General features: G+C 63.1%; 87 protein-coding genes and 5 pseudogenes. 45 read left to right on the forward strand and 47 right to left on the reverse strand.

Annotation, left to right across the window (positions count from 1 at the left end; all coding sequences use genetic code 11):
- From J7E80_RS15865 to J7E80_RS15880, 4 genes are all read left to right on the forward strand, one after another.
- Positions 1 to 2306: phytase (locus J7E80_RS15865; protein WP_215053208.1), on the forward strand; the 2306-nt coding region annotated here is incomplete at its 5' end.
- A 586-nt stretch (positions 2307 to 2892) separates the two neighbouring features.
- Entirely contained in the window at positions 2893 to 3561 is a 669-nt protein-coding gene (locus J7E80_RS15870) for an alpha/beta fold hydrolase (RefSeq protein ID WP_215053209.1), read from the forward strand.
- A gap of 177 nt (positions 3562 to 3738) precedes the next feature.
- The gene (locus J7E80_RS15875; RefSeq protein ID WP_215053210.1) at positions 3739 to 3972 is read left to right on the forward strand and encodes a hypothetical protein; all 234 of its coding nucleotides are present in this window, start codon (positions 3739 to 3741) and stop codon (positions 3970 to 3972) included.
- A gap of 136 nt (positions 3973 to 4108) precedes the next feature.
- On the forward strand, positions 4109 to 4549 hold the full coding sequence (locus J7E80_RS15880) for a hypothetical protein (protein WP_215053211.1): 441 nt from the start codon (positions 4109 to 4111) through the stop codon (positions 4547 to 4549).
- Between the two features lie 30 nt (positions 4550 to 4579).
- Here the strand turns inward: J7E80_RS15880 and J7E80_RS15885 are convergent, their stop codons facing one another.
- Positions 4580 to 4921 (reverse strand): hypothetical protein, encoded by a 342-nt coding sequence (locus tag J7E80_RS15885; protein ID WP_215053212.1) that lies wholly within the window; start codon positions 4919 to 4921, stop codon positions 4580 to 4582.
- A gap of 627 nt (positions 4922 to 5548) precedes the next feature.
- Here J7E80_RS15885 and J7E80_RS15890 point away from each other — a divergent pair.
- Both J7E80_RS15890 and J7E80_RS15895 read left to right on the forward strand, forming a co-directional pair.
- The gene (locus J7E80_RS15890) at positions 5549 to 5914 is read left to right on the forward strand and encodes a VCBS repeat-containing protein (RefSeq protein WP_215053213.1); all 366 of its coding nucleotides are present in this window, start codon (positions 5549 to 5551) and stop codon (positions 5912 to 5914) included.
- Between the two features lie 407 nt (positions 5915 to 6321).
- Complete coding sequence (locus J7E80_RS15895; RefSeq protein ID WP_215053290.1) at positions 6322 to 6519, forward strand: hypothetical protein; 198 nt, start codon at positions 6322 to 6324, stop codon at positions 6517 to 6519.
- Between the two features lie 319 nt (positions 6520 to 6838).
- On the opposite strand, the gene J7E80_RS15900 is transcribed toward J7E80_RS15895, so the two are convergent.
- Together J7E80_RS15900 and J7E80_RS15905 are read right to left on the reverse strand one after the other, a co-directional pair.
- Positions 6839 to 7225, reverse strand: a complete 387-nt coding sequence (locus J7E80_RS15900; RefSeq protein WP_215053214.1) for a VOC family protein — start codon at positions 7223 to 7225, stop codon at positions 6839 to 6841.
- Positions 7226 to 7380: 155 nt separating this feature from the next.
- On the reverse strand, positions 7381 to 8193 hold the full coding sequence (locus tag J7E80_RS15905) for a hypothetical protein (protein ID WP_215053281.1): 813 nt from the start codon (positions 8191 to 8193) through the stop codon (positions 7381 to 7383).
- A gap of 1147 nt (positions 8194 to 9340) precedes the next feature.
- On the opposite strand from J7E80_RS15905, the gene J7E80_RS15910 reads away from it, so the two are divergent.
- From J7E80_RS15910 to J7E80_RS15955, 10 genes and pseudogenes are all read left to right on the forward strand, one after another.
- Complete coding sequence (locus J7E80_RS15910) at positions 9341 to 9934, forward strand: DUF1345 domain-containing protein (protein ID WP_251036982.1); 594 nt, start codon at positions 9341 to 9343, stop codon at positions 9932 to 9934.
- A 97-nt stretch (positions 9935 to 10031) separates the two neighbouring features.
- Entirely contained in the window at positions 10032 to 10898 is an 867-nt protein-coding gene (locus J7E80_RS15915) for an alpha/beta fold hydrolase (protein ID WP_251036973.1), read from the forward strand.
- A gap of 12 nt (positions 10899 to 10910) precedes the next feature.
- Positions 10911 to 11057 (forward strand): annotated as a pseudogene (locus tag J7E80_RS15920) (CoA ester lyase); the annotation flags it as partial.
- 359 nt (positions 11058 to 11416) lie between these two features.
- The gene (locus J7E80_RS15925; protein WP_215053216.1) at positions 11417 to 12772 is read left to right on the forward strand and encodes an extracellular solute-binding protein; all 1356 of its coding nucleotides are present in this window, start codon (positions 11417 to 11419) and stop codon (positions 12770 to 12772) included.
- Positions 12773 to 12775: 3 nt separating this feature from the next.
- Positions 12776 to 13657 carry a carbohydrate ABC transporter permease gene (locus J7E80_RS15930; RefSeq protein WP_215053217.1) on the forward strand — a complete coding sequence of 294 codons (882 nt, stop codon included), beginning with the start codon at positions 12776 to 12778 and terminating at the stop codon, positions 13655 to 13657.
- Positions 13654 to 14529 carry a carbohydrate ABC transporter permease gene (locus tag J7E80_RS15935; RefSeq protein WP_215053218.1) on the forward strand — a complete coding sequence of 292 codons (876 nt, stop codon included), beginning with the start codon at positions 13654 to 13656 and terminating at the stop codon, positions 14527 to 14529. Before J7E80_RS15930 ends, J7E80_RS15935 begins: the two co-directional genes overlap by 4 nt.
- A gap of 197 nt (positions 14530 to 14726) precedes the next feature.
- Positions 14727 to 15590 (forward strand): hypothetical protein, encoded by an 864-nt coding sequence (locus J7E80_RS15940; RefSeq protein WP_215053219.1) that lies wholly within the window; start codon positions 14727 to 14729, stop codon positions 15588 to 15590.
- Between the two features lie 282 nt (positions 15591 to 15872).
- Entirely contained in the window at positions 15873 to 16109 is a 237-nt protein-coding gene (locus J7E80_RS15945; protein ID WP_215053220.1) for a PT domain-containing protein, read from the forward strand.
- On the forward strand, positions 16033 to 17238 hold the full coding sequence (locus tag J7E80_RS15950; RefSeq protein ID WP_251036974.1) for a cupin domain-containing protein: 1206 nt from the start codon (positions 16033 to 16035) through the stop codon (positions 17236 to 17238). The genes J7E80_RS15945 and J7E80_RS15950 overlap by 77 nt, the downstream gene beginning before the upstream one ends.
- Before the next feature lie 82 nt (positions 17239 to 17320).
- Positions 17321 to 18160, forward strand: a complete 840-nt coding sequence (locus J7E80_RS15955) for a sucrase ferredoxin (RefSeq protein WP_311380858.1) — start codon at positions 17321 to 17323, stop codon at positions 18158 to 18160.
- Positions 18161 to 18224: 64 nt separating this feature from the next.
- Here J7E80_RS15955 and J7E80_RS15960 read toward each other — a convergent pair whose 3' ends face one another.
- Complete coding sequence (locus tag J7E80_RS15960; protein WP_215053222.1) at positions 18225 to 19028, reverse strand: gamma-glutamyl-gamma-aminobutyrate hydrolase family protein; 804 nt, start codon at positions 19026 to 19028, stop codon at positions 18225 to 18227.
- A gap of 366 nt (positions 19029 to 19394) precedes the next feature.
- Here J7E80_RS15960 and J7E80_RS15965 point away from each other — a divergent pair, with 366 nt between their 5' ends.
- Entirely contained in the window at positions 19395 to 19622 is a 228-nt protein-coding gene (locus J7E80_RS15965; RefSeq protein WP_215053223.1) for a hypothetical protein, read from the forward strand.
- A gap of 162 nt (positions 19623 to 19784) precedes the next feature.
- Here the strand turns inward: J7E80_RS15965 and J7E80_RS15970 are convergent, their stop codons facing one another.
- The 3 genes from J7E80_RS15970 to J7E80_RS15980 form a co-directional block, all read right to left on the reverse strand.
- Complete coding sequence (locus tag J7E80_RS15970; RefSeq protein WP_215053224.1) at positions 19785 to 21956, reverse strand: glycogen debranching N-terminal domain-containing protein; 2172 nt, start codon at positions 21954 to 21956, stop codon at positions 19785 to 19787.
- 213 nt (positions 21957 to 22169) lie between these two features.
- The gene (locus tag J7E80_RS15975) at positions 22170 to 23483 is read right to left on the reverse strand and encodes an aromatic acid/H+ symport family MFS transporter (protein ID WP_215053225.1); all 1314 of its coding nucleotides are present in this window, start codon (positions 23481 to 23483) and stop codon (positions 22170 to 22172) included.
- Positions 23484 to 23618: 135 nt separating this feature from the next.
- Complete coding sequence (locus tag J7E80_RS15980) at positions 23619 to 24602, reverse strand: AraC family transcriptional regulator (protein WP_215053226.1); 984 nt, start codon at positions 24600 to 24602, stop codon at positions 23619 to 23621.
- 386 nt (positions 24603 to 24988) lie between these two features.
- On the opposite strand from J7E80_RS15980, the gene J7E80_RS15985 reads away from it, so the two are divergent.
- The 6 genes from J7E80_RS15985 to J7E80_RS16010 all read left to right on the forward strand — a co-directional run bounded on the left by J7E80_RS15985 (position 24989) and on the right by J7E80_RS16010 (position 33103).
- Positions 24989 to 25783 carry an SDR family oxidoreductase gene (locus tag J7E80_RS15985; protein WP_215053227.1) on the forward strand — a complete coding sequence of 265 codons (795 nt, stop codon included), beginning with the start codon at positions 24989 to 24991 and terminating at the stop codon, positions 25781 to 25783.
- Positions 25784 to 25980: 197 nt separating this feature from the next.
- Positions 25981 to 27222, forward strand: coding sequence for a styrene monooxygenase/indole monooxygenase family protein (locus tag J7E80_RS15990; protein ID WP_215053228.1), 1242 nt, complete (start codon positions 25981 to 25983; stop codon positions 27220 to 27222).
- Between the two features lie 50 nt (positions 27223 to 27272).
- The gene (locus J7E80_RS15995) at positions 27273 to 29039 is read left to right on the forward strand and encodes a flavin reductase (protein WP_215053229.1); all 1767 of its coding nucleotides are present in this window, start codon (positions 27273 to 27275) and stop codon (positions 29037 to 29039) included.
- Between the two features lie 16 nt (positions 29040 to 29055).
- Entirely contained in the window at positions 29056 to 30645 is a 1590-nt protein-coding gene (locus tag J7E80_RS16000) for an NAD(P)/FAD-dependent oxidoreductase (protein WP_215053230.1), read from the forward strand.
- Positions 30646 to 30653: 8 nt separating this feature from the next.
- Positions 30654 to 31430 (forward strand): cyclase family protein, encoded by a 777-nt coding sequence (locus tag J7E80_RS16005; protein ID WP_215053231.1) that lies wholly within the window; start codon positions 30654 to 30656, stop codon positions 31428 to 31430.
- Positions 31427 to 33103: a thiamine pyrophosphate-binding protein gene (locus J7E80_RS16010; RefSeq protein WP_215053232.1), complete on the forward strand. Its 1677-nt coding sequence runs from the start codon at positions 31427 to 31429 to the stop codon at positions 33101 to 33103. Before J7E80_RS16005 ends, J7E80_RS16010 begins: the two co-directional genes overlap by 4 nt.
- A 106-nt stretch (positions 33104 to 33209) precedes the next feature.
- On the opposite strand, the gene J7E80_RS16015 is transcribed toward J7E80_RS16010, so the two are convergent.
- Both J7E80_RS16015 and J7E80_RS16020 read right to left on the reverse strand, forming a co-directional pair.
- Positions 33210 to 34073, reverse strand: a complete 864-nt coding sequence (locus J7E80_RS16015; protein WP_215053233.1) for a PaaX family transcriptional regulator C-terminal domain-containing protein — start codon at positions 34071 to 34073, stop codon at positions 33210 to 33212.
- 94 nt (positions 34074 to 34167) lie between these two features.
- Entirely contained in the window at positions 34168 to 34308 is a 141-nt protein-coding gene (locus tag J7E80_RS16020) for a hypothetical protein (protein WP_215053234.1), read from the reverse strand.
- A gap of 192 nt (positions 34309 to 34500) precedes the next feature.
- On the opposite strand from J7E80_RS16020, the gene J7E80_RS16025 reads away from it, so the two are divergent.
- Positions 34501 to 34926 carry a thioesterase family protein gene (locus J7E80_RS16025; RefSeq protein ID WP_215053284.1) on the forward strand — a complete coding sequence of 142 codons (426 nt, stop codon included), beginning with the start codon at positions 34501 to 34503 and terminating at the stop codon, positions 34924 to 34926.
- A gap of 150 nt (positions 34927 to 35076) precedes the next feature.
- On the opposite strand, the gene J7E80_RS16030 is transcribed toward J7E80_RS16025, so the two are convergent.
- Positions 35077 to 35475, reverse strand: a complete 399-nt coding sequence (locus J7E80_RS16030) for a RidA family protein (protein WP_215053235.1) — start codon at positions 35473 to 35475, stop codon at positions 35077 to 35079.
- Positions 35476 to 35634: 159 nt separating this feature from the next.
- Here J7E80_RS16030 and J7E80_RS16035 point away from each other — a divergent pair, with 159 nt between their 5' ends.
- The 6 genes from J7E80_RS16035 to J7E80_RS16060 all read left to right on the forward strand — a co-directional run bounded on the left by J7E80_RS16035 (position 35635) and on the right by J7E80_RS16060 (position 44930).
- Positions 35635 to 36567 carry a fumarylacetoacetate hydrolase family protein gene (locus J7E80_RS16035; RefSeq protein WP_215053236.1) on the forward strand — a complete coding sequence of 311 codons (933 nt, stop codon included), beginning with the start codon at positions 35635 to 35637 and terminating at the stop codon, positions 36565 to 36567.
- A 5-nt stretch (positions 36568 to 36572) separates the two neighbouring features.
- Positions 36573 to 37052 (forward strand): cupin domain-containing protein, encoded by a 480-nt coding sequence (locus J7E80_RS16040; protein WP_215053237.1) that lies wholly within the window; start codon positions 36573 to 36575, stop codon positions 37050 to 37052.
- Between the two features lie 4 nt (positions 37053 to 37056).
- The gene (locus tag J7E80_RS16045; RefSeq protein ID WP_215053238.1) at positions 37057 to 37974 is read left to right on the forward strand and encodes an acyl-CoA thioesterase II; all 918 of its coding nucleotides are present in this window, start codon (positions 37057 to 37059) and stop codon (positions 37972 to 37974) included.
- Positions 37975 to 38005: 31 nt separating this feature from the next.
- The gene (locus J7E80_RS16050) at positions 38006 to 39667 is read left to right on the forward strand and encodes an AMP-binding protein (RefSeq protein WP_215053239.1); all 1662 of its coding nucleotides are present in this window, start codon (positions 38006 to 38008) and stop codon (positions 39665 to 39667) included.
- Positions 39668 to 39680: 13 nt separating this feature from the next.
- Entirely contained in the window at positions 39681 to 42074 is a 2394-nt protein-coding gene (locus tag J7E80_RS16055) for a bifunctional salicylyl-CoA 5-hydroxylase/oxidoreductase (protein ID WP_215053240.1), read from the forward strand.
- 687 nt (positions 42075 to 42761) lie between these two features.
- Positions 42762 to 44930, forward strand: coding sequence for a bifunctional polysaccharide deacetylase/glycosyltransferase family 2 protein (locus J7E80_RS16060; protein ID WP_215053241.1), 2169 nt, complete (start codon positions 42762 to 42764; stop codon positions 44928 to 44930).
- Positions 44931 to 44951: 21 nt separating this feature from the next.
- Here the strand turns inward: J7E80_RS16060 and J7E80_RS24670 are convergent, their stop codons facing one another.
- Positions 44952 to 45176 (reverse strand): flavin reductase family protein, encoded by a 225-nt coding sequence (locus J7E80_RS24670; RefSeq protein ID WP_396020791.1) that lies wholly within the window; start codon positions 45174 to 45176, stop codon positions 44952 to 44954.
- Positions 45079 to 45468, reverse strand: coding sequence for a flavin reductase family protein (locus tag J7E80_RS16065; RefSeq protein WP_311380854.1), 390 nt, complete (start codon positions 45466 to 45468; stop codon positions 45079 to 45081). Before J7E80_RS16065 ends, J7E80_RS24670 begins: the two co-directional genes overlap by 98 nt.
- Positions 45469 to 46223: 755 nt before the next feature.
- Between J7E80_RS16065 and J7E80_RS16070 the strand changes: the two genes are divergently transcribed.
- The 4 genes and pseudogenes from J7E80_RS16070 (at position 46224) to J7E80_RS16085 (ending at position 50927) form a co-directional block, all read left to right on the forward strand.
- Positions 46224 to 47336 (forward strand): ABC transporter substrate-binding protein, encoded by a 1113-nt coding sequence (locus J7E80_RS16070; protein ID WP_215053285.1) that lies wholly within the window; start codon positions 46224 to 46226, stop codon positions 47334 to 47336.
- Positions 47337 to 47672: 336 nt separating this feature from the next.
- Positions 47673 to 48101, forward strand: a pseudogene (locus J7E80_RS24675) (ABC transporter permease subunit); the annotation flags it as partial.
- 66 nt (positions 48102 to 48167) lie between these two features.
- Positions 48168 to 48665: pseudogene (locus J7E80_RS24680) on the forward strand (ATP-binding cassette domain-containing protein); the annotation flags it as partial.
- Between the two features lie 759 nt (positions 48666 to 49424).
- Positions 49425 to 50927, forward strand: a complete 1503-nt coding sequence (locus J7E80_RS16085) for an amino acid permease (RefSeq protein WP_251036976.1) — start codon at positions 49425 to 49427, stop codon at positions 50925 to 50927.
- Positions 50928 to 51258: 331 nt separating this feature from the next.
- Here the strand turns inward: J7E80_RS16085 and J7E80_RS16090 are convergent, their stop codons facing one another.
- From J7E80_RS16090 to J7E80_RS16150, 13 genes and pseudogenes are all read right to left on the reverse strand, one after another.
- Positions 51259 to 52746: an NAD-dependent succinate-semialdehyde dehydrogenase gene (locus tag J7E80_RS16090; RefSeq protein ID WP_215053243.1), complete on the reverse strand. Its 1488-nt coding sequence runs from the start codon at positions 52744 to 52746 to the stop codon at positions 51259 to 51261.
- Positions 52743 to 54044 carry an aspartate aminotransferase family protein gene (locus J7E80_RS16095; protein WP_215053244.1) on the reverse strand — a complete coding sequence of 434 codons (1302 nt, stop codon included), beginning with the start codon at positions 54042 to 54044 and terminating at the stop codon, positions 52743 to 52745. Before J7E80_RS16095 ends, J7E80_RS16090 begins: the two co-directional genes overlap by 4 nt.
- A 143-nt stretch (positions 54045 to 54187) precedes the next feature.
- Positions 54188 to 55084 carry a LysR family transcriptional regulator gene (locus J7E80_RS16100; protein WP_215053245.1) on the reverse strand — a complete coding sequence of 299 codons (897 nt, stop codon included), beginning with the start codon at positions 55082 to 55084 and terminating at the stop codon, positions 54188 to 54190.
- Between the two features lie 189 nt (positions 55085 to 55273).
- Positions 55274 to 55876: a TetR/AcrR family transcriptional regulator gene (locus J7E80_RS16105; protein WP_215053246.1), complete on the reverse strand. Its 603-nt coding sequence runs from the start codon at positions 55874 to 55876 to the stop codon at positions 55274 to 55276.
- 142 nt (positions 55877 to 56018) lie between these two features.
- Positions 56019 to 56885, reverse strand: a complete 867-nt coding sequence (locus J7E80_RS16110; protein WP_215053247.1) for an alpha/beta fold hydrolase — start codon at positions 56883 to 56885, stop codon at positions 56019 to 56021.
- 47 nt (positions 56886 to 56932) lie between these two features.
- A pseudogene (locus J7E80_RS16115) lies at positions 56933 to 57930 on the reverse strand (NADP-dependent oxidoreductase).
- 302 nt (positions 57931 to 58232) lie between these two features.
- Complete coding sequence (locus J7E80_RS16120; protein WP_215053248.1) at positions 58233 to 58640, reverse strand: PaaI family thioesterase; 408 nt, start codon at positions 58638 to 58640, stop codon at positions 58233 to 58235.
- Positions 58538 to 58891 (reverse strand): DUF6510 family protein, encoded by a 354-nt coding sequence (locus tag J7E80_RS23905; protein ID WP_311380856.1) that lies wholly within the window; start codon positions 58889 to 58891, stop codon positions 58538 to 58540. The genes J7E80_RS16120 and J7E80_RS23905 overlap by 103 nt, the downstream gene beginning before the upstream one ends.
- Entirely contained in the window at positions 58888 to 59625 is a 738-nt protein-coding gene (locus tag J7E80_RS16130) for an FAD-binding oxidoreductase (protein WP_215053249.1), read from the reverse strand. The genes J7E80_RS23905 and J7E80_RS16130 overlap by 4 nt, the downstream gene beginning before the upstream one ends.
- 10 nt (positions 59626 to 59635) lie before the next feature.
- Complete coding sequence (locus J7E80_RS16135) at positions 59636 to 60229, reverse strand: sulfite oxidase-like oxidoreductase (protein ID WP_215053288.1); 594 nt, start codon at positions 60227 to 60229, stop codon at positions 59636 to 59638.
- Between the two features lie 255 nt (positions 60230 to 60484).
- Positions 60485 to 61114, reverse strand: coding sequence for a TetR/AcrR family transcriptional regulator (locus J7E80_RS16140; RefSeq protein ID WP_215053250.1), 630 nt, complete (start codon positions 61112 to 61114; stop codon positions 60485 to 60487).
- A complete protein-coding gene (locus J7E80_RS16145) occupies positions 61111 to 63603 on the reverse strand; it encodes a PEP/pyruvate-binding domain-containing protein (protein ID WP_215053251.1) in 2493 nt (830 codons plus the stop codon). Before J7E80_RS16145 ends, J7E80_RS16140 begins: the two co-directional genes overlap by 4 nt.
- On the reverse strand, positions 63596 to 65152 hold the full coding sequence (locus J7E80_RS16150; protein WP_215053252.1) for an MFS transporter: 1557 nt from the start codon (positions 65150 to 65152) through the stop codon (positions 63596 to 63598). Before J7E80_RS16150 ends, J7E80_RS16145 begins: the two co-directional genes overlap by 8 nt.
- A gap of 196 nt (positions 65153 to 65348) precedes the next feature.
- Here J7E80_RS16150 and J7E80_RS16155 point away from each other — a divergent pair, with 196 nt between their 5' ends.
- A complete protein-coding gene (locus J7E80_RS16155) occupies positions 65349 to 65963 on the forward strand; it encodes a dihydrofolate reductase family protein (protein WP_215053253.1) in 615 nt (204 codons plus the stop codon).
- 32 nt (positions 65964 to 65995) lie between these two features.
- On the opposite strand, the gene J7E80_RS16160 is transcribed toward J7E80_RS16155, so the two are convergent.
- A complete protein-coding gene (locus tag J7E80_RS16160) occupies positions 65996 to 66382 on the reverse strand; it encodes a carboxypeptidase-like regulatory domain-containing protein (protein ID WP_251036986.1) in 387 nt (128 codons plus the stop codon).
- Between the two features lie 273 nt (positions 66383 to 66655).
- Here J7E80_RS16160 and J7E80_RS16165 point away from each other — a divergent pair, with 273 nt between their 5' ends.
- The gene (locus J7E80_RS16165; RefSeq protein WP_215053255.1) at positions 66656 to 67021 is read left to right on the forward strand and encodes a dihydrofolate reductase family protein; all 366 of its coding nucleotides are present in this window, start codon (positions 66656 to 66658) and stop codon (positions 67019 to 67021) included.
- A gap of 138 nt (positions 67022 to 67159) precedes the next feature.
- Here the strand turns inward: J7E80_RS16165 and J7E80_RS16170 are convergent, their stop codons facing one another.
- Positions 67160 to 67444, reverse strand: coding sequence for a hypothetical protein (locus J7E80_RS16170; protein WP_215053256.1), 285 nt, complete (start codon positions 67442 to 67444; stop codon positions 67160 to 67162).
- Between the two features lie 305 nt (positions 67445 to 67749).
- Between J7E80_RS16170 and J7E80_RS16175 the strand changes: the two genes are divergently transcribed.
- Both J7E80_RS16175 and katG read left to right on the forward strand, forming a co-directional pair.
- Positions 67750 to 68382, forward strand: coding sequence for a dihydrofolate reductase family protein (locus J7E80_RS16175; RefSeq protein WP_215053257.1), 633 nt, complete (start codon positions 67750 to 67752; stop codon positions 68380 to 68382).
- Positions 68383 to 68533: 151 nt separating this feature from the next.
- Complete coding sequence (gene katG, locus J7E80_RS16180; RefSeq protein WP_215053258.1) at positions 68534 to 70735, forward strand: catalase/peroxidase HPI; 2202 nt, start codon at positions 68534 to 68536, stop codon at positions 70733 to 70735.
- A gap of 83 nt (positions 70736 to 70818) precedes the next feature.
- On the opposite strand, the gene J7E80_RS16185 is transcribed toward katG, so the two are convergent.
- Entirely contained in the window at positions 70819 to 73311 is a 2493-nt protein-coding gene (locus tag J7E80_RS16185) for an ATP-dependent Clp protease ATP-binding subunit (protein ID WP_215053259.1), read from the reverse strand.
- A gap of 123 nt (positions 73312 to 73434) precedes the next feature.
- The gene (locus J7E80_RS16190; protein ID WP_215053260.1) at positions 73435 to 74031 is read right to left on the reverse strand and encodes a dihydrofolate reductase family protein; all 597 of its coding nucleotides are present in this window, start codon (positions 74029 to 74031) and stop codon (positions 73435 to 73437) included.
- Positions 74032 to 74215: 184 nt separating this feature from the next.
- On the opposite strand from J7E80_RS16190, the gene J7E80_RS16195 reads away from it, so the two are divergent.
- The gene (locus J7E80_RS16195) at positions 74216 to 75724 is read left to right on the forward strand and encodes an MFS transporter (protein ID WP_251036979.1); all 1509 of its coding nucleotides are present in this window, start codon (positions 74216 to 74218) and stop codon (positions 75722 to 75724) included.
- Positions 75725 to 75809: 85 nt separating this feature from the next.
- Here J7E80_RS16195 and J7E80_RS16200 read toward each other — a convergent pair whose 3' ends face one another.
- A complete protein-coding gene (locus J7E80_RS16200) occupies positions 75810 to 76442 on the reverse strand; it encodes a dihydrofolate reductase family protein (RefSeq protein WP_215053261.1) in 633 nt (210 codons plus the stop codon).
- 102 nt (positions 76443 to 76544) lie between these two features.
- Here J7E80_RS16200 and mmuM point away from each other — a divergent pair.
- Positions 76545 to 77512, forward strand: a pseudogene (mmuM, locus tag J7E80_RS16205) (homocysteine S-methyltransferase).
- A gap of 88 nt (positions 77513 to 77600) precedes the next feature.
- On the opposite strand, the gene J7E80_RS16210 reads toward mmuM, so the two are convergent.
- Positions 77601 to 79775, reverse strand: coding sequence for a glycogen debranching N-terminal domain-containing protein (locus J7E80_RS16210; RefSeq protein WP_215053262.1), 2175 nt, complete (start codon positions 79773 to 79775; stop codon positions 77601 to 77603).
- A 261-nt stretch (positions 79776 to 80036) separates the two neighbouring features.
- Here J7E80_RS16210 and J7E80_RS16215 point away from each other — a divergent pair, with 261 nt between their 5' ends.
- Entirely contained in the window at positions 80037 to 81263 is a 1227-nt protein-coding gene (locus J7E80_RS16215; protein WP_311380857.1) for a transposase family protein, read from the forward strand.
- Positions 81264 to 81480: 217 nt separating this feature from the next.
- On the opposite strand, the gene arfB is transcribed toward J7E80_RS16215, so the two are convergent.
- Positions 81481 to 81903: an alternative ribosome rescue aminoacyl-tRNA hydrolase ArfB gene (arfB, locus tag J7E80_RS16220; RefSeq protein ID WP_215053264.1), complete on the reverse strand. Its 423-nt coding sequence runs from the start codon at positions 81901 to 81903 to the stop codon at positions 81481 to 81483.
- 1117 nt (positions 81904 to 83020) lie between these two features.
- The gene (locus J7E80_RS16225) at positions 83021 to 83395 is read right to left on the reverse strand and encodes an Lsr2 family protein (RefSeq protein WP_215053265.1); all 375 of its coding nucleotides are present in this window, start codon (positions 83393 to 83395) and stop codon (positions 83021 to 83023) included.
- A gap of 561 nt (positions 83396 to 83956) precedes the next feature.
- On the opposite strand from J7E80_RS16225, the gene J7E80_RS16230 reads away from it, so the two are divergent.
- Complete coding sequence (locus J7E80_RS16230) at positions 83957 to 84601, forward strand: VOC family protein (protein WP_215053266.1); 645 nt, start codon at positions 83957 to 83959, stop codon at positions 84599 to 84601.
- A 330-nt stretch (positions 84602 to 84931) separates the two neighbouring features.
- On the opposite strand, the gene J7E80_RS23910 is transcribed toward J7E80_RS16230, so the two are convergent.
- From J7E80_RS23910 to J7E80_RS16255, 7 genes are all read right to left on the reverse strand, one after another.
- Positions 84932 to 85285 carry an ATP-binding cassette domain-containing protein gene (locus tag J7E80_RS23910; protein ID WP_251036980.1) on the reverse strand — a complete coding sequence of 118 codons (354 nt, stop codon included), beginning with the start codon at positions 85283 to 85285 and terminating at the stop codon, positions 84932 to 84934.
- A complete protein-coding gene (locus tag J7E80_RS23915) occupies positions 85275 to 85781 on the reverse strand; it encodes an ATP-binding cassette domain-containing protein (protein ID WP_251036981.1) in 507 nt (168 codons plus the stop codon). The genes J7E80_RS23910 and J7E80_RS23915 overlap by 11 nt, the downstream gene beginning before the upstream one ends.
- Before the next feature lie 11 nt (positions 85782 to 85792).
- Entirely contained in the window at positions 85793 to 85924 is a 132-nt protein-coding gene (locus J7E80_RS24330; RefSeq protein ID WP_285291863.1) for a hypothetical protein, read from the reverse strand.
- A 376-nt stretch (positions 85925 to 86300) separates the two neighbouring features.
- The gene (locus J7E80_RS24685) at positions 86301 to 86588 is read right to left on the reverse strand and encodes a hypothetical protein (RefSeq protein ID WP_396020793.1); all 288 of its coding nucleotides are present in this window, start codon (positions 86586 to 86588) and stop codon (positions 86301 to 86303) included.
- 57 nt (positions 86589 to 86645) lie between these two features.
- Positions 86646 to 86813: a hypothetical protein gene (locus J7E80_RS16245; protein WP_215053268.1), complete on the reverse strand. Its 168-nt coding sequence runs from the start codon at positions 86811 to 86813 to the stop codon at positions 86646 to 86648.
- 357 nt (positions 86814 to 87170) lie between these two features.
- On the reverse strand, positions 87171 to 87437 hold the full coding sequence (locus J7E80_RS16250) for a helicase associated domain-containing protein (protein WP_215053269.1): 267 nt from the start codon (positions 87435 to 87437) through the stop codon (positions 87171 to 87173).
- Positions 87434 to 87622: a hypothetical protein gene (locus tag J7E80_RS16255; RefSeq protein ID WP_215053270.1), complete on the reverse strand. Its 189-nt coding sequence runs from the start codon at positions 87620 to 87622 to the stop codon at positions 87434 to 87436. The genes J7E80_RS16250 and J7E80_RS16255 overlap by 4 nt, the downstream gene beginning before the upstream one ends.
- 533 nt (positions 87623 to 88155) lie before the next feature.
- Here J7E80_RS16255 and J7E80_RS16260 point away from each other — a divergent pair.
- Positions 88156 to 89286, forward strand: coding sequence for an EAL domain-containing protein (locus J7E80_RS16260; protein ID WP_215053271.1), 1131 nt, complete (start codon positions 88156 to 88158; stop codon positions 89284 to 89286).
- Positions 89287 to 89296: 10 nt separating this feature from the next.
- Here J7E80_RS16260 and J7E80_RS16265 read toward each other — a convergent pair whose 3' ends face one another.
- The 3 genes from J7E80_RS16265 to J7E80_RS16275 all read right to left on the reverse strand — a co-directional run bounded on the left by J7E80_RS16265 (position 89297) and on the right by J7E80_RS16275 (position 91196).
- Positions 89297 to 89581: a hypothetical protein gene (locus J7E80_RS16265; protein ID WP_215053272.1), complete on the reverse strand. Its 285-nt coding sequence runs from the start codon at positions 89579 to 89581 to the stop codon at positions 89297 to 89299.
- A gap of 97 nt (positions 89582 to 89678) precedes the next feature.
- Positions 89679 to 90053, reverse strand: a complete 375-nt coding sequence (locus J7E80_RS16270) for a DoxX family protein (RefSeq protein WP_215053273.1) — start codon at positions 90051 to 90053, stop codon at positions 89679 to 89681.
- Between the two features lie 87 nt (positions 90054 to 90140).
- Positions 90141 to 91196 (reverse strand): LLM class flavin-dependent oxidoreductase, encoded by a 1056-nt coding sequence (locus tag J7E80_RS16275; protein WP_215053274.1) that lies wholly within the window; start codon positions 91194 to 91196, stop codon positions 90141 to 90143.
- Between the two features lie 87 nt (positions 91197 to 91283).
- Between J7E80_RS16275 and J7E80_RS16280 the strand changes: the two genes are divergently transcribed.
- Positions 91284 to 91781, forward strand: coding sequence for a MarR family winged helix-turn-helix transcriptional regulator (locus tag J7E80_RS16280; RefSeq protein WP_215053275.1), 498 nt, complete (start codon positions 91284 to 91286; stop codon positions 91779 to 91781).
- 15 nt (positions 91782 to 91796) lie between these two features.
- Here J7E80_RS16280 and J7E80_RS16285 read toward each other — a convergent pair whose 3' ends face one another.
- From J7E80_RS16285 to J7E80_RS16300, 4 genes are all read right to left on the reverse strand, one after another.
- The gene (locus J7E80_RS16285) at positions 91797 to 92063 is read right to left on the reverse strand and encodes a MoaD/ThiS family protein (RefSeq protein ID WP_215053276.1); all 267 of its coding nucleotides are present in this window, start codon (positions 92061 to 92063) and stop codon (positions 91797 to 91799) included.
- A 6-nt stretch (positions 92064 to 92069) separates the two neighbouring features.
- A complete protein-coding gene (moaA, locus tag J7E80_RS16290) occupies positions 92070 to 93188 on the reverse strand; it encodes a GTP 3',8-cyclase MoaA (protein WP_215053277.1) in 1119 nt (372 codons plus the stop codon).
- A 342-nt stretch (positions 93189 to 93530) separates the two neighbouring features.
- Complete coding sequence (locus J7E80_RS16295) at positions 93531 to 95414, reverse strand: BCCT family transporter (RefSeq protein WP_396020794.1); 1884 nt, start codon at positions 95412 to 95414, stop codon at positions 93531 to 93533.
- A gap of 97 nt (positions 95415 to 95511) precedes the next feature.
- Complete coding sequence (locus J7E80_RS16300; protein ID WP_215053279.1) at positions 95512 to 95862, reverse strand: bifunctional 3-phenylpropionate/cinnamic acid dioxygenase ferredoxin subunit; 351 nt, start codon at positions 95860 to 95862, stop codon at positions 95512 to 95514.
- A gap of 237 nt (positions 95863 to 96099) precedes the next feature.
- Here J7E80_RS16300 and J7E80_RS16305 point away from each other — a divergent pair, with 237 nt between their 5' ends.
- Positions 96100 to 97299 (forward strand): NAD(P)/FAD-dependent oxidoreductase, encoded by a 1200-nt coding sequence (locus tag J7E80_RS16305; RefSeq protein ID WP_215053280.1) that lies wholly within the window; start codon positions 96100 to 96102, stop codon positions 97297 to 97299.
- Positions 97300 to 97440: the final 141 nt, after the last annotated feature.

A 97440-nucleotide genomic window follows, 5' to 3' on the forward strand; every position in this document is an offset into this window, starting at 1 on the left:
CAGAGGTGGGGCGCATCAGCACCCCAGGCAGGCCTCGCGGCTTCGGAATGTATCACTCCCCGGTCTCTGGGAAGTATTACGCCTTTGTGCATGACTTCAATACGAATGTGATAACCCAGTTCGAGCTGGACGGCTCCAATGGATCGGTTCGAGGGACTGCCGTGCGTTCTTTCGACAACGGCGACAGCTCCGAAGGCATTTCGGCAGATGATGAGCTGCAACGTGTCTATGTGTCCGAGGAGGAAGTCGGCGTGTGGCGGTATGGAGCTGAGCCGGGGGACGGTTCAACCCGGACACTCGTGGATCGCACCGTGGCAACCGGTGGACGAATAGTGGAGAACGTCAAGAACTCCGCCATTTATTATGGTCGGCAGGGGACCGGTTATCTGATTGTGTCGAGCCAGGGTGGATCCAACTTCGTCATCTACAACCGCGGTGACAACGCCTTTGTCGGCTCCTTCAAGATCATCGATGGAGGCGGCGTCGACGGTGTGAATGGTCAGGACGGGATTGATGTCACCAATTTCCCACTCGGACCTTCCTACCCCGCTGGACTTTTCACCAGCCAGGACCACAACAACACCAATGCGGGCAACGGTAACAGTGGTAACCAAAATCACAAGCTTGTCTCCTGGCAGCGAATTGCCGATGCTTTCAGCCCTCGGCTGCTTGTGGACACCACCTTTGACCCGCGTCAAATAGGAGCAGAGGGCGGAGGAGGAGACCCCGGACCGGACACCACACCGCCCGATACCTCGATTACAGGTGGCCCAACAGGGACCAGTAGCAGCACTTCGGCTGAATTCACCTTCACAGCGACGGAGCCCGGGACTTTCGAGTGTGCCTTGGATGGGGGTGCCTTCCAGGGATGTACGTCGCCGAAGAAATACGCTGATCTCGCAGTTGGCTCGCACGTCTTCGCGGTGCGAGCAACCGACGCGGCCGGCAACTCCGACCCAACTCCTGCGGAGCGAACTTGGGTAATCGACACCTCGGCGCCCCAAACGGAGACCTTGACGGCCATAGCGGATGCCTATGTTTCCAGCGGGGCGACGACGACGAACTACGGGACGGCGCCGAAGCTTGTAGTGGACAACAGCCCGGTGGAGAATGCCTACCTGAAGTTTGATTTGTCGGGACTCGCAGGAAGGACGATCGTAAGCGCGAAGCTCCAACTGCGGGCGACGACCAGCGGCTCAACGGGTACGCAGAACGTCAGGTTGGTAACGGTAGACACGTGGACTGAGAGCGGCCTCACGTACAGCACAAGGCCGGCTTTGGGCAGCAGTGTGCTGGGCAGTGTCGGACCGGTCACAGTGAACACCGGTTATGAAGTGCCACTGTCTGCGTCCGCTCTGCAGGGTGAGGTTGGCGGCATCCTGTCGCTTGGCATCAACGCCACCAGCAGCGACGGGGCCGACTTCGGCTCCAGAGAGACTACGACCGCACCAAGGCTGGTGCTCCAGTTAGGATCGGGCACGGGGACGCCACCCGAGGATACCACCGCACCCACGGTGACCTCAGTGACTCCGGCAGAGAATGCACCAGACGCAGCGGTCACCGGAAATGTCACGGCTACGTTTTCGGAGGCCATGGACTCGACGACGGTCAACAGGACGACGTTCACGCTGGCCGAGGGAACTTCAACCACTCCTGTGGATGCGGTCGTCAACCTCAGCAACAACACCGCCACATTGGATCCCACCGCCAATCTCAATCCTGGTACGCAGTACACCGCGAGGGTCACCGGAGCGAAAGATTCCTCCGGCAACACAGTCATCGCTAAGACGTGGACTTTCACTACAGCCGCGGCTACGACGCCCTCGGAGACGGTGATGTTGACGCCGACAGCGGACGCCTATGTTTCCAGCGCGGCGACGACGACGAACTACGGGACGATGCCGAAGCTCGCAGTGGACAACAGCCCGGTGGAGAATGCCTACCTGAAGTTTGATCTGTCGGGACTCGCAGGAAGGACGATCGTAAGCGCGAAGCTCCAACTGCGGGCGACCACCAGCGGCTCAACGGGTACGCAGAACGTCAGGTTGGTTACGGTAGACACGTGGACTGAAAGCAGCCTCACGTACAGCACAAGGCCGGCTTTGGGCAGTAGTGTGCTGGGCAGTGTCGGACCGGTCACGGTGAACACCGGTTATGAAGTGCCACTGTCTGCGTCAGTTCTGCAGGGTGAGGTTGGCGGCATCCTGTCGCTTGGCATCAACACCACCAGCAGCGACGGGGCCGACTTCGGCTCCAGAGAGACTACGACCCCACCAAGGCTGGTGCTCCAACTGCAACAACCGTAGGTAATCGCAGCTGGACCAGCTTCAGGCCTCAGCGCGCCGAACAGTCGTCCCATCTACGGGTGCGCGGACACCGGTAAAGACGCGTAATAGGGCTAGGGGATTTCGCCTCGCGACCAGAGCACCACTTAGGAGAACAAAAGGCGGGGTCCAGTGGACCCCGCCTTTTGCTTGCTTGTCAGCGGACCCCGGTTAGGTCCTCATCCTTGGGTGCTTCGAGGTTGACCTTGGCCTGCTTCTTGATGAAGAACAGGACCAGGCCGACGGCCAGGAACTCTATTTACCGCAACGTGTGCAGCGCCTGTAGCGGCTGCCATCCTCGGTGGTTTCGATAGCCACTGGTGGCGCAGATTCGTCTTGCACAGCAGGAACTTGAGCATGATGCTTCCCCGTCCGAATGAGTTCCGGTGCAGACTGTCCAATTCCAAGGAACTGGGACGCTTCGTGAGGCAGCATCACTCAAGAGGGCAGCAAGTCCAAGCATTCGTAGGTTGTTCGGGCGCATTCCCTTCAGCGCGACGCCCCGAGCCGGGAGTGCTGTTGGCTAGGGTGGACGTGTTCGTACATGTCTTGGAACTGGGGTGGGATCTTGGCAGTTTTCGTACTGATTCATGGCGGCGGTTCCACCGCATGGGACTGGCATCTGGTCAAACCACTGCTTGAGGCATCGGGGCATGAGGTCGTCGCGGTCGACTTGCCCATCGAAGACGACAATGCCGGGCTTGAGGACTACACCCATGCGGTAACTGCAGCGGTGGGCGATGCTCAGCACACCATCGTCGTCGGCCACTCGCTAGGAGGCTTTACGGCGCCCTTGGTTTGCGAAGAGCTCCAATCGGACGGACTCGTATATCTCGCAGGAATGATCCCACTACCGGGCGAGACATTCGGCGATTGGTGGACCAACACGGGTCATAATCGCGAAGACATAGATCCGGACCCCCAGGCAGCGTTTTTCAACGAAGTCCCCGAGGATTTGGTACACCAGGCACGTGACAAAGAGCGCGACCAGCAAGGTGCATGGATGGCACGGCCCTGGCCTGGTCAGCGGCATCCGGCCGTCCCCACCAGAGCAATACTGTGCCGTGACGACCGGTTCTTTCCAGCGTCATTCATGAGACGCCAAGTACACCAGCGACTTGGAGTCGAACCTCTGGAAATTCCAGGGGGTCATTACGCCACCTTGAGCAATCCAGACGCTGTAGCTGCGGCGCTGAACGACTTCGCCCAAAAGATCGCTCAGGCGAGGTCTGATTGAGGGCGGGGTCCGGTTGATCAATGAGGTCGAGTACAAGGTATTGGTCAGCTGGGACTTTGACAGAGGTGAGCCGTAGACGACAAAAGCCTGCTCAGGCCGGGTTGACGTGCACAATGATGACTTGGACGTCCTTGGACCCGTCGTAGCGAAGGTCGTAGGTAACTTGGAGCCTCGTCGATGTGCCCCACCTGCTTCCGCCGCTCGCTAGGGCAGGCCGCCGCCGGCACCCGGACCATCCGGCTTGATAATGGCGGGGTCCCGGGATTCTGGCGAGCAGGGTGGGTCATGTTCGTCGGGCTGGTGGTCTACCCGTTCATCTTCGGAGTGCTGCTGCTCGGAGCGCTGTCGGGGTCGGGCGCCGTCGGAGACGCGAAGGACCGCCACCTGTCCATCGACGTCCGTGAAACATAAGCCATAAAGGGACGGGAGGCAGGCCACGCTAGACGCCCGGCGCAAGGCAGCCCGCGCCGCCAGGGATCCGACTAAGAAGTAGGGGCAGCCGGGCCGGGTCCGTGTGAAGCGGACCTGCCGCTAGGCTCACCTTGTGATGAGTTCACAGAACAGCAACGAACGCTACGTTGTGCGGCCGTGGTGGAGGGGGAGATCACTGCCCTGGGCGGCCCTGGTCGTTGTCTCCGTCGTACTGACGAGCATTGCCTTGGAGCGGACGGCATTTTTCGTCTATGAGCCTGTCCCGGCGTTCATCGAGCGGCTGCGCGTGGGCAGGCTGTGCATGCTTGCTGGGTCTGCCGCGTCGCTTGCAGCAGCAATATGGTCGCAGGTCCGGGGTAATCCGCTGTGGGTGACGATCTGCGTGGCTGCGCCTGCAGTGCTGGTGGGCTTGGCGATGATGATCATGGCGCCCCCGTCTTTGGCCCCGCAAATAGCCGGTCTTTTCGCCCTGCCGGCTGCCCTGGCAGGACTCGTCGGAGGGCTGCTCTCCCGAAACCAAGGATCAATCCAGCCCGGTCCCGCGATTCGTCCATAGGATTGAACGTGCTTAGGGTTTGGGCCTCGTTCAGCGACTCGCTGTGCTGGCCAAGAACCTCCCTGCACGACGAAACTCACGCGCTTCCATGGGTCCTCCGAGGCCGTAACCAAGGAGGCCTATGACCATGAGCCACCAAATGTCGCTGCTGCCTGGAACAGCCTGTGGCAGAAACACCAGAGGCAGCGTGGGCAGGAGAATGACCTGCGCAGCCAGGTTCTTCCGGTGCTGAACGGCAGCGGCCCGGGCCACGGCGACGTGTTCAGGGTTGATCGGGACCTTTCCGAGAATCTGGCGGCGGATCTGCTTTTGCTCGTCGTCAGTGAGAGTTACCAGTACGTCGATGCGGCCCAATTCGGCGGCCGGGCGCATTCTTGGCGTTGTAGATCAAACCGCCGATGATGGATCCCAGCCCCGGCCAGTCCGAATCCAATGACTAAGCTGACCAGCCAATCCTCAGTGGGACCATGGGCTCGCCGTTCAGCCTCAGCCCACCTGTCGTTGGATTCCGAGATGAGGTCGTCAAGTCCGCTCATGTGACGCCGTCCTGGTGCGGCTCGGACGCACGCTTCCTGGCCCGAACAGCATGAGCGTCACGACCGGTACTTTCTGATCCCAGAAGCGCTTCAGGTGAACCCGATCCCTTCTACTCGCCGCCGTGGCGCCGACGGTTCGAGAGAGGGATCGGGATGTCGAACGAAAGGGCCAGGACCAAAACGATAAGTGCCGCATAGCCCAAGCCCAGCCACGGCGGTCTTATGGCTGAATATCGCGGTGCCTGCCACGATGGTCATACCGCTAAGGTTGTGGACGGCGACGGCTTCTTGAATGTGAACCATCCGTATAGAAGCCCTGCACTGCTGATCACCATGACGACTATCGATCCGATCGTGAGGGCATCGGTTGTTCTCAGCAGAGCGACAGCCATCGCCGAGACAAATGCGAAGGCCCAGGAAACCATCTGCGTTTTCATGCTCACAGCGCTCCCATCTGCACAGCATGGGCCTTGGGGGCTATGGTGACGCCGCAGGCGTCATAGGTGTAGGAAGAGGCCTGTACCTCACCCTGGTCGACTTCGACCAGGACGGGGCACAGGACATCCTGGCCAAGCGCACCGACGGCAGCATGGTGCTGTACCGCTCCACGGGGGCCGGCGGCTTCGTCCCCGAATTCAGGCGCACGGTGGGCACCGGCTGGACCATCGTCAACAGCATCACCAGCGTGGCCGGATTCACGGCAGGAAGCTCCGGGCTCATGAGCCGGCTCAGCGACGGCCGGCTGGCCCACTACCCCTTCAGCAAGGGCATTTGGGGTACCCGGACCATCGTCGGCACAGGCTGGAGCCCCTACAACATCTTCCGCTAGAACCGGCCAGACGGGGACACAAACCGAACCCGGCGGCATTCGTCCAGTTCTGTTTGTGGTGGGCATTGGAGCAGTTCTAAGTTTGGTGAACGTGGACCGCCACTTCGTTGACCTCGCGGGCGCGCCCGGCAAAAATTGTCGCCGCGTGTAACCGCTGAGGCCGGGCCGGAAGCTATACAGGTATCCTGCAGTTCCGGGTTCTATCTTCAGGGGACAATCGTGCTTTCAGAGCGCGAATTGGCGTTCATAGCCATTTATGAAGCCAGCTATCCATCCGTCTACCAGTTCGTCTGCCGACGCGTGGAATCGAAGGATGTGGCGGAGGAGATCGCAGCTGACGCCTTCCGCGTGGTGTGGCAGAAATGGGCGGACGACTCACATCTGCACCTCGCGTACTTTATTGACGGTTGCGCGGAATCTGGTGGGAAACGGGTACGACCAACACCAGCTACAGCGTTCCGCTGACGGTCAGCGGCCTGACCGGTGAGCTCGGCCAACAGCTCTCCCTGGGCATGGACTCCAGCAGCAGCGACGGCCTGGACCTCAACTCCAAGGAGACCGGCAGCACGGCCGCACCCAAACTGGTGCTCACGTTGAAGAAGTAAGTACACGTTCTCGGTTGGGGGTTTCGTTAAATGGAGCCTGCAAACAACGGGGATGAAGGACAGTCCAGGAGGTCCTCGTGGCGTACCCTAACGCGTTCTTGGCTCATGCCGGGCGCCTGCGCCTTGCCCGAACACACCCTCCCTCCACGCACCTCAGGCAACACGGTGGCACGTTTGCTCGAATCGGATTTGGGCCGCCTGGGCGAGCCCCTTCGGTGTCGATCCCTTCGGCGCCGAGGCGCATATGAGTCGTAGAATCTTCGACCGCGCCTTCCGGGCCTCAACAGGGACAACACCGTCAGCGTTCGTCCCTGGGACTTCATGCAGCACCCGATCCGTACGGACGCGTGATCGCCTCGAGGAAATGCCCGTCAGGATCCGTGAAGTAGACGCCACGTCCGCCGTCGTTGTGGTTGATCTGCTGCGGGCGGGACCGTCCCGGGTCCGCCCAGTAGGGGATGCCCTGGGCCTGGATCCTTGCGAAGATTCCGTCGAAGTCCTCCTCGCTGACCAGGAAGGCGTAGTGCTGCGGGGAGATGGGCCGGTTCGTCGTGGCGAAATCGAGGGCAACTCCGTGGTCGAAGGGCACGGTCAGGAAAGACCACATGGCTTGGGGTTTCGGCAGTCCGAGCACGTTGGCCAGGAACTCCGCCGAACGGCGCTTGTCCGTGGCGTAGACGATGGTGTGGTTGAAAGTGACCGTCATGGTGACCTCCTCGGGTGTTTTCTCTGCCACCATCTACGTCCATGGCTCTTCAGATTTCAAGAGCGCCTGCTACGTCCTTGGAATCCTCTTGGGTCAGCGTCAGGGAAAAGTAGTATCAGGGGGCACAAAGTGGCGCGACTAGCGCGAAGATCCGATCAGGCCTTGGCGAGCGGCAGCACCAGCATGTAGCCGGTCGGCAGACCACTGCTCCAGCGTCGCGGCTCGCGGACGACGAACTGCGTCGCCAACTGCTCGGGGGTCAGCAGGGCGTTGGGCGCGGGGGACGGTCCCCACCGCGGGTCGCCGTACGGGTAGAGCGGATCCTGCACGCGGATGCCGGTGACCGAGAACTCTGGGGAGTGGGCGGGATCGCCGAGTGACGCGAAGCCGCTCATCACCCATACGTGGCGACCGCGCCACATGACCAGCCCGACCGGCCGGCCTGTGTCAGCGAGGGCGCGCGCCGCGGTCCGCAGCGCTTCCTCGTAGTCGGCGACGCTGACAACGGCGTACGGCCCCATCCCGACCTTGGTCAGCACCTTCGCCCAACCCAAGGGGTTGGCACCGTTGAACGAGTTGGACGACCGTGCCCGGACCGCCTCCCACAACCTGCCCTGCTGAACGCGATCGGCCCACGTGCCGGCTCCCGTGTCGACGAGATTGTGCATGATCTGGATGCTCGCCGCAACACACCACTCAAAGGTGTACTGGGGAACGAAGTCCCCCTCCTGGTAGAGGTTGAGGGCGAACGCCCGGGGCGCTGGAGCCGGCGTCGGAACCGATGTCGGGGTGGGGGACAGGGTCCGGAGAGGAGCGGGGACGTCAACTTGCGCGGCTGGCGGGGCCGAGGAGGTCTGGATCGGTCGATCGGTGGTGGCCGTATCAAGTCTGGTCGCGGGCGCGCAGGCCGAGAGGAGGGTCGCCAGGATGACGAACCAGGCCAGAAGACGGAGCAGGGCACCGATCATGACCAATCCAGTTTATCGCGAGCGGCGGGCATGCGACCTACCGATCCGTCCCTCCAGCGGGCGCTTGACCGTCGCTCCGCACCGCCGTCGGTCGTGCCAACGGCCGACCGCTGGCCATCGCCACCAAGTTTCTGCCGCGCGGGATGATTGTGCGGGGCCATGGGCCGGATGACACGACCGGCCGCGCATGTCTAGCGGCGCGTCCCACGTTCACAGTGAGCAGGAACGCGAGAAAACGTCACCCAGCATTCACACATCGGCCTCCGGTGATTCGTCTTCTGTTCGAAGCGCAGGCCGCTGACAGAGCGAAGGACATGTGGATGCCTTCACGCTTCAAACCGAGAAGGAACTTCCCGCCGGGGTTGACGAAACGTTCATTGAGCACGAACACCACCAAGCAGAAGCCTCTCTGGGAGACACGACCTCGCACTGCTGGCGCTGATGTACGACACCGGCCGCCGGATCCAATAGATCGCTGACGTCCACCTCATGGGTTACTCATGCGGATGTAGGTGAGTCATGCAACTTCATAAGCCTGGGGCGGATTACCTGCCGTTTACTTGCATGGCATATGCTCCCTTTACCGTTGCCGTAACGGCCCAATGGGGGTCTACAGGGACGGCAGGTGGTCCGCTCCGAATTAAATGGGGGACGGAGCGGCACACCGCTGGGCAGATGCGGGTTATTTGGGTAGGAAGCCAGGCAGTCGCTTGCTCGACCGGATGGGGGCGGCGTGCCGCCGGGGATGCCGGGATGGTTCAGGATCAACCGGATCCCGTCGATCGAGAGGTGGCGGGGTGGGGTGGTGGTGACATCGGACTCGCAGGGACGTGCACGATCTCGTCGGGTGTCACGCCAAGCTTGTCGAACTTGTGACACCGCGCAGGCTGTGCGCCTTGCGGAGAACCTCCAGGCCCCCTTCGAGATCGTCATCAGCGCCGAGCAGATGGGCGTCTGCAAGCCAGGGCTCCGTGCATTTGAGTGTTCTCACGACGAACCGCCATGAATACCCGCAACTTAGGCCTGTCCAGTTCAGCCGATGGCGGGAGGGCATCGGGGCGCATGCGGTGCGCTATGTCAGAATGTGTCCATGGCGGGCCCGACCTTTGACAGCCACAGACACCGGTCAGGAATCCGACTGGTGGCGATGCTGTCCGTTGGAACCCTCAGCGCCATGCTGGTCGGTTCATTATGGTCCTGGATCTATGCCCCGTCGCTGGGCTGGGCGGCCGCCTGCCTTACCTACTTGGTCTGGGTCTGGTCGGTCATTGGCTGGCTCTCCCCGGCAGACACGGCCCGCCACGCAGCATACGAGGATCCAAGCCGCGCCGCTTCGGACATTCTGCTCCTGACGTCAACGCTGGCCAGCTTCGGCGGCATTGGGTTAATTCTCCTGGATGCAGGTTCTGCCGAAGGTCCCATGAAGGCGGGGATCATCGGGATAGCCCTAGGCGGCATCAGTCTGTCCTGGTTCCTCGTCCACACGCTTTTTACCCTGAAGTACGCATCCCTTTACTATCAGGACCGCAAAGCCGTGGATTTCAATGAGGAGACGCCCCCCGATTACCGGGACTTCGCCTATCTTGCCTTCACCCTTGGTATGACGTTCCAGGTTTCGGATACAGATCTGAGGACAGCTTCGATCCGCTCCACTGCCCTGAGGCACGCGCTCCTCTCCTACCTTCTAGGGACGATAGTGCTGGCGACCACCATCAACCTGGTGGCTGGCCTCGTGCGCTAAAACCACCTTGAAGCTTCGACTCCCCGTCCCGCTGTCGGTTGCCCCCCACGGACGGGAGCAAGGACGACCCTGCCGCCGGGACAGGATCCGGACTAGGATGGCCCGAAAGGACGCGGAGGACGTGCAGATGCATCAGCCAGTGACGGCAGCCCCTGTAACCGGATACGCCCCCGTCAACGGACTGCAGATGTACTACGAGCTGCATGGTGCCGGCGGCACACCGCTGTTGCTCCTGCATGGCGGGCTGTTCGATATCGAGCAGCAATTTGGCGCATTAATCCCGAGCTTGGCGGCGGGCCGCAGGGTCATCGCCACGGAATTCCAAGGTCACGGTCGAACCAACGACATTGACCGGCCACTGAACACCCGCGACCTGGCATCCGATGTCACCGGGCTCCTTGCTCATTTGGACGTGCGCGAGGTCGATGTCTTCGGATTCAGTGTCGGCGGCGCGGTCGCTCTGCACCTGGCTGTTAAGCGGCCGGAACTTGTCCGCAAACTCATCGTCTCGTCGGTGTCGTTCCGACCCGACGGCGACCGGGGCGAAAACGCGGAAGCGGTTGCGGCAATGGCCGTCGACATGATCGCCGGTACCCCAATGGAACAGCGCTATCTGGCCGTGTCGCCGCATCCGGACCGCGAGCATCTACAGGGGCTGTTGGACAAGCTAGGACGCTACGATGCGGGCGCCAACGGGTGGAGTGATGACGAGATCAGCGGCATCGCGGCCCCGACACTGATCACCGTCGGCGATTGCGACATGGTCAAGTTGGAGCATGCGGTGCGGTTCCTCCAGCTGCGCGGGGGAGATGTGAACGGCGACTTTGAAGGGGTGCCCGCGTCACAGCTCGCTGTGTTTCCCGGCACAACACATTTCTTCGGGCTGGCGAGGACCGAACTGGTGCGGGAGGTTGTGACGACCTTTCTGGACTCGCCTGCGCCTTCCGGGTGGCGGGACCGGTGATCACCAAAACCGGAAAGATTCTACCGAATGGAAGGCAAGACGCCGGTCATCCCGCTTTGTAGAATCGGCCCGGGTATCGAGGAGGCCAACAACATCGCCAAGGTCCAAGGCGTATTCCGCCTCGCATTCGGCTCCGGCGACTTGCGCCGCGGCACGGGACGGGAATGCCGAATACCCAAAAGGCCATGACCAATCAACCCGCGTACCAAGCTCGATATCGTTGATCTCCGCGGCCGTCATCACTGTTGCTCTGGGCCATCTATGGCGGCACGGCTGCATGAGCCAGACCAGCAGCATTCCCCGATGCTGCCGATCGAGGGCACCTTCTGGCTCGCCTTTCAGGTGCACCGCCAGAGAAGCCGGCGTCCAGCTGAATTTCCGATTTGATAAATTCATCAAATTTGCTGACCGGAAAGGCTACGCTGTCAGTCAGTGGATGATATTCACCTGAAATTGCATACAGGCTGGGGCCAGCTGGAGGATATTGGGGGCTGCAGCCGCTCGAAGATTGGAGCGTCATGCACCGCCCTGCCAAATTACTTGTGGCACTGTTGTCCGCGGCAGTGCTGCTGGCAACTTCGGCCTGTTCGCCGGAACAGCCGGCCGCAGAAAACCGGACACTGAAGATCGTCTACCAAAAGACAGACTCCTTTACCGCACTCGACACCCTGTTCAAGGATGCCAAGAAGGACTTTGAAGCTGCTAATCAAGGCACCACCGTTGAGCTGCAGCCCATCGAGGCGAACGACGACGACTATGGCACCAAGCTTGCGCTGGCCCTGAGGTCAGCGGAAACCGCACCGGACGTCTTTTACGAGGACACCTTCAAAGTGCGGTCGGACGTCGACGCCGGATACCTCCTGAAGCTGGACAGTTACCTTGAGAAATGGGACGACTGGAAGATCTACAACGAAGCCGCCAAAGCTGCCGGCACCGGTGACGACGGCGGCATCTACGCTGTCCCGCTGGGCACTGACACCCGCGGCATCTGGTACAACAAGAAGGTCCTGCAAAAGGCAGGGATCGCCGTGCCGTGGCAGCCCCGGACCTGGGATGAAATTCTCGATGCCGCCCGCAAAATGAAGGCCGCGGATCCGTCCGTGATTCCCTTCAATATGTACGCCGGCAAGGCGTCCGGGGAAGGCACCGTTATGCAAAGCTTCTACGAGCTGTTGTATGGCACGGACAGTGAGCTGTATGACCAGCAGGAGAAGAAGTGGGTGGTCGGTTCGCAGGGCTTCACCGATTCACTGGCCTTCCTGAAAACCCTCTACGACGAAAAACTGGCTGTTACGCCTGCCGAGGCGCTCGACGCGAACGTCTGGAAGAAGGTCTTCGGCGAATGGTTGCCACAGGGCAAAATGGGGGCCGTCGTGGAAGGTTCCTACTCGCCGTCGTTCTGGCAGAAGGGCGGCAGTTACGAGTGGGCAGGCTACGGCGAAGACATGGGCGTGGCTAAGTTCCCCACCCAGCACGGCCAGGAGCCGGGCGGCGTCAGCATGTCGGGCGGCTGGACCCTGGCCGTCGGTGCGGACTCCAAGAATCCGGACCAGGCCTTCCAGTTCCTTGCCACGGCCCTGAACAAGAAGAACTCACTGGCGTTCACCGTTGCGAGTTCCCAAATCGCGGTCCGGTCCGACGTCGCCGCCGAACCCGACTATCTGGCGGCCAACCCGTTCGTCAAGGACGTGTCAGAACTCGTTTCCGTCACCCACTACCGGCCCGCAACAGCGGACTACCCACGGATCTCCGCGGCCGTGCAGGTTGCCACTGAAGCCGTGATCACGGGTAAGTTCTCGCCGCAGGAGGCAGCCGAGCAGTACGACAAGACAATAAGGGACCAGGTGGGTGACGCCAAGGTCCTGCAGAAATAACGCATGGGTGCACGCAAATCCGTCCGGCAGCAGCTCCGGCTGCTGCCGGTCGTGCCGTCCGTCCTGCTCCTCCTCCTTTTCCTCGCGGCGCCCGTCGTGTGGTCCTTCCACGCGTCCTTCACGAACGCGGCCCTTACCGGCCAGAACGCCAGGAATCCGGCTTGGACCGGCGTCGACAACTACGCGCGGCTGCTGACCGACTCCGCATTCCCGGCCTCTGTTGTCCTGACGGTTGTTTTCGTGGTGGCGTCTGCGATCGTGGGCCAGAATCTGCTGGGACTGCTGATTGCCGGACTGATGACGCGCGCCCGGAAGCCCGTGTCCGCCGTCGTGGGTACTGTCGTAGTGGCGGCATGGGTGCTTCCCGAGATTGTTGCCGCGTTCGCCGCTTACGCGTATTTCAGCAAGGACGGGACGCTGAACCAGCTGCTCGCCGGTGCAGGCTGGGCCGGTGCCGACTGGCTGTACGCGTTCCCCATGGTGGCCGTGGTGCTCGCCAACATCTGGCGCGGCACCGCCTTCTCTATGCTCGTGTACCGGGCGGCCCTCGCCGACGTGCCGCAGGACATCTCCGAAGCCGCACTCATGGACGGCGCATCCGGACGGCAACGGCTGGTGTTCATCACGCTGCCATTGATCCGGTCCAGCATTGCCACCAACCTGATGCTCGTGACCCTCCAGACCCTGGCCGTCTTCACCCTGATCTGGGTGATGACGGCCGGCGGACCGTCCAATACCAGCACCACTTTACCGGTCCTTGCCTATCAGGAGGCCTTCAAGTTCGGCGACATTGGCTACGGCACCGCCATCGCCTCCGTGCTCATTGTCCTGGGCCTGGTGTTCGGGATTGCCTACGTCCGGCTGCTCAAGGGGGACAACCGATGACGACGGCGGAACAGGCGGCCCCGCGGACCGCTAACGGGAGGGTAGCCTCGCCGGCGCGCCGCAAGGCCAGTGCTCCGGCAGATGCCGCGCTGCTGCTGATCGGCGCCTGCTTTCTGCTGCCGTTGCTGTGGCTGGTATTTGCTTCGCTGGATACCAACGCCGGCTACCAGACACGGCTGCCCGCCAACGCCTCGCTCACCAACTTTGCGGCGGTCCTCACGCCGGAGTTGCTGCTCAGGCCGTTATGGAACAGCGTGCTGCTCTCCGGCGGGACGGCAACGGTGACCCTGGCGGCTGCCGTGCTGGCCGCCTACCCGCTTTCCCGGTTCCAGTCCAGGTTCAACAGGCCGTTCCTGTATTCGATCCTGTGCGGGACCTGCCTGCCCATCACGGCGATCATGGTTCCGGTCTACGGCCTGTTCGTCCAGTGGCGGCTGCTGGACTCCATGCCGTCAACCGTTCTCTTTATGGCGGCAACGGCGCTGCCAATGGCCATCTGGATGACCAAGAACTTCATGGACACGGTGCCCGTCGCGCTGGAAGAAGCCGCCTGGATGGATGGTGCCTCCGGGCTGACGGCCCTGCGCTCCGTGGTGCTGCCCCTAATGCGCCAGGGGCTGGGCGTCGTGTTTATCTTCGTTTTCATCCAGACCTGGGGCAACTTCTTCGTGCCCTTCATACTCCTGCTGTCCCCGTCGAAACAGCCTGCGTCCGTTTCGATCTTCAGCTTCTTCGGCCAGCATGGAGCCATCGCCTACGGCCAGCTGGCCGCATTTTCCATCCTTTATTCGGTTCCGGTCCTGGTCCTGTACGTTCTGGTGGCGCGCGGGGCCGGCGTATCGTTCGCGTTGTCCGGGGCGGTCAGGGGCTAAGGCAGCGGTCAGTCGGAGTCTTCGACGACCGTTGCGAAACGGGATGGTGTCGCCCAGGTGTGCCTGGTGAGCGGTGGGTCCGGGGTTGTAGAGAACCCTGATGCCGTGGAGCTTGTCGGCCCGGGCTGGCGGGCACCGAGTTCACCCCGCTGGTGTCAGCTACGCTGTGCTCCCATCCGGTCGGGGCGAGGGGAACCATGATGGCACCGGGATACATACTTCGCGGCCTCTGGGTGGCGGGAGTCTCGATGAGCCTCCTGACCGCCTGCGCTCCGGCCGCACCTGGCGGGGCAACACTCGGGTCGCCCGGGCCGCCTGCCGGTGTGGAATCCGGCCGGGACGCCGCAGCCCCCGGAGGCGGGACCGGCAGTCCAACGGCGGCTCCGGCGAAAGCCGCGCGCCTCTTCTCCCAGTCCGACGTGGAGACTTTGGCCGGCGTGGTGGCGGGGCCAGGAGGAGCTACGGGCGAAGTCCTGACCGGAGAGCGGTTGTGGGACGAAAACCAGTCCCTGCATTTCGGTGCGGGTTCGGCGCAGGTGAGCCCGGCCACGTGCTCGGGAGTGCTGGCGTGGGCCATGTTGATGTCCGCGGGATTGCCGGCCGCGGGGACTTTCAGCGGAACCCGTGCCGAGCCCGTATTCATCGCCGTCACGGGTGACCGTGATGCCGTATTGGCGCTGGCGTTCCCCTCCGTTTTCCAACTGCCGGACTGTTCCCCCGCCAACCTGACAGTAGAGAATGGTTCCTTCACCGCGACGTACCAGCGGGCCTCGGCGTTCACTGACGCTGACCAAAGCTTTGCCGTGATTGCCACCCTTCTCATCGAGGGTAAGCGGCCTGCCCATTTCCTCCGCGTGGCAGCCAAGAACGGGACGCTGTTTGTCCAGGCAACGATGCCCCTGGCCGACCCCGGCGACTACCGCAACGAGGCGAACCGCCTCACCGGCTATATCAACCAGGTAGTGCGCGGTGAGCAGCAACTCCTGGACGGCGTCACCCCCAGTCCGGGACCCGGTCCAGAACCCCTTCAAGAACCGCCCTTGAGTGTCGCAAGCTCCTGACTCCCAAGGGTGGTTCGACCTTGGACTCCGCGCCGGCCGAATGGGACTGTGCCGAGTTCTGACTCCCGGTTGCAAAAAGGGCTGTTCCCACGGCTGGTCCGTGCCTATAGGGTGATCTCGGGCGGTGTCGATGAAGTATCGCCCGGTTTCGTGATCGGTGCTGATAACGGGGCTGATCCTAGCCATTTGAATCTCGGGAGGAAGTTATGACTAGTCCAGAGCAGGATCCGACTCAGCAGGAAGGCCCGGCGGACGGTGGCGCGGCAGGCGTCCCGGGTACCCATGACGGGGGAGCCGACGGAGGAGCCGACAGCGGAGCCGACGGGGGTGCCGACAGCGGAGCCGACAGTGGTGCCGACGGGGGTGCCGACAGCGGAGCCGACGGGGGTGCCGACAGCGGAGCCGACGGGGGTGCCGACAGCGGAGCCGAGGGCAGCTAGGTTTGAGCACCACCCGCACGGACTTTCAGGACCCCGGCGCAGTGCAAGGCGCCGGGGTCCTGGAGACACGTCTAATTGACATTGGCCGTGAGAGGTTCGCCGGCGACGTCTGGGGGCGCACAGCGCTGCTTACGCGTTGCGCCAGTGACTTCTCCGATCTGTTCTCTCCCGAGGCCGTCGACGAACTGATCTCGCGCCGTGGACTGCGAACACCCTTTCTCCGCGTCGCTAAGGGTGGTTCTACATTTCCCGACTCGTCATTCACCTCTCCCGCCGGCGTCGGTGCCACCATCGGTGACCAGCTCGACGACACCGCGCTTTGGCGGAAATTCGCCGACGGTGCCACACTCGTTCTGCAGGCTCTGCACCGCACGTGGGAACCAGTCTCGGACTTCACCACCATGCTGAGCAGCGAGCTCGGACATCCGGTGCAGGCCAATGCCTACATCACGCCGCCTCAGAACCGTGGGTTCGACGATCACTATGACGTCCACGACGTCTTCGTTCTGCAGATCGAGGGGACCAAGCGCTGGATCATCCACGAGCCGGTCCATCCGGACCCGTTGCGTGATCAGCCCTGGACTGATCGCCGCTCCGCCGTCGCCGAGGCCGCGAAGGGCGAGGCCTACATCGACACCGTGCTCGAGCCCGGGGATGCCCTCTACCTGCCGCGTGGCTGGTTGCATGCCGCTGAGGCGCAGGGCGAGGTCTCCATCCACCTCACGCTTGGAGTCCATAGCTGGACCCGCTATGCGTTGGCCGAACAGCTCACGCAGGCCGCGCTTGCAGTGCTAGGCGACGATCCCGAGATGCGCCGTACGTTGCCGTTGGGCGTAGACGAGCCAAACGGGGAGATCGATGTCGTCCGTGAGCGCCTCGCCGCCGCCCTCGCTGAGGCTGATTCCATTCCTCTGTTCCACGGTGCCCGGCGACGTCAGAGTCGCCCGGCACCGCTGGGACCGCTGGCACAGCTGGCGGCCGTCGACAGCCTGGGCCCTGAGTCTGTGGTCCGGCTTCGCGATGCACTGGAAGCACGGCTTGAGAGCTCGCGCCTGACCACGCGGGTGGGTTCGTTCGACTTCCCGGAGACCGATCTGCCGTCGGTGATGCGCCTGCTCGACGGGGAGGTTCACACCGCGAACGATCTCGGCGTCGAACTCGTTGAAAGACTGTTGCGCGCGGGGGTCCTCGTTCCCGTTGAACAGTGATTTAAACAGCGTGACTCCGCCACAGTGGCCCGCCACGGAACGCTTCTTCTGCTCTCAAGGCGCCCGGATGCGCGGCGACCCGGTGGCTGGCACGGCGTCGCATGGCGTCGTCTGGGTCCTCATCGAGTACCGAGGCGGGTGGCCGCTCAACGGCTTCGAGGGCCTTGATCTGGACCCTGAGACCAAAGCACTCGTGCTCTCCGCCGCGAAGGCGGCGCGAGCGCGGGTGCTGCTGGTGAGGCGGCCTGGCCCCCGCCGGCGTCAGGGTCAGAGCCGTTGGGCCGTACTGCGCCATGAGGACTCCGGCGCCTATCGTCAGCAATGGGGAATGTGGAGCCAGGATGAGGATCTGGCGGAGATCGCGACAGCCCTGGGCATCCGCGGAAAGCTCGGCTTTCCCCCCGTCATCCTGGTCTGCACGCACGGTCAACATGACCAATGCTGTGCCGTGTGGGGACGGCCTGTGGGACGTGCACTGGGCGAGCGCTGGCCGGAGCTGGTGTGGGAATGCTCACACGTAGGCGGTGACAGGTTCGCGGCCAACGTCGTTGTCGCACCCGATGGCGTCTACTATGGCGGTCTGGATGCCGACTCGTCCGTCGCCACGATCGAAGAGCACCTCGCTGGTCGTATCCATGCAGAGTATTTGCGCGGATACACGGATCTCTTCCCACCGCAGCAGGCCGCTGTCGCGGCCATGCTCAGATGTTTCGGCCCGGCCGGCCGGAATGACTACATGGTCGCTGCAACCTTCCGCCACGGCGATCACTGGCGGATCCGAATCACCGGCCGCCCCCCTCACCAGGCGCGTGTCGACGTCGAACTGCAGGCCCACCACGCCCCGCCTTGTCAGTTGACCTGCCGCGGACCGGTGAGGAGCTCGGCCGTGGTCTACGAGCTCATTTCGATACGCGCATCTTGAAGGCCGGGCTTACCGAAGGGTACCCCTCAAACGTGGGAGTAGGGTTCAGGGCGTCGGATAGGAGTTAGTTTGCAGCCATTTCGTGCGCGAAGTCCAGGGAATCCACAGCAGCCGGGCGGAGCCGCGACAGCATCTTGGCGCTGGCCGCCTCCACGAAGCCATGGAACAGCGCTTTCTCGTCCGCCAGCTGTTCCGGGTGCCACTGCACGCCCACGCAGAAGCCTGCGCCGGGGTGCTCAATTGCTTCTACTATCTGGTCTTCACTCCAAGCGGTGGCGATGAGCCCTTCGCCAAGGCGGTCCACGGCCTGGTGGTGCGAAACGGGAACGGCTTCCAGTGCGTCAGCCCCCAGGAGCCGGCCAAGGCGGGAATCGGGCCGGATGTCGACATGGATGCCATTGAATTGGTAGCCGCCCAGCTGGTAGTGGCCAGTTCCCAGGACATCGGGCAGGTGCTGATGCAGGGTGCCGCCGAGCGTGACGTTGAGCAGCTGTTCACCCCTGCAGATGCAGAGAAGAGGAACATCCTGGCGGATCGCTTCGAGGATCAGGGCGGCTTCCCATTCGTCGCGTTCGGGCCGGGGGGAGTCCGTTTCCGGATGCGGCTCTTGGCCGTATCGGGCCGGATCCACGTCCCAGCCGCCAGGTATGACCAGCCCGTCCAGCCTGCTGACCAGGTGTTCGATCATGTCTCCGGTCGTGGGCTGGGGCGGGAGGAGGATCGGAACCGCGCCGGCGTCAAGGATGGGCGTGAGGTATTTTTCAGGGAGGAATGCGGCGCGCACGTTGCCGCACCCGTCGGTGCCGGCCCGCTCAAGATATGTGGTCAGCCCAATAATTGGCTTGATTGCGGTGTCTGCGGCATTCATGCACATGTCCTTTCGGGAAAATTCCTACTGCAAGGCTACGAACGGCATGTGTACTCCGTGTTACGGGGCCGTCACTATTGGGTATCCATGTCCGGCCGACACGAGTTCATTGCCGCGGGCAGGAACTAACAGCAACCTGTTCCCGCTCAATCCGACGCTGGCTGCAGCTGCCGCCCGCAGGGGTGAAAGAGGACATTGGCGCCGATGCTGGCGGATGGGACGTCGGGTCTTCTCTAAGATCGGATAAACGATGCCAGGCCGGAATCGACAGCACTGTCTCCGTTGACCTCTCCCATATCGGGTCAATCGTCAGTCCGTTACTCGCACTGGAGAACGCCCGTCTCGTGACGAATGCCTTGGTGCCCCTTGGCATTGCAGCAGAACTACCTGCGCCTTGCCGATCGGATCCTCGACGCCGGACATCCGGTCTCCTTTGCGACCCACGACGCCGGGCTGATCAATGAACTGCTCCGGAGGCATCCCGGACTCGTCGACGTTCCGCTCGTCGAGTTTGAGATGCTTCTTGGCCTGGGCACGTCCACCCTGGACCGCCTGCGCGCCGATAATTTCACCACACGTGAATACTCCATCTAGGCTCTAAGTGCTCAACCGCCTCGCCGAAGACCCTGAACGGGTATTCGACGCCGTTATCGCAGCGGCCCGCTGACCTCCTTCGCCGTCCAGCAAGCCCCTTTTGTGCCATTTCGTGGCTGTACACTGCCCGGACTCACTGGGCATGGCCATGTCCGGGACAGGCTAGCCATCGCGTCTGGGGGCCACGTTTCGGCGCAGCATTTCCAGCTCCGCAACGTTGGTCAGTGGAGGCCGGGTTCCCCTATGGAACACCATCCCTTCCGGGAGTCCCTCCACCGCCGCCTGCATTCCGGAGATATCCACAGTTACCCGCGCCGCACCCACCGGTACGTTGGATGCATGCATGGCTCCCCACGAGTCCGGCAACACCGGGTCCATCCAAAGCCCGCCCAATGAAACATGGGCTTCGTAGCGCAGAAGGCTACGGAGCAGCATCACCGGGGCCGCAGACGCCCACGCCTGCGGAGAGCAGGCCGTCGGGTAGGGGAGCGGCTCAGGGAACTGGGCTCGGCTGAACCCGCAGAACAGTTCCGGAAGCCTGTTGTCCGTATATTCGGCGGCCTCTAGCAGTGCGGTGGAAAGGGTCTGGGCTTCCTTCACAAATCCGTAGCGCATCAGGCCGGCCACTATGAGCGCATTGTCATGTGGCCAGACCGAGCCGTTATGGTAGCTGACCGGATTGTACGCACCCATGTCCGTGGCAAGGGTGCGCACCCCCCAGCCGCTGAACATCTCCGGCGACATGAGCCGGTCGGCAACCTGCTGAGCCTTGTCGGCATCGACAATGCCGGACCACAGGCAGTGGCCCATATTGGAGGCGCAGGCATCGACCGGGCGCTTGTCCCGGTCGAGCGCGATCGCGTAGTACCCGCGCTCAGGCAGCCAGAAGACCTCGTTGAACCGCTTCCTTAACCGCGCGGCGCGGTCCTGGAGCTCAGCTGCCAAGTGCTTATCGCCGGCGTCGTGGGCCATCCAGGCACGGGCGATGTAAGCGCTGTAAACGTAACCCTGCACCTCACATAACGCGATGGGAGCCTCCGCGAGGCGGCCGTCGGCAAAATTGATTCCGTCCCACGAGTCCTTCCAGCCTTGGTTGATGAGCCCCTGGTCGTTGAGGCGTTCATATTCGACGAACCCGTCACCGTCACGGTCGCCGTAGTCCCGGATCCAGCCCAGAGCACGGTCCGCGTGGGGAAGCAGCGCCGCGATGTCCTCCGCGGAGACTCCCCAGCGGGAGACTTCGCCCAGCAGGGCCACGAACAGGGGTGTGGCATCGGCGCTGCCGTAGTAGGCGGACTTGCCGCCAAGTGCCAGACCCGTGCCGACACCAAACCGCACCTCATGCAGGATCCGCCCCGGTTGCTCTTCCGTCAGGACGTCCTCCACGGATCCCTGCCGGTCGGCCAGAGTCTGCAGCGTCCCGAGTGCCAGTGATGCATCAAGGGGCAGAATCATGGACGAGGACAGCAGCGAGTCCCGCCCGAACAGCGCCATGAACCAGGGCGCACCCGCGGCGGCGACCATGCGGTCGGGATGGTCCGGGTCGACGATTCGCAGGGCGCCCAGATCTGCATGGCTGCGAAGCATCGTTCGCTCCACAGCCGGATTGCCCAGACTGAGAACAGGAATGGTCGCAACCCAGGCCTGCTGCCGCCTGTCCTGCGGAGAGACGGTATCCGGAGCCGGCTGGAAAAACAGTCCTTCCGCGACGTCCCCCAATTCGGGAACTACCGTCGCCTGGACACTCCACTGTCCTTGAGCAGGAATAACCGCGCGGAACAGGAGACCATCGGTGCTGACATCACAGCCAGATGCTCGCACGATGACGTCCTTCCTCACCCCTTGCCAGACGGCCTCAATCCTCAGCGCCCCGTCCTCAGCCCGACGTGTCTGTTCCCACTGCCGATGGAATCGCCCGTCCTTCACTTCGAAGAGGTCAGCGAAATCCGCATCCACGGAGAGGGCAATGTCACAGGCGGCCGGCTGTTGGGAGTAATTGTGGACAGCGATGTCCTCCAGGATTCCGGCCCCCAATTCCCGACTGCGTACAACCGTTAGCGGGCTGTCCGCCCGGCCGTCGGCGCGCACGGCCCTGCCGATGTAGGTCGCTCGAAACGGTGAAGGAGTCCATGCGCCCAGCGGCTCCAGCTCCTGGCCGTTGACGGTCAGGCACCAGCGGGAGAGGACTCTCGTGTCCCGGTGGAAAACACCATGAGGGTGGTGGGCGAAGATGTCCCCGTTCTGCAAGGAAATGCAGAAGGACGATCCCTCCACCAGTGTTACCGCACCCAGTCCCGTGGAACCTGCTGCATTGTCTGCATTCCATCCGGCCATCTTGGCTCCCCTTTGAAGAACGCCACTTCGCCATCATGTTGGATTGATTGAATCTACGCCCAGCGACGAACACGCGCCAGATCCCCAGCCGCGCGGCCGGGAGTCTGCGGCGGGAACTGCATGGTCTGGCCGGGCCCACAGCTACGGGAAGTGCTTTGCACAGCGCCAGACCCGAGACGGAGCTGCGGATCTGACGCTGTTCAAAAGGCACGCTTAGGGATGAACTTTTCGCGGCACGGTGAAGACAACGACGGAGCCAACGACCGCAAAGATCGCGAACATGTAGAAGTTCATTTGCCAGCCGAAAGCCAGGCTGGCTACCGCACCGCCGATGATCGGGCCGCAGATCGCGCCGATCCTGCCGACGCCCAACGACCAGCTCAAAGCTGTTGCACTGAGTGATTGTGGGTAGTGCGTTGCGCAGTAACCGCCCACCAGGATTTGGGTTCCCACTGAACCGAGGCCGGCGAAAGCAACGATGACCAGCAGCATGGCCAGAGGCAGCTGCAGGGTCAACATCAGGATGGCCACGAATGCGAGGAGGAACGAGGCCGTGACCACCCTTTTGATCCCTATCCGGTCCGCAACCATCGAGGCGCTGATGGAGCCTACTATTGCGCCTGCATTAAGAACAAGGAGGAATGTCAGTGAATCGCCGAGATTGAATCCCGCCTGCCGCATGATCTGGGGCAGCCATGTGTTCAGTCCGTAGACCAGCAGCAAGCCGCAGAAGTTCGCCAAGGCGAAAAGGATGGTGGAAAGCAGGAATTTGCGCGTGAAGATGGTCTTAAGACTCGAATTTCCGGCGGCGGTCGCCGAGCCTGTGTCCTCAGTGGAAACGATGTCCGGATAGATCAGGCCAAAACGATCAGCGGTGGCCTCCGCTTCTGCAGTGCGTCCGGTGCGGGCGAGATACGCCACTGACTCCGGGAGCAGCTTCCATGCCACCGGCAGGAGGGTCACCATCGGCAGGGCGCCGATCGCATACAACCAGCGGAATTCGACGTGCTGGAGAAGGTTGATCGCCAGCAGGGATGCTCCCACGCCGCCAACCGAGTATCCGCTGAACATGAGGGCGTTGGCTATTTGACGCCTTTCCTTGCGGGCGTACTCGACGGTCAGGGCAATGCAGGTGGGGACCACTCCACCCAGGCCAAGTCCCGTCAGGAAGCGCAGCGCGCCGAAGATCTCGGCAGATGGTGCAAACGCGGTCAGCAGCATGCAGATGGAGAACATCATGATGCTGGCCAGCATGATCCGACGTCGGCCCAGACGGTCGGTGAGCATGCCCACCGACATTGTTCCCAGCAGCATGCCGACCAAGGCCAGGCTGCCGATCGCCCCGGCTTGGGCCGTCGTCAGCCCCCACTCCTGGTACTTCAGGATCGACGGGACGGTTGAGCCGTAAATGACGAGATCGTATCCGTCAAAGACGATGGTGATAAAGCACAGAAGAAGGACGGAGTGTCCCTTCCATGCGGGTGGGGCGGCGGCGGTACGTGTTGCCGTTGGCAATGACTGTGCCATGGATGCCTCTCGTTCTTCGCAAGGAGCGTGTGGTGCGGGTCACGCCAATAGTGTCACGCTTTATTTGCGATAGTAAAGAGAAGGCCATAGCGAGATAGTAACGATCGTCACCATGTCGTAACTTATGGAGGGTTCCTACCTCCGCAGACTCTCGGAAGGCAGTTCACCGAACGCGTCGAGGTACAACGCCGAGAAGCGTCCCTGATGCGAGAACCCGCACCGTTCAGCTATGGAGATGATTGTTTGCTCCCGAGGGTCCGCCGCCAGAAGCAATTCGCGGGCACGGTCCAGGCGAGCCCTGCGCAAGAGCTCCGAGGGTGACGCCCCGCACTCCGCTCGAAGGGCCGTCTGCAGAGTGCGGACCGAAACGCCCAGGCATTCGGCGATGTCAGGAACGGAGAGTTCCTCGGTGGCATGGCGCTCAAGGAGTTCACGGAACGCCCGGATCAACCTGCTTTCGGATTCCTGATTGCGGTCGGTGGCAGTTCCCGCGGCCTCATCCATGGCCATGAGCAGCCGCGACATCATGGTGTCTACCAGCAGCCGCTGGACGAAGGCGGGCGCGGTGACCTGGGCCGGGCGGATCATGTCATCGTGAAGTTCGACGACGGATCGCAGGAAAGCACGCCCTGGCTCAGTCGCGAGGTTCATTGAGTAGCCCAGATCCATGGCCTTGCCGGCAGCCTCGCCATACACCTGTTCGGCCACGGTGGCGAGCGCCAGGCGGCGGACATAGACGATCAAATGCGGCGTTCCGCGGTCCCAGACCATCGAAAAGGGACGATCGACCGGTGGAACCGTCGCCATCCTTGGATTGGAATCTACGGTGCTTGAGCCCACCTCCATGCGGGCATGCCCCGTCAGGGGAATCTGGATCAGATGGAAACTCTCCAGGCCTTGCGGGTCGATGCGGACCTCGGCCCCATAGTCCAGGTATTCAATTCCGACGTCTCCTCTGTGAAGAGACCGCAGCTTCATATCCACGGACGTCCCACGCGTTTGCGGGACAAGGTCGTGGCTGCAGAAAAGGCTGGCAATCTTCTCGTGCGCGTCATCGACGTCGGTTGTGGCTACCGTGGGGCGGCCCCTCAAGACGTCACGCGGAAGAATCCTGACCATTGAGCACCTGACTTCCCCGGTTTTTCGCTTTTTGGATGAGCCCTGCGCCAAGTGGATATACCGGTTTTCAGGGTGTGAATAGAGTCACTTCTAGGACAAGTATGACGCACGTCATACAAAGGCAACAACGGAATCTGAGCGAGGTGAGTGCAAATGAAGAACGTCAAGCTCGTGCACGAGCGGCGCTTGGAGTGGGAACGGACCCACCCAAAGCCCGCACCCAGCCCCGTTGCCAGGTAGTCGTTTCGCTTTTCGGATGATCGTCGCGCACACCGGATATACCGGATTTCACCCTGTGGCTAGAGTCGCTGCAAGTGAAAAAAGCGTTACGAGCTTCCCACACCACAACAAACTATCCCGTTGATTTACCTATGAAAGGTTTGGCTATGCCCGAACTCTCAGGCAGGACTGCGATCGTCACCGGAGGCGTTACAAAAATCGGCCAAGGCGTGGTTACGGCGCTGCGCGACGCTGGCGCCGCCGTCGTGGTCGCCGATATTGATGCCGAAGGAGGCGCCCGACTCGGCACCCTCGGCAGCGGCATCCACTTTGCACAGACAGACATCACCGATGACGAAGCGCTGTCCCGCCTCATGGACGAAACCCTCGTCTCGCATGGAAGCATCGACATCCTCGTGAACCTTGCCTGTACGTATACAGACGACGGTGCAGGATCCGGCCGAAGCGACTGGCTTGAGGCACTTAACGTCAACCTCGTCAGCGCGGTTATGACAGCCAAGTCGGCTCGTCCCTACCTGAAGGCCTCCCGGCACGGAGCAATCGTCAACTTCACCTCCATCTCCAGTTCCGTTGCCCAGACGGGGCGGTGGCTCTACCCGGCAAGCAAGGCTGCCCTCGTCCAGCTGACCAGGAGCATGGCAGTGGATTTCGCGGAGGACGGCATCAGGGTCAACTCGGTGAGTCCCGGGTGGGTCTGGAGCAACATCATGGACACGCTCACCAACGGAAACATCGGCAAAACGGACGCTGTCGCGGCCCCGTTCCATATCCTGAAAAGGGTGGGACGGCCCGAGGAGATCGGAGACGTCGTCGCCTTCCTCGCCGGTGATCGCGCAAGTTTCGTCACAGGCGCCGACTGGGCGGTCGACGGCGGGTATTCCGCTCTGGGCCCCGAACGCGCCGAGGAGACCATACCCCTGCTCGCAGCTGAAGAGAGGTGAGGACAAGTGCAGAACGTCAAGGTGGTTCACGAGCGGCGCCAAGGATGGGAACAAACCCCGCCAAACCGGCGCCAATGCCGGCCACCAACCCACTTCTCGCCCCCATCTGAGCCAGATTCCCGTACCGTGTTCGCCGCGGCGACCGGACCCAGGCCATCCAGGCATACCGAGACAAACTAAGGACAAAGGGCAACACTATGACGCAACGCCACATCACCATCATTGGAGCAGGGCAGTCGGGCCTGCAGCTCGGAATCGGCCTGCTGGAGGCCGGGTTCGCCGTCACCATGGTTTCCAACCGAACCCCCGAGGAAATCCGCGAGGGCAAGGTCTCCTCCAGCCAGTGCATTTTCCACGACGCACTGGAACACGAACGCAGCCTCGATCTGGATTTCTGGCCCGACGCCCCTACCGTGGACGGGATCTCCTTCACCGTTCCGCACGCTGAGATTCCGGGGGAGAAGGCCATTGGCTGGGCCTCCCGGCTGGACAACCCCGCCAAGTCCATTGACCAGCGAGTGAAGTTCCCACGGTTCATGGACGCCTTCGTCCAGCGGGGCGGCGAACTCATCTTTCAGGACGCGGGGGTCGAGGATCTCGAGAGGCATGCCCGGGGATCCGATCTAGTGATTGTTGCCGCCGGTAAGGGCGAAATTGCCCAGCTCTTCACCCGTGACGTTCAAAGAAGCACTTACGATGCGCCCCAGCGGGCCCTGGCGCTGACCTACGTGAACGGAATGACGCCCAGGTCCGAATACTCCGCCGTCTCCTTCAACCTGATACCGGGTATCGGTGAATATTTCTCCTTCCCCGCCCTGACAACCACCGGTCCCTGCGAAATCATGGTCTTCGAAGGCATTCCCGGCGGACCGATGGACTGCTGGAAAGGCCTGACACCCCAGGAGCACCTGGAAACCTCCAAAAACATCCTGAACACCTACCTCCCGTGGGAAGCCGACCGCGCCTCCGACGTCGAACTTACCGACCCGAACGGCTTCCTCCAGGGACGGTTCCCGCCGACCGTCCGCCATCCCATCGCCACGCTGCCCAGCGGCAAGCACGTACTGGGCCTGGCCGACGTCGTCGTCCTCAACGACCCGATCACCGGCCAGGGATCCAACAACGCCAGCAAATGCGCAGCCTCCTACCTGAAGAGCATCACGGAACACGGCGACGGCGCCTTCGACCCAGCCTTCATGCAGGCAACCTTCGAAACCTACTGGAACTACGCCCGGCACGTCGCCCACTGGACCAACGCCCTCCTGGCACCGCCCCCGCCACACGTCCTGCAAATTCTTACCGCAGCGAACGAGTCACAGGAAATCGCCAACCGGTTCGTGAACGGCTTCAACAATCCGCCGGACTACCAGGAATGGTTCATGGACCCGGACAAAGCCGCCACCTACCTGGCAAGCGTCGATGCCGCAAGAGTTCCCTAGCCGCTCCTTTGCCCCACTGCTCAACGACTTCGTTTGAAGAAAGCCTGACAATGCGAAAGATTGCAATTATTGGAGCCGGTGAATCCGGTGCCCAACTGGCCCTGGGCCTGCAGCGGGAAGGGTACGCGATTACACTCTTCTCCGACCGTTCGGCCGCCCAAATCCGGACAGGCAAGGTCATGTCCAGCCAGTGCATGTTTGCCACCGCCCTCGCCGCGGAAGCGCAGCTGGGCCCGGCGCTACAGAGCCTCTATGACACCGGGACCGTGCCTGAGATCAATGCCATCCGGTTTCGGGTCGAGGGCGAAGGCCCGGCGGATCCGATTGAATGGGAGGCGGCCTTGGATGCGCCGGCCCGCTCGATCGACCAGCGGATCAAGAGCGCCGCCTGGATCGAGTCGTTCGTGGCCGCAGGCGGGGACTTCCGCATCGAGAAAGTCACGCCGCGCATGCTGGAGGAACTCTCACGCGATTATGATCTGGTCATCGTCAGCACCGGAAAGGGCGAAATCGGCCAGATCTTCCCCAGGGACAAGGCCAAGTCACCTTTCGATCGGCCGCAGCGGGTCCTCGCGCTGAACTACGTTTCGCTCGGCAATCCGGGTGGGGAGCAGCCTGGGGCCGGAGAACAGACCGGGCAGGGCGGTGACGGCATTCGCATGGCCATGGTGCCCGGCGTCGGTGAATTCTTCACCTTTCCCGGACTGACGGTTTCCGGACCGTGCCAAATGATGGTCTTCGAGGGCGTCGTCGGCGGTCCCATGGACCGCTGGACCGACGTCAGCACTCCTGAGGAGCAGCTGCAGCGGTCCCTGGAAATCCTGGAGGAGCACTTTCCCCATGAAGCGAAGAACTTCGCACATGCGGTCCTGACGGACGAAGGCGCTACACTCCTGGGACGCATCACCCCCACGGTGCGTTCCGCCGTCGGGGAGTTAAGCAACGGAGGACTGGTTTTCGGCCTCGGAGACGCCGTGCTTCTCAACGACCCGCTCACGGGCCAGGGCTCGAACAATGCCACCCTGGCTTCCCGTTACTACCTCGATTCCATCATTCGCAGGGGCCAGGAGCCGTTCGACCGGCAGTGGATGGAACGGACCTTCGATGAGTTCTGGCGTGGCTGGGGCCAATGGGCAGTCGCGTGGACGAATGACATGCTCAAGCCCCGGAGGGACCACCAGAGGGTGGCAATGAGCGAGGCATCGGCACATCCTTCCCTGGCATCAAGCATCGCCGCCGGATTTGATGATCCCCGGACCTTCTATCCATGGTGGTTCGACCCTGCGGCGGCCGCAGATTTTGTGCTGGCCCAGAAGGCGGAAGACTCAGCCGCCTTTGACCTCCGGGATTTCAGGGGCGCGCTGGGACAATTCGCCACCGGCGTCACGGTGGTCACTACCATTGCGGCGGATGGTCGAAAGGTGGGCATGACCGCCAATTCGTTCACCTCCGTCTCAATGGAACCCCCTCTGGTGTTGTGGTGCCCCAGCAAGCGGGCTCCAAGCCTCACCGATTTCGAGGAATCCACCCATTTCGCGATCAACATTCTTGCGAGCGACCAGCACGTGCTGTCCCGGCAATTCGCCACCCCTTCAGCCGACAAATTCGCCGGAGCCGAAACCTCGGAAGGAATTGCCGGGGTTCCCTTGCTGGAGGGGGCGGTAGCCACGTTCCAATGCAGGACGGTATCCCGCCACGACGCCGGTGACCATGTGATCTACGTGGGCGAGGTTGAGAAATACGAAAACCCGGGCGGGGCGCCCCTGGTGTTCCAAGGCGGAAAATACCACGCGACCGCCAGCCACCCGGACTTCTGATAGGAGGTGGCGCTGCATGAATTCCGGCGAAATAGCGATCATCGGTTCAGGGATCAATTCCTTAGTGGCGGCAGCGGAGCTTGCCCTCGCCGGCAAGGACGTGTGCCTCATCGAGCGGCAGGACAGGCTGGGAGGGTTCATCCACTCCTCCCAGCGGACACTGGCCGGTTTTATCCACGACACCTTCTCCTCGTGGCACCCCTTGTTCGTCTCAGGAAACGCCTATCAGTCCCTGGGACAGGAACTGCATGCCAGAGGGCTGGAATACTGCAACACTGACGGTCCCGTAACAGCGAGCGTGGCTGCCGACCCCCGTACGGGCGGGCAGCGGGTTGTCATTGCCCATCGCGACCCGGCCGTTACTGCGGCGGCTCTGCAAACGCCGGGGGATGAAGCCGCATACCTCACGATGCTGGAAGACCTCAGCCGCAACGCGGGCACCATTTTCGGTGCTTTCGGCGCGGAGCTTAGATCCTTCAGGCAGGTCGCGAAGATCGCCCTCGGCGCGCTGAAACGAGGACGGTTCAAGGGCACGGAGGCCTTCGTGCGGGATGCCGTCATGAGCGGCCGCAACTACCTCAGGAGCCGCTTTGACGGGTGGGAGGCAGACCAGCTCTGGGCCCCCTGGCTGCTCCACGCCGGCCTTGGCCCGGACCAGGCTACCGGGGGCGTCATGCTTCCGGTCATGGCCCTGAGCATGCACGGTCATGGACTTCCCGTCGTCAAGGGCGGGGCGTCGAACTTTGTTGCTGCCTTTGAGTCACTGCTGCGAGAAAAGGGCGTGCGAATCCTGCTGGAGACAGAGGTGGACGAAGTGCTCGTGGAGGCCAACAGGGTTGTCGGCCTGAAAACCTCCCGCGGCCAGATCAGGACCAGCACAGTCCTTGCCAACGTGTCTCCGCAGGCCCTGTACTCCCGGCTGCTCAGCCAGGCACCGGACGGTCCAGCCAAGGCGGCCGCCCGGTACCAGAACGGCCGCGGTGCAATGCAGATCCACCTTGCCTTGGACAAGCCCGTGGAATGGCAGGACGCCAGGCTGAACACCGTGCCCCTGGTGCACCTGAGCAACGGTGCCGACAGTACGGGCATCGCTTGCGCCCAGGCCGAGGCAGGTTTGTTGCCAGCGGAGCCCACGGTGGTGGTAGGGCAGCAATGCGTTCTTGATCCGTCAAGGGCTCCCAGCGGCAAGGCGACTCTCTGGTTACAACTACAGGAAGTGCCCTTCGCGCCAAAGGGCGACGCCGCGGGGGTGCTCAGTGTCGACGGCGGCTGGCCAGCAGAGCTGAAGGAACAGTACATGGAACGGGTCCTGTCCAGGCTCGAACAGTTCGCACCTGGTACGCGGGACTCGGTCTTGGCATGGGACATCCTCGCACCCACTGACCTCGCCTCCGAGAACCCCAACGCCGTCAAAGGAGACCCCTATGGCGGCTCCGCGGAGCTCTTCCAGAATCTCCTGTGGCGTCCCTTTCCGCAGGCCGCAGGGCACAGGACCCCTGTCAGGGGCTTGTGGCACATAGGCGCTTCCACCCATCCTGGTCCGGGGCTGTCCGGCGGATCGGGTCACCTCGTAGCCCAAGAACTGAACTCAACATCAAAACCATAGGAGAACAAATGTCTGTCCTAAGCGGGCTGGCGGCAGCCCTGTCCGATGGCTCCATAGAAGTCATCGACCTCACGACGCCCCTCAGTGGTGATACCCCCGTACTTAGCCTGCCCCAGCCCCTCGCCAACACGGTTGGCCTCACGCTCTCACCGGTCAGCAATTTCAACGACGCCGGTCCCGCCTGGGCCTGGAACGACGTCACTGTGGGCGAGCATGCAGGAACCCATCTGGATGCACCCGTCCACTGGATTACGGGCCGCGAAGGCAAGTCAGTGGACCGGATCGAGCCCCGCCGCCTGGTGGGCCCCGCCGTCGTCATCGACAAGAGTGCCGAGGCGGCGCAGGACCCTGATTTCCTGCTCGAACCGGAGCACCTTGAGCAGTGGCAGCAAGAGCACGGGCAACTGCCCGAGAACTGCTGGGTAATCTTCAGGACCGGGTGGTCCGCCCGCGGGGGAAATGCGGCGGAATTCGTCAATGCCGATGAAAACGGGCCGCACACCCCCGGTGTTTCTGTCGCCGCCGCCAAGTGGATTGCCGGCAACGACAGAATCAGCGGGTTCGGCGTCGAAACCGTCGGCATCGACGCCGGCCAAGCGGCGAATATGGATCCCATGTTCCCGGTCCACTCCTTCCTTCTCGGGGCGGACAAATACGGAGTGACATCACTCCGGCAGCTTGACCGGCTCCCGGCAGTAGGAGCGACCCTGGTGGTCGCTCCCTTGCCGATCGTCGGCGGAACCGGCAGTCCAAGCCGCGTCTACGCATTGGTGGAGGCCGTATGAACGAGAAAGTGCAAGTGTCCGCTCTGGTGGGCAGGACCTTGGCCAAACTTGGCGTCGGCCATGTGTTCGGGGTAGTCGGCAGCGGCAACTTTGACGTCACCAACGCCCTGATAAAGGAAGGCGTTCCCTACACCGCGGCCCGGCACGAGGGCGGAGCAGCCACCATGGCTGATGCCTACTCCAGGATGTCAGGGAAAATAGGCGTAGTGACAACCCACCAAGGCTGCGGGTTGAGCAACGCCATCACAGGAATCGGCGAAGCGGCGAAGAGCCGTACACCTCTGATCGTGCTCACCGCTGACACCCAGTCGGCTGCAGTCCGATCGAACTTCAAAATAGACCAGGATGCACTGGCCCGCAGCGTCGGGGCAGTGGCCGAACGGATCCATTCAGCCGACACCGCAATCGCAGACACTGTCAGGGCCTTCCGGACCGCAGTCAACGAGCGCCGTACTGTTGTCCTGAACCTGCCGCTGGATGTGCAAAATGCAGCGGCAGCGGATTTGGTGAGCGCTGTTGGGATTCAGGAACCGTCACGCATCCGGCCTGATGGTGACGCCGTGGAAAAGCTTGTGGCCCTCATTTCCGAAGCCCGCCGTCCCGTGTTCGTCGCTGGACGCGGCGGCAGGGGAGCAAGGGACGACATTCTGGCATTAGCCCGGCACGCGGGGGCCCTCGTGGCGACGTCGGCCGTTGCCAGCGGCCTCTTCAACCGTGATTCCCACAACCTCGGCATTTCCGGTGGATTTTCATCGCCTGTCACAGCCGAGCTCATCAGCGGCGCAGACCTCATTATTGGATGGGGCTGCACGCTGAACATGTGGACCATGCGCCACGGCCGGCTGATCTCCGCCGGCACGAAGGTTGTCCAGATAGACCTCGAAGACGCCTCCCTGGGCGCCAACAGGCCGATAACGCTTGGAGTGCTGGGCGACTCTGCCCTCGTGGCAGAAGACGCCCTGGAGGCCTTGCGCAGGATTCAGCCTGCCTCCGAGGAAAAGTACCGCACCGAGCAGAATGCCCTGATCATCAAGCAGGCTTCACGATGGCGGGACGTCGAAACCCCGGACCTGTCCACGGAGACATCCATCGATCCGCGCGTGATCAGCCGGGAACTCGATTCGATCCTTCCAACGGACAGGATTGTCGCGGTCGACTCGGGCAACTTCATGGGATACCCCAGCCAATATCTGGCGGTACCGGACGAGTTTGGCTTCTGCTTCACCCAGGCCTTCCAGGCAATCGGCCTGGGGCTGTACACGGCCATTGGGGCCAGCATTGCCCGCCCGGATCGCCTGCCGGTCCTCGGGGCAGGTGATGGGGGGTTCCTCATGGGCATCGCCGAACTGGAAACCGCCGTCCGCCTCAAACTGCCCCTCGTCTGCATCGTCTACAACGATGCCGCCTACGGCGCCGAGGTTCACCATTTTGCCGAACACCACGATGCGGCAGAGCTGGGCACGGTATCGTTCCCTGACACTGACATCGCGGCCATCGCGAGGGGATACGGTGCTGATGGCGTCACAGTGCGCACCGTGGACGACCTGCAGCCCGTACGCAACTGGGTTTCCTCCTACCGTGACGGACAGCAGGAACGCCCTATCGTGATCGACGCGAAGATCGCCTCCGATGGCGGATCCTGGTGGCTGGCGGAGGCATTCCAAGGCCACTGACTGGCCATGAAACTGGGCCGCTGAGAAAGGCTCCATCATCCAGCGAAGGGGCCGGGCCCGGCATCAGCCGGCCGGGCCCTTTCGTGCGACAGCTAGTCTGCTCGCACTAATTGGCTCCGACGACGGACATCGCATAGCGCTGGGCCTTTGGACCCAGCAGCTCGTGCAGCTTTGTGAAGAGTTCCTGGGCGGCAAGGCCATGCCAGTTCTGAGGCAGGTACTCCTCAGGAAGCCCCGGGTCCATGTAGGGCAGCCGGCGCCATGCAGTGACCATGGGGACATAGTCGGCGAAGGCCTGCTTTAGCAGCTCCGGGGACTCGGAATCCTCGCCGTCACGCTGCTGCCACCGCTGCAGGACAGGTTCGTGCCGCTCCAGGAAGTCCGTATAAAGCGCTTCCAGCGAGGGCAGATCCCACCATTGCCCAACCTTCTCGTGGATATGGCCCTCGGTCAGGTGGGTTGCCTTGAACAGGTCGACATAGTCCATGAGGCCGGCGCGTCGCAGCTGCTGCTCCACCTCATCAGCCAGGTTGCCGGGGGCAATCCACAATCCGGGGGATACCTGGCCGCAGCCGACACGGGTCAGGATGGTTCGCAGCTTGTGCCGGAGGTGCCGTTGCGCCTCGGGGACCGAGAACGATGCCAGGAGCCAGGCATCGTCCTTCCGGGCGCGGCGGGGGGCGAAGATCCGCTCATCGCCCGCCGTAAAGACGTCCTCAAGTTCAGGTGAAAGCTTGTAGGCCGCGGAGCCGCCTCGTCGCAGGCTGACCAGCACTCCGCGCTTCTTCAGCCGCGACACGGAGGACCTAACGCCCGCTGACTCCACGCCCAGGTCTCCCAGGAGCTGGATGAGGTCGGCAACGGCGAAGGTCCCTTCCTGGTTGCGCGCGTACAAGCCATACACGGTAACGATCAGGTGCTGATGGCGCGGCATCGGAGCAACGTCGGGGACGGCATCGGCCTTGGCCATTCAGCTCTACCTCTAATAGTTCGGGTTTCAGTTACTGTCTTAGGCTACATCGGCAGCCCTTTGGCAAGCTGAACCTCGTCTAGATGAACCTCATCTAGATGAAGGTGAGGCCGGCCCAGGGAGTAGTGACGGGTGTGGTGCCACCGAACACGGTTTTGAACTCTTCCTCGAGCAAAACCCTCATGGACAGCTCGTGGGTGTTTTCCTTGTTTTCCTCAAAGCGTGAATCAGACATCGTCGTCTCCTTATGAAATGCATGTAGAACGGAGCACGCGATGGTTCCGCCGTTCATGCAGGTGCAATAATTCTATGACGATGTTGTGACGATCGTAAATAGATCGCGATAAATTGTTATGCTCGTTGGATTGCGATCGTCAGTCTTGAGATATCCTGAATCTCGGAACCGAAAGGAGCCCCTGTGGACGCCATGTCCCGGCTGAACCCCCGTGCCAGTATCGAGCGCACCGTGGAGTGGGTGGATACGGATGCGTCCGGCCATCAGCACAATTCGGCCGTCATGCGCTGGGTGGAGTCCGCCGAGGCCGAGCTGTTCCTGCGCACGCTCCAGTTGCCCGACTATTTTCCCAGCGTGCCCCGCATCCACCAGGAGATCCACTTCAAGGCCAAACTCTGGTTCGGTCAGGGGATCACCGCAACGGTCGGCATTTCCAAACTGGGCAGGACCTCGATGACCTACGCCTTTGAAATCCACGGTCATCCGCACGGCGAATTGCCTGGCGGCCTGGCTGCTTTCGGGACTGTGACCGTGGCCCATGTTCCGCCCGGGTTCCAGAAGGCACAACCCTGGCCTGCCGCCGTCGTGGATGCGGTTGCTTCCGCGAGAGACGAGTAGCGGGTTCAAGGCAACAGCGCCGGATTCCTGACACAAAAAGAACCTCCGGCAAAGCCGGCGGCTCAATCAGAGCCGGTGGCTTTGCCGGAGGTTCCTGTCCAGATATTGGGGGAGTTCCCGCCTTCGGGAGTCCCTGATGTCTGGCTGGCTTCAGTGATCCCGAATAACGGCGATTCCCTGGATCTCTATCATTGCTTCCTTCTGCCACAGGCGGCTGACTCCGATTCCTGCCATGGCCGGATATTCCGAGCCTGCCATTTCGCGCCAGATCCGCCCGATTTCCTTCCCGTGCGCCATGTAGTCATCGACGTCGGTCAGGTAGATGGTGACGCTGACCAGATCCTCGGGCTGACCACCGGCTGCCGCCAACGTGGTCAGCACGTTCGAGAATGCCTGCCTGAACTGTTCCACAATGCCGCCGGGGACGATCTGCATATCGCGATCCAGGGCGGTCTGGCCACCCAGGTATACCGCGTTTCCGGCAAGGATGCCGTGGGCGTAACCGGACGGCTTGGGCAGTGCTTCGGGGTTGACGGTCCTCTTGCTCATGCTGCTCCTCCTGAAAGTGAGTGGTTTTCCTGCTAGCGAAAAAGACCCTTGTTTGAATCCTTTCCGTCGTGCTACCTTGAGCATATGTGACGATCGTAAAAAAGTCGACATATCAAAAAACTCAAAGTAACCGAGTACAGATCGAAGGGAATCAGACGGATGAAACTGGCCACACTCCGCACCAGCGGGGACGGTACGACGGCGGTCATTGGCCTGGGCGCCGATGCGTTTCTGCCGCTGCCCTACTCGAACGTCGGAGCGCTCCTGGCCGATCCGAACTGGCGGGCTACAGTCGGGGCAGCGATTGGGGCCACGGATTCTCCCGAACGTCCGGGGGCGAATGTAGTGCCCAAGGGCACGGCGGTGATAGACGCCGGCAACGCTGTATTTGCGCCACTGGTGCCCGAAGCCGGCAAGGTCATCTGCTGCGGCTTGAACTACGGTGACCACATTCAGGAGATGGGCCGGGATCTTCCCGAGTACCCGACCCTCTTCGCTAAGCATGCGGACACTCTCACCGGCGCAACGGACACGGTCGAAATCCTCGGAAGCGAGAAAGTCGACTGGGAAGCCGAACTGGCCGTCGTCGTCGGAAGCGTCCTCTTTCAGGCCAGCGAAGAGCAGGCGCAGGATGGGATCGCCGGCTACACCGTGGCCAACGATGTATCTATGCGCGACTGGCAGAACCGCACCCTGCAGTGGTTCCAAGGCAAGGCCTTCGACGCCACGACTCCGGTTGGGCCGGTCCTGGTCACACCCGAGGACGTGACAGGAGGCTTTGAGGTTCGCGGCTACGTGAACGGCGAACTGGTGCAGGCAGGGAACACCAGAACGCTGGTCTTCAGTCCTGCGCGCCTTCTGTCCTACATCTCACAGTTCACCATCCTCCGTCCGGGGGACCTCGTCCTGACGGGCACACCCGGGGGAGTGGGTATGGGAATGATCCCTCCGCGCTTCCTGCAGGACGGAGACGTCCTGACAACAGAAATTCCTGGCATCGGACGCCTGGAGAATACGATCCGGATCCATCAAAACGAGGGCGCTGCCGCCATGCGCGCGCCCGTTACCGCAACCACCGCTACCAAGGAGTGAAGACCATGACCAACACCACCGAGTACCTGACCCAGGGCGACAATTCGATCTACGCCGGCCCTGACGGCAAGGTCGTCCCCGTCGTCACGCGTGCAGGACTGGAGGACACCAACACGGCGCAGTCCGGCGATTGCGTCCGCGTGTCCGGCGTCTCCATCCAGCACACGCCCGCCACGAAGATCTGGTTCGGACAGGTTTCCAACGTTCCCGGATACCGTTCCCTGCCCCACCACCACGGCGAAGCCGAGACCGGCGGTTACGTCCTGCGGGGCCACGGACGCATTTACTACGGCGAAAACTTCTCCGAATACCAGGACATGAACGCAGGTGACTGGGTCTTCGTTCCCCCGTTCATGCCACATGTGGAGGCCAACATGTCCGTTACAGAGGAACTGGTATGGCTCACAACCCGTACGCCGGAGAACATCGTGGTCAACCTCGACGACGTGGCTGATGACACCCTCGCCGGATACCGGCGGGCATAGCGCCATGAATGCCACAACACCGGCCAAGACGCTGACGTCAGCCACGTTTCTCCGTGCCGTGGAGTTGACTCAGGTTCCGGCCCAGGTGCATGAAGAAGCCTATGAGGCTGTCACCCAGTACGTTCCCTGGCCCAAGGCCTATGGGGGAGACATGGTGGCACAGTCGGCGGCAGCCATGATGCTCTCGGTGGAAAACGACCGGGCGCTCCATTCCATGCACAGCTACTTCATGCGTCCTGTGGATGTCGGAGCGACCGTGCGGTACGAGGTTGAGCACCTGCGCGATGGACGCGGCTACTCCACGCGAAGCGTACGCGGCTACCAGAACGGTAAGACCGTCTTTGTGGCCATGGGATCCTTTCAGGTTCCCGAAGACGGTTTCGACTACCAGTCCGCCGTTCCCGCGGCAGCGGCTCCCACCGGACTCGATCCGGAATCGCTGCGCAGTGCGGCTGAGGTTCTGGCCGGCGTCGATGGCCCTGCCGCGGAATACTGGTCCAGCGGGCGAAGCTTCGACATGCGTCACGTCCCGGGCCCCGTCTATGTGGAGGTCGAGGGCGGCCGAGAGGCCCACCAGGCCATCTGGGTGAAGGCTTTCGATGGCCTGCCAGACCTCGGGGATCAGCGAATGAACGCCAACCTGCACCGTGCAGCCCTGGCCTATGTGTGTGACTACACCATCCTGGAGCCTCTCCTCCGGGCTCAGGGCCTGCACTGGTCCTCACCCGGCCTCACCACGGCCAGCCTGGACCACTCCATGTGGTTCCACCGTGATGGACACGCGGACGAATGGGTGCTGTACGCGCAGAAGGCCATTTCCGGGCAGAGCAACCGGGGAATGGCTCTCGGCCATTTCTTCGACCGGGACGGCCGTCTCCTGGCCACCGTCGCCCAAGAGGGCATGATCCGTCCCGGATCCTAATCCGACATCAGAAGCAAGAACCTTAGAAGGAGTGGCCATGACGACATCGGCCCATGTGGATACATTTACGCGGGACCACCTGCCGCCGGCCTCGACCTGGCCGGCACTGGAGTTCACCCTCCCCGAGCTCCAATACCCTGAGCAGTTGAATGCAGCAGCGGTCCTCATTGATGATGCTGCCGCACAGTTCGGCGGCGGCCGTCCGGCCCTCCTGACCCCGGATGGCACCGTGTGGACCTACGCTGAATTGCAGCGCCGGTCCAACCAGGCCGCCCAGGTACTCACCGAGGACTTCGGCGTACTTCCAGGCAACCGCGTCATGCTCCGCGGCCCGAACAACCCATGGCTCGTGGCCGCCTGGCTTGGCGTGCTCAAAGCGGGCGCGGTGGTTGTCACCACGATGCCGATGCTGCGGGCAGCGGAGGTGGCGACACTGATCCGGCTCACACGACCGGTCCTCGCCGTCTCCGACCACCGCTTCACCGAAGACTTGGTCCTTGCTGCCGAACGCGAGCCAGTCGCTGTGCTGGGGTATGGCGGCACGGACGAGGCTGACTTTGTCCAGCGGTGCGCTGCCAAGAGCGGAACCTTCACGAACGTGGAAACTGCGGCAGACGACGTCGCCATTCTGGGCCCGACGTCGGGGACCACCGGCGACCCGAAAGTCACCATGCACTTTCACCGCGATATCCTCGCGATCGCTGACACCTTTGGCCGCCACATCCTGCAGCCAAGCCCGGAGGACGTGTTTGCCGGGTCTCCGCCTATCGCATTCACCTTCGGGCTCGGGGGCCTGGTGGTGTTTCCGCTGCGGTTTGGCGCCTCCGCGCTGCTGACGGAGCGGGCAGCCCCGGTGGAACTGGCGGAAAATGCCGCCGACGCCGGTGCCTCCATCCTGTTCACCGCGCCTACGGCTTACCGCGCCATTCTGAAGGCCGGGCGCGGAGAATTACTCAGCCGCCTCCGCATCGCGGTGTCCGCCGGCGAACATCTCCCGAGGGAAACGTGGCAGGCCGTCTACGACGCCACAGGCGTCCGGCTCGTCAACGGCATCGGTGCCACAGAAATGCTGCACGTTTTCATCTCAGCCACCGGCGAGGACAGCAGACCCGGAACGACCGGAAAAGCTGTCCCGGGCTTCCGGGCCGCCATCCTCGATGACGACGGCGTCGAACTGGGTCCTAACCAGCCCGGCCGGCTGGCCGTCGTGGGCCCCACCGGATGCCGCTACCTCGATGACCCGCGGCAGTCCAAGTACGTCTGGAATGGCTGGAACGTCACCGGTGACACTTTCGTCCAGGACGAGGACGGCTACTTCGTTTACCAGTCGCGCTCTGACGACATGATCGTCTCCTCCGGCTACAACATCGGCGCACCGGAAGTGGAGGCGGCCATCAACCAGCACCCGGACGTTCTGGAAAATGCTGTGGTCGGACGTCCCGACCCCGAGCGCGGAACCGTTGTGTGCGCGTTCGTCGTCCTGCGTGAAGGCGTGGAGGCAGATGCGGCCAAGCGCAAGGAAATCCAGGACTTCGTCAAACACACCATCGCCCCGTACAAGTACCCACGCGACATCCGCTTCGTGGAGGAACTGCCCCGCAACCCCAGCGGCAAGCTGCAGCATTTCCGGCTCCGGCAGTATCTCGAAAGCGAAAACAACCAGCTGGCCGACGCGGCCGCAACCCAAGCCTAGAAGGGACCGATCCATGAAGATCGCAATCGTCGGAGGCGGCCCCGGAGGCCTGTACTTCGCAGCACTGATGAAGCAGCTTGACCCCACCCACGACATCACGCTCTGGGAACGCAATGCAGCCACGGACACCTTTGGTTTCGGCGTGGTGTTCTCCGATGAGACGCTGGGCGGCATCGGAAACGCCGATCCTGTGGTCGCCGAATATATGAGCCGCCGCTTCGCACGCTGGTCGGACATTGACATCCACTTTGGTGGGGAGACCCTGACTGTCGGCGGCCAGGGATTCGCAGCCATGAGCCGCAAGGAGCTGCTGGAACTCCTGCAGCGCAGGTGCCTGGAGCTTGGAGTGGACGTGCGGTTCAGCACGCTCGCCCCGCCCATCCAGGAGCTCGAGGCCGGCTACGACCTGGTGCTGGCTTCCGACGGCGTCAATTCGCAGATCCGCGCCATGTACGCCGACTCCTTCCGCCCGAACCTTGACCCGCGGGGGAACAAGTTCATGTGGCTGGGCACGGACCTCGTTTTCGAAGCGTTCAAGTTCTTCGTCAAGGAAACCGAGCACGGCGTCATGCAGATTCACGGCTACCCCTACTCAGATGAGGGGTCGACCTTCATTGTTGAAATGTCCCCTGAGGTGTGGGAGGCCGCCGGCTTTGACGAGACGGCCGGCGACGTGTTCCCGCCCGGCGTGTCCGATGAAAAGGCCATTGAGAAGATCCGCCGCATCTTCGCAGAGGAGCTGGACGGTCACGAAGTGCTGGCCAACAACTCCAAGTGGCTGAACTTCACCACCGTACGGAACAGCAGCTGGCGCCACGGCAACATCGTCCTGCTCGGCGACGCCGCGCACACCGCCCATTTCTCCATCGGGTCGGGCACCAAACTCGCCATGGAAGATGCCTTGGCCCTGGCGGCCTGCCTCCACGAACACCCGGACCTCGAGCCTGCTCTGTCCGCTTATGAGCTGGAGCGGCGACCTGTTGTCGAGTCCACTCAGCGGGCCGCGCAGGCCTCGCTGGAGTGGTTCGAACGGATCGGCCAGTACAGGAACCAGGAACCCACCCAGTTCGCGTTCAACCTGCTCACCCGTTCCCGCCGCATCACCCAGGAAAACCTGCGCCTCCGGGATCCGGAATTTGCCGAGGCAGTGGATCGCAATTTTGCCGAACTGCAGGGCCTGCCGTCCGTGGCCCCGGCCATGTTCCAGCCGTACAGTATCGGTGGGCTGGAACTGAAGAACCGGATTGTGGTCTCTCCGATGGACATGTACTCCGCCACGGACGGGATCCCCGGGGACTTCCACCTCGTGCACCTCGGATCCAAGGCACTGGGCGGTGCCGGGCTGGTCATGACGGAGATGGTTTGTGTCTCCGCCGAAGGCCGCATCACTCCCGGATGCTCCGGTCTCTATACGGACAGCCAACGGGACAGCTGGAAGTCCATCGTGGACTTCGTCCATGCACGGTCCACGGCGAAAATCGGTGTGCAGCTCGGCCATTCCGGCCGGAAGGGGTCCACCCGCCTGATGTGGGAGGGCATCGACGAGCCCCTGGAGTCAGGGAACTGGGAGCCAGCCGGACCGTCTGCCCTGCCGTACGGGCCAGGAAACCAGGTTCCCCGCGTGATGGACCGGGCCGAAATGGACCGCGTCAAGGCCGAATTCGTGGAGTCTGCCCGCCGCGCGGCTGAGGCCGACTTCGATCTCCTGGAAATCCATGCGGCGCACGGCTACCTTCTGTCGTCATTCCTCTCTCCGATCTCGAACCGCCGGACTGACGAGTACGGAGGCAGCCTGGAGAACAGAATGCGCTTCCCGCTCGAGGTCTTTGACGCGGTCCGGAATGTCTGGCCCGCCTACAAGCCGATGACCATCCGCATTTCGGCGACCGACTGGATCGAAGGCGGCAACAGTTCGGATGATTCCATCGCAATCGCGAAGGCCTTCATCAACCACGGCGCCGCCGGCATCGACGTCTCTACCGGACAGATCGCCAAGGAGGAGAAGCCGGCCTTCGGCCGCAGCTACCAGACGCCGTTCGCCGACCGCATCCGTCAGGAAGTCGCCGAGCCGGCGGGAGTGGCCGTTATCGCCGTCGGCGCCATTTCGACCTACGACGACGTCAATTCCGTTCTGCTTGCAGGCCGGGCCGACCTCGTGGCACTCGGACGCACGCACCTGTACGACCCGCAGTGGACGCTGCACGCCGCCGCCGAACAGGAGTACCAGGGCCCCGGATCAGAGTGGATTCCGCAGTTCAGGGCCGGCCGCCGGAAACCGCCGAGCAGCCGCACGGATGCAGTCCGTCCGAGGCTTTCCCTGCTGAGGGAGCTCGATTCGGAGGAGACCACCTCACACCTGCGGTGGACACCTGCAGCCTTGACCCCGGAAGGGGCCCTGGCTCCCTGACCTCTCGGCAGGATTCTGCGGAACACCGGCCTTGCACATATCAGGCGCAACTGCTGTGCAAGGCCGGTGCTGTCGTTCAGGGCAAGGCCGAGGATGCCTGCCGGGGCTATCGCGGTTGCAACCTTCGTGCCCTTCGATCGTGATGCTTTTGGGACACAGATTGCGAACCCTCTAGGATTGGGGCTCGATGATAGCTCTTGACGAAACGTCCGAACAGCCACAGTCCGCGCCGCCGCGTGCGCCGGTCTTTGTCGATGCGTCAGGTCGACGCCTCCGGCGGGTCAAGCTTATCGGCCTCGGGGCCCTCGGGCTCGTGGCAGGGTACGTCATTCTCCTGCTGGTTGCGTTAATTGGCGGACCCAATGTGGCCGCGCCTTACCTGCCACTCCCGGCTGCCCCGGCTGCCCGTGACCTTCCGTCATCCCCATCGGCACCGGCTTCCAGTGCGGCTGGACCCCCAGCTAGCGAAGCTCGACCGGCTCAGCCTGCAGCGCCGGCCGCTGTCCAGATTCCGGTGACTCCGCCTTCGGCCGTTGCTACAGCACCACCGATCTATGGTGCAGGCATACCGCATGCGGTCCCCTCAGCACCCGCTGCCAATCCCGCGCGGAGCACTGAGCGGACGGCGCCGGGCAAGAGCGGGACGGCTCCGGGCCAGACAACGCGTCCATCGCCCCCGCCGCACCCGTGAGTGCGGGCCGCCTGAGCAAGCGCGCTGCTCCGGTCGGTGTCAGGGCACACTGGTTCATTCTTCTGGCCGTCCTGTTTGCGCTGGCTGTCGCTCTCGCGGTGCAGGGGTACATGCATCACCTTGCCGGGATCAGCGATGACTCCGTTCCCGCTACCGGGACCGCCAGTGCTGTCCCGAATGCCGTCTCTCAGGGTGGCCCCGTCGTCGACTCCCGCGGCGGGACAGTTCGCACTGTGCGTCCACCTGATCGTACGGTGGCCTTGACGTTCGACGACGGCCCAGACCCGGCCTGGACGCCTCAGATCCTCGACGTCCTCCGGAAACATCACGTCCACGCGACATTCTTCGTCGTCGGCTCGGCGGCGATCGACAATCCCGATCTCGTCCGGCGCATCGCCGCAGAGGGTCACGAGATCGGCCTGCACACACTCACCCATGCCGACCTGGGCGCCGCCCCTGCATGGCGACGCCAGCTCGAGGTCCAAGGCGCTCAGGATGCGATCGTCGGCATCACCGGTCGCGCGGCGTCCCTGCTGCGTCCGCCATACAGCTCCGAGAACGTTGCGGTCACAAACGGTGCCTGGTCTGCGATGCAAGCGTCGGCGGAGGAGGGGTACCTCACCGTTCTCAGTACCGTCGACAGCCAGGACTGGCGTCGGCCAGGTGTCGCAGCGATCGAGCGGAATGTCACTCTGTCCGGCCCGCAGGGGCAGGTTGTTCTGATGCATGACGGCGGTGATGACAGGGAACAGACCGTCGCCGCGCTCGACTCCGCCCTGAAGAGATTCGCTGACCAGGGCTATCGCGTGACTACCGTCGGCGATGCCATCGGGATCGACGGCACGCGGCAGGCTTCGACTGCGGAGCAGGTCAGCGGAACCGCGTTCGTATGGGGCATCCGGCTCAGCGACGTCGTCATCACGGCCATCTCGTGGGCGCTCGTTGCGGCCGGTATCGTGACGCTGATCCGCGCCATCCTCGTGGTCGGCATCGCGGCGCACCACAGCCGCGGCGCGCGCCGCATGCAGGCGGACAGCCGCGGTCGACGCCGGTTGGACGTGCCGGTAAGGCCCAGGATCACGGAGCCGGTCAGTGTGATCGTTCCCGCTTATAACGAGGCGGCCGGCATTGAAGCCGCGGTCCGATCCATCGTCGCCTCGACCCATCCGGTTGAGATCATCGTGGTCGATGACGGGTCAGCCGACGGGACTGCAGACATCGTGGAAGGGCTTGGCCTGCCGGGCGTCCTGGTGATCCGGAAGGAGAACGGCGGCAAGCCATCCGCCCTGAATGCCGGGCTTGGCGCTGCCAGCCACGATCTTGTCGTGATGGTCGACGGCGACACCGTCTTCGAACCGGACACGGTTCAGGCACTCGTTCAGCCCTTCGCCGACCCACGAGTGGGTGCAATTTCGGGGAACACCAAGGTCGCCAACCGCGGAGGCATCCTCGGCGCCTGGCAGCACATCGAGTACGTCGTCGGCTTCAATCTTGACCGCAGACTGTTCGACGTCGCGGAGTGCATGCCGACAGTCCCCGGGGCTATTGGTGCCTTCCGCCGCGATGCCCTCCTCCGGGTCGGCGGAGTCAGCGACGACACGCTCGCCGAGGACACAGACCTGACCATGTCCCTGTGCCGTGACGGCTGGCGGGTGGTGTACCAGGACGACGCGAGGGCGTGGACCGAGGCGCCCGCGAGCCTCGGTGCCTTGTGGCGCCAGCGGTACCGCTGGTGCTACGGCACGTTGCAGGCCATGTGGAAGCACCGCGGCGCGGTACTGCAGGGGGGAGCGGCGGGCAAGCTTGGCCGACGTGGGCTCGGCTACCTGCTCTTCCTCCAAGTGCTGCTTCCCTTGTTCGCGCCCGTTGTCGATGTCTTTGCTGTCTACGGCTTGATCTTCCTCGATCCGTTCCGGATCGCGGCGCTCTGGCTCGTCTTCCTTGTCGTTCAGTTCCTCATGGCCGCCTACGCGTTCCGGCTCGACAATGAGCCGCTTCGCCCGCTGTGGACGCTTCCACTTCAGCAGTTCGTGTACCGGCAGCTCATGTATCTCGTCGTCATCCAGTCGGTGGTCACCGCCTTGGCCGGCGTGCACCTGCGGTGGCACCGAATGGAGAGGTATGGAAGCCTTCGTGTCCCGCCCGCCAGGCAGGGTCAGGCGTAAGTTCTCGCGAAGCGTCCGTGCTCACGCCGCTCCGGTCAAAGCCTCTGTTCGAAGCTGGGCCGTGACGTAGCTGCCCTTGAAAAAGAGCAACGGCTCGGCATCCGGTCGGGAGCCCAGGGCGCGGACCGCGGCCACCACTATGGTGTGGTCACCGCCGTCGTATTCCCGATACAGTTCGCAATCCACCCCAGGCCAGAGCCTGGTCCAGCACCGGGTTTCCGAGCGGCGATGCCGAATGAGCCACACCTGCGAACTTGTCAGTCCCTGACCGTGCGAACTGGGTCGAGAGCCAGTTGTGCTCAGCAGCAAGCACGTTGACCGTGAAGGTGCCCGAGACACGCAGCAAAGGCCAGGTGCTGGACATACGGGAAGGGCTGAAAGACACCAGCGCCGGATCCAGCGAAAGCGACGAGAACGACTGGCAGGTGAAACCGGCAGGCCCTTGATCTGTCGCGGCCGTAATGACTGTCAGGCCCGAGGCAAAATGGCCCAGGACATCGCGTAGCCTGCGCGGCGAGAGATCAGAATGTTCAAACACGGTTTTTTCCTTTCGAACCCTGTGCCACCAAGCAACCACCCCTGAGCACAGGTTCTCAACACCGGCTGAAACGCACTGACATGCTCCCCAATACGGGTTCACCACCGGAGGTAAGAGGTAATGATTCGCCGGACCTCACGAGCTCAACCTGGCGTTCCGTGTCGCCGCGGAGACGAAGTACTAAGCACCGTTTCTTGTCGTGCACTCCCGTTACAGCGTGCTGGCGAAGCCACCGCACGCCGTGCTTAGGTGGTTCCACCGCCAGCCAAGATCGTGGCGGCCGAAGGCGCTATGACGGACAGACTATGTCGGACAGGAGGACCAGATGCCAGATGCACGCGAATGCAACCCCTGCGCTCCTGCTATGCCGGACTGCTGCGTGCCGGCCCGCTCCTGCTGTCCGGTTTGCTCCTGACCATCCTCGTTCGCCCTGATAATCCGGCCATATGGGACGGCGCGGCTCGGTGGCATGCTCGCACCGGTAGCAGGGCAGCACTTACAGGGGCCGGCATAGCCGGACCGGCAGGCTGTTAGCGCCTCGGTCCGGCCCGCACCCTGCGTCCGGCCTGTCCGCCGTCTGCTTCCTTTGCTTCGGTGGCCGCCGCCATTAGGGCGCCGCGCTGACGGCTGTCTCGTTCGTCCTATTCCCGCCTTGGAGTGCCTGGGCCCACCTGCCCCAAACTGGTGCCCCACTGCGTCGCCGGGAACAGCATGCCAAAGCCGTCTCCATGCCCAATCGACTACGAAAGGCAGCCATGCCCTTCGCTGCACCCCAGCCGTCCCCACTGAACCTGTCGCCCCTCCTGACGCGGCGGCGCGCCCTGGGCGCCTTCCTCGCGTTGCCCGCCCTGGGCTTGCTGACGGCCTGCGGCGGAGCGCCCGCAACCAGCGGCGAACCCGCAAGCCAGTCCGCCCCGGCCCCCCTCGGCACCTCGGTGCCTCCCGGCACGACAATTACGGTGGGTGACGCCACCATCCGGGTGGCGCTTGAACTGTCCGGTCTGATCAAGGAGCTCGGTTTCAAGGTCAAGTCCGCCAACATCTCCGGTGGCCCGCAGACCACGGAAGCGTTCCGGGCCAACGCCCTCGATGTTGGATCGGTGGCTGACATCCCGCCGATCCATGCCACGTGGACCGGTCTCGACGTGCGGATCATCGCCAGCGCCTACCGTCAGGACGCCGTGAACCACCCGGTGTACGAGCTGGGGGTCGCTCCCGGATCCGGAATCTCCTCTCTTGGAGACCTGCGCGGCAAGAAGATTGCGTACAGTCCCGGCCAGGCGCAAGGTGCGCTTGTGCTGCGCATCCTGGAGAAAGCGGGACTGCACCAAGACGATGTGAAGCTCGTGGAGCTGCCCAGCACCGGTGACGTCTACGCCACCTCCCTGGCCAGCAAGCAGGTCGATGCCGCCCCGCTGGGCGGCGTTCAGATCAAGCGCTACCTCGCCAAGTACAAGGCAGAGGGGTCCAGCACGCTTCGTCATGGCCTCCGCGACGACCCCGCGCACCTTTACTCCCCGGCCGAGGTCCTTAACGATCCGGCGAAAGCCGCGGCCCTGGCTGAATATGTGCGGGTCTGGGGCAAGGCGCAGCGCTGGGTCCAGGACCACCCGGGGGAATGGCTGGAGGGCTACTACGTGAAGGACCAGGGCCTTTCCCGCGAGGACGGCCAGTACCTGATTGACGCCGCTGACACAAGAGATCTGCCGACGTCGTGGGCCGAGGGCATCGCCCGCCATCAGCAGACCATCGACCTCCTGGCCTGTGAACAGAAGAAGCCCCGGCTCGAAGCGGCTTCGCTCTATGACGCGCGTTTCGAAGCGATCGCAGGTTCCGCTTTCGTCGCTGCCGGAAAGGCAGGTGCCTGATGGCCACCGCTACTGGAACTTTCCGCCGTCGAGCCGCATCGGGAGCCGGCGCTGGCCGGGCGGGAGGACGTCCGGCCAACGGGCAGGCGGCTGGGACTCGGACAACGACGGCGGTTCGCCGGCCTGCTCGGTCCGGTTGCCTTGCTTCTGCTGTGGACCGTGTCCTCTGCGACGGGCCTGCTCGATCCGCGGATCCTGTCCGAGCCGTGGACTGTAGTGAGCACCGCTGGCGAGCTGATCGCCGATGGCCGGTTGCAGGAGAACCTCGTTGTCTCGGGCCAGCGTGCTTTGCTCGGGCTGTTCTTCGGCATCGTCCTCGGCGCCGTGCTGGCCCTCGTGTCCGGACTCAGCCGCTTCGGTGAAGCACTCATCGACGGTCCGGTACAGATCAAGCGAGCCATCCCCGGCCTGGCCCTGATTCCACTACTCATTCTCTGGTTCGGCATCGACGAAACCATGAAGGTGCTGACCGTCACGCTCGGCGTGTTCGTCCCCATTTACCTGCAGACCCACGCTGGGCTACGGGGCATCGACCTCCGCTATGTCGAACTGGCGCAAATCGTCGGGCTAACCAGGGCAAGCTTCATCCGCCGAGTGGTACTACCGGGCGCGCTCCCTGGCTTCTTCCTGGGCCTGCGTTTCGCGGTCACGGGCGCCTGGGTGTCCCTCGTGGTCGTGGAACAGATCAATTCCACAAGCGGCATCGGCTACATGATGGAGCTCGCCCGCACCTATGGCCAGACCAACATCATCGTCTTCGGACTCGCCGTGTACGGGCTGCTCGGCCTGCTGTCCGACGCTACCGTCCGTTTCCTCGAACGAAAGGCCGTCATGGCAGCGCACCCTGGCGGGCTAACCACCATCGACCCCTCAACCGAGAGGGACAACCCAGCCACTTCCCAGCACGCAACCCCATCCCTCGCCGCCTCTGTTGCGGTCTCAGTAAAAAACCTTGTCCGCGGCTTTGGGCCAAGGGGCGTTTTTAACGGCGTGGACCTGGAGATCGCACCCGGCGAATTTGTCGCCCTCCTTGGGCCCAGCGGCTGCGGGAAGAGTACCCTGCTGCGTGCCCTCGCCGGATTGGACCACGATGTGCGCGGCAGCGGCGTGGTCACCGTGCCGGACCGCGTCTCCGTGGTCTTCCAAGACTCGCGGCTGCTGCCCTGGGACACGGTCCTCGGCAACGTGACGCTCGGCCTGCGCAAGCACGACGACGAAGCCAAGGGACGCCGCGCACTCACGGAGGTAGGCCTCGCGGGCCGGGAAAGGTCCTGGCCGTACGAACTCTCCGGTGGTGAACAGCAGCGCGTGGCACTTGCCCGGTCGCTGGAGGTCGGAACCAGCGCCCCGGGAAACCAGACGGATACCGGCGGGCACGAAGCACTTCGGCGCGACCTCCTGGCCGCTCTCGGCGTGGGTGAGGCCGCAGTCGAGAAGGCTGCCGGCTAGGCCTCTGACGTCCCACTCCATGGGATCGCGGCACAACCCCCCGTGGGCCGCCGCGCCTCTTGTTGAAACGTCGGTTCCTGCGCAATACATCGTGGATTCATACCGACACTAGAGAACGCAAGCTTCCCGACGTTCAGGAACACACAATCTGAGCCGCCGCGCAGGGACCTTTTCACACTGGGGCGGCCGTTGGCAGCAGTTCCGCAGCAGCCAGATCCAGAACGCCCGCTACCTAATGCACGCTGGCGAGACGTGTAAGCAGGACTAACCGTTTGGTGTTAGGAATTTTCGCTTTTTTCTACCTTTTTGCCCTTATACGGTTGCTTCACCCAGTCGGCGGGGTCGCCTGCTGATTGGGCCTTCCCTTTAGGAGCAACTCATTGACTCTCACCGAAACCCTGCCCGTCCGAGCAGCCACCCTGGTCGTCCCCATCCACGAGCCGTGCGTCCCGAGGACGGGCACCCTTCTCATCCATGGGCATGAACAGCCCTGCTGGCAACGTCGTTGACGGTGCGGCATGGACGCTTCCCCAGGCCACCGTGGCCCTTTGAAGCTGCCGAACGCATCCCTTTCCTTAGGCAACAAGTCTTGTTCAACCAGAGCGAGCGAAAGATTCATAAAGCACAGGAGCTTTCACCATGACCAGGGAACAATACGCTGAATCAACACCCTCAGAAATCACGCAGGACGACCGTCCCGTTTCCCCCGACGCCGCAGGCGGGACAGGTGTCCATAACCAGGCTCACGGCAAGAAGCTTCGGAGCCGTCACGTCACGATGATCACCCTCGGCGGGATCATCGGCGCAAGCCTTTTCGTTGGCTCGGCCAACATCGTCCGCAGCACCGGACCCGCAGCTACTCTTTCTTATGCCATCGGCGGACTGTTTGTCTTCCTGGCAATGCGCATGCTCGGGGAGATGGCAGCGGCTAGGCCCGCGGTTGGTTCCTTCATGGAGTACGCCCGAGTGGGCCTTGGCGACTGGGCTGCATATCTCGTCGGCTGGCTGTACTGGTACTTCTGGGTAGGCGTCATAGCCTATGAAGCCGTCGTAGGGGGCGGGATTCTTCACGGCTGGTTTCCCGCGCTGCCGGCCTGGGCTGGTTCGCTTGCTCTGCTCGCGGTCTTCGTGTGCACCAACCTCATCTCCCTTCGAACGTTCGGGGAAACGGAGTTCTGGCTCGCAAGCATCAAAGTGATCGCGATCGTCGTGTTCCTCGCTGCTGGCGTGCTGTTCGCGCTTGGGCTCTGGCCGAACGCCACATTCTCGGTATCGAATCTCTGGGTGCACGACGGATTCATGCCGAATGGATTAGGCGTGGTGCTCTCCAGCATTGCGCTGGTCCTGTTCTCGTACTTTGGCACGGAGATCGCTGTCATGGCGGCAGCAGAGTCGGAGAACCCGGGCAAGGGAATCCGGCAGGCCGCGAACACGGTTATCTGGCGCGTCATGCTCTTCTACGTCGGGGCGATTCTCGTCATCGTCACGATCGTCCCGTGGAATCAGCTCCCCGAACCTTCCGTCATTGCCCCGTTCACGTACGTGTTCTCGCTGTTCGGTGTACCCGGCGCCGAGATCCTCATGGGCCTCGTCATCTTCACCGCAGTGATCTCAGTACTCAACTCGGGTACATACTCCGCATCACGCATGTTCGCCGCCCTCGCTGAACAGGGGCTTGCGCCTGCGGTCGTTGCGAAGCGCACCAAGCGCGGCGTCCCGGCTCTCGCTGTGACTGCATCGACCATTGGCGGCCTCATCGCAACGCTCGTGAACTTCATCGCGCCGAGTTCGGGCATTTACGACTTCATCATGAATTCAACTGGCCTGGTAGCCCTGTTCGTGTACGTATTTATCGCAGTCACCCAGTGGCGCCTGAGAATCAAAATGACCGCTGAGGAGCGCGCGAACCTCAAGCTCAAAGTGTGGCTGTTCCCGTGGCTCAACATCATCCTGATTGTTTGTGCCATCGGCATCGTAGCGATCATGATGCTCTCCGAGAGCGGCCGCACCCAGGTGTGGACGAGCTTTGTCGCGGCCGGCGCCCTGGTATTGTTCTGGCCGATCGTTCGAAAGAGGATCGCGCTTCAGAAAGAGAAAGAAGCTGTAGTCCGAACGTCCGCCCTTGCCGAGACCCATCGGTAGGAATCGCGACGAGCCGGTAGTAGATCAGGCTGTGGCCGTGATCCCTCGGGATCGCGGCCACAACTTTTGCATCAAGGTGAAACTGGTCAGTGTATTGGGCGATCACGACGGCGGCGCCGGACTTCCGCTGCTACGGCGCTGGGTGAGGTGGCTGTGCTGGCCGATGCCGGCGTCGGACTTTCCCCTCTATGTATCTCCCTGAGGTTACGGGCCCCAGTAGTGCATCAGGTACTTCCCTGTTGAAGCCGACCATCAATAGTGTCCAACGCATTGAGACCGGAGCCACTAGCGGCGCCGGTCTCAACGAAGACGGTGTGAATAAGAGTGAGTACTAGGCAGTGGCGCGTCGGGCCACGTTGTAGAAGCGGATGTTTTCGTATTCTTCGAGGCCCTCGGCGCTTCCTTCGCGTCCAAGGCCTGACTGCTTGACGCCTCCGAACGGGGCGGCAGCATTGGACGGTACGCCTTGGTTGATGCCTACGATGCCTGTCTGCAGACGATCGGCCACATTGAGTGCGCGGTCGAGGTTTTCAGTGAAGACATAGCCTGCGAGGCCGAATTCCGTCGCGTTGGCCCGGTTGATTACTTCGGTCTCTGAGCTGAAACGCTGGATCGCGGCAATAGGACCGAAAATCTCCGATTGGGCAACGTCGGAGTCTTCCGTGACCCGGTCGAGCACGGTCGGGGCAAAGAAGTTGCCGGGCGAGTCGTACCCATGGCCGCCGGTGAGCAGTGTCGCCCCCAGGGCCACGGCGTTCTCGGTGTACGCCTGCATTTGTGAGACGGCACGATCGTCGATCAGTGCACCGAGTCCGGTCTGCTTTCCGAGGCCGCTTCCGACGCTTATCTGGGCGAAGCGTTCGGTGAGTGCGGCGACGAAGTCATCTGCTATCCCGTCCTGGACGTAGATGCGGTTGGCCCCGATGCAGGACTGTCCGCCATTACGCAGCTTCGCTGCAAATGTTCCGTCCACTGCCCGCTGAAGATCGGCGTCGTTGAAGACAATAAGCGGCGCGTTGCCGCCGAGCTCCATCGAGCTGCGGAGCACATTCTGGGAGGCAAGCTTCAGGAGCTGACGGCCCACCGGCGTCGACCCGGTGAATGAAACCTTCCGGACCCGTGGGTCAAGCAGGACAGCTTCGCTGAAGGCACCCGACTTTGATGTGGTGATCACCTGGATCAGATCTTCAGGCACTCCTGCCTCGATGGCGAGCTGTACAGCAAAGTACGTCGTCAGGGGAGTAAGGGTCGCAGGCTTGATGACCACGGGGCATCCTGCTGCCAGCGCCGGTGCAATCTTTCGGGTTGCCATAGCCAGGGGGAAGTTCCACGGCGTAATCAGCACCGCCAAGCCCACGGGGGAGCGCCGCGTCAGAAGGCTTGCACCTCCGTCCGGCGTTTCCCGGAAGTTCCCTGCAGGGCGCACTGCCTCCTCGGCGTACCAGCGGACGAAGTCGGTACCGTACTTGACCTCGCCGCGGGCCTCCGCAAGCGGCTTGCCCATTTCGCGCGAAATCAGGTGTGCGAGATCTTCAGTGTGCGCAACGAGCTTGTCGTACCACGCGTGCAGCACATCGGCGCGCCGACGAAGGGTGCTGGTGGCCCAGGCAGCTCCTGCCGCGTCGGCCTTCCCAACAGCCTCCAGTGCAGCCTCAACATCAGCGTCGGGGACATGGGCTATGGTTTCGGCTGTGGCAGGGTCCTGGACTGCGATGCCATCGCTGGGAAGGTTGATGGACTGGATGACGGCGTCCGCGTGCCGCAAGCTGTCCGGGTCCGCCGCAATCAGGGGCGTGGCGACGTTGGTTGTAAGGCTCATCGGTTCTCTCTTTCGGTGATGGCTTGCTCTATGGCGGTGACAAATAGGGTGAGTTCCTGGTCGCTGATGATGAACGGCGGGCTGACCTGGATGGTGTTGCCGCGCAGGGCCCGGGCGATATATCCCAGCTCGATCAGATCGTCGCAGACTTGTTCGGCCTTCAGGTGGTCGGCGAGGGAGATCCCCCCGAGCAGTCCAGCCACGCGCGCATCGGTTACTGCCGCCTGTCGCTGGGCCAGCTTGTCAAATTCTGTCCGCAGCACTATTTCGAGTTCCTTGACGCGGGGAACCAGCTGGTCGCGCTCAAGAATTTCCAGATGGCGCAGGGCCACTGCAGCGGCGGTTGCGTGCCCGGCATAAGTCGCCCCATGACGGAAGACGGGTGTAACCGCTGAGTCAACGTAGAACGGTTCCCACACCCGTGGGCTCACCAGGACTCCCCCAAGGGGTGCATAACCGGACGTGACTCCCTTGGCAAAGACCACCAGATCAGGTTCGATGCCGTAGCGTTCGGCTGCGAACATCGTCCCGAGGCGGCCGAAGCCTGTAATCACCTCGTCGAGGAGCAAGAGGATGTCGTTCTCGCGGCAGATCCTTTGAATGGCTTCAAGGTAGCCGGGTGCAGGCGGATTCACGCCCCCTGTGCCTTGGACAGGCTCCGTGACAATGGCCGCAATGTTCTCTGGCCCCACGTCTGCGACGACGGCCGCAACATGCTGCGGGTCATTGAAGGAAACCCGGGCCGTTTCGGGCACCAGGGAATCGGTGCCGTAGCCTTCGCGGTTAAAGTCAAGGCCGGCGATACTCGTGCCGTAGGCGTGGAGGCCATGGTAGGCGAACTCGCGGCTGAGGATAACCTTTTTGCCGGCGCGGCCTTCACGCTGCCAGTGGCGGCGGGCCAGCTTGCATGCGACCTCGACGGCATCGGAACCGCCTGAGTTCAGAATCACCTTCGAACGGTCAATGGGCGAGATTTCGGCCAGCCGCTCACCGAGGGCAAGGGCTTTATCGTTCGTGAAGCGGCCGAAGATGTGATAGGTCTCAAGCCGCTTCATCTGAGCGAAGGCGGCTTCAGCCAGCTCCGGATTCGAATGGCCAATATTGGCGTGCCATAAGCCAGCCGTGCCATCAAACAGGCGACGGCCATCGTTCGTGAAAACGTAGGATCCAACACCCCCGTCGATGACGAGCTGCCGGCCGACCACTGTCGGTGTGTGCGCCTGGGCAGGCCAAAGGGCCGGCCCGTCCAGCAGCCTGAAACACGAGCCGCTCGGAGATGAAATGTCGTTGAGGGACATGTGCATTCGCTCCCTTCCAGGCGCAGTCAGGGTTGGCAGGAACTACCGCATAAAGGCAAGGGATTTCCGGCGTAGAAGCAAATGTAGCTAAGCCAGCCTGTAAAGAAAAGCGAATGTTTTTGACACTTACATGTAACGGTAACTTACAGTTTTGAATTGAGCTGGAATGCCTGGGCAATTGCTTCCCGCACGGCCACCAGTGCCGCGCTGTGTTCCGACCCCGACCTCACCAGATACTGAATGCTTCGCCGCTGGTCTGAGGGCAGCCAAGGACTCGGCACCACATCACTGCCCGCCTCGCGCACCACCATGTCCGGCAGAAATGCTGCGGCCAGCCCTTGTTCGACCATCCTGAGGTGAAAAAGGAGGTCCGAGGAGACATGGGCGACGACGGGCTCAAAGCCCCGCTCCCGACATACTCGTAAGGCCCACTGCGAGGACGCCGAGCCAAGGGGTTCTACGACCCAGCGCGCGCTGCGGACCTGGTCAAAGTCCTCAAAGATCACGCCATGCGGGAGATAGCCCCGGATGGGGTCCTGACCGATCACGGTGGTATGGATGCCGCCATGTGGAGCCCCTTGCGTCCCGGGAAACGCGTCGGTTACGACAGCATCAACCTGCCGCGACATGAGCTGCATCACGGCGATTTCCGGTTCCTCGCGACGCAGACGCACGTCCAGGCCGGGAAAGTTTCGAGCCAACTCAGCCAGAGCGGTTGGCATAACGCTGCGGCTGATGGTTGCGAAGGCAGCGACAGTAACTACGCCCTGGACCCGCTGGTGCGAGGTCGCCAAATCAGATTCCGCACGCTCAATGGCGGCCAGGATCGCTTCTGTATTCCGCACCAGCTCCTCACCGGCCGGAGTGAGCTTGACGTTGCGACCGGCTTTCTCCAGCAGGACCACACCGGTTTCCTTCTCCAGGACCCCCAGCTGCTGGGAAATGGCGGAATGGCTATACGCGAGTTCGCGTGCTGCGGCGCTCATGCTGCCGTGCAACTTGACTTCCCTCAGCAGCGTGAGGCGGTGAACATCTAGCATTGTGCTTGCTTCCTGGCTATCTGCTGTCGAATGCGCTGAGGTATGCATGGCCAGGTGGGCCTGCGTGGATTTTTCCCCGAGCCATCCAATCAGCTGTTCGAAATCGACCCGACGCTGTCTATCGTATTCCGCAGCGGAAAGCCGCGTCGTCGTCGGACTTTGTCGTCAATCGCCTGTTGACCCGCCTCTTCAGCGGGGCATCAGCAGGCTGATCTGGGTCCGGATGTCCTGCACGATCGTCTCGATGCTCAAGGCGGCGTTCAGACTCACTGCCATGCTGAGGAACATCACGGCAGTGACGATGTGTGCCGTCGTTGCGGCATCATCTGCGCTGACCAGTCCATCCCTGCCCAGAACTGCAGCGATGGCCTCCTCGGTCTGCGCGACGATGGAGAGGGCCTCACTGTGGTGGGGCTCCGTCGGATCGCCGAAGACCATCTCCCGCAGGTAGGTGCGCCCGTTGTCGACCTGGATCCGGTTGCATTCCACGATCGGCCGCACAATGGACATCACTGCATCCAGCACATCCGGGACGCTTTCAGCGTCAGCACGACCCCGCTCAAGAGCTTCGGCGTAATGGGTGTTCTGCACGAGCAGGAGCAGTTCTCCCTTGGTTTTGGCGTAGAGGAACAGGGTTCCGGTGCCGATGTCAGCCTTGTCGGCGATCTGCTGCGTCGTGACATCCTCGACTCCGTGTTCAGCAAACAGTTCGCTGGCTGCGGCAGTGATGCGGTCGAGCTTCTGCTGCTTGTTCCGCTCGCGCCGTCCGAGCGGTTGGGAAGCGACGGACATGACGGTTCCTCCCGGAATAAACTGATTAGACTCAGTTATGAGTGTATTCCCTTGACGACGCCCAGAGTCATTCGTGCGGCGTGTCTACTCTTCGGAGTGGCGGAGGACATGGTGGGGTCTTGTTGCTCGCTTCGGTAGTGGGTCAGCGGGCGAGGAATTCGAGGGCGGCGGGGGCGAACGTGGCGTGGTTCTGGAAGATGCCGCCATGGCCGGAGTCGGGGTAGATGACCAGCTCGGATCCCTTGACGCGACGGTGCAGGTCCTCGGAGAGGATCGATGGCACCATGCGGTCATTGTCGCCGTTGGCGATGAGGGTGGGGTGGGTGAGCTTTGACAGGTCCGACGGGGCGGATCGGCCGAACTTCTGGATGGCCTTCAGCTGGGCCTGGAACGCCTTGGTGCTGATCGGCTTGTCACGGTCGACGGTGCGTTCCTGGAGGCGCTTGATAAACGCCTTCGCGGCGGGCTTGCCGGTGGCGTTGCGGTTGAAGAACAGGAACTCCTTCGGGTCCGAGCGCGTCAGGGTCGCACGCACGATGTCCCGGTAGGTGGTGCCGACCACCTTGTCCAGGTCCTTGCCTCCGCGCGGCCCGGTACCGGTCAGCACGAGCTTTCGGACAAGGCCGGGATGCTCGAGGACCAGGTCCTGGGCGATCATGCCGCCCATCGAGAAGGAGAAGACGTCGATCTTGTCGAACCCGAGGGCCTTGATGAAGGTGTGGGCGTCGTCTGCCATGGCCTCGATGCTGTCGGGAACCTGACCCGTGGAGGCGCCGACACCGCGCTGGTCGAAGGTGATGACGTGGCGGTTCGCGGCAATGGGGTCAATGATGCGGGGGTCCCAGTTGTCCAGCGTCGCAGCGAGGTGCACGAAGAACACAACGGGGATGCCGCCCCTGGGCCCCAGTTCGCGGTATGCGTAGGTAACGCCGTCAGCAGTGATATTGCGGGCCTGTGCCTTCGCGTACGAGGTGACGACGGATTCGTTCGACGTGTCGGTATTGCCCATGACGGTTGTTCTCCTGGAGGGTTGGGGGATGAGTGGCCGACGGCGGGTCATTGGGTGAGGGTGACCACGGCTTTGCCGCGGATGCCGCCCGTCGCAAGGGACTGCAGCGCCTGTGGGGTCTGGGCGAAGTCGAAGACCTTACCCACGATCGGGCGCAGCACGCCGTCGTCGACCAGAGCGCTGATCTGGCTCAGCTGGTCGCCGCTGGCGCGCATGAAGAGGAACTCGTAGCTCACGCCGAGCTTCTTCGCCTGTCTGCGGATCTTGCTGCTGAGTCCGGTGATCGCCAGGCGCAGGACAGGGCTCAGGCCGGCCTTGCGTGCGAACGCCGGGTCCGGGGGCCGGAAATCCCGATCGCTTTCCCGCCGGGCTTCAGGATGCGCAGCGACTTCTCGAGGTTCTCCCCGCCGAGGCTGTCGAGCACGAGATCGTATCCGGCGAGGAGCTGCTCGAAGTCCTGGGTGCGATAGTCGATCACGGTGTCCGCGCCGAGATCACGCACGAAGTCGGCGTTGGGACCGCTCACGGTGGTTGCAACGGTCGCGCCGAGATGCTTGGCAAGCTGAATCGCGATCGACCCGACCCCGCCAGCGCCGGCGTGAATGAGAACCCTTTGTCCCGGCTGCACGTTACCCTGCTCGACGAGGGCCTGCCACGCCGTGAGCGCCACGAGCGGCAGCGAGCCGGCCTCCTCCATGCTGGCCGTTGCGGGCTTCAGCGCCAGGTCTCCCTCGGCGACGGCGATTCGCTCGGCGAACGTGCCGATGCGGTCTTTGTCGGGGCGGGCGTAGACCTCGTCACTGGGCTTGAACCCTTGCACCTTTGCCCCGACGCGGATGACAGTGCCGGCGACGTCGTTACCGAGGATCAGCCGCAGCTTGTAGGGAAGGATCTGCTTGAACTCACCCAGCCGGATCTTCTCGTCCAGCTGGTTGAGGCCCGCTGCTTGGACCTGCACGAGCACGTCGCGGTCGCCGACGATCGGCTCAGCGACGTCCGCTTCGCGCAACGGCTCCTTGTACTTGGTGACGACGAACGCTCGCATGGCGTCGTGCTCCTTCTGGTAGTCATGTCCGTCTCCCGAGACGTGCCCTCTTGATAAGTGAGTGTAATCAATTATGACTACACTCAATAAAATGTCAAGGGCGGTCGCCAGGCCAGGCCGCAGGAGGAGCTTTCGGGCAGCCAAGCGGCGCTTCTGCGCAGCAGGGATCTGTGGCCGTGCGAGCGGTAGGACCGTGCATCGTTGGCCGAGCGCGTCGTAAACGACTTATTCGTCGTCGGCTTGTCCGCCCCCGTGAGACTTGAAGCAGGGCCAACGGGTGTAGCTGAGATGTATGCCTGATATCAGTTAAGCGGGAAGACGAGCAGAGACCCGGTGGCGGTAGCGACCAGTTTGCCGCTGGCGTCGGTGACGGTGGCGTCTGCGAAGGCAACGCGGCTGCCGGCCTTCGATACAACGCCTATGCAAGTCAACGGGCCGCTGCCGGCTCGGATTGAGCGAAGGTAGTTCACTTTGATTTCTATGGAGGTGTAGCCGACGCCCTTAGGAAGGGTGGTCTGTACGGCGCAGCCCAGGGCCGAATCGAGCAGGGCGCACACCAGCCCGCCGTGAACTGCGCCGATCGGGTTCATATGCCGCCTACCTGCGGTTACGCCTGGCCCTCTCGGTCGATCTGCAGATAGCTGAGTCCGCTTACATCGAGCCAGTAGCTTGTTGGAGTTTCCACGAGGCGCAGGAGGACGCCGTCGCATGATTTGCAGCGCACAACGATTCCGGGGGCATCGGTGTAGACAACGGCCTCACCGAAAGCCCGGACGGCGCCGCAGTGCTTGCATCGTCCGATCGCTGCGATGATGTCGATGCGGAACAATTCCCATAGCGGCCCCGCCGCCGCGTTTCCGTCCAGGTGAGAAATCGGATTGCCTGCGATTCCGCTGATGTCCTGATCCTCGAGGCGCGGGTCCTCAGCGCCCGGAGAAGCGGAGCCATTGTTGCCGGTCACCGGGTTCCTCCCGTTCCGCCGAAGCGTTCGGTTTTGATGGAGGCGGCCGGATAGCCCGCCTCCACAAGCCATTCCGAGACCGTTTCGACAAATAATGTCTGACCACAGATGAAGGTGTCGGGGGTGGCGTCCGGCGGCTGGATGTTCGCCAGCAGTGTTTCTGCCGTGAGCCGTCTCGGGGCAGTTGGCCAGCCCTGTGGCACGATGCGCGTGTAGACGTAGTCGACAGTGAGCTTGGGGGATCGCTGACTCAGCGTGAGCAACTCCTCCCGATAGAACCCAGCCTGGGGTGATTTGAGTGAGTACAGCAGCCTGAAGGGTGAGGGATTCTCGGACGCCTCATGCGCCCGGATCATGGACATGAGGGGCACGACCCCGGACCCTCCGGCGATCAGCTGAACCGGGTTCGTGTCCGTCGGCCGCCAAACGAACCAGCCGCCTACTGGTCCACGGACCTCCAGCTGGTCACCGACGGCCAGGTCCCTGACCAGATAGGGGGAGACCTCCCCGTTGACCAATTCATCAACGGTGATTTCAATGATTTCGTCCATGCTGGCCGTCGCCACGGAGTAGGAGCGCACCGCCGTGTAGCCGTCGTCGGCCGTAAGCCGAATATCGATGTGCTGGCCCGCGAGATTGCCCATCAAGCCGTCCACGCGTAGCCCGATGGTCCTGGAAGTTTCCGTCTCCGGAACGGCGCTGACGACGTCGGCAACGCGCCACAGCGTGCTCATGGCGCCAGACTCATGAGTACCGCTCTTCACGCCAGGGGTCGCCGTGGATGTGGTACCCGTTGGATTCCCAGAAGCCGGGAAGATCGTCCTGTGTCAGCTCGATGCCGTTAATCCACTTGGCGCTTTTCCAAAAGTACAGATGCGGCACGAGGAGCCGGGCAGGTCCGCCGTGGGCTCGCTCCAATGGCTCGCCGTCGAATTCCCACGCCACCCACGCCCGGCCGTCCAAAAGGTCCTCCAACGCTATGTTGGTGGTGTAGCCGCCGTAGGAGTGGGCCGTGCTGAACTCGCAGCTTGTTTCAACGTCCTCGAACAAGGTGTCCAAGGATACCCCGCGCCACGACGTGCCCAGTTTGGACCAGCTCGTCACGCAGTGGATGTCGGTCCGTATTTCAACTTGGGGTAACGCCATAAACGCATCCCATGACCAAGTGTGGCGCCGCCCGTCCTCAGCCGTAATAAAAAATTCCCAGTCCTCGGTGGGGATAGCCGGCGCGGGCCCCGCAGTCAGCACGGGAAAGCTTCCCGTCTCGTATTGGCCCGGGGGTAACGCTGGATTACCGGAATGCCGTCTTCCATGAAAACCAGACGAGATGATGCCCATCATGTACCTCCGACGCCGAGCTCCGCCCCATCGACCGCACTCGGTTCCCCAACCATATGGCAACCGCCGGACCGGGTCTAGACATTCACCCTGGCGCGGACCGGTCGCGTGCTTATGGCCGCCGCGGTTGCGAAGGAGCTCGGCGTGGTGGACATCGACGGAAGTTCGCCGCCGGCGCTGACACTTCCGGACATCCAGGACGCTTGGTAGTTTGCACGCCGGAAGGTTTCCTCGGCTTCCCCGCACGAAATACCATCAAACAGCTGAACCTGTACCCTGCGGGCGGTGGACACCAAACAACGGCAACACCACCTGGTCCACTACGGCCACCAGGAAGTCATCGTCGATCGGGCCGGAACCGAAGATGAAGCGTTGCCGCAACAGGGCGGGACCGGCCTCGATTCTGAAGTCGGTCACGAGGTCCGGATCGCATTCGCCCCGGTCGACCGCGTTGGCAAGGATTTCGTGCATCATCCTGCTGGCGTTCCCGCGCGCGAATTCACGGACCTCGGCGGCAACGTCGGGGTTCTGCAAGGCCTCACCCAGCACTCCACGCATGGCCTGTCCCACTATCCCTTCCAGTAGCCGAGCCCCTTGCCGCATGACGGTCAGGGTATCCAGGCGCAGGCTGCCGGTATTAGGGACGGTGTCGGGGCCAGGCATCGCCTCGTAGGCGGCGTCCAGCACCAAGGCGGCGCGGCCTGGCCAGCGACGGTAGAGCGAGGCTTTGCTGGCATGCGCACGTTCGGCCACGCGGTCCATGGTGAGGGCGGAGTACCCGGATTCGGCGATCTCGGCCAAAACGGCATCGAAGATCGCCCTGCTCAGCACCTCACCGCGGCGGCGCGGCAGCTTCCGGTGGTCCGGACCCGGCACAGCCGTCACGCCGATGGCTCCGCAACAGCAACAGTAACCCGGCCGCGGGTGCCGTCCACATGAACCAGCTGGCCGCCCAGCAAGACACTGGTGCCCGACCCGGTGCCCATGACGGCGGGGATCCCGTATTCCCGCGCGACGATGGCGGCATGGGAAGCAATCCCGCCCGCGTCCACCACGACGGCGGCTGCGCGCTGGAACAGTGGCGTCCAGGAGGGGTTGGTATAGGGGCAGACAAGGATCTCGCCGCTGCGGAGCAATCCGAATTCGTCCGGTCCGCGAATAATCCTTACCATTCCGGTGGCCTGGCCACGGCTGGCTGGCATGCCGGAAACCAGGCCGCCCGGTCTCCGGTGTCCGTTTGCGAACAGCGCGGCCATATCCAGCAACGGAATACCGTCCAGTTCCCGGCGTTTCGCGGCCCTGGCCAACACCAGGCGGCGGTAGCGTTCCCGCTCTGCGGCCGGCAGCGCGCCGCCGTCGTCCATTCCCGCCAGTTCTTCAAAACGCAGGTGATTCACATCGGCCGGGTTCGCCAGCACCCCGGCCTCGTACAGCCTCCGGCCAAGTTCCGCCAGCGCGCGACGCAGTGGCGGCAGCACCATCGTGGCGTAGAAGTGGCTGTCCTCGCGGAAGGCCATCCCGGCCTTGGCGGCGTCGACGGCGGACAGCACGTGCCGGCGCAGTGCCGTGATTCGCAGGGCAGGATGGCGCCTCAGTTCCGTAAGTGCTTGGCCGGTTTGGTCTGCGGCCGGTCGCCGCTCGCCCATCATCGATGTAATCAGCCCGAGAACCACTTCGGGGGCATCGGACCAGGTTGGTGAACTGCTCATCACCACGCTGACGGTTTCGCGGTGCCCGTATTCGGCAAGGAATGCCTGGAAACGTGCGTGGAACTCCTTGAATTCCGGGCGGTGCTCCAAGCGGGAGAGCAGTTCGCCCGGTGCCAGCTCGGTGAATGCCCGAGTCAGTTCGCCATGGGACCGGACACGATCGGCCAGGTTCTCCAGCGCGCGGTTCGCTTGGCTGGTCCGGGTTTCCGCGCCCGCAATGAGTGCCGGGGCAAGGCGCGTCTTGCCCAGCAGCATGAGCATCAGGCGCAGCTTCAGCTGGGGAAGAAAGGCTCCCGGCAGGTATGAAATCCGCAGCTCGGTGATTCCTCGCATTGTGGCGTATGCGTCCTCCGCAAGCCCAACGACCCCTTGCCAGGATAAGGACTGGGGATCCTGCCCTGCGAGCCGCCGGACGTTCTCCAGGAACGTGGCGAACCTGCTGTCCTGGGTCCACCGCGCAGGATTGAACCGGCGGGCACGGCGTGCCACGGAAACCGGCGCGCCGAGGGTGCGCACCGTGGGGCGAGGCACGGGCGGAACCAGCCGGGTCACCACACCGTCTTCCTCCGGCAGCAGCTCCTTCACCGACGGGAAGATGACCCCGACGCTTCCTGCCATGCCGTGGAGCATGGCCAGGATTCCACGTTGCATCCAGCCCGACACGTCCAGCGGATAGGGACGTTCCTGGAACATCTCCACGAAGAACGGGCCCATGAACCGCTGGAAGGGGTTGAGGCGCATTGGCTGCGGCGGCAGGGCCGTCATCGGCCGCGCCTGAAGCACGTAGAGGCGCCCGCCGGCGATGGCCCATTCCATATCCTGCGGCCGGCCGAAATGCTCCTGGGCCCGCAGAGCCAGCCCCGCCAGTTCTGCCAACTGCTCTTCGCCGAGGACATTCCGCCGGCTGCCCGTTCCGGCGCTCTCCTCCGTGCCCCCGCCGGCAATGGCACGGATGACAACCTCGTGCGCGCCGGGCGTAAACGATCGTGTCCGGCCGGTGCTGTCCAGCACATAGTGATCCGGGGTGACGCGTCCGGAAACCACAGCCTCTCCCAGGCCGGGGCTGGCATCGACCACAATTTCGCCCCGTTCGCCCGTCACCGGGTTCGCGCTGAACATCACGCCGGCGGTTTCCGCCGGCACCATGTCCTGAACGACGACGGCGATCGCGACCTGATGCGGGTCGATCCCCTGGCGCCGTCGGTAGGTGATGGCACGGTCCGTCCATAACGAGGCCCAACACTCCACCACGGCCCGGATCACCGCCTGCTCGCCGACAATGTTCAGGAATGTGTCCTGTTGCCCGGCAAACGCGGCACCCGGAAGGTCTTCGGCCGTGGCGCTGGAACGCACGGCCACCGGTCCGCCGCCCAAGGCTGCGTAGGCCGCAGCGATGTCCGCGGAGACACGCGGCGGAATTTGCCCTTCGGTAAACAGCGCCCGGATCCGTACTCCGGGGTTTTCGGTTTCCAGCAGCCTGTCCAGCTCGGGGCCCAGGCCGGTTTCCGCCAGCAGGGTAGCGTAGGCCGCGGTGGTGACGAGGAAGCCCGCAGGGACCGGAAACCCGTGGCGCAGGAGTTCGCCGAGGTTCGCGCCCTTCCCGCCGGCCGACGCCAGGTCCGCGGCGCCGAAGTCGGCGAGCGCACCTGTGAATTTCTCAGTCATCCGAGTCTCCTTGGGGACGAGGGTTGGGGTGGGAGATGCCCTGTCCGGAGTCGGAATGCGCCATCGTGCGCAGTTCCCGTTCCGGGAGGCAAAGAGTCAGCACGAACGCAATCGCAAGCACGACCGCCGCGTAGCCGAATGCAGGCGGGAGCGCCTGACCGAAGGCCGCGGCTACGGCGGAGCGGTCCGCCGCCGGCAGTTCAGCGAGCATTTTCGGCGTGAGCGAATTGATCCTGTCGCCGAGTTCGGCTGTCAGTCCTGCGGGGACCGCATCGGCGAAGCGCACGGTGATGAGCGAACCCAGCACTGCGACGCCCACGGAACTGCCGACTTGCCGCAGGAAGATTACGGTGGAGGTGGCGGCACCGAGATTGCGCAGTTCCACAGAGTTCTGCACCACAAGCACCATGACCTGCATGATGAGGCCGATCCCAAGCCCGAGCAGCAGCATGGCCACCAGGACCAGCAAGAGGCTGCTCGTCGAATCCAATGTGCTGAACAGCCACATCCCGGGCACCGCCAGCAGCGTCCCGGTGACCGGATACTGCTTATAGCGCCCGCTGCGCGTAATCAGCAGCCCCGAGGCGGCCATTGTCAGCAGAATGCTGGTTACCAGGGCAATCAGCATGGCCCCGGATGCTGTGGCAGACAGACCCATCCCCACCTGGAGGAAGGCTGGCAGATAGCTGACGGCCGCGAACATGGCGAACCCGAGGAGGAAGCTGATGGCGGTCGGAATGGTGAAGGCCGGGTCGCGAAACAAAGACAGCGGGACGATCGGATCGGACACCAAGCGCGCCGTCAGGACCCAGCCAGCCACCGATGCCGCTGCCACCGCCGCGAGGACCGGAACCAGCCAGGGGGGTGCGGCATAATTTCCAACGCTGCACAGCAGGATGATCGCCACGGTGGTCAGGCCCAGCAGTGCCGCGCCTCCGTAATCGATGCGCCGGCCCCGCGGTGGCGCCGGCAGGTGCAGGCCCCGCGAAACCACGGCGAGGGCCGTGAGCCCCACCGGCACGTAGCCGTAGAAGATCCACCTCCAGGAGAGGCTGTCAACCACCGCCCCGCCGGCCAAGGGACCGACGACGGCCGCCGCAATGTAGGCCACTCCGATTATGCCGAGGAACCGCCCGCGCTCCCGCGGGCTGACGAGTTCACCAATGATGGCCTGGGCTCCGATCATCAGACCGCCCCCGCCAATCCCCTGCACGGCCCGGAAAACGATGAGTTGGGGCACCGACTGCGCCAGTCCACACAGGACGGCGCCGACGACGAACAAAATCAGCGAAGCCTGCAGGACGAGCTTACGGCCGAAGGCGTCCCCAAGCTTTCCTGTGAGGGGCATGGCCGCCGTCGCTGCAACCAGGTACGCGGTAAGGATGGTGGGCATCTGGTCCCAACCACGCAGGTCACCGGCCACAGTCGGCAAGGCAGCAGCCATGACCGTTTGGTCGAGAGCCCCGAGAAACATCACCAGCAGGATCCCCGGAAATGCCGCACGGATGGCCGTCGGCACTGCGATGCTTCGGCGCTGCTTGCTGCCCATTGAAGGGTCCCCGAGGTAGAGAACTGCTAGTTCTCTACAAGCTACGCCGCTGCGCCAGAGCTCGCAAGGGTTGCATCTCTCGACCCGCCGGGCGTTCGCCGTTAGGGTGGCAGGCAGTGATGTCGATTTCGGGCCGTCCCGAACGACGTACGGGTAGTGGCGGCATCCGGTCGCCGTTCACGTGAAGGAGCACACCATGGGAATACTCTCCGTCGATCTGTTCATCACCCTCGACGGCGTGTACCAGGCGCCGGGCGGCCCCGACGAAGACCGTGAGGGCGGCTTCGAGTTCGGCGGCTGGCAGGGGGCGTATTTCGACGACGAGACGGGCGAGGCGATCGGTGCCGGAATCAACCGCATGGACGCATTGCTGCTCGGACGCAAAACCTACGACATCTTCGCGGGTTTCTGGCCCACCCGGGGCGACGACGACCCGATCGCGGTGACGTTCAATGCACTGCCGAAGTTCGTCGTGTCGCGCTCGCTGACCGAGCCGGCATGGGAGGGCACCACCGCGCTGTCGGATGTCGCAGACGTGGCCGCGCTGAAGGACCGGTTCGACGACATTCACGTCATCGGCAGCGGCAACCTCGCACGGTCGCTGCTCGAGGCCGACCTCGTCGACCGGCTGAACCTCTTCCTCTACCCGCTCACGTTCGGATCGGGCAAGCGGCTGTTCGCCGACGGCACCGGCGTGCCGGCGGCGTTCCGCTTCGCGCAGCCGCCGCAGGCGTTCCCGAAGGGTGCAGTCTCGCTCGCATACGAGCGCGCGGGCGCGCCTATCACGGGCGTCGACATCAGCCAAGGGTAGCGGCGAGTTCACACGTGTGCTGGTAACTATTCTCAGCGGATCCCGCTATCAACAATCAGCGTGATGTGGACTGGATTGTTCGAGACAACCACGGCCTCGGAAGCCGTCGAGGCGTAGGCGCCGACATTGGTCGCCTTAATAACGTAACGGCCGTCGGGCAGCGTCAGGCTGAAAGCACCTGCCGTGTCCGTGTGCGTTGAGCCTCGGACGCTGTCACCCTCCAGGGCAACGACCGCCGCCTTTGATACGGGGCGTGGCGGACACTCCTTGCCAACCTGTTCGACCGGACAGACCGGTGCCGTCAGGACATAACCCGTGACCTGCCCTGAATGGCCGGTCACCTGCCCGGATTCGTAGGTGCACCCGCACAGCAGGAGGGTAGCCGCGGTCAGCAAAGCCAATCCGAAGTGCGCCACCATCACTCACCAACCATCCGAACATTTGATGCTGATACCGCGTTCTCACCGGGGGAGCGCCCTCCTGCGGCTCAACGCTTTGTGTACTACACCGAGTATCTACGCTTCATGAGCCTTCCTGTAGGTCACGGGTGAAGATGATCTTTACCTTTCCCAGCAGCAGTCGTTGAAGTATCGAGAGGGCAGTTCCTGACCCTGACCCTGGATGGTGTTTCCCAGGGTCCTGGATCCCCAGATGAGGACACCAGCGGCGGCTTCAATAAGGGGGTTGGTTCGATGAATGGACTCCCAAAGTACGTTGCCTCCTGCAGCTTGAAGACAGCGGATTGGGCTCCGACGACGATCCTGTCGGAAGACATAGCTGCGCAAGTCTCTGAACTAAAGCAGGGGCCGGGCCGGGAGTTACAGATTCAAGGCAGTGCTACCTTGGCCCAGCCGCTTTTGGCCGCAGGGCTGATCGACGAGTTGCGCCTTGTGATCGCGCCGGTCGTGTTGGGTAATGGCCAGCGACTCTTTCCTGAGGGAGGCGCCCCGGCTGGGCTGCAGCTGCTCCGTAATGAGACGACGTCGGGCGGCTTGGCAGTTCACGTATATGAGTCGGCTGGCCTTCCCAAATACGGAATATACGAGCCCGACGCATAGATCCCGGAGGTCTTACTGCTGCCACGATCATCGCTCCACGATTCGGCTTTGGCAGACGGGCCTCCAAAGCATTTGCCGTCAGTTCGCAGCCCCGGGCGTGCATGACCTCGGCGCCGGGCTGTATGTTTCGTTTTACTCTTAGCGGTGGATGTTGAAGAAAGCCTTGGGATCCTCAGAGCCCAGGAGGTCGCGGTGGAAGCGGATGGCGTCGACCGGTGTGGTGTCTACGAAGAGGACAGCCACCGAAAGGGAATGCACCACGGTGTATCTGGTGCTCCCTTCCAGCCAGGACGTCAGCCCGGTGTAGTCCTCAACGACCAGTCCGTTTCCCAAGAGGCCGCGTTGAGCGAGCAGCTCTTCGACCGAGTGCCATTCCCAGTCCATGAGCTCGTTGATCGCTGCTTCCACCGTTGGAACGCTCATATCTCGATGGTGGCACCGGCCTCTGACAATAAGGGGTACCCGAAGCGGTGTGTCGTGACCCGCGAAGACCCGCGTCAGCAATAGGAATCGCGGGGCGGCGCTTTGTCCTGAGTCACCGCGGCCCTCTTGAACGTCTGATCGCTCCGGGGATAGCATTCCGGCACGGGCGTCGTCGATGCCGCACCTATACAGCATCGGGTAGGTCAGGGACTTGGGTGCGGCGTGATTGTACCCGGACGGGAACCGGCTGTCCCTGGCTGAGGTGCCCAGCGGACATTGACGTCAATCAGATCGGGGAGCCGGCCATGGGCGAGACAACTGCAGAGGCGTCAGCTGACCTGATGGTCGACCTGATCATATCCCTGGACGGGTATGCCTCGGCCGAGGGATGGCCCGGCTGGTGGGGTCTGGAAGGGCCGGAGTACCTTGCCTGGCTCGAGCAGGAGGGGGAGAAGGGCTACACCTTCCTTCTTGGAGCGAACACGTATCGGCTGATGTCCAGCATGTCAGAAGAGGCCGCGGCCGAGAGCTCGGGATTCTCCGAGGACGAGGGGGCAAGCTTGACCGGCCTAGCCACTGTTCCGAAGGTCGTCTTTTCCTCCACGCTGCAGGCGCCCCTCACGTGGCCGAACTCGGAGCTTGTCACCGGGGACGCGGTCGAGGCCGTGAGGGAGATGAAACGGACCGGGACCGGGGCCTTGAGCACCCTCGGGAGCCTCAGCCTCTGCCGGTCGTTGCTGACCGCTGGCCTCGTAGACAGGTTCCGGCTAGTCGTCTTCCCAGTGATCACGGGCCGCACCGGGCGCGAGCGGATCTACGACGGTTATCCGGACGTGGCCCTCGAGATGGTGGACAGCAGGACCTTTGACGGTCGGCTGCAGCTGCTCGAGTACGTTCCCACCGTGCTCACCGGTCCGCCGGGAAGCCGTCCTATCTGACTCAATCCGTACGAATCCCTCGATATGTGGCCTGGAGTGGAATCAAGAAGCCGATGGAACCCCTCGTGATGTTGTCCAGACCGTCCGGGGGATCAATTTGCACGACAGTGATTAGCGATTAGAAGCGAACACGAGACAGGAGAACACGGACATGTCTGAGCACGGCAGCGAAAGCGAGAACCCGGTAATTCCCGCTCCGACTCTAAAGCCGAGTAGGCCCAGGACCAATCAGGACTGGTGGCCCAATCAGCTCAACCTGCAGGTGCTGCATCAGCACTCGCCCCAGGCCAACCCCATGGAGGAGGACTTCGACTACGCCGAGGAGTTCAAGACCCTCGACCTCGAGGCGTTGAAGCAGGACCTCATCGAGGTGATGACGACGTCGCAGGACTGGTGGCCGGCAGACTACGGCCACTATGGTCCGCTTTTCATTCGGATGTCCTGGCACGCCGCCGGCACCTACCGCATCGAGGATGGCCGGGGCGGTGGCGGTAGCGGCGCGCAACGCTTCGCTCCGCTCAACAGCTGGCCGGACAATGCCAGCCTCGACAAGGCTCGCCGACTGCTCTGGCCGATCAAGCAGAAGTACGGCCGGAAGATCTCTATGGCCGATCTGATCGTCTATGCGGGCAACGTCGCCATGGAATCGATGGGGTTTAAGACATTCGGCTTCGGCTTCGGGCGGGCGGACATCTGGGAACCAGAGCAGATCTTCTGGGGCCCCGAGGACACATGGCTGGGGGATGAGCGCTACAGCGCGCCTGGAGACTTCGAGAGTCCGCTGGCTGCCGTGCAGATGGGCCTCATCTATGTGAACCCCGAAGGGCCTCAAGGCAATCCCGATCCGCTGGCCGCCGCCCACGACATCCGCGAGACTTTCCGCCGGATGGCGATGAACGATGAGGAGACGGTCGCGCTCATTGCAGGTGGCCACACGTTCGGCAAGACCCATGGCGCCGTCAGCGTGGAGAACCTCGGTCCGGAGCCCGAGGCCGCACCCCTCGAGCAGTTGGGCTTTGGGTGGAAGAACGCCGCTGGCACAGGCAACGGCCAGTACACGCTCACGAGCGGGCTCGAAGGCGCGTGGACCAAGGAGCCGATCAAGTGGGACAACGGCTTCTACGAGAACCTGTTCGAGTACGACTGGGAGCTGACCGAGAGCCCCGCCGGGGCCAAGCAGTTCAAGCCCACGAATCCCGAGGCCCAAGGCACGGTTCCCGATGCCCACGACCCGTCGAAGCGGCACGCGCCCATGATGCTGACCACGGACTTGGCCCTGAGGCAGGATCCGATCTACGGGCCGATCTCGAAGCGCTTCTATGAGCATCCTGAGGAACTCGCTGAAGCGTTCGCCAAGGCCTGGTACAAGCTGTTGCACCGCGACATGGGACCGGTGACCCGCTACCTCGGCCCCTGGGTCCCGGAACCGCAGCTCTGGCAGGATCCCGTTCCCGCCGTCGACCATGAGTTGATCGGTGAGGATGACATCGCGGCCCTCAAGGCCAGGATCCTCGCCTCTGGGCTGTCCGTCTCCCGCCTGGTGTCCACGGCGTGGGCATCGGCGTCGAGCTTCCGCGGCACCGACAAGCGTGGCGGGGCAAACGGGGCGCGCATTCGTCTGGCACCGCAGAAGGATTGGGAGGTCAATGAGCCTGCCGAACTGGCCAAGGCGCTGCAGACCCTTGAGCAGGTCCAGCAGGACTTCAACGGCTCCCTGTCAGGCGGGAAGAAGGTCTCCCTTGCCGACGTTATCGTCTTGGGCGGGTGCGCGGCCGTCGAGCAGGCGGCAAGGAACGCCGGTGTCGAGGTCTCTGTCCCGTTCGCACCGGGCCGAACGGATGCGTCCCAGGAGCAGACGGATGTCGAGTCCTTCTCCATGCTTGAACCGAAAGCGGACGGTTTCCGGAACTACATTCGCGCCGGGCAGTCCCTGCCGCCCGAGACTCTGTTGGTGGACCGTGCCTTCATGCTGAATTTGACCGCACCCGAGATGGCGGTCCTCGTCGGCGGGATGCGGGTCCTGAAAGCCAGCTCCGGGCAGTCGGACCACGGCGTCTTCACCGACCGGCCCGAGGCGCTCACCAACGACTTCTTCGTGAACCTGCTCGACATGAGCACCGAGTGGAAAGCATCCGCCGCCGAGGAAAACGTCTATGAGGGTCGCGACAGAACCAATGGCGAGCCCAAGTGGACGGCGACAGCGGCAGATCTCGTCTTCGGGGCGAACTCGCAGCTGCGCGCCATCGCGGAGGTCTACGCCTGCCACGACGCGAAGGAGAAGTTCGCCCGTGACTTTATCCAGGCATGGGACAAGGTCATGAGCCTCGACCGGTTCGACCTGGCGTCCGCCTGAACTCGCCCACTATTTAACTGGCCTCAACTGACGTTTCGTCAGTTGAGGCGAATGGGCCCCATGGTGTGGGCCAGAAATGCTGTTCAGTTCGCGGCCGGCAGTGCGTCCGGGATGCGGGGCTTGGTGTCTCCTGTGAAGGTGAACTTGGCGTCGTCTCCTTCGCCGTCGACGTCGACCACGACGATGTCGCCGGAGTGCAGCTCACCGACAAGGATCTTCTCGGAGAGCTGGTTTTCGATTTCGCGCTGGATGGTGCGGCGCAGCGGGCGGGCACCCATGGCGGGATCGTAGCCGCGGGTAGCCAGCAGAATCTTGGCCGCCGTGGTGAGTTCGACGCTCATGCCCTTGTCCGCCAGGCGCTTCGCCAGGCGGCCGATCATCAGGTTCACGATCTGGATGATCTCGTCCTGAGTCAGCTGGGGGAAGACGATGACGTCGTCAACGCGGTTGAGGAACTCGGGCCGGAGCTGTTGCTTGAGCTCTTCGGTGACCCGGGCACGCATCCGGTGGTAGCTGGTTGTGGTATCCGTTCCGGACTGGAAGCCGGTGGCAACGCTCTTGGAGATGTCCCGGGTGCCGAGGTTGGTGGTCATGATGATCACCGTGTTCTTGAAGTCCACCACGCGGCCCTGGGCGTCGGTCAGGCGGCCGTCTTCAAGGATCTGCAGCAGCGAGTTGAAGAGGTCCGCGTGGGCCTTCTCCACTTCGTCGAACAGCACCACGGAGAACGGACGGCGGCGGACCTTCTCGGTGAGCTGCCCGCCCTCTTCGTAGCCGACGTAGCCCGGAGGGGCACCGAAGAGCCGCGAAACCGTGTGCTTCTCGGAGTACTCGGACATGTCCAGCGTGATCAGGGTGTCCTCGTCACCGAACAGGAACTCGGCGAGGGCCTTGGCCAGCTCGGTCTTGCCGACGCCGGTAGGGCCGGCGAAGATGAACGAACCACCGGGACGCTTCGGGTCCTTCAGGCCTGCACGGGTGCGGCGGATGACCTGTGACAGCGCCCGAATGGCCTCGTCCTGGCCGACAACGCGCTTATGGAGCTCGTCTTCCATCTTCAGCAGCCGCAAGGACTCCTCCTCGGTGAGCTTGAAGACGGGGATGCCCGTGGCGTTCGCAAGCACTTCCGCGATCAGCTCCTCGTCCACCTCGGACATGTCATCCATGCGGCGCGCCTTCCAGCTGCGCTCCTTCTCGGCGCGTTCGGCAATGAGCTTCTGCTCCTTATCACGAAGCAAGGCGGCACCCTCGAAGTTCTGCGCGTTGAAGGCGGATTCCTTCTCCGTCTTCACTTCGGCGATGCGCGCGTCCATGGCCTTCAGCTCCGGCGGAGCGGTCATCCGGCGGATACGCAGCCGGGCGCCGGCTTCGTCGATGAGGTCGATCGCCTTGTCCGGCAGGAAGCGGTCCGAAATGTAACGCTCGGAAAGGTTCGCAGCGGCGGCCAGCGCGCCGTCGGTGATGGTGACGCGGTGGTGAGCCTCGTAGCGGTCACGCAATCCCTTCAGGATCTCGATGGTATGGGCCACGGCGGGTTCCTGAACCTGGATGGGCTGGAAGCGGCGCTCGAGGGCGGCGTCCTTCTCGATGTGCTTGCGGTACTCATCCAGCGTGGTGGCACCGACGGTCTGGAGCTCACCGCGGGCCAGCAGCGGTTTCAGGATGGAAGCCGCATCGATCGCACCTTCAGCCGCACCCGCACCGACCAGAGTGTGGATCTCGTCGATGAACAGGATGATGTCCCCGCGGGTGCGGATCTCCTTGAGGACTTTCTTCAGCCGCTCTTCGAAGTCGCCGCGGTACCGGGAGCCGGCAACGACTGATCCCAGATCCAAGGTGTAGATCTGCTTGTCCTTGAGGGTCTCCGGGACATCTCCGCGGACGATCGCCTGGGCCAGACCTTCGACGATGGCGGTCTTGCCGACGCCGGGCTCACCGATCAGCACAGGGTTGTTCTTAGTGCGGCGGGAAAGGACCTGCAAGACACGTTCAATTTCCAGCTGGCGGCCGATCACCGGATCGAGCTTGTTCTCCCGGGCGGCCTGCGTCAGGTTCCGGCCGAACTGGTCCAGCACCGCCGAACCGGCGGGTGTGCCTTCCTGACCGGGACCGACGCCCGCCCCGGCGGCTTCCCTGCCTTCGTGGCCGGAAAGCAGCTGGATGACCTGCTGGCGGACCCGGGCGAGATCTGCACCCAGCTTGATGAGCACCTGGGCGGCAACGCCCCCACCCTCACGGACGAGGCCGAGCAGGATGTGCTCGGTGCCGATGTAGCTGTGGCCCAGCTGCAGGGCCTCACGGAGTGCGAGCTCCAGCACCTTCTTCGCGCGCGGCGTGAAGGGGATGTGGCCGGAAGGGGCCTGCTGGCCCTGGCCGATGATCTCCTGCACCTGCTCGCGCACAGCATCAAGCGAAATGCCTAAGGACTCAAGCGCCCTTGCAGCAACGCCCTCACCCTCCTGTATCAGCCCCAGGAGGATGTGTTCGCTGCCGATGTAATTATGGTTCAGCAGGCGTGCCTCCTCCTGGGCAAGCACAACTGCTCGACGGGCACGGTCCGTAAATCGCTCAAACATTTCGCCACACTCCCTGGCTGCCCCTACCTTGATGCTACGTCCGGCGCGGCCCCGCGTGGAGGTGTGTTCGCCGAGAGGGCACTAAATTAAGGTGGCAGAGCCGTTCATACCGCGAAGTTTGGTCTAGCGGACCGCCCGATAGCGCACGTGCGTCACTAGGCGCGTACCGCCTACTTCCGTCGGTTCAATGGCGAGGTTTTTGACGCCGTCCAGAAGCCGTTCACCCGCCCCGAGGAGGATCGGTGCGATGTGGAGGCGCAACTCGTCGATCAGCCCGGCAGAAAGGTATTGGCGGACAGTCTGTGCGCCTCCGGCTATGGCGACGTCCTTGCCGGCTGCGGCTTCCCGCGCCTTGGCCAGTGCCGACTCGATCCCGTCGCTCACGAAATTAAACGTTGTGCCGCCCTGCATCTCCACGGGAGGGCGCGGATGATGCGTGAGAACAAACACGGGGGCGTGGTAGGGCGGTTCGACACCCCACCAGCCGCGCCAGTCCTCGTCCCACGCACCTGGCCCGGGGCCGGCGAACATGTTGCGGCCCATGATGTAGGCGCCCGACGAGAGGATGCCCTCGATCGCGGCGGCGTTGGCCTCGGGTTCTTCGAACATCCACCGGTGCAGGTCTTCTCCGCCCTCGCCCAATGGGTTTGCAGGGCTCTGATTCGGGCCGGCGAGGTATCCGTCGAGGGATATTGTGAGATCGCATGTGACGCTGTTCATGAGTTCCTTCTGCGGCGGCAGTTGAGAGCATTGGTCAATAGCGCCACCCTAACGGGAATCGACGGCGGCTGGAAGGTGCACTCTGTGGCTCCCGTCCCACACCTGATGAACCGGCACGGACGCCGCATCCCGACCGGACGGCGACCCTGTCCCGCTCCCGTTGGTTGTCACTACACTGGGACGCATGACCGAGCACGAACCGGCTCCGAATAGGTCCGCGGCGGCTCCAGACGGCGGTGCGGGCCTCCCTGAGAACGCGGCCGGTACCTCATCCCCGGTCGAGGACGGCAGCGCCCCGCGCCTGGCTGATCCGGACGCCGTCGACACGTCCCTGCGCAGTCCGGCACAGCGGTCCCGCACCTTCGCCGGGATCCTGGTGAACACCGCCCTCGCCAACATCACGACGAGTTACCTGTGGTTCGCACTGACGTTCTGGGTATACCTGGAGACGCGAAACGTGATCGCCACTGGGGTAATCGGCGGAGCGTACATGCTGTTGATCGCCCTTTCCAGCATTAGCTTCGGCACGTTCGTGGACCGCTACCGCAAGCTGGCAGTGATGCGCTTCGCCGCGGGCTTCACCCTGGTGATGTTCATGCTCTCGGGAATCATGTTTCTGCTGACACCCAACGCCCGGCTCCTGGACCTGACACAGCCATGGTTCTGGATCTTCGCCCTGATCATCCTGATCGGGGCGGTGGTGGAGAACATGCGCAACGTTGCCCTTTCCACCACAGTCACCATCCTCATCGACCCCGATCGGCGCGCCAACGCCAACGGAATGGTGGGCATGGTGCAGGGGCTGGCGTTCATCGTCACCTCGGTGCTCTCCGGCCTGTCGGTCGGGCTGCTGGGTATGGGCTGGACTGTCGTCGTCGCCGTGGTGCTCACGGCGCTGGCCTTCGTGCACCTGCTCACTCTGCGCATGCCCGAGGAAGTGCGGGTCGCCGCCACGGACGCTCACGGTGCATTCGACCTGCGCGGTTCCCTTGCCGCCGTGGTGGCCATCGCCGGACTGTTCGCGCTGATCCTGTTCTCGACATTCAACAACTTCATCGGCGGCGTCTACATGGCGCTGATGGATCCCTATGGCCTGGAGATGTTCCCCGTGGAGCTGTGGGGAGCCGTCTTCGCGCTGGGGTCCACGGGGTTCATCGTGGGCGGAGCGCTGATCGGCAAGTTCGGGCTTGGGGCCAACCCGTTGCGCAGCATGCTTCTCGCGGTGATCGTGATGGGGTTCCTCGGTGCTGTGTTTACGGTGCGGGAATGGGCATGGCTGTACATCGCCGGCATCTGGTTGTACCTGGTCCTGATACCTGTCGTGGAGGCCGCCGAGCAGACGGTCATCCAGCAGGTAGTGCCGCTGCACCGGCAGGGCCGGGTGTTCGGATTCGCCATGGCGTTCGAGTCTGCGGCAGCACCGATCACCGCGTTCCTCATCGCACCGATCGCCCAGTTCTGGATCATCCCGTACGCGCGGTCTTCCGAGGGCGCCGCCGAGTTGGCCCCGCTGCTGGGCGAGGGCATCTCCCGCGGCATCGCCCTGGTGTTCCTGATCGCCGGGATCATCATGATCGTGGCCGCGCTGCTGGCCTTCCTGACCCCGGTTTACCGCCGCGTTTCGGCCTCGTACACGGAGGCGGCTGCCAAGGTGCAGGGAACGCCGAACACCGCCTCCTCGTCCTCTGGCTGAGTGCACGATGTGTTGGGAATGTCCGGCCGCGCGATTAACAACATGATCTTGGCATCCTCCGCGACGCGATCCCGGGTCGGGGCGGCTAGGTCACCTGATTCGGGTCGGCGGTGGACGTGGCATATTCCGGGCGCCCAGCAGGCCGATACGTCTGGATGGTTATACCCCGCGAAGTGCTCCGCGAGCTGACCAGGTCGAGAGCGGTGTCAGGGCCGGAATCGGGGAACAGCCGGGTACCCTGGCCGACTATGACGGGATAGGTGAGCAGGTCGATCTGGTCGACCAGGTCGTTGGCGAGCAGCCATCGGACGAGGGCGCCGCTGCCGGGCACCAGCAGTTCGCCGTCTTGATGTGTCTTCAGATCACGGACAGCTGCGGCGACGTCGCCGGTCAGGACGGTCGTACCTGCCCACTTCGGGTCGGTGAGGCTGGTCGATGCCACGTACTTGGGCCGGCTGTTCAGCGCGGCGGCGATCGGGTTCGTGCTCGGGTCGGTCATCGCACCCCAATAGCCGGCGAAGATCTCGTACGTCCGCCGACCGAACAGGAACGCGGCCGCGCCACCGTAGATCTGGTTGAGATAGTCGCCGGTTTCGGTGTCGAGAAGCGGTATGGCCCATCCGCCGCGGTCGAAGCCGCCGCTGCGGTCTTCGTCCGGTCCGCCCAACCCCTGCATCACGCCGTCCACTGAGACGTTGGTCGTGGTCGTCAACCTCATGTCGTGATCACCTCGCCGAACAACAGCCGCATACCCCTTCTGGATCTGCGCTACTTGCTTCAGACAAGCACACTTGCTCCTTTGATGCGAGGAATCTCAGTGATGCCCAGTAACACCAAGCTCTCCCGCATGCTCGATGCCGGAGCAAACCTGACTGTCGACGGCGCGCTCGCCACCGAGCTGGAGGCGCACGGCTGCGATCTGCAGGACCCGTTGTGGTCGGCAAAAGTCCTTCTGGAACAGCCGGAGCTCGTCAGGCGCGTACATCGCGATTACTTCCGCGCCGGAGCCACTGTCGCCATCACGGCGAGTTATGAGGCCACACCCTCGGGATTTGCGCGGCGTGGCATCGGCGCCGAAGAGGCCTTGGAACGGGTGGCCTTGAGTGTGCGCCTGGCTGACGAGGCGCGCCGCGAGTATCTGGCCGAACATCCGGATGCGGGCCCCCTGCTGATTGCAGGATCGGTCGGTCCCTACGGCGCGTACCTTGGGGACGGATCGGAGTACCGAGGCGACTACGTCCTCAGCCGAAAGAGTTTTCTGAGTTCCACCGGCCTCGAATAGCAGCATTGCTGGAGGCCGGAGCGGATTTTCTTGCCTGTGAGACGCTGCCTTCATTGCCGGAGGCCGAGGCCTTGTTGGCTCTCGTGGGAGAGTTCGACGTCGAAGCCTGGCTCTCCTTCACGTTGCGGGATGGTGGGCACATCAGCGACGGTACGCCGCTGGCGCGGGTGGCAGCGCTCTGTGGAGCGTAGCCGCTCGCGGTGGCGATCGGAGTGAACTGTGTGCCGCTGGAGCTGGTTTCCCCGTCCCTGGACGCCTTGGGCAAAGCCACCGATTTGCCCCTGATCGCATATCCGAATTCGGGCGAAAGCTATGACGCAGTCACGAAAACGTGGGGGCCCGCCAGGGCAGGGGACATCCCCGCAGGTCACGTTAGTAAACAGCCCATCAGCCTTGCGGAGGGAGCGCCTATCTGGCGTGAACTTGGTGCCCGGCTCGTTGGCGGGTGCTGTCGAACAACACCACAGGATATTCTCTCCGTGGCCATGCTGTCGGAAAACCCCTGACCCGAAGGTGCCGTGCCTTCGGGCCGGACACCTCGCTTACGCGCTACTCCAACGCCCCGAAATGTGGAACAGAATCGCAGCCTTCGAACTAATCGGAGGGGGCAGCTTCAAGCCGTTCCGCGATTTTGGCCTGTTCCGCCAGGTCAGATGCCCAAGGTCGCTTTCCGCGGTGGAACCTCATGCCCTCGGGCAGCCCCTGGATAGTCGCGCTGGAACCCGAGATGTCGATGGTGATCCTGCTGTTTGCCATGGGGGCGTTGGTGATGTGCAGGTCGCCGTAGGATTCGGGGAGGACTGGATCCATCCAGAGGCCCCCGCGGGCAACGTCGGCATAGTAGCCCATCAGGCTTTTCACCAGCTGGATTGGGGTGGTGGCGGCCCAGGCCTGCGGTGAGCACGCCGTGGGGTAGGGGATGGGTTCGTCGAAGTGCTCACGGCTGAAGCCGCAGAACAGTTCGGGCAGCCGCCCTTCCGAATACTCGGCCGCCTCAAACAGGGCCGTGGTGATCCGTTGCGCTTCCGCTACGAAGCCGTAGCGCAGCAAGCCTGCCTGGATGATCGCATTGTCATGGGGCCAGACGGACCCGTTGTGGTAGCTCGCGGGGTTGTAGGCGCCCATGTTGCTTGCCAAGGTTCGCACGCCCCAGCCGCTGAACATCTCCGGGGACATCAGCCGTTCGACCACCAGCGGGGCTTTGTCCTCATCGATGATGCCAAATAAGAGGCACTGCCCCATGTTGGAGGCGCAGGCGTCGACTGGCCGCTTCTTGCCGTCCAGGGCGACGGCATAGTAGCCCCGGTCGGGCAGCCAGAACTGTTCGTTGAACTGCTTCTTCAGCTGCGCTCCGCGGTCCCGGTACTCGGCTGCCAGGCCCAGGTCACCGGCGTCATAGGCTATCCAGGAGCGGGCCAGATACGCGCTGTAGACGTAGGCCTGCACCTCACAGAGCGCGATCGGCGGCTCGGCCAGGGTTCCGTCAGCGAAGTTGATGCCGTCCCAGGAGTCCTTCCAGCCCTGGTTGATCAGCCCGCGGTCGTTGAGGCGCTGATACTCCACGAACCCGTCGCCGTCCTTGTCGCCGTAGTTCCGGATCCAGTCGAGCGCCCGGTCCACATGGGGCATCAGGGCGGCGATGGTCTCGGTCGCGAATCCCCAGCGGCTGACTTCGCCGAACAGGGCTACGAACAGCGGGGTGGCGTCGACGCTGCCGTAGTAGGCGGACTTGCCGCCCAGCGCCAGTCCACTGGAGACGTCGAGTCTGACCTCGTGCAGGATCTTGCCCGGTTCCTCCTCGCTCATCACATCCACGACGCTTCCCTGGCGGTCGGCGAGCGTCTGGATCGTGCCGAAGGCCAGGGACGGATCCACCGGCAGCGCCATCAGGGACGCCAACAGCGAGTCCCGTCCGAACAGCGCCATGAACCATGGTGCGCCGGCAGCCACGACGATCCTGTCCGGGTGGTTGGGGTCCTCGATGCGAAGAGCGCCAAGGTCATCGTAGCTGCGCCGAAGTGTCCGCTCGACGGAGTGGTTGCCCATACGCAACACCGGGATCTTGGACACCCACTCCTGCCGGCGCAGGTCGCGCGGCGACGTTTCGCCCTCGTTGGGACGAAGGAACGGCGTCACCACGCCCGTGCCGTCGACGGTAGGTGCCACACTCACGGTGGCGCTCCATTGCCCGTGCGCCGGGATAACGGCGTGGTACGTCAGGGCCCCCGGTGCGACGTCGGCGCCGCTGGCTGACACGACGACGCCCTTCCGGACGTCCTGCCATGCGGCCCGGATCGTCAGTGATTCACCGTCGGCTTCGCGGGACTCGTCCCAGCCCCGCTGGATGCGTGCCTCCTTCACCTCGAAGAGGTCCGCGAAGTCCACCTCGACTTTAAGGGAAACCGTGCATTCGGCAGGGGCCTGTGAGTGGTTCCAGACGGTGATCTGCTCCAGGATTCCTGCACCTACCTCACGGAGGCGTTCAACGATCAGCGGGCTGTCCGCGTATCCGTCCGAGCGGGGTACGCGGCAGACAAAGAGGGCACGATAGGGCTCCTTCGTCTTGGCGGCCAGCGGCTCCAAGGGTTCACCATCAACGGTCAGATTCCAGCGGGACAGGATCCGGGTGTCCTCATAGAAAACCCCGTGCGGGTACTCAGGATGGATATCACCGTTTGCCGAGGAGATGCAAAAGCATGAACCCTCCACCAATGTGACCGTCCCTGCGCCCAGCGGCCCGGCAGCAGTGTCAGCATTCCATCCAGCCATCCCGACTCCTTCAAAGGACTGACCTCAACGGCTTTCACCGGACGGCGCCGCGTGGAGCCTTGCCACCCGCCGATTCCCTGCCCAAACGACGCTACGCCTGCATGCCAATTGATGCCAGACCCCGCGTTGAGTCGTAATTAACCTCCGCGAAGGGGGATACGTTGCCTCATTAATAATCCTCCGGTTGGGTCGGCGGTTGCCGGGTGTGCGGATGCGGGTTACGCCGGGTGGATGGGATTGACGAGGGCTGAGCGTAAGGCCGTGACGAAGCAGCCGGCGAGGTCCTACCGGGCCGGTGACAGGATCCGGAAGGGAAGGATCCTGGACGAGGTCGTTGAGCTGACCGGCTGGCACCGGGACCATGCCCGGGCTGTGCTGCGGCATGCCCTTGACCCGCCCAAGCCCAGGCGGGTGAGGCCCGGCCGGGCACCGGTGTATGGCGCGGATCTGCAGCCCGCTCTGGTGTTCTGCTGGGCGGTACTGCGGGCCCCAGCCGGAAAGCTGCTGGCAGCGGTGATGCCCGAACTCGTTCCGGTGCTGCGGGAAGAAAAGGCCCTGGACATCACGGACGCCCAAGCAGAGCTGCTGCGGCAGATGAGCGCGGCGACGATCGACAGGCGCCTGGCGGGAGAACGGGCCAAACTGCTGCCGCGCGGGCGGTCCCACACCAAACCCGGATCGCTGCTGAAGTCCCAGAGTCCGATCCGGACCTGGGCGCAGTGGGATGATGCCGTGCCCGGCTTCGTGGAGATCGACCTGGTCGGCCACGAAGGTGCCAACAGCTCCGGGCAGTTCTGCTTCACGCTCACGGTCACGGACATCGCCACGGGCTGGACGGTGAACAGGTCCGTGCCCAACAAGGCGGAGAAGCATGTCTTCGCCGCCCTGCAGCATGTCATCTCCGTCTTCCCGTTCCCGATAGTCGGCATCGATTCGGACAACGGAGGAGAGTTCATCAATAACGAGCTTTTCGACTTCTGCCAGGAACACCGGATCACTTTCACCCGCTCATGCCCCTACAACAAGAACGACGGGGCGCACGTCGAGCAGAAAAACTGGTCCAGGGTCCGCGAACTGGTCGGCTGCCTGCGTTACGACACCGCTGCTGAGCTGGAGCTGCTGAACCAAATCTGGGAGCTGGACCGCGCCTTCACGAACTACCTGCTTCCACAGCAAAAGCTCGTATCCAAGACCCGTCATGGGGCCAAGGTGACAAAGGTCCATGACGCGCCGGCCACCCCGCACCACCGCGCAGCCGCCGACCCCCGTACCGACCGAAAGACTGCAATCCACATGAACACCGAATACCGAAAAATCAGACCAGCGGCCCTGTCCCGGCAGATCCTATCCCTCACCGGCCGGCTCGAAACCCTCGCCACCGCCAAGCAACCTGCACCCATCAAACCGCCGGTCAACGAGGACTGGAACCGCCGACCCAACCGGAGGTTTTCCAATGACGCAACGTATGCCCCTTCGCGGAGGTATTGACATGAGGCAACAGGGACCCCTTCGGGCAACTCTGCATTGGAGTGCCGTCAGGGCTGATTTCTGCACCTCGGCCATAGCCTCTACGCGATGACCAACCGGCCGGCCTCCGGCCCGGCGTCTCCACTATCGCGGCGGCCGGGCGTTCCCGGGCCGCCGCCCCAAATGTACGTCGAGCAGTCCGGCCGCCCCGCGCCGGAAAGTAGCTGACCGGACGGTGCTACTCAGCGGATGGCCGCTTTCGTAGTCGTTTAGTTGCCGCACGCTGTTCCTTTGCGGCGAGGCGCCGGCTGTTTGAGCCGCGGGTGGGTTTGGTCGCCCGGCGGCGAGCCGTTTCGGGAGCCAGACCCTCGGAAACGAGGTCGGAGAGCTTGGCCAGGGCGATCTCGCGATTACGCAACTGGGAGCGGTGCTCGGAGGCGGTCACGGTGATTACCCCGTCGATGAGGCGTCGTCCGAGGCGAGTGAGCAGCATCAGTCGTTGGTCGTCCGAAATCGCCGCGGAGTTGCCGATGTTCCACGAGAGTTCGACGCGAGTGTCCGAGGTGTTGACGTGTTGGCCGCCTGGCCCGGATGAACGCGAGAACCGCCAGGCGAGTTCCGACGCGGGGATGGTGAGCGCGGGCGAAACTTCCAGATCCATGGAACCAGCGTTGCACGATCTGGGCGCGATCGAAGGCCCATGCCTTGGTCGGAGAGGGTTCAGTCTGGGGCAGCATCGAGGAGTCAGATGCTATCCAAGGGAACTCCGCGTTCAAGGTGCTGATGCTTGGGTTGTAAAGGCTTGAGGGGCTGCACGGAAACCCACGACCACGAGGCTGCTTGGCCGTTACCCGCCGGTATGATGCTGCCCTCGGTGATGAAGCTGCATCCACGGGTTTTCCGGTGGGGGACCACCACCCGGTGTGGGGACCGTGATCGCCGGTGCGGGGGTGATTTACGGATTGTTTTCCCGGTTCAAGCGATGGCGCAGGCGTGTGTGTTTCTTCATCTCGTATTCCCTGGCGAGGTGTTGGCCACGCGCAGAGTTGCCCGTGGCTGGAAAGGCAAAGGTCAGAAGCCGGTGGACTGTGCGCGTTCTTGAACCGGCATTTCGGCGCTTGGGAAGCGGCAGGCCGGAGTTCCCCGGCCGGGCGTCTGTGCACGGGCATGGTTACGGCGTCTTCGGAAAAGCGATATTCATCAAAATCCGCGTCCGGGCCCTCACCGGACAATGCATGATGCCTTCTTCCCCGGGGCCAAAGCCCCTGTTATTCCACGCTTGCCCGGCGTAATGTAGGCGGATACTGTGCGGCCCGGCACTGGGTTTTCAGGTGAACCTTTGGGGAAGGCGTGATGATCGGGATGGCACTCAGAGACGAGTGGGACAGGCTGGATTCCGAGACGCGGAATTGGATTCTGCAGAATCCGGGGTGCGTGCTCCTGCCGCGCACTATATCGGGCAGGATCGTCAAGAGGCCGCCTCGAATACGCAGTGTGACCAGCACGGGCAGATGGTGCTCTCCGCTGAGGATATGGATTTCATCCGGGAGAAAGTACACAGCGACCGCCCCGCTGCGCCGAAGGAATACCGGTTCTTCAATCCACTCCGACCCTGAAAGCGCCTCCCGTCGGAACCTCACCTTGCCGCCCGTCCGACCTCTGGCTTGGAGTCTTGAAACGCCGGCGCATTTAACAGAACCAGAACCAGGACCGAAAGCCGACTAGCCTACGGTCCTGATTCTGTTTACGCCTATTGCTAAAGCTCAGGCCGCCCTAATTCAACTGTCGCCATTCGAGAGGAACGTTCCCGACTGGTATTCCCTTGTCTGCTGCGCATAACGCTCCATCACATCAGCCTGAATGCGGCCCCGGGTGCTGATGGGAATACCGTTCTCAATCGCCCAGGCACGGACAGCCTTGGTATCGGTGTTGCCGTTGCCGTTGCCGTTGCTGGCGCGCCGTGTCTGCTTGGCGCGTCCGACTGACTTTCGCGCAACGGATGTGTATTTGTTCATTGCCTCACGCAGTTCATTGGCGTGGGCATCGTTGAGATCAATCTCATATTCAGTGCCGTCGATAGAGAAAGTTATTGTCTCATTCGCTTCGGAACCGTCAAGATCATCTTCAAGAGTGGTTATTACTCGTTTCGCCATGCCGGAAAGGCTACCACTCCGTCCCGAGAATAAATTTGGCATCGGTATTGCCTAATTCGCTAAATGGGCTCCAATTAATTGCTAATAGTGAGTTGCCAAACACAATGGATCGATCGCGGGCACCCTGAGGCGGCCATGATGCGGAGACAGCGGTAGCTGACCGGCAGAGCCGGCCTGATGCCATTTTCAACCCGGGCCACACAGATGCGAGCGTCTCCGGCTTACAGGCTTCGTGGCGCTGACAAGTCTGGCGTGACAGCCGCCGTCAAGAACTACGGGAATATGCCTTGGCCACGCGGGACGGCGTCGTCAGCCTGCACCCCGCATGGTCCAACGCGTCGAGGATACTGTCCAGCAGTCCGTTGCGGCATTTACTGTCGGGGTCGTGGGCTGACGCCAGCAGGCGGAAGTCGGCAAAGCGAGGGTAGAAACCATGTCCCGCAGTACAGGGATGCCGAGGCAGCGAGAGCGGGCAAATGGCACGTCCCCTGAGTCTCGGATGGAAGCTAGTCCGTCCTCGATTACTGTTGCGGACCGGTGTGACGGCCAGTAGCTTGAGGCATGGCTAAAAGGATTTCGGATGCCGAGTTCTCGACCACCGAGGGCGTCGCAGAGTGGCGCGTGCTTTTCTGGGGTGCGAAGACCCTCTTTGAGACTCATGATTTCGCCACTGGTGCAAAGTTGGTTGCTGCGATTGCAGAGGTCGCACAGTCGCTCGGCCACGCCCCACTCGTTGATCTGAGACCGGATACCGTAACGGTCCAGGTGGTTACGCAAGGGGTGGGGCTGAGCGACCTGGATCTTGAGCTGGCCCGCCGCATCTCCGTCATCGCAGCTCAGCTCGGGCTGGTTTCCGACCCGTCAGCCGTGCAGCACGTGCAGCTCGCGATGGACGTGACCGACCGCCCGGCAGTGATGGACTTCTGGCGGGCGGCTCTCGGGTACGTCGCCGTAGGCGATGAGGACCTTGTCGAGCCCAACTTCATCGGACCTTCGGCCTGGTTTCAGGTCAAGGAACACGTCCCGCCGCACAACCGCATACATATTGACGTGTCCGTCCCGCACGATCAGGCACAGGCACGGATAGATGCGATCGTCGCGGCAGGCGGTCGGATCCTCGGGGACCGTTACGCGCCCGCCTGGGTCTCGCTCATCGACACCGACGGGAACGTCGTGGACATTGCCACATGGCAAGGGCGCGACTGACTCCTGCATGACGCAGGGCAGTACGGAGACAGAATCCGGCAAGGCGTCGCGGCTCCGGCGCTCAGACTGCCCAGCCGCGTGCGACTGCGTCGAGCGCCTCGGCGTAGAAGGCCTCCCAGTCGGTACCAGGTGGGCCGACCTGTGCCTGTCCGGGCTCACGAGTCGGTGGCAGCCAGCACGCCCCCGAACATCAGCAGATACCTGTCGCCGCCCGCTGCGAGGCAGCGAAGGAGCGGCTACCGCCAGCTATTTGGCACGGGGGCGGTGGCTGCTACGGCGTCGTGGGTTGCCGTTTTCAGTACAGAGCGGGGTGCGTCCGTCTGCGGGTTTTCAGTTTTCGAGGAGCTCAGTGTCGGTCCCATAGATCTGGTGCACCTCCGTTTCGGTGATGTGGGCGGCCGGGCCAGTGAAGACAACCGTGCCGGAGTGCAGCCCGAGGACACGGTCTGCGTAGCGGCGGGCCAGACCTACGACGTGAAGGCTGACGATGACGGGGATCCGTTCCTCGCGGGCGATGTCCCACAACAGTCCCAGGATGTTCCCGGCGGGCTGGGGGTCCAGGGCGCCGACGGGTTCGACGGCGAGAATGAGGCGTGGCTGCTGCATGAGGGCCCTTGCGATGGCGACGCGCTGCTGCTCGCCGTCGCTGAGGCTGCGGGAGGGCTGCTTCGCCTTATGTGCCATTCCCACGCGCTCCAGGAGTTCGAGCGCCTGTGTCCGCCTGGGTGGAGCCGAATGTCCCCAGGATGTTGATTGGCCCGGCGCTGTGCAGACCGCCGCTGAGCACATTGGTGAGGGCGCTGAGCCGGGGGACCAGGTTGAAGTGCTGGAGGACATGGCCGACGTCGGACCGCATCTCGCGGAGTCCCGCCGGCGACCGCCGGACGACGTCCCGCCCGGCAACGTCGAGGGCGTCGGCGGTGAAGGGGGTGATGCCGATGAGTGCTTTCAGCAGCGTGGATTTCCCGGAGCCGGAGGGTCCCAGGAGGGCCAGCACTTCGCCGGGATACACGTTCAGGTCGACGTTGTTCAGGGCAACTCGGTTGCCGTATTCAACGCGGAGGCGCCGGCCTACGACGACAGGGGTTGTCGCCCTCGGGCGTTTCCCCGGTGGTGGCGCGAAGAAGGGCGCTTCCACCGGGACGGCGACGGCGGGGCTGATCAGCGCTGTTCTGGTCATGGCAGCACTGCTCACCGCAGGTCCTCGAGGGAGTCGTGCGCGCCGGCGGAGGCGCTGGCTCCGCCGGAACATCCGGCGAGGGACCCGGTGAGGGCGAACACGCCCAGGAGCGAAGCGGCAATGATGCCTGCACGAGCGTGCATGGTGGTGCCTTCCGTCGGGTGTTGGGGTGACGGAATTACGAAACCACTCGTATCTGAATCGGAATTACGAGACTGCCGTAGCTTGAATGTCGCGGAGGTTAATAGTTGGTCCGGCAGGCGAAGCGGCGTGGAACCGGCGGCAGACCAGGCGTCTTGCGAGCTACCACGATTCCCCACGGGGCCCGCAGTCAGAGGCCTGGGTGAGCACTTCCTTTTCGGGAAGCGTGCTTCCCCTTGGAGGCGTCCCGGCCCTTCATTGGTGGGGCTGGGCAGAAGGTCCTGAGATCGCTAATGAGCTGATAGTACCGTTCGGTTGAGCGTTTCATGCGCCCTTCGGTAAGCGGCATCCTATGCCCGGCCCAGCATTGCTTCGTCCTTATTGAAGGCCAGGCTTCCTCCCGAAAGCGGGGAGAGGCTCTGTGCGCTTGGGGGTAATTGCTTCTGGACGGCATCGACATCGCGAAGAGGCTGCTCTACCGCGTCGGCAAACCATTTCAACTCCTCCCGCAGCTCCTTGACGGCCCGACTTTTTGAACAGTTTGGCGTATGCGCCCAGAACTGATCGGGATGCGCGTACGGCAGCCCGCATCTTGTGGGCCGATTCCGGACGCCCCAGTCTCGCTTTGGGGTCCAGCATCAGCAGCACGTCGAGCTGGGCTGCGATTGCCGTGTCAGCCGGGCAGTTCTGCTGAACAGGCCATGCAGGGGGCCGCCGCTGGCGTCAGGCGTCTGCGCCGGCCGTGTCATCCAGCGACTCGGGGGCGAAGATAGCGGCCGCGACGTCTTCGCGGAGATGGTATTGCCGGCGCTCTAACGGTTCCAGGCTGCCTCGGACGACGTAGTAGCCGCGGCCCCTCGCCGGGACCGCCGGCGGCGCGGTCGATTGCATTGATCATGTCCCGGTCCAGGAGCTGGTTGGGGCCGTGTTCCTGCAACAGGGCGAGGTCTTCGGGGCGGAGGGAGTCGATGAGCTGGGGAATGTCCGGCATGTTGAGCACCCTTTACCGGCACCGTTGGAAAATGTGTCTCCCCCGAGGCCGTCTCCGGGGTGCCTTAACCGGGTTCGTCCAAACCCGATTGTAAGGGAAAAGTGTCGGGCACGGTGCTGGTTGTTGGCCTTGAGTCGGGGGCTGCCGATCTTCGTGCAGTGTGATCCTTCCGGCAGCTGAGCATCTGCCTGTCCCCGCCGTCATCAGAGCGGGGGAAGAGGCATCTGGTAGAGCCAGGGGTGCTTGTTCTTGCTGCTTCAGTCCGGCGCGTTCCGTGACCTGGTCCCGGATGTACCGCGGCGCTTCCTGCCGACAAGCCACCCGGGAACGGCGGCGTCCAGCGCTGCGACCTTTTCGGGGCTGAGTGTGCCGCGGCCGTGCTTGAACCTCTGCGCGTGCAGCCAATCGCCCAACTCGTCCTCAGTGTCAGTGTCCGCCTTCTTGCGTCGTGGCCAGTCGTGCCCTGATGCCCGGTAATCGATGATGACCGAGGTCCTGCCAGACGGCCTCCCTTTCGATATCACGGGGCCGGCGGCGCCACTCGGGCAGCACGGGCCAGGCCGTCACGAATGGCGGGCGCCAGGATCCCGGCATTGGCGTCACGGCGCCGGCGCCGCAGCCATGCCGCCAGCTTCCGTTCCCACGCTGCATCTGCGGTGGCGGACGGGTACCGCCCCGTGGCCTGGACCATCGCAATCACTTGGTTCATGCGTTTTAAGCCTGGTTGTTTTCCCTGAGTTGTGGATCTGCTGTCGGCAGCGGGGCCGAACAGATCAGGGACCGCCAAAACGGCGCACTTCAGCACATGCACCATCTCCAAGTCCAGGAGTTGACGCGTTCGCGTCCTTGTATCAAGGACCCAAAACAGCTCCAGCGCCGGAACGACAGCCAGCACCGGCCCACGGTGCAGGACCCGCCCTTCGTGCCGTACCTCAACCTGGTCTCCGACTGCCAGCTCGGAACATGCTCGTACTTCCGCCACGGCGATCATTCACAGGCTCCCTCCATGCCCACTCGGCTGCTCCCAGTGTGCGCGCTCATGGTTGCGCAAGCGTTTCCACCAAATGACTTCCCCGTATCGAGACGACGCAGTGGGGGAAGAGTGTTCAGAACTGAAGACAATTTGTGCTGCCAGTTGTACTCTTCACTCAGGTCTTCACCTCTTGATCGCCCCAGCCTGGCGTTCATCGCGGAGGCCGGTGCCGGGCTCAGCCGGTACGCGTAGCCACAAAGGAATAGCCGATGTCATGGGATGAACCTTTTCTTCCAGCAGTGACCGGGGCAGCAACGAATTCGGGTCCGGGGGGACCCGGCGCTCCTCCAGAGGATGGGGCGGAGACGACGCTGCGCCAGCAAGTGATGGAGGTGATCAACGACGTCCTGACATCCTCTGATCCGGAGCCCGAATGGGCAAGAGTGCAGTTGCGTGAGCTCTTGGCGTCCCATCCAGACGAGCCCGAACGGGCGCTCCTGGAGCACCTGATCGCCAGCAGGACCATGACAGATCCGCCAGAGGATATCCCCGCCCCGTACCGGTCCGGTCAGGCTCCGCCGGTCTTTGCCAGGGGCCAGAGGAGACGGATCCAGGCTGTGCTGGGCAACAGGATGCTGCTGACCGCTTTTCAGCCCATCAGAGAGCTTCCGGGCGGCAACGTGACCGGCCTTGAAGCCCTGGCAAGGTTTGTTAGTGAGGACGGAGCCAGTGCAGACACCTGGTTCCGGGAAGCTTCGGCTGTCGGGCTGGGCCCGGACCTGGAGATCGCGGCGCTGCAGTGCGCACTCTCTGCCGCGCGGGATGTTCCGCCACATCTGTTTGTGGCGTTTAACCTCAGCGCGACGGCCTGCGCTGACCTCCGCGTCCGACGGCTGCTCAAGAACTCGCCCCTTGGCCTGGAGCGGATCATTCTGGAAGTGACCGGGGGCACCACAGATGAGGAATGTCGCGGGCTCATCCGGGCACTGAAGCCGCTCCGTCAAGGGGGGCTGCGCGTGGCAGTGGACGGTTCCGGCGTTGGCGCCGTATCGGGGGAACATATTCTGCAAATCCATCCTGACGTGATCAAGCTGGACCGCACGTTCATAGAAGGAATCGGCAGCTCCTCCGGAGCCGCCGAGGCGTCCGCAATCATCGATTTGGCGCTGCTGACCGGAGCGGTGCTGGCGGCCGAGGGCATTGAAAATGAGGCGGAACTTGATGCTGTCATGGCCTTCGGAATGGCCGCCGGGCAGGGATATCTGCTCGGCCGGCCTTCCGTCCACCCACTGGACTGGTCTGCCTGGATCATCCAGGATAAGGCTGCGCCCGGAGGGGCCGGCACAGCTGACGATGCACGCCAGGATTTGTTCTATCGAGAGGACAGGAACCGCCGCTAGCCCCGGGCTACTACTCCATGCCAAGGCGGTTGCGGAGTTTTTGCGGATAGTCCTCATAAGCTGCAGCGATGTCTTCAAGATCGACAACGGGAGGGAAGTCGATCACCGGTTGATGCTCGGCGAGGAATCGGGCAGTTTCCTCCACAACCCGATTCCCATCGGCCTCGGCCAGCCCAATCGTTTCAAGATAATCGGGATCGGTGCGGAAAAGAGACTCGACTAGCTGCCCCTCTGATTCCGACCGTACGGCGTACTCGTTGTCATTCACCAGTTCGATCCTGAATGTGTTGTCCATGACTGCAGAGTACGCCCGGACGGCCATCGCTTCGAGAGTGGAACAGCGCTTACCCACGCCGGGCATGAAGGGCAGGTTTCGCTGCCCCCGGCCACCTTCAGAAGCTGTAGGGCCCAAACCGTGCAAGGGCGACGCCAGCGGCCAGGATCCCTAGGACGATGTTGATGACGACGTTCGGAACTTCTCCGCGCCGGGCGTGCGTGATTGCCGCCCCGATCATCAGGAAGAAGAGCCCGGACGCGGCGGCAGGCACCAGGACGGTGGCTATATTCAGCACAGCGGGAAGGATGAGGCCCAGGGCGCCCAGGATTTCGACTGCACCGATCTGCTTCACAGTACCTTCGGAGAAGTCTTCAACCCATCCCTGCCCGGAGGCGGCAAGTTTTGCTTTTGGCTGGGCGATTTTCATTGCTCCCGCCATGAGGAAGAGAAGCGTGAGCAGGACGGTGATGACCCAAAGGACGATGTTCATGATGGCTTTCCTTCGTTCGTGATGTTTGACTGCTCAAACCGGATGTCTGCGCTCGTACCGGTTATGGATGGTTAGGGGGTTTGCCGGTCATGCGACTGTGGACCCTTGACGGTGGTGGCTGGCGAGTAGCTCGCGGACCATCGGGACAACCTCGCTGCCATAGAGTTCTACGGCTTTGAGGCGTGCACTGATCGGCTGGGCCCCGGAGGTAAAGATCAGGTCAAAGCGGCCGACGCCGAGCGAGGACACAGCGCGGGCGATCCGTTTGGCGACGGTCTCCGGAGAGCCGATATACATCGAGCCCTGCTGGATCTCAGCCTCGAATTCTTGGCGACGGACGGGAGGCCAACCTCGGAGCGCGCCAATGCGGTCCCGCACCACTTTGTAGTGTGGCCAGAAAATCTCCTTGGCCTGATCGTCCGTGTCAGCAATGAAACCCGGGGAGTGCATTCCCACAGGCCAGGCGGTGGTGCCGAATTCTGCCGCCGCACTGTTGTAGAGGTCGATGAAGGGGGCGAACCGCTCGGGCTGGCCGCCGATAATGGCGAGCATGAGCGGGAAACCGTACTTCGCGGTTCGGACCACGGACTGCGGTGAGCCTCCAACACCTACCCATGTCTTCAGCCCGCCCTCGGTCCTTGGATACACGTCGGCATCGACCAGGGGTGCACGGACGGTGCCGCTCCACGTTACCGGCTTCTCCTCGAGGAGTTGGGCGAAGAGCTCGATCTTCTCTTCGAAGAGTACGTCGTAGTCGCTGAGGTCGTAACCGAAGAGCGGGAAGGACTCTGTAAAGGAGCCCCTGCCGAGAATGACCTCGGCACGGCCGCTCGAGAGCGCATCCACGGTAGAGAACCGCTGGAAGACCCGCACGGGATCGTCCGAACTCAGCACCGTTACCCCGGATCCGAGGCGGATACGGGAAGTGCGGGTAGCCATGCCAGCCAGCACCGTTTCGGGGGCGGACACCGAGTATTCAGGACGGTGATGCTCGCCCACGGTGAAAACATCCACGCCCAGATCGTCGGCAATGACAGCCTCATCCACCAGTTGCCTGATGGCACGTGCGTGGCTGACGGGTACACCCGAGTCGTCCACAGGGACGTCACCGAAAGTGTCCAGGCCAAAGATAACGTCGCTCATGAAGCGCCTCCTCTAATTGACATGTCAATTATATAATTGACACGTCAATCATGAGCGCATATTGTTGACAAGTCAAGGAAAGGACTTATGTCGTTGAACGAGGTCGGGAGGGGCAGGCAAAGCCCGAATCCAGTTGAGTTGGCCGTTTGGCGCGAGTATGTCGAGACGGCAGAGGCGATCCGGCAGGCTTTAGCGTCTGGACTGCAGTCGGCGTCCAACGTGTCGCCAGGTGACTATGCGGTGCTCCTGGCCCTGAGTGAGGCGGAAGAACACCGGTTGCGTTCCTCGGTGCTTGCGGAGGGAATCGGGTGGGAACGGAGCCGGCTGTCGCACCACCTTGGCCGCATGGAAAACCGGGGTCTGATCCGACGCCACCGATCGGGCAATGACAGTCGGGGTGCAGAGGTCGAGCTCACCGACGAGGGAACTCGGACGTTCCGCAGCTCATCAGCATCACACCTGCGCCTGGTCCGCAGGCTCTTCGTCGATGCCCTCTCACACGAGGACCTGCAAGCCGCCGGCAGAGTCGCAACGAACTTACGCCGCCACCTGAAGGACATCGCCTCTGAACAGGAAAGCGAATAAGTCTCCGTCGAACCGTCAGCCGCCCGCGAACGGTGGCAGGACATCGACGACGTCATCCGGCGACAGAACGGCCGTGCGGTCCCTCACGGAAATTTCGTTGCGGAGGAAGCTGCTTCGTGTGATGATGCGGGCAAGGGGAGGGGTGCCGGCGGGAGGGTCAGGCCGGTCAACGGCGAGTATCGCTGTGAGCAACTCATCCAGTGTTGCTCGATCCCCGAGTTCATGGCGTTCCTCATCGACGCCGGCGGCAGCATGTGCGGCGGCAAAGAACCTTACTAACACTGTTGCTTAGCCTCCGATGGCGCTCATGCTGCGGTCTGGTTGGACGAAATCGTCCGCTTCCAGTCCTGTGTGGTCCATGCCGTGGGCCTTAGGCTTGGCCCACATGGCCTCCTGCCAGCGCCGGCTGAGTTCGTCGTCGTCGGCTCCGGAGCGAAGCAGTCCCAACAGGTCGAATTCTTCGCGGGAGAACAAACAGCTCATGATCTTTCCGTCGGCCGTGATGCGCGTCCGGCGGCAGTCGGCGCAGAACGGCTCGGTGACGGAGGCGATGATCCCCACGGTGCCCAGCACCGCGCCGACGGGCTCGCCCGTTGCGGGACTGCGGTGCTGGACCTGGAACCGTTCGGCGGGGGCGCCGCTGCGCTCCCTGGGGTCCGGGCGCAGCACGAAGTATTCGGCGAGCATTTCCCGAATCTCAGAGGCGGTAATCATCTCCCGGCGGGTCCAGCCATGGTCCGCGTCGAGGGGCATCTGTTCGATGAAGCGCAATTCGTAGCCGCGCTCAAGCGCCCACGCCAGCAACCCGGGGGATTCGGCGTCGTTGATTCCGCGCATCAGCACGGCATTGATCTTGATAGGGCCAAGTCCTGCGGCATCGGCGGCTTCGACGCCGGCCAGCACACGGTCCAGGAACGGGCGGCGGGTTAGCTTTGCGAAGGTCTCCTCGTGCAGGGAATCCAGCGACACGTTGATGCGTGTGAGGCCGGCCTGTTTCAATTGTTTGGCTTTCCCGTCCAGCCCCACCGCATTGGTCGTCATGGAGATGGGCAGGTCCGGATGTTGCTGGCGAAGGGACCCGATGATGTCCACCAAGTCAGCCCGCACCAGGGGTTCGCCGCCGGTCAGTCGCAGCTCCCGGACCCCCAGGCGGTCCACGCCGAGGCCGACGATGCGCACAATCTCGTCGGCGGTCATCACAGCTTGCTTCGTCAGCCATTGAAGCCCCTCGGCGGGCATGCAGTAGGTGCAGCGCAGATTGCACTTGTCGGTAAGCGACAGGCGCATGTCGGTGGCGCGGCGTCCGAAACGATCCAGGAGTCCCGCAGGCAACCCTGGGGGGCGCCGGAGTGGTACCGGGGAGCCGACGCCAATGCGCGGCCGAGGCATGCCTAGCTGAACACTCATTCTTCAGGGTTCCAGTGAGTAGGAATGATCAGGGGCTAATTCTTTAGACCAGCGGGCTGGGTATCGACGTAGGATCCCGGGCGGTTAACTGTGCGGCCGTTGTGTTGGCAGCCGCACTTGGCCTCGATTTCTAGCCGGACTGTAACGGGCTCGCCGGTCTCAAGACTGACTGTGACTGAGCCACTGCCGTCGTCTGAGATGCGAAGGGCCTTCTCTTGTTGCTGGGGATCGTACATTTAGTTCCTATCGTATGAACTGCCATGGTGAAAAGAGGCCGAAGATCCTGGTTCTATTGCGGAATCAGTCAGAATCTTCGGCCTCCTTATCTAGGTGGTTTTTGTTCTAGGTGATTTTGTCGTTCCCCGGGCAGGGGTCACCGTCAGAACAGCGTTCGTCGCATTCGTGCTTGGTCACGAGTTCGAACTGAACACCGCCGTGTTGCTCCACGCCGGTACGGATCGCACGTTCCATCACGTTCGTGGCCAGGCGCCGTCGCAGGGCCAGAGGATCGCGGCGCAGGTCCTTGGCAAGGGCAAAGCAGAGCAAGAGCATGACGATGACGAAGGGTAGCGCTGCGACGATGGTGATTCGTTGGAGGCCGGCCAAGGCTTCGGAAGGTTTGTCGCCGCCGGCCAGCAGCATGACTGCCGCCACGGCGCCCGTGAGGGTGCCCCAGAAGATGACTACTCCGCGGCGGGGGTATTCGGCGCCGTTGGAGCTGAGCGATCCCATCACGATGGAGGCAGCGTCGGCGCCAGTGATGAAGAAGATCGCGACCAGGATCATGGCCAGGACGATGACGGCTGCGGTCAGCCATTCCGGCATGTTCAGGTTCTTGACCAGGTCGAAGAGGGCGCCGTCGAAGTTGACGGACGGTGTCCCGTTGACCATGGTGACCAGACCCGGGGTGTTCGCCTTGTCGGCTTCCTGCTGGACATGAAAGGCGGCTCCGCCGAAGATACCGAACCAGATCACGCTGACGACACTGGGGACCAGCAGCACGCCGGTGACGAACTGGCGGATGGTGCGGCCGCGGCTGATGCGGGCGATGAACAGGCCTACGAACGGTGTCCAGGAGAGCCACCAGGCCCAGTAGAAGATGGTCCAGCTGGTCATCCAGCTGCGCAGGGCCTCGTCGCCGACCGCTTCGGTCCGGGACGACATCTCGGCCAGGTCGCGGGCGTAGTCGCCGACCGCGGACGGGATCAGGTTAAGGATGAACAGGGTGGGGCCGGCGACGAAGACGATGAGGGCCAGAACGACGGCCAGGACCATGTTGATGTTGGATAGGTACTGGATGCCGCGGCTGATGCCGGAGACTGCCGAAGCCACGAAGCAGGCCGTTAGAATGGCGACGATTACCACGAGGACGGGGGTGCCGATCTCGCTGAACCAGCCGTTGGAGGTCATGCCGCTGCCGATCTGGAGGGCGCCCAGGCCCAGGGAGGCGGCGGTGCCGAAGAGGGTAGCGAAGATGGCAAGGATGTTGATGAACTTCCCGACCGGCCCTTCGACCATCCTGATGCCGAAGATCGACGTGAACGCGACGGAGATCAGCTGCCGGCGGCCGAGGCGGTAGGTGCCGTAGGCCATGGCGATGCCCACGACTGCGTACATTGCCCAGGGGTGCAGGGTCCAGTGGAAGATCGAGGTGGCCATGGCGGTCTGGATGGCTGCGGGCGTGCGGCCGTCCACGGTGCCGGGCGGGGGAGAGATGTAGTGGTAGAGCGGTTCGGCCACACCGTAGAACATGAGCCCGATGCCCATGCCCGCGGCGAACATCATGGAGACCCAGGAAACGGTACGGAATTCGGGCTTCTCGCCGTCCTTGCCCAGCGGGATATTGCCAAACTTACCCAAGGCCAGCCAGAGGACGAAGATCACAAAGAGCGAGGCGGTGACCATAAAGAGCCACCCGGTGTACTCCATGACCCAATTCAGGACGGTTGTGGAGGTGTCGGCGAGGCTGTCCCTTCCGAGGAATCCCCAGAGAACAAAGGCAATGGCGATGACACCCGTGATTCCGAAGGTGACCTTGTCTAGATCGAGCTTTCGGTTTCGCCTTTCCATAACGGCGTGCTCCGCTTTTGTTTGACGCAGCTCCTGAAGGATCTCTTCATATTCTTCCGCATCCGACAAGGTGCCGGTAGTTCCGTCCTCTGGAATGAGGACGGCCGCTTCGAGCGCATCCTCTGAATCCAGTTCTTCCAATGTCGGGTTCTCCATATCGCCTTCGCTTACGGGAGGTTTTCTGGGGGGTTTGATGTCACTGTTTATAGCCATGATTGCGTCCTTTGCTTGGGAGTCATGGGCTGCTTGTTTTTTAGACGTGGCCGTGGGGTGTCAGGCCGGGAGGAAGGTTGGGGGCTTCCTCGGATTCGATGATCATGATGTCGCCGTCGACGACTTTGACCTCATGAGTTCGGACGGGCAGTTTGGCCGGCGGTGCGTCGATTTTTCCTGTGCGCAGGTTGAACCGGGAGGCGTGCAGCGGGCACTCGACCCAGCAATCCTCCACATAACCGTCTGTCAGGGAGGCATCCTGATGTGTGCAGGTGTCATCGATGGCGAAGAGTTCGCCGTCTTCCGTGTGGAAAACGGCAATCGGCGGCGCCGTATCGAGCCGGAGAGCCTCCCCTGGCGCGAGTTCACTGAGCGGGCAGGCCTTGTGCATGGTGCACCTCTTTTCCTTCAGGGATGTCATTAGCGAACGCCGGGTGCCCTACCCCACTTGGCTGTTCCGCTACAAACAACAGATTTCGCGTTATGCAACAGAGTGCGCCAGCTCACACCCTAATGTCAAGGGTTTTCTTGCTGCCCGCAATCTCTTGACAATGCCCGTGGCCTGCGTCACGCTGTTGCATATTGCGATCATTGTTGCGTATCAAGCGATTTTAGAAAGAAGTGTTTTATGGACACGCTTGCGATCGTGGGAGCCTCCCTGGCCGGCCTGTCGGCCGCCCGGGCTGCCCGCGCTCAAGGCTTCACAGGACGGATGGTCATCATCGGCGATGAGCATCACCGCCCTTATGACAGACCTCCATTGTCCAAGGATTTTCTCCTGGGTACCATTACGGCCGAGGACCTCTTCCTCGAAACTGAAGATGATGCACTGCACGCGGAGTGGCTCCTGGGCAGTGGGGCAGCCGGACTGGACGCTGCCACGCGCACGATCAGGCTGCACAACGGACAGTCTGTGGCCGCGGACGGGATTGTCATAGCGACTGGAGCACGTGCCCGCCAGCTGCCCCCGCTTGCTGGTCTTGACAACGTCTTCAGTCTTCGGTCTATCGCAGACGCGCAGAGCCTCGCCCCGCGCTTGGTTCCGAATGCCCGGCTCGTCGTGGTCGGTGCCGGCTTCATCGGCGCCGAGGTTGCCTCCGCGGCTTCGTCGCGGGGCATGGAAGTCACGATGATCAACAACACCCCCGTCCCATTCACTGCGCAGCTGGGTGAGGACATGGGGGCTGTCGTGGCCAACCTTCACACGAACAACGGAGTAAAGGTGATCTCCGATGCCGTCATCGAAGAGTTCCGCAGTTCAGGAGGCCGCCTCACCGGAATCCGCTTGGCTGATGGCCAGGAACTGGCCACGGACGTTGTGGTAGTCGGCATCGGAGCCGAGCCCAACATTGAATGGCTTGCCGGATCCGGTGTCGAGCTGGGAGCTGGCGTCCTATGCGATCCGATGGGCCGGACAAACGTTCCCGGCATCGTCGCAGTCGGCGACTGCGCGGCCTGGTTTGACGATTCAACGGGAACACACCATCGCGTCGAGCACTGGACCGGGGCCCTGGAGCGCGCTGCCCTCGCTGTCCAGGCACTGCTGGAGGAAGATGCCCCGCAGCAGCCGCTCAAGCCCCATTACTTCTGGTCGGACCAGCACGGCGTCAAGATCCAGTTCGCGGGGCACTCCGCCGGTTACGACAGGTTGGATATTGAGGCAGGGGATCCGGAAGAGCACAGCTTCCTTGCCGTCTACTACCGCGACGACGTCCCGGTGGCGGTTCTCGGCATGAACCAGCCCCGGCTATTCACCAAGTGGCGCCGTAGCCTCGGGAAGCCAGTGCACAAACCAGTCACCTCCGGGCTGGTCGCCGCAACCCCCTAGTGGTCGCAAGTCGACCACCGGCATTTCAACAAACTTTTTCAAGATTGCATACCAACTTCCTGAAGCTGTTCTGAGGAGGAACATTGACTACTGAGGTAACAACCCCGAGTCTGATCCCTACTTTGCCTGGTTCCACCTATG

The organism is Arthrobacter sp. ISL-28 (assembly GCF_018613875.1).
In the GTDB taxonomy this organism is placed as follows: Bacteria; Actinomycetota; Actinomycetes; order Actinomycetales; family Micrococcaceae; genus Arthrobacter.

What these genes read in the sequence shown, in the direction of transcription:
- J7E80_RS15940 (WP_215053219.1), top strand. Translation starts at nt 14,727, where the DNA reads ATGATGGCACCGGGATACATACTTCGCGGCCTCTGGGTGGCGGGAGTC.
- J7E80_RS16245 (WP_215053268.1), bottom strand. Translation starts at nt 86,813, where the DNA reads ATGCAATCGACCGCGCCGCCGGCGGTCCCGGCGAGGGGCCGCGGCTAC.
- J7E80_RS16270 (WP_215053273.1), bottom strand. Translation starts at nt 90,053, where the DNA reads ATGAACATCGTCCTTTGGGTCATCACCGTCCTGCTCACGCTTCTCTTC.
- J7E80_RS16005 (WP_215053231.1), top strand. Translation starts at nt 30,654, where the DNA reads ATGTCTGTCCTAAGCGGGCTGGCGGCAGCCCTGTCCGATGGCTCCATA.
- J7E80_RS16130 (WP_215053249.1), bottom strand. Translation starts at nt 59,625, where the DNA reads ATGAGCACGCTGTGGCGCGTTGCCGACGTCGTCAGCGCCGTTCCGGAG.
- J7E80_RS16040 (WP_215053237.1), top strand. Translation starts at nt 36,573, where the DNA reads ATGACCAACACCACCGAGTACCTGACCCAGGGCGACAATTCGATCTAC.
- J7E80_RS15875 (WP_215053210.1), top strand. Translation starts at nt 3,739, where the DNA reads ATGTGCCCCACCTGCTTCCGCCGCTCGCTAGGGCAGGCCGCCGCCGGC.
- katG (WP_215053258.1), top strand. Translation starts at nt 68,534, where the DNA reads ATGTCTGAGCACGGCAGCGAAAGCGAGAACCCGGTAATTCCCGCTCCG.
- J7E80_RS16175 (WP_215053257.1), top strand. Translation starts at nt 67,750, where the DNA reads ATGGGCGAGACAACTGCAGAGGCGTCAGCTGACCTGATGGTCGACCTG.
- J7E80_RS16265 (WP_215053272.1), bottom strand. Translation starts at nt 89,581, where the DNA reads ATGGACAACACATTCAGGATCGAACTGGTGAATGACAACGAGTACGCC.
- J7E80_RS16000 (WP_215053230.1), top strand. Translation starts at nt 29,056, where the DNA reads ATGAATTCCGGCGAAATAGCGATCATCGGTTCAGGGATCAATTCCTTA.
- J7E80_RS16035 (WP_215053236.1), top strand. Translation starts at nt 35,635, where the DNA reads ATGAAACTGGCCACACTCCGCACCAGCGGGGACGGTACGACGGCGGTC.
- J7E80_RS16275 (WP_215053274.1), bottom strand. Translation starts at nt 91,196, where the DNA reads ATGAGCGACGTTATCTTTGGCCTGGACACTTTCGGTGACGTCCCTGTG.
- J7E80_RS16095 (WP_215053244.1), bottom strand. Translation starts at nt 54,044, where the DNA reads ATGTCCCTCAACGACATTTCATCTCCGAGCGGCTCGTGTTTCAGGCTG.
- J7E80_RS16090 (WP_215053243.1), bottom strand. Translation starts at nt 52,746, where the DNA reads ATGAGCCTTACAACCAACGTCGCCACGCCCCTGATTGCGGCGGACCCG.
- J7E80_RS16135 (WP_215053288.1), bottom strand. Translation starts at nt 60,229, where the DNA reads ATGGGCATCATCTCGTCTGGTTTTCATGGAAGACGGCATTCCGGTAAT.
- J7E80_RS24330 (WP_285291863.1), bottom strand. Translation starts at nt 85,924, where the DNA reads ATGCACGCTCGTGCAGGCATCATTGCCGCTTCGCTCCTGGGCGTGTTC.
- J7E80_RS16170 (WP_215053256.1), bottom strand. Translation starts at nt 67,444, where the DNA reads ATGAGCGTTCCAACGGTGGAAGCAGCGATCAACGAGCTCATGGACTGG.
- arfB (WP_215053264.1), bottom strand. Translation starts at nt 81,903, where the DNA reads ATGGATCTGGAAGTTTCGCCCGCGCTCACCATCCCCGCGTCGGAACTC.
- J7E80_RS16210 (WP_215053262.1), bottom strand. Translation starts at nt 79,775, where the DNA reads ATGGCTGGATGGAATGCTGACACTGCTGCCGGGCCGCTGGGCGCAGGG.
- J7E80_RS16160 (WP_251036986.1), bottom strand. Translation starts at nt 66,382, where the DNA reads ATGGTGGCGCACTTCGGATTGGCTTTGCTGACCGCGGCTACCCTCCTG.
- J7E80_RS16030 (WP_215053235.1), bottom strand. Translation starts at nt 35,475, where the DNA reads ATGAGCAAGAGGACCGTCAACCCCGAAGCACTGCCCAAGCCGTCCGGT.
- J7E80_RS15925 (WP_215053216.1), top strand. Translation starts at nt 11,417, where the DNA reads ATGCACCGCCCTGCCAAATTACTTGTGGCACTGTTGTCCGCGGCAGTG.
- J7E80_RS16195 (WP_251036979.1), top strand. Translation starts at nt 74,216, where the DNA reads ATGACCGAGCACGAACCGGCTCCGAATAGGTCCGCGGCGGCTCCAGAC.
- J7E80_RS16255 (WP_215053270.1), bottom strand. Translation starts at nt 87,622, where the DNA reads ATGAACCAAGTGATTGCGATGGTCCAGGCCACGGGGCGGTACCCGTCC.
- J7E80_RS16230 (WP_215053266.1), top strand. Translation starts at nt 83,957, where the DNA reads ATGGCTAAAAGGATTTCGGATGCCGAGTTCTCGACCACCGAGGGCGTC.
- J7E80_RS16225 (WP_215053265.1), bottom strand. Translation starts at nt 83,395, where the DNA reads ATGGCGAAACGAGTAATAACCACTCTTGAAGATGATCTTGACGGTTCC.
- J7E80_RS15930 (WP_215053217.1), top strand. Translation starts at nt 12,776, where the DNA reads ATGGGTGCACGCAAATCCGTCCGGCAGCAGCTCCGGCTGCTGCCGGTC.
- J7E80_RS15900 (WP_215053214.1), bottom strand. Translation starts at nt 7,225, where the DNA reads ATGACGGTCACTTTCAACCACACCATCGTCTACGCCACGGACAAGCGC.
- J7E80_RS16010 (WP_215053232.1), top strand. Translation starts at nt 31,427, where the DNA reads ATGAACGAGAAAGTGCAAGTGTCCGCTCTGGTGGGCAGGACCTTGGCC.
- J7E80_RS15915 (WP_251036973.1), top strand. Translation starts at nt 10,032, where the DNA reads ATGGCCCGAAAGGACGCGGAGGACGTGCAGATGCATCAGCCAGTGACG.
- J7E80_RS16105 (WP_215053246.1), bottom strand. Translation starts at nt 55,876, where the DNA reads ATGTCCGTCGCTTCCCAACCGCTCGGACGGCGCGAGCGGAACAAGCAG.
- J7E80_RS15960 (WP_215053222.1), bottom strand. Translation starts at nt 19,028, where the DNA reads ATGAATGCCGCAGACACCGCAATCAAGCCAATTATTGGGCTGACCACA.
- moaA (WP_215053277.1), bottom strand. Translation starts at nt 93,188, where the DNA reads ATGAGTGTTCAGCTAGGCATGCCTCGGCCGCGCATTGGCGTCGGCTCC.
- J7E80_RS15905 (WP_215053281.1), bottom strand. Translation starts at nt 8,193, where the DNA reads ATGATCGGTGCCCTGCTCCGTCTTCTGGCCTGGTTCGTCATCCTGGCG.
- J7E80_RS15995 (WP_215053229.1), top strand. Translation starts at nt 27,273, where the DNA reads ATGCGAAAGATTGCAATTATTGGAGCCGGTGAATCCGGTGCCCAACTG.
- J7E80_RS16260 (WP_215053271.1), top strand. Translation starts at nt 88,156, where the DNA reads ATGTCATGGGATGAACCTTTTCTTCCAGCAGTGACCGGGGCAGCAACG.
- J7E80_RS16150 (WP_215053252.1), bottom strand. Translation starts at nt 65,152, where the DNA reads ATGGGCAGCAAGCAGCGCCGAAGCATCGCAGTGCCGACGGCCATCCGT.
- J7E80_RS23910 (WP_251036980.1), bottom strand. Translation starts at nt 85,285, where the DNA reads ATGGCACATAAGGCGAAGCAGCCCTCCCGCAGCCTCAGCGACGGCGAG.
- J7E80_RS16110 (WP_215053247.1), bottom strand. Translation starts at nt 56,885, where the DNA reads ATGGGCAATACCGACACGTCGAACGAATCCGTCGTCACCTCGTACGCG.
- J7E80_RS15880 (WP_215053211.1), top strand. Translation starts at nt 4,109, where the DNA reads ATGAGTTCACAGAACAGCAACGAACGCTACGTTGTGCGGCCGTGGTGG.
- J7E80_RS16300 (WP_215053279.1), bottom strand. Translation starts at nt 95,862, where the DNA reads ATGCACAAGGCCTGCCCGCTCAGTGAACTCGCGCCAGGGGAGGCTCTC.
- J7E80_RS15890 (WP_215053213.1), top strand. Translation starts at nt 5,549, where the DNA reads ATGGGCCTTGGGGGCTATGGTGACGCCGCAGGCGTCATAGGTGTAGGA.
- J7E80_RS16100 (WP_215053245.1), bottom strand. Translation starts at nt 55,084, where the DNA reads ATGCTAGATGTTCACCGCCTCACGCTGCTGAGGGAAGTCAAGTTGCAC.
- J7E80_RS15935 (WP_215053218.1), top strand. Translation starts at nt 13,654, where the DNA reads ATGACGACGGCGGAACAGGCGGCCCCGCGGACCGCTAACGGGAGGGTA.
- J7E80_RS15985 (WP_215053227.1), top strand. Translation starts at nt 24,989, where the DNA reads ATGCCCGAACTCTCAGGCAGGACTGCGATCGTCACCGGAGGCGTTACA.
- J7E80_RS23915 (WP_251036981.1), bottom strand. Translation starts at nt 85,781, where the DNA reads ATGACCAGAACAGCGCTGATCAGCCCCGCCGTCGCCGTCCCGGTGGAA.
- J7E80_RS16145 (WP_215053251.1), bottom strand. Translation starts at nt 63,603, where the DNA reads ATGACTGAGAAATTCACAGGTGCGCTCGCCGACTTCGGCGCCGCGGAC.
- J7E80_RS16200 (WP_215053261.1), bottom strand. Translation starts at nt 76,442, where the DNA reads ATGAGGTTGACGACCACGACCAACGTCTCAGTGGACGGCGTGATGCAG.
- J7E80_RS15990 (WP_215053228.1), top strand. Translation starts at nt 25,981, where the DNA reads ATGACGCAACGCCACATCACCATCATTGGAGCAGGGCAGTCGGGCCTG.
- J7E80_RS16165 (WP_215053255.1), top strand. Translation starts at nt 66,656, where the DNA reads ATGAATGGACTCCCAAAGTACGTTGCCTCCTGCAGCTTGAAGACAGCG.
- J7E80_RS15980 (WP_215053226.1), bottom strand. Translation starts at nt 24,602, where the DNA reads ATGGTCAGGATTCTTCCGCGTGACGTCTTGAGGGGCCGCCCCACGGTA.
- J7E80_RS15885 (WP_215053212.1), bottom strand. Translation starts at nt 4,921, where the DNA reads ATGCGCCCGGCCGCCGAATTGGGCCGCATCGACGTACTGGTAACTCTC.
- J7E80_RS16025 (WP_215053284.1), top strand. Translation starts at nt 34,501, where the DNA reads ATGTCCCGGCTGAACCCCCGTGCCAGTATCGAGCGCACCGTGGAGTGG.
- J7E80_RS16055 (WP_215053240.1), top strand. Translation starts at nt 39,681, where the DNA reads ATGAAGATCGCAATCGTCGGAGGCGGCCCCGGAGGCCTGTACTTCGCA.
- J7E80_RS15945 (WP_215053220.1), top strand. Translation starts at nt 15,873, where the DNA reads ATGACGGGGGAGCCGACGGAGGAGCCGACAGCGGAGCCGACGGGGGTG.
- J7E80_RS16015 (WP_215053233.1), bottom strand. Translation starts at nt 34,073, where the DNA reads ATGGCCAAGGCCGATGCCGTCCCCGACGTTGCTCCGATGCCGCGCCAT.
- J7E80_RS16120 (WP_215053248.1), bottom strand. Translation starts at nt 58,640, where the DNA reads ATGCGACGGCGTCCTCCTGCGCCTCGTGGAAACTCCAACAAGCTACTG.
- J7E80_RS15910 (WP_251036982.1), top strand. Translation starts at nt 9,341, where the DNA reads ATGCTGTCCGTTGGAACCCTCAGCGCCATGCTGGTCGGTTCATTATGG.
- J7E80_RS16020 (WP_215053234.1), bottom strand. Translation starts at nt 34,308, where the DNA reads ATGTCTGATTCACGCTTTGAGGAAAACAAGGAAAACACCCACGAGCTG.
- J7E80_RS16155 (WP_215053253.1), top strand. Translation starts at nt 65,349, where the DNA reads ATGGGAATACTCTCCGTCGATCTGTTCATCACCCTCGACGGCGTGTAC.
- J7E80_RS16045 (WP_215053238.1), top strand. Translation starts at nt 37,057, where the DNA reads ATGAATGCCACAACACCGGCCAAGACGCTGACGTCAGCCACGTTTCTC.
- J7E80_RS15970 (WP_215053224.1), bottom strand. Translation starts at nt 21,956, where the DNA reads ATGGCCGGATGGAATGCAGACAATGCAGCAGGTTCCACGGGACTGGGT.
- J7E80_RS16295 (WP_396020794.1), bottom strand. Translation starts at nt 95,414, where the DNA reads ATGGAGAACCCGACATTGGAAGAACTGGATTCAGAGGATGCGCTCGAA.
- J7E80_RS16070 (WP_215053285.1), top strand. Translation starts at nt 46,224, where the DNA reads ATGCCCTTCGCTGCACCCCAGCCGTCCCCACTGAACCTGTCGCCCCTC.
- J7E80_RS16185 (WP_215053259.1), bottom strand. Translation starts at nt 73,311, where the DNA reads ATGTTTGAGCGATTTACGGACCGTGCCCGTCGAGCAGTTGTGCTTGCC.
- J7E80_RS16085 (WP_251036976.1), top strand. Translation starts at nt 49,425, where the DNA reads ATGACCAGGGAACAATACGCTGAATCAACACCCTCAGAAATCACGCAG.
- J7E80_RS16305 (WP_215053280.1), top strand. Translation starts at nt 96,100, where the DNA reads ATGGACACGCTTGCGATCGTGGGAGCCTCCCTGGCCGGCCTGTCGGCC.
- J7E80_RS15975 (WP_215053225.1), bottom strand. Translation starts at nt 23,483, where the DNA reads ATGGCACAGTCATTGCCAACGGCAACACGTACCGCCGCCGCCCCACCC.
- J7E80_RS16190 (WP_215053260.1), bottom strand. Translation starts at nt 74,031, where the DNA reads ATGAACAGCGTCACATGCGATCTCACAATATCCCTCGACGGATACCTC.
- J7E80_RS16280 (WP_215053275.1), top strand. Translation starts at nt 91,284, where the DNA reads ATGTCGTTGAACGAGGTCGGGAGGGGCAGGCAAAGCCCGAATCCAGTT.